The organism is Sphingobium psychrophilum, from assembly GCF_012927105.1.
Lineage (GTDB): Bacteria > Pseudomonadota > Alphaproteobacteria > Sphingomonadales > Sphingomonadaceae > Sphingobium > Sphingobium psychrophilum.
Genome location: NZ_JABBFV010000003.1, coordinates 56,762 through 168,832 on the forward strand (window position 1 = coordinate 56,762; position 112,071 = coordinate 168,832).

Consider the following 112,071-nt stretch of genomic DNA (forward strand, 5'->3'; position numbering starts at 1 on the left):
ACCCGCGCGCCGGGCGACCAGAAAATCGCCTTCACCGCCGGCAAAGGCCCGCTGGGCGCGCTCGGCCCAGGCAATTACACATTGATCGTAGAGGCCGCGCGCGAAGTGGGCGGGCGCGAAGTGCTGCGCCTCCCCTTCGCCTGGCCCCCAAAGCCCGGTGCCACCGTCAAGGTTCAGGGCAGCAGCGAATTGGGCGCGATCGCCCTCACCTTCGGCAAGTAACGGGGATTAAACCATGAAAAGCAAATTTCTGATCGCGGGCGCGCTTGCCGCCCTGATGTTCTCCGGCACGGCCCAGGCCCACCGCCAATGGATGCTACCCTCTTCCACCACCCTGTCGGGCACCGAAAGCTGGGTCACGGTCGACGCCGCCATTTCCAACGACGTCTTCTATTTCGAACATTTCCCGATGGCCACCGACAATATCGTCGTGACCGAACCGGACGGCGCTGTGGGCAAAATCGAGAATGCCGCCAAGGGGCGCTATCGCTCCACCTTCGACGTGCATCTGACCAAGCCCGGCACCTATCGCATCGCCAGCGTCTCGACCGGCGTGATGGGCAGCTACATGCTGAACGGCAAGCAGGAACGGCTGCCGCGCGGCACGACCAAGGATAAGCTGGCCAGCGTCATCCCCGCCGGCGCGACCGATGTGCAGACTGCCGAAGCCGCGAGCCGCAACGAGATTTTCGTCACGCTGGGCGCGCCGACCGCGAACCTCTTCAAACCCACCGGCAATGGCATTGAGCTTGTCCCTGTCACCCACCCCAACGATCTGGTGTCGGGCGAAGCGGCGACCTTCCAGTTCCTGCTCGACGGCAAGCCTGCCGCTGGCCTGAAAGTCACGGTCATCCCCGGCGGCATCCGTTACCGCGACGCGCTGGGCCAGATGGACCTTGTCGCCGACCAGGATGGCAAGGTCGCCATCACCTGGCCGCAGCCGGGCATGTATTGGCTGAACGCCAGCATCGGCGGCGGTCGTGAAGGCGGCCCCGGTGGTCCGGGCGGCGAAGGGGGCGCGGGTGGTCCCGGCGCACCGGGCGGTGCAGGTGCGCCGCCGCCGCCCCGTCCGCAGGCCGGCCCGCCGCAGCGCCGTGCCGCCTATATCACCACGCTGGAAGTGCTGGCCCCCTGAACCCGGCCCATCCCTACGGCATCCGAATCGCGATAGCGCCCGGCCTGTCGCCCGACCAATTTGTCGGGCGACAGCGCAGGGGCGCTATCGTCACTTATGGCGGCCCCACCATGGGGACCAGCTGGTCGGCGCAGATCGTCGATCCGCCCGCCCGCTGTGAAAGCGCCATCGAAGCGGTGCTGGCCCGCATCATCGACCAGATGAGCAATTGGGAAGCGGATTCCGCCATCAGCCGCTTCAACCGCGCCGCCGTGGGCGCATGGATGCCCCTGCCCGCCGACATGCTGACCGTGCTGCGCGCGGGACTGGACATAGCGCGACTTTCGGGCGGCGCTTTCGATCCCGCCATCGGCCAGCTGGTCGACCAATGGGGCTTCGGCCCTGGTCTTGGACCGGCCGCCGCGTCCGTTACCGCCCCCTGGACCCGCATAGAGGTCGAAGGGGATCGCGCGCGCCGACGCGCCGACGTAGCGCTCGATTTTTCCGGTATCGCCAAGGGGTTCGCCGTCGATGCCGCCGCCGCGCAACTGCGCGCCATGGGCGTCGCCAATTTCCTGATCGAAATCGGCGGAGAGCTGCGCGGCGAGGGCATCAAGCCCAACATCCAGCCCTGGTGGGTCGATGTCGAATCCCCGCCAGACCTCACCATTCCCACGCTCCGCATCGCGCTGTGCGGCTTGTCCGTCGCCACCTCCGGCGACTATCGCCGCTTCCGCATCGCAGATGGCGCGCGCCTGTCCCACAGCATCGACCCCGCGACCGGCGCGCCGATCGCCGCCGGCGTCGCGTCCGTCACCGTCCTGCACGACAGCGCCATGCTGGCCGACGCCTGGGCCACCGCGATCACCGTCCTGGGGCCGGACAAAGGCATGGCGCTGGCTACCCGCCACGATCTCGCCGCCCGCCTGGTACTGCGTATGGACGACGGCGCGCAGGAATATATGACCCCCGCGCTGGCAGCGATGCTGGAGTGATGCACAGTCCGGTAACCGAAAATGGTGAATTGCGATGGATTGCTGCCATTCTCCAATTTCTAGCGTCCGTTCGCCCTGAGCCTGTCGAAGGGCTTCTCTTCCTTAAAATGCGGGGATTTGAAGAAGGAACAGGGCTTCGACAGGCTCAGCCCGAACGGATGTTGGGGATCTGCAACCGGTCGTTGCCAAGCCATTCCCCCCCTTCCAATGTAGGATTTTCTCTGGTCTATCCTGATCGATGGAGTAGCACCGCCTTCCCCCACCACCCGCGCATCGCCAGTCGCCCGCGTGGCGCGTCCCTGCCGCGCAGGAGACGCATCGGCGTGACCCGAACGTGCCCCGGTTGTCGCGTCGGCGGTACGCAGCGATGGCGTCACAGGGGCTTGGGCAGTGCGATTGGCCGAAAAAGCCCGACAATGGTGTGAACTTCGGCGAGACACGATCAGGTGCCCCGCCCCTGCCCCACCCGTCAGGCGTCGGCCCAGCGCCGCAGCAAATTATGATAGACGCCGGTCAGGCGGATCACCTGCGCATTGTCGTGGCCCAGCGTTTGCGCAAGTTGCTGGATGCTGCTGTCCAGATCGAACAAGGTCTGGCGCGCGCCGTCGTCCCGCACCATCGACTGAATCCAGAAGAAACTCGCCACCCGCCGCCCGCGCGTCACCGGCTCGACCCGGTGCAGCGAGGAGGAGGGATAGAGCACCGCATGGCCGGCGGGCAGCTTGACCTGCTGCACCCCGAATTGCGTTTCGATCGTCAGCTCCCCGCCATCATAGGCGTCGGGGTCTTCCAAAAACACGGTGATCGACAGGTCGGACCGCACCCGGAATGTCGTACCCTTGCGGATGCGGATCGCATTGTCGACATGGGTGCCGAACGCCTGCCCCCCGGCATAGCTGTTGAACAGGGGCGGGAAGATGCGCTGCGGCAGCGCGGCGGCGATGAACAGCGGGTTCTGGCCAACGGCATCGAACACGATCTGCTGCGCCTCCTGCGCGGCGGCGCAATCTTCGGGCAATTGCAGGTTGTGCTTGGCCAGCGCGGACTGATGGCCGGACGTGATATTGCCATCCACCCAGTCGGCGGCGTCGATCACGCTACGAATGGCGGCGACGCCAGCCGCGTCGATCAAGTCGGGTATGGCGATCAGCATGAAAAAGTCCGTCCGTCAGGCGGCATCGGCGCGAAGGATGAACGGGATTTCCACCACGCCCCGCACCCGCACTGGCTGTCCGGCACGGATCGTCGGCTTCCAGCGCCAGCCCTTGACTGCATCCCTGGCAGCATTGTCGAGCCGGGCAAAGCCGCTGCTCTGGCTGACGGCGATGCTTTCCACGCCGCCGTCCACGGCCAGGGTGATCGCCAGCACCACCGTCCCCTGCTCGCGCTTGCGGCGGCTGTCGATCGGATAGCGGGGCGGCTTGCCCGCGACCATCTGGGTGCCCAGGTCGCCGCCCTGCACCATGCTGGGGGGCGCCGGGCTGGGCGGTGCCGGCGGCGCGGCGACCGATGGGCTTGGCCCCGGCGCGATGACGGTGACCGGCGCGGCCGCCTGCACGGGTTCGGGTGATGTCTGGATCTGCACCGGCGGCACTGGCGTCTGCACGACCGGCGGCGGCGCGACCACCTGCGGCGCGGAAGGCGGCGGCGGTGGGGTTTCCGCTGCGGGCGGCGGCGGCGGCGGCGACAGGTTCACCACCGTCAGCTTGGCCGCCTCCGTCCGCTGCACATGGTTGCGCACCTGGATCAGCGCGCCGATCAGCAACGCATGGACGACCAGAATGGCGACGATGGCCGGAATGTTCGGACGGGACCGGGCACCATAGCGTTCGGCGGACGACGCCACAAAGGAGGACGGAGACAAGGCAGCAACGGGCATGGGAGCAACGACCTGCTCCAACGCACCGTCATAATCCTCAATCGGCTGGCTTGCCGCCTGCAACATGCCAGTGCCTCCCTTTGCGTGAGCCTGTGTCGGTTCCGATAGCGCGAAGCCTAATGCGAATCAATTGCGATGTTTGCGGAGAGGCAAGGAACCGGATGCGGACAGGTGGCGAACCAAGGCGGTCCGGCCACATGTCGGGCCTGTGTCGCCCCCCGTCCCACCCCCGGTCACTGGGACCGGAGATGCTGGACCCATCAGATCTTGTAGTTCAGGCTCAGCACCCAGGACCGGCCTTCACCGGGATTGGCCCAGCCATTGTTGCGGATGCTGGTATAATATTTCTTGTTGGTGAAGTTCTGCACATTGAGCTGCGCGGTCAGACTTTCCGTGAAGGAATAGGACAGCATCGCCCGATGGATCAGATAGGAGTCGGACCGATAGGTCGGGGCGATCGCGGTGCTGCCCGCCACCAGCGGGGTCACCAGCGCCCGGTTGGTCAGCAGGAAGCTGCCCTGATAGGTCAGGCCGTAACCGACCTGCAAGCCGAAGGGCAGGGTGTAGGTAGTCCAGATGCTGCCCGAATGTTTGGGCGTATTGATCAATTCCTGCCCGGCCTGCGGGTCGAGGATGGCCGTATTATTGCCGCAGGCGTTGGTCGTCACGCCATTGACGGTGCGCGGGCCGGGGTTGGCGATACAGGCGTCGGAAACGCTCTGGATCACCTTGCTGTCCAGATAAGTGTAGTTGGCGAAGATCGACCAGGCGTCGGTGATGTTGCCGGTCGCGCCGAGCGTAAGGCCATCGACCCGGTTTTTGCCATCATTGACCGGCAGCGTGCCGATGAGCGGATCGTTGCTGGCGACGCGATAGTTGGTCCGCTCGTTGCGGAACAGCGCCGCGCTCAGTTGCAGCTTCGCGTCGAACAGGTCGATCTTGCCGCCAATTTCGTAATTGATCGCCTGCTCCGGCTTCGCTTCGCACGGATCGGTGCCGAAATTGGCTGCGGCCGCAAGGCCACAACCCGACCGGACGGTGGTCGCCGTCGGGTTCTTGCTGTTGCCATAGGCAAGGTACAGGCTGGCATTGGGCACCGGCTTGTAGACGAGGCCGATGCGGTAGGAGAAGAGATCGTCGATCGCGACCTGGTTTACGCCGGTCAGGTAACGGCTCGTCTGACCGGCCGGGATCGGCAGCGCGGACGGCGTGATCGTGTCGGAGCGGAACACCGCCTTGTTATGTTCGTACCGCACGCCGCCATTTAGTTCGAGTTGCTCGGCCAACTTGACCGCGGCAAAGGCATAGGCCGCGACATTGTTGAGCACGCTATCCTGATAGGCGGTCTGGGTCTGGTTGATCGGACCGGTATAGATGGCATTGGGGTTGGAGATGCTGATCGGGTCCAGCGTCGGGTTGGGCGTCGCGCCGCCCGCATTGCGCAACAGGTTGCCGCTGCTCAGCGTGTAATCCTCATGCAGCGCGGACGTGCCCAGAACCAGCGTATGGCCACCGGGGATGGAGAAGGTCAGGTCGAGCTGGTTATAGAGCGACTGGTTTTCCGAGAAGCGATAGGTGCCGCGCGGCCCACCTGGATAATAGGTGTTGGCCAACTGACCGGCCGCGCAGGCGACGCCCGTCTGCGTCGTGCCATCGGCCAGACAGTAGGTGCCGCCCTGCGGCGGGTTGACCACCAGATTCTGTTCGACCCGCTGCCAGCGGGCAAGGTCGCGGATGGTCAGCAGGTCGCTGAACTGATGTTCGAAGATCATCGTCGCCTGATCGACCGTCTGGTCCTGGCGATCGACATTCTTGTAACCATAATAGCCGCTATAGGGGACGCCGGGCAGCGGGCCGTCATAGACCGCGTTCTTATAATAGGGCACGCCGTAGAGGGGCGTATTCTCGTCTTCCTGATGCGAGAAGAGCAGCGTCATCGTGGTCGGGCCGTCGCCGCCGAACTTGACCGACGGCGCCACGCCCCAACGCTTATAATGGTCGACGTCGCGCGCCGGCACGTCATTTTCATGATACATGGCGTTGAGGCGCACGGCCACGAAATCCGACAGCTTGACGTTGCTGTCGATAGTCGCGCGATAATAATCGTCGGTGCCGATGCCCGCGGTCAACAGTGTCTCGTCATAGCCCTTGGGGCGCTTGGTCACCAAGTTGATGGTGCCGCCGATCGATCCCGATCCGCTGAATACGGAATTCGCGCCGTTAATGACCTCGATCTGCTCCAGGTTGAACGGGTCGGTGCGGCTATATTGGGCGCTGTCGCGCACGCCGTCGATGGTGATGTCGGTGTTCGCGCTCTGGCCACGCAGGTTGATGCTGTCGCCATAGCCGCCGCCGCCTTCGCCCGCGCCAAAGGTGATGCCCGGTACGGTCGCCAGCACGTCGCGCAAGGTCAACAGATTCTGTTTGGAAATGGTCTGGTTGCCGATCACCGTGATCGTCTGCGGCGTGTCGAGCAGGCGGCGGGTATATTTGGGCGATTCCGCCTTTTCCACTTTGATCGTCGATTCGTCGATTGCCGTATCGGTGACGGTCATGCCGCCCAGGCGCGGGCCGCGTTCAGCATCTTGCGCACCGGCGCCCGTTGCAAAAGCCATGGCACCGACGCAGCCCAGCGCCAGAAAGGATGGAATATTTCCAGACTTCGACATGTTCACAGATCCCCTTTTAGTCGTTGGGGCCTGCTATTGAGAGTCCTTCTCAGAGTCAACGCTATTGCGAATAATTCTTATCACTGTCGCAAGATTGCTCTGCGAACAGCCAGGACCGGATGGCGCTGGCCAGATTGGGCGGATGCGACACGGCCAATCGCGCCGCGTCGATGCGCGCGACCAGCGCGTTGATCGGAAGATTTTGCTGCAAGGCATGGGCACGCAAGGCGTCCCAAAAGATCGGTTCGAGGCTGATCGCCGTCTGATGGCCGGCAATGGTCACGCTCCGCTTGACCGGCGGAGCGAAGGGCGACCCTTCCGGCTTGTTCGAGCCATCGTCAGCGTCGCCCATCGTCATCAATACATGTGCTGGCCGCCGTTGATCGACAAGGTGCTGCCGGTTACGAAGCCGCCTTCCTCGCTACATAAGAAGGCGACGCCGCGCGCGATTTCACTGGCCTGGCCCAGGCGACCGACCGGAATCTTGGCAACGATCTTCTCCAGCACCGCGGCGGGGACCGCGGCGACCATGTCGGTGTCGATATAGCCCGGCGCGATCGCATTGACGGTAATGCCTGACTTTGCGCCTTCCTGCGCCAGCGCCTTGGTGAAACCATGGATGCCGGACTTGGCGGCGGCATAATTGACCTGACCATATTGCCCGGCCTGGCCATTGATCGAACCGATGTTGACGATCCGGCCCCAGCCGCGTTCCCGCATCCCGCCGAAGGTCGCCTTGGACATGTTGAAGCAACCGCCAAGGTTAATGCGCATCACCTCGTTCCAATCGTCGAAGCTCATCTTGGCGAGCACGCCGTCGCGGGTGATGCCGGCATTGTTGACGACGATGTCGATCGGACCCAGCGCCTGCGCCACCGCGGCGCAACCGTCGAGGCAAGCCTGGTGATCGCCGACGTCCCATTTGAAGGTCGCGATGCCGGTCTTGTCGGTAAAGGCCTTCGCCTTCTCCTCATTGCCACCATAGTTGGCGGCGACGGTATAGCCCATTTCCTGCAATGCCAGACTGATCGCCTCGCCTATGCCTCGCGTTCCGCCGGTCACGATCGCTACTCTCGACATATGCGTATCCTCTTCCTGCAACCGGGTCAGTTGATCCAACCCGAAAGTTCGCGGCTCACAAGCCTCTGGTACAGAGTGATAGCTTCCGTCGATGCGTTTAGACAGGGCAAAAGGGCAAATTTCTCGCCACCTTGGGCCAAAAAAACATCTTTCGCACGCAGGGCGATTTCCTCTAGGGTTTCAAGGCAATCCGCCGAGAATCCTGGCGTGACCACAGCAATATTGCGGACACCTTCCTTCACCAATTTGGCGAGCGTAGCCTCCGTTTCCGGTTCCAGCCATTTGGCGCGGCCGAACCGCGACTGGAAGCTCATATGGACCGGCAGCGGCGGGTTTTTCAGAGACAGGGCTTCGCGCAGCAGGCGGACGGTCTTGACCGACTGGCAATGATAGGGATCACCCAGATGCAGCGTGCGTTCGGGCATGCCGTGGAAGCTGGCGAGCAAGGCGTCCGGCACGAAATCGAGCGCGGCGACATGCCGGTCGATCGATGCCCTGAGCGCGGCGATATAGGCCGGATCGTCATGATAGGGCGGCAGGGTGCGGATGGCGGGTTGCCAGCGCATTGCGGCCAGCGCGGCGAAGGCGGCATCATTGGCGGTTGCGGTGGTGGCGGCGCTATATTGCGGATAGAGCGGCGCGAGCAGGATACGCTCGCAACCCCGCGCCTTCATCGCCGCCAGCTTTTCCGCAATGGAGGGATTGCCGTAGCGCATCGCCCATTCGACGACCACCCCTTCCCCCATCGCCTGTTGCAGGGCGTGAGCCGCAGCGCGGGTATGGACCGCGAGCGGCGACCCCTCCGCCGTCCATACCTGCTGATAGGCATGGGCGGATTTCTTCGGACGGGTGGTGAGGATCACCCCGCGCAGGATCGGCTGCCAGAGCAGTTGCGGGATTTCCACCACGCGCCGGTCAGACAGAAATTCCGCCAGATAGCGGCGCACCGATTTTGGATCGGGCGCGTCTGGCGTGCCGAGATTTATGAGGAGGACGCCCACTTTGGGCGTGGGGATGGCGGGATGATCGGCGGGCTTGTTCATGCGGCTCCCACTAGCGGCAGGCTGCGCATGCGCTGACCTGTCCATGTGTACAGGGCGTTGGCGATGGCGGGGGCGACGAGCGGGGCGGCCAGATCGCTGACGCCGGCGGGATTGGCGGTGCTGCGCATCAGTTCCACCGTTACCTCGCCAATGTCGGCGAGGCGCGGCAGGTTCATGCGACCAAGGATGGCGCGGGTGGGCAGGCCGCGTTCATAGGGGACGGATGCGCCCATGGCATAGGCCAGACCATAGACCAGCCCGCTTTCGATCTGCTGGCGCGCGATGTCGGGATTGACCTGATCGCCCGCATCGACCGCGGCGACGATGCGGCTGACGCTCAGCTTGTCGCCGTTCATCGCCGCCTCCACCATGATCGCGGCATAGGCACCGTCCATCATATGCGCGGATATCCCCTGCCCGCTGCCCGCTATGCCGCCCTGCCAGCCGCCCATCGACGCCGCGGTCGACAGGCAATGGGCCAGGCGCGGATTGCCACCGAGCATCTGGATGCGGAAGGACATGGCCTCAATCCCCGACAGATGCGCCAGTTCATCAACGAAGCTTTCGGTGAAGAACGCCCCATGCAGATGCGCATTGCCGCGCATGAAGCCGAGCGGCAGGCCCACATCGGTCGGGAAATGATCGACCGCCCAGTGGGGAATGGCATAGGGCGGCACCATGCCGGTGACGGCCAGCCGGGTCGCCTTGTCCGCCGCATCCGCCGCCGCGACGTGCGGCAATGCGCCGTCGGCGATCCGCGCCCATGTCTGCGTCAGTGCGCAGGGCGCGGCGACCTTCGCCAGCCATCCCTCGATCGCGCCGTTGCGGCCGAGCTTGGCTGCCATGCGGGCATGGGCCGGGGCGCTGGGTCGATCCTGCACCACATCCTCCAGCCGCGACCAGAGCAGTTGCACCGGCCGCCCCATGTCGCGCGCCAGCAGCGCCGCCTGCACGCCTGCGTCCCAGTCCATCGCCCGCCCGAACGACCCGCCGGCATGGAGCGGATAGAGGGTGATCGCCCGTTCCGGCAGGTCCAGCGCATCAGCGATCGCCGCGCGGGCCAGGCCCGGCGCCTGCGTCGCCATCCAGATTTCCGCGCCGGCATCGGTGACGCGGGCGGTGGCGCACATGGACTCTAACGCCAGATGCAACCCGGCATCGACCTGATATTCGCTGGCGAGGATGGTCGCCCCCTCGAACACCGGGCCAAGATCGCCCTGGGCGTAGAGGCGGCGGCCAGCCGAACCCGAAAATGCCTCCTCCAATGCGTCGTCTATGCCACCGCTGCTAACCGGCACGCCGCGCAGGGTGAAGACCGGATCGGCCAGGTCGAGCGCCTTGTTCGCGGCCCACCAGTTGCTGGCGACTGCGGCCACCCAGCGTTCCTGCCGCACAAGCTTGAGGAAGCCGATGACGCTGCCAGCGGCGCGTTCGTCCAGTCCGGCCAGCACGGCGTCGCCGATCGGCCCCTGCCGGATCGAGGCATAGACCATGTCGGGCAGGCGAATGTCGGCGGTGAAATTATGGCTGCCGTCGATCTTGGACGGCGTATCGAGGCGCGGCAGATCCTGCCCCGACAGGCGACCATCCTGTCCCTGGCGATAGGGCAGGATATCGGGCAGGTCGAACCGGGCGGCATCGGCGACCACATCGCCGATCTTCATACGGTGGGCACCACCATCGGAGATGATGCCTTCCTGAATGTCGCAGCTTTCCCAAGGGATGGCCCAGCGCGCCGCCGCCGCCTTGCACAGCAATATGCGGGCGGCCGCACCAGCGTCACGATAGGCGGCACGGAACATCGGGACGGACGTGCCGCCGCCGGTCAGCATCAGCGCGCCGCGCGTCGCATATTGGCCGATCGCCCAGTCGCCGGCATCGCCCAGCAATCGCGTCCAGTCGCTCGCCAGCCATTCGCGCGCCAGCAGCGTGTTGGCATAAAGCGGGCTGATTGGCGCACTCTGCACCGCGACGGTGCGCCAGTCCGCGCCCAGTTCGTCGGCCAATATCTGCGGCAAGACGGTGGTGACGCCCTGCCCCATTTCAGTCTGCGGCACGACGACGATGATCTGGCCGGATGCGTCGATCTTCAGGAAGGCGTTGACGATGGTTTCGCCGGGACCGGCATTGAGATTGGGCTGGTAGCTGCGCGGCCATACGCCCCAGGCGAGCAGCAGCCCCGCCGCTGCGCCGCCGCCGATCAGCAGCGTGCGGCGGTTGATGCCCTGATGTTTGCCGGATTGCTTCCGCGGGGTGCGCGCCATGCCTTGCCTGATAGAGGCCCAGGCCTGCCCTGCCTAGGGCTATTCGGATAGGATCGGCGGAACGCCTAGCCGCGGAATGTCGATCGCGGGACAACGGTCCATCACCACCCTCAACCCGACCGCTTCGGCGCGGGCGGCCGCCGCTTCGTTGACGACGCCCAGCTGCATCCATACCGCCTTGGCCCCGGCGGCGATAGCGTCGTCCACAGCCTCCCCCGCGGCTTCGCTGCGGCGGAAAATGTCCACCATGTCGATCGGCACGCCGATGTCGGACAATCGCCCCCAGACAAATTCGCCATGGACATGTTCGCCCGCAATCTGCGGATTGACCGGCAGGACGCGATAGCCATGGTTCTGGAGGAACTTCATGACGCCGTAGCTGGGGCGGTCCGGGCGATCGGAAATGCCGACCAGCGCGATCGTGCGGGTTTCGGACAGCAACGCGGCAATGTCCTGCGGGGCGGTAATCGGCATGGCGTATTTCCTTTGCGACCGAGATGGGAAGGACGCAGGCGAACGCAAGACGTTCCTTTCATCGCGCATTCGCTATAATCACAGGCCATGTTCGCCATCCGCTCCGACGACCTGACCGATGCGCAGACGCGCGCGCTGCTGGCGCTCCATCTGGCCGGGATGCAGGCTGACAGCCCACCCGACGCCGTGTTCGCGCTTGACCTGGCAGGCTTGCAAACCGCCGATATCAGCGTGTGGACTTTATGGGACGGCGCGGCCGTCGCCGGGGTCGGCGCGCTGCGGACGCTGTCGGCCGATCAGGGGGAGATCAAGTCGATGCGGACCCATCCCGACCATCTGCGCAAGGGCGTGGCCGGCGCGCTGCTGCGGCACATCGTCACGGTCGCGCGCGACCACGGCATGGCGCGGCTGAGCCTGGAAACCGGTTGCGGCGCCGCCTTCGAACCCGCGCTGGCGCTGTATCGCGCCTATGGCTTCATCGATGGCGACGCATTTGGCCATTATGAACCCAACGGTTTCAGCCAGTATTTGCATCTGATGCTGTAATCAGGCCGATGCCTTGAGCCAGTCCGCCACCTTCCGCGCAATAGCGTGGAAGGCGTCGGCATGGACGCCCTCGCCCGCCGCCGGAGGATCGCCCGCATCGGAGCGGCGGCGGATGTCGATCGCCAGCGGGATACGGCCAAGGAAAGGCATGGACAGGTCGCCCGCTTTGCTTTCCGCGCCGCCATGGCCGAAGGGATCGGACAGTTCGCCGCAATGGGGGCAGGCATAGCCGGCCATATTCTCGACCAGGCCGACCATCGGCACGCCGGCCTGATGGAACAGGCTGACCGCGCGGGTGGCGTCGATCAATGCCAGATCCTGCGGCGTAGACACGATCACCGCGCCGACGGGCTTATGTTTCTGCACCATGGTCAACTGAATGTCGCCGGTGCCAGGTGGCATGTCGACCACCAGCAATTCGGTGTCACCCCATTCTGCGTCGATCAGCTGCGTCAGTGCATTGCCGACCATCGGTCCGCGCCAGGCCAACGCCTTGCCCGGTTCCACCAGATGCGCCATCGACAGCATCGGGATGCCCAGCGTGCCAGTGACCGGGATCAGTTTCTTGTCGCGGGCCTGGGGCTTTTGATCCTCGCTCCCCATCAGCCGTGCCTGCGACGGACCGTAAATATCGGCGTCGACCAGCCCGACCTTCAGCCCCAGCCGGTGCAGCGCGACGGCGAGATTGGCCGAAAGGGTCGATTTGCCCACCCCGCCCTTGCCCGACGCAACGGCCAGGATGCGCAGCGGCGCTTTGGGGGGGAGTGTCGGGGCGGCCACAGCTTCTTCGGGCTTACGCTCCGCGGTCATGGCGATGCGGACGTCGGTGACGCCGGGCACGGTCAGCGCGCCTTCGCGGATGGCGGCGGCCAGCCCTTCGCGCCGGTCGGGGTCCAGTCCGCCGACGTCGAGGGCGATGGTCATCACCCCTTCCTTGAGCCGCGGCGCGCTGGCGCGGCCATCGGTAAGGGCGGTCAGACGGGCGGTGAAATCGGCAAGATCGGTCATGGCGATGCCCTGTAGGAAATAATCGAGGGCATTTGCACTGTTTTTCGGCGAAGAGCCTTCCTATAGAAGGTGGCATGAGAAGAATGTTCGGGTGGATGCCCGCGATCGCAGCGATGGTCCAAGGCCCCTGGGGCGGCAAGAATGACGGACCCGAAGGGGACGGACAGAAGGGTGGCGGCGACGGCGGCCCGCGCAACCCGTGGACTCAACCGGGCCGGCCGTCCGGCGGCCAAAAGGGGCCATCGGCCATCGAAGAGTTGCTGCGTCGCGGCCGCGAAAGCTTCGGCCAAGGCGGCGGCGGGAATGGCGGCGGCTTTGGCGGGCTTCCCCCGCGTGCATCGGGCAAGGCGCTCTGGCCGATCGCCATCGCCCTTGTGGTGATATTGTGGCTGGTCCTGACGAGTTTCCATCGCGTCGGCCCGCAGGAACGCGGCGTCGTCACCCTGCTCGGCAAATATAGCCGCACCCTGACGCCGGGCATCAGCCTGACCCTGCCGGCCCCGTTCGAGGCGGTGGCAACGGTCGATGTCGAGGAAATCCGTACCATCGATGTCGGCTCCGCCAGCGCGGAGAGCGAAAATCTGGTGCTGACCGGCGATCAGAATATCATCGACCTCGCTTATTCGGTGCGCTGGAACATCCGTAACCCGGAACTTTACCTGTTCCAGCTGTCGGACCCGGACGCCAGCGTGCGCGAAGTCGCCGAAAGCGCGATGCGCGCCGTGCTCGCCAGCGTCAGCCTGGACGATGCGCTGGGTGCAGGGCGCACCGCGATCGAACAACAGGTCGAATTGCGGATGCAGGAAATATTGGACGGCTATAAGTCGGGTATCCGTATCCAAGGCGTCGCGATCAAGCAGGCCGATCCGCCAACCGCCGTGAACGATGCGTTCAAGGCGGTATCCGCCGCGCAACAGACCGCGCAGACCTACTTGAACGAAGCGCGTGCCGCCGCCCAGCAGGTGACGGCCAAAGCGCAGGGCGAGGCTGCGGCCTTCGATAAGGTCTATGAACAATATAGACTGTCGCCCGACGTGACCCGCCGCCGCATGTATTATGAAACCATGGAGGGCGTGCTGTCGAACGTCGACAAGACCATCGTCGAGGGTAACAATGTGACGCCCTATCTGCCGCTGCCCGAAATCAAGCGGCGGGCGCAGCCCACCCCGGCACCTGATGCCGCCAGCACGGGAGGCCAGTGATGCCCGGCATATTGCGCCATCCCGTCGCCCTCGCACTGATCCTGCTCGCCCTGCTGATCATGATCGGTAGCACCGTGGCGATCGTGCCCGAAACCAAGCAAGGCGTGGTCGTCCGTTTCGGCGATCCAAAGGCGATCATCAACCGCTATCGACCCAACGAAACATTCGGCAACACCGGTGCCGGCATCATCTGGCGCTGGCCGTTCGTCGACCAGATCGTCTGGATCGACAAGCGCGTCCTGTCGGTCGAGATGGAGCGGCAACAGGTGCTGTCGACCGACCAGTTGCGGCTTCAGGTCGATGCCTTCGCCCGTTACCGCATTGTCGATCCGCTGCGCATGTATATCGCGGCGGGCAATGAAGAGCGCGTAGGCGAGGCGCTGCGCCCTATCTTGGGTTCCGCTCTGCGTAACGAACTGGGCAAGCGGCCATTCGCCGCGCTGCTCAGCCCCGAACGCGGCCAGGTGATGCAGAATATCGAGGCAGGCCTGGACCGGGTCGCGCGCCAATATGGTGCCGAGATCGTGGACGTGCGGATCAAGCGTGCCGACCTGCCCGACGGGACGCCGCTGGAAAGCGCTTTCACCCGGATGCGCACCGCGCGCGAACAGGAAGCGCTGACCATCCGCGCCCAGGGCGCGAAGCAAGCGCAGATCATCCGGGCCGAGGCCGACGCCAATGCCGCGCGCATCTATGCCGAAAGCTTCGGCAAAGACCCTTCCTTCTACGATTTCTATCGGGGGATGCAGAGCTATCGCTACACCTTCGCGCCCGATCGGCCGGGCCAGACCAATATCATCCTGTCGCCGGACAATGAATTCCTGCGGCAATTTCAGGGACGGCGTTAAACTTTCGTCATGATGTCCACGGGGATCATTACGGAACCAGCGTCATTCAATGAGGGTTAAGGCAAGGCGGAGCATCTGAGGGCTTCCTAAAAGTCCCGCCTTCCTTACCCCTGAAGCTTTGAAGAGGACCGTCACGAGTGCGTTACGCTTATGCCATCACCGGCGCCCTGCTGCTCGGCGGCACCGCCATCGCGGTCACGACCAGTTCCAATGTCGAGGCGCAGACCGCGCAGAATGAAGGCCTGACGGCAGCAGCCCCCGCGGGCGCGCCGGCCAGCCTCGCCGACATGGTCGAGAAGCTGCAACCCGCCGTCGTCAATATCTCCACCAAGCAGCGGGTGAAGGTGCAGAACCCGTTCGCCGGCACGCCTTTTGGCGAATTGTTTGGCCAGGGCCAGCAGGGCGGCGCGCAGCCGCAGACGCGCCAGGCCCAGTCGCTTGGATCGGGCTTCCTGATCTCCGCCGACGGCTATATCGTCACCAACAACCATGTGGTGTCGGCGGGCGCAGAGGGCGCGAGCGTCGATTCGATCACCGTTACGATGACCGACAAGCAGGAATTTCCCGCCAAGCTGATCGGCCGCGATGCCGCGACCGACCTGGCGGTGCTGAAGATCGAGTCGCCCAGGCCGCTGCCCTTCGTGAAGTTCGGCGACAGCACCAAGTCGCGCGTGGGCGACTGGGTCGTGGCGATCGGCAACCCCTTCGCCCTGTCGGGCACGGTGACGGCGGGCATCATCTCCGCCCTGCATCGCGGCACCGGCGGCAGCTATGACAAGTTCATCCAGACCGATGCGTCGATCAACCAGGGCAACTCCGGTGGCCCGATGTTCGACATGCGCGGCAATGTCATCGGCATCAACAGCCAGATCCTGTCGCCGTCGGGCGGCAATGTCGGCATCGGCTTCGCCATTCCATCCGAACAGGCGGCGCCGATCGTTGATACGCTGCGCAAGGGTCAGGCGATCAAGCGCGGCTATCTGGGCGTGCAGATCAGCCCGCTGGGTGAAGACCTGGCCGATTCGCTTGGCCTTGCCAAGAATCGCGGCGAGTTCGTCCAGGGTGTCGAGCCGGGCAAGGGCGCTGAAAAGGCCGGGATCAAGGCGGGCGACGTGATCGTCAGCGTTGCCGGCCAGGAAGTGACCGCGGATCAGAATCTGTCCTCGATAGTCGCCAATCAGGATATTGGCGCGCGCGTGCCGATCGTCCTGATCCGCAATGGCCAGCGTCAAACGGTCACCGCCATCGTCGGTGAGCGCCCGTCCGAAGACGAACTGAACAACTTCGCCCAGCCACAAGGCGACGAGGATTTCAGCCAGCAGGACCAGAATCCGGGTCAGGCGACGCAGCAGGCGCTGGGCATTTCGGCGATCCCGCTGACGCCCGGCATCATCCGCCAGTTGGGCATCGCCGCCGACACGAAGGGTGTGGTCATCACCGCTGTCGACGGATCGACCGATGCGGGCACCAAGGGCTTGCGTCGCGGCGACGTGATCATCAGCGCCAACAACCGACCGATCGCAAGCCAGGCGGAACTGGACGCGCAGGCGAAGGCCGTCGCAGCCCAGGGTCGCGCCGCCATCCTGTTGCAGGTGCTGCGTCGCGGCCAGCCCGCCATCTTCCTGCCGATCCGCCTGCGCGACAAGTAAGCGGCACTTGCCGATGGCGGCCGGCTCGTTAGAGTTGGGGTAGCCAATTCAAACCCGTTCGGGCCGGACCTGTCGACATCGTTCGACAGGTCCGGGGCGAGCGGGTTTTCTTTTTCGGGGATTTCAGATGAGCGACGGTATCTTCATCGGGCTTGGCGCACCGGACAAGGACGGGGGCGTTCCGCAGATGCTGAACCTGCGCCGCGCGAACCGCCATGGATTGATCGCAGGCGCCACCGGCACCGGCAAGACCGTCACCCTGCAAGGAATCGCCGAAAGCTTTTCCGCGCTCGGCGTGCCGGTGTTCATGGCCGATGTGAAGGGCGACCTGGCCGGCATTGCCATGGCCGGATCGCCCACCGCCAAAAATGCCGACAAGCTGGTGGCGCGCGCTGCCGAAGTGGGGATCGCCGATTACAGCTATGCCGACAATCCGGCGATCTTCTGGGATCTGTACGGGCAGCAGGGCCATCCGATCCGCACCACCGTCAGCGAAATGGGGCCGTTGCTGCTCGCGCGCCTGATGGGCCTCAACGAAACGCAGGAAGGCGTGCTGACCATCGCCTTCAAATATGCTGACGAGGAAGGACTGCTGCTGCTCGACCTGGGCGATTTGCAGGCGATGCTGGCCTATTGCGCGGAGAATGCCGACACGCTGTCGGCCCGCTACGGCAATGTCACCAAGGCCAGCGTCGGCGCGATCCAGCGGCAATTGCTGCAACTGGAATCCCAGGGCGGCGATCATTTCTTCGGCGAACCGGCGCTCGACATTCATGACATGTTGCAGGTGGACGAGAAGGGGCGCGGCTATGTCAACGTCCTCGCCGCTGACAAGCTCATGCAGAGCCCGAAACTCTACGCGACCTTCCTGCTATGGCTGCTATCCGAATTGTTCGAGACGCTCCCCGAAGTGGGCGACCCGGACAAACCGAAGCTGGTCTTCTTCTTCGACGAGGCGCATCTGCTGTTCGACGACGCGCCCAAGGCGCTGACCGACAAGATCGAACAGGTCGTGCGCCTGATCCGGTCCAAGGGCGTGGGCGTATATTTCGTCACGCAGAACCCGATCGACATTCCAGAGGATGTGGCCGGGCAACTGGGCAACCGGGTGCAACATGCGCTGCGCGCCTTCACCCCGCGCGACCAGCGGGCGATCAAGGCGGCGGCGGAAACATTCCGCATCAATCCCGATCTGGACGTCGAGACGGCGATCACGCAATTGAAGGTCGGTGAGGCTCTGGTGTCGTTGTTGCAGGAGGATGGGTCGCCCGGCATCGTGCAGCGCACGCTGATCGCCCCGCCGCGGTCGCGGCTGGGGCCGCTCGATGCGAAGGAGCGCGCGATCATCCAGTCGATCTCGCCCGTTGCAGGCAAATATGACGATGCGGTCGATCGGGAATCGGCCGAAGAGATATTGGCGGCGCGCGGACAGGCCGCCGCGGCGGCGGCGCAGGCGCAAAAGGCGCAGGCGGAAGCCGACAAGACCGCTGCCGCTCAGGCCAAGGTAGAGGCCAAGCAGCGCGAGGCGGAATTGAAGGAGCAGGCACGGCGCGCGACGGTGGAGGCGCGCGAAGCAGCCAAGCCCAGCGCCATCGACAAGGCGATCCAGTCGGCCACGCGGGCGGCGGGATCTTCGGTCGGGCGGCAGGTCGCCAACGAACTGGGCCGCGCCGTGTTCGGCGGATCGAGCCGCAAATCTTCTTCCGGCGGGATCGCCGGCAAGCTGGTCCGCGGCATATTGGGCAGCCTCTTCAAATAGGCTATGATGGCGCGCCGGCTGGGAGGCGGCGCGTCATGCAAAAGACAGCGAGTTGGACAATAGTAGCGCTTGTCGCGGCCAGTCCGCTCCACGCCCAGACGATCGATCCGCATCAGGTGATCGGCGCTGCGATCGCCAGCGACATCGCGCGCGATCGGCAGGCCGAACGCGACGCCCGGCGCGCGCCTTATGCCTCGCCCGGCTATGGCCCGATCGCATCGGCCGCCGCCGCGCGCGACGCATGCGCGGCCAAGGCGCTCTACCAGGCCGGTCCCGACGGCAAGCTGATCGGCCGCCCCCGCGCCAGCACCATGGCGACCGGGTGGGAGGTGGAGGGCGAGATCGGCTTTGCCGATGGCGGCACCGTGCCTTTCGTCTGTTCCGTGCGTAACGGATCGGTCAGCGGCGTGCTGTTGAAGCGCTGATCGGCCGTATGGGGCGGGCAGGATGGATCGCCGCCCTCCCCGCTCATAGGTCGTAAAGCAAATCTTGTTGCATGGTGGGTCGCGCGCCTGTTGCTTCGGCAACATAAGCGCCGCTAAAGCCGTCGCCATGACGGCTGCCCCCTCCCCCCGCCACCCCCTGCATTTCAGCAATTTCCGCGCCTATCTGGTGGGGCGGCTCTGTGCCGTGCTGGCGCAATATGGCATGATGATCATATTGGGGTGGCAAGCCTATAATATCGCGCGCGAGACGATGACGACGTCGGGGGCCGCAGCGCAACTGGGCCTGATCGGCCTGGCGCAATTCCTGCCGCTTTTCTTTCTGACTCCCGTCACTGGCTGGGTCGCGGACCATTATGACCGGCGGTGGATTTCTCGCATCACACTCGCGCTCTTGGCGATCGCGGCAGGATTGCTGGCCTTTGCGACCTATGAGGGCTGGGTCAGCCTGCCATTGATCCTGGGCATCGCCGTCATTGTCGGCACGGCGCGCGCCTTCAATGGTCCCGCTTATGGCGCGCTTGCTCCCAATCTGGTGCCGCCCGCCGTCCTGCCCAATGCCATCGCGATTTCCAGCGTCGTCTGGCAGGCCGGATCGATCGCCGGGCCGGCGCTGGGCGGCTATGCCTATGCAGCCACGCCATGGGGCGCCTATGCGCTGGCGTCGGCGCTGTTCGGGGTGGCGCTGGGCGCCATGATGCTGATCGGCCCCGTGCCGCAGCCGCCGCGCGACACCAGCCGCCATCCCATCCGCCAGATGATCGACGGCTTCGCCTATGTCCGGGGGAACCGACTGGTGCTCGCGACGATCACGCTGGACCTCTTCGCGGTGCTGCTGGCGGGCGCAACTGCGCTGCTGCCGGTCTATGCCCGCGACATATTGCATGTTGGGTCGGCGGGCCTGGGCCATCTGGCCGCTGCGCCGGGCATCGGTGCCGGGCTGACGGCGCTCTGGTTCTCCTTCCGCCCGATGAAGACCAATGTCGGGGTCAAGATGCTGGGATCGGTCATGCTGTTCGGCCTGGCCACCATCGCCTTCGGCTGCACCGCCTTCCTGCCGCGCAGCATCGCGATCGAGGTGGGCATCGCGGCGCTGGTCGTGCTGGGCAGCGCGGACATGGTGTCGGTGTTCGTGCGCCAGTCGCTGGTGCAGTTGCACACGCCCGATGCGATGCGCGGGCGCGTGTCCAGCCTGTCGCAACTCACCATTTCCGCCTCGAACGAACTGGGCGAGGCGGAATCCGGCTTTCTCGCCGCGCTGGTCGGCCCGGTCGCGGCGGTGATCGGCGGCGGCGTCGGTGCTATCCTCATCACCCTTTACTGGGCGCGACTCTTTCCCGAATTGCGCCTTGCACGAAGCTTCGATCCACCCGACATCGGGCGAGAAGAGAACAGCCAGGAGAAAAACCCATGAAAGCTGCCACGATTCTCGAAACCATCGGCAACACGCCCCATGTCCGCATCAACCGGCTGTTCGGAGATGCAGAAGTGTGGATCAAGTCTGAAAGGTCCAATCCGGGCGGGTCGATCAAGGATCGCATCGCGCTGGCGATGATCGAGGCGGCGGAGGCCAGCGGCGAATTGCAGCCGGGCGGCACGATCATCGAACCGACGTCGGGCAATACCGGCGTCGGCCTGGCCATGGTCGCGGCGGTGAAGGGCTACAAGCTGGTGCTGGTCATGCCTGAAAGCATGTCGATCGAGCGCCGCCGCCTGATGCTGGCCTATGGTGCCAGTTTCGACCTGACCCCGCGCGAAAAGGGTATGAAGGGCGCGATCGAACGCGCGCTGGAGTTGGTGTCGCAGACGCCGAACAGCTGGATGCCGCAGCAGTTCGAAAATCCCGCCAATATCGACGTGCATGTCCGCACGACCGCACAGGAAATCCTGGCCGATTTCGCCGATGCGCCGATCGACGCGCTGATTACCGGCGTGGGCACCGGCGGCCACATCACCGGCGTCGCCGAGGTGCTGAAAAAGGCGTGGCCCACGATCAAGATCTTTGCGGTAGAACCAACCCTGTCGCCGGTCATCAGTGGCGGCCAGCCCGGCCCGCACCCGATCCAGGGCATCGGCGCGGGCTTCATCCCGGCGAACCTGCACACCCAGTTGCTGGACGGCGTGATCCAGGTCGATCCTGCCGATGCCAAGGACTATGCCCGGCGCTCTGCGAGCGAGGAAGGGCTGCTGGTCGGTATCTCTTCAGGCGGCACGCTGGCGGCAATCGCTCAGAAGCTGAAGGAACTCCCCGCAGGCAGCCGGGTTCTGGGCTTCAACTATGACACCGGCGAACGCTATCTGTCGGTCCCCGATTTCCTGCCTGAATAAGGTGATAACGGCAGGCGCGGCATGACCGAATCATCTCCCTCGGCCCGGCCACATCCGTTGATGTGGCTGGTCTGGGCGCTTCTGTTCGCCGGCCTGCCCGCATTAGTCGCCACCTGGGACACGCGGGCGTCTTCGGAAGCGGGGGCGCGCCGCATGGCCGTGGTGGAAGCCGCACGGATGAGACGGCCCGCCACGCCCCCGCCGCCGGTCGAGCCGGTCCAAGTCTTCGCGCTGGAGCGGGATCAGGCGGTCGCGTTCAATGCGACCATCCCCTTTTCGCGCGATCCCAACCCGGCCGCCCGGCCTTTCCTCTTCGCCGGGTCCGAAACAGACCTCGCCCGCGCGACCGACTGCCTGGCGGCGGCCGAAATCTTCGAGGCGGGTGACGATGCCGTGGGCGAAGAGGCAGTGGCACAGGTGGTGCTGAACCGGGTGCGGCATCCTGCCTTCCCCAAGACGGTGTGCGGCGTAGTGTTCCAGGGGCAGGAACGGCGCACCGGATGCCAGTTCACCTTCAGTTGCGACGGCGCACTGGCCCGCACGCCCGGCGAAGCCGCTTGGGGCCGCGCGCGCGACATCGCCCGCGCCGCGCTGGCGGGCAAGGTCTACAAGCCGGTCGGCTACGCCACCCATTATCATACTGACTGGGTCGTGCCCTATTGGAGCAGCAGCCTGGACAAGATCGGGGCGGTCGGCACGCACCTGTTCTTCCGCTGGCGCGGCTGGTGGGGCACGCCGTCCGCCTTCCGCCGGACCATTGATACAGGAGAACCGCTGATCGGCCAGCTAGCGCGCCTGTCACCCGCGCATCAGGGCGGATCGGGCATGCTGTCGCTACTGCAACCGGTGATGACCGCCGAAGCCGCGGCTGCGTTGGCTGCGCGGCCCCAACAATCCATCGAAATGGGCATGCTAGGCAAGACGATCGCAGGCGTGCGCCTGATTTCCATCATCGGCGGCCAAAGTTTTCTGGTCGAATTGCCAAGGGGCAGCGCCGCCGACAGTTGGCCGGCGACGGCGCGGACCTTTTGCGCCGGGCGCGGCCAATGCCGCATCATGGGATGGGTGGCGGGCAGTGCGCCCAAGGAATTGCCGCTATCCCTGACCGATCTCACCACCATGCGTTTTTCCTACATCCACGATGCGGCGACAGGATTGCAACGCGCCCTGTGGAATTGCACCCAAACGCCCCGCGTCGCCAAGAGAGAATGTATGCGCCAGCGCGTGCCGACCTTGGCCATTCCCTCTCCCACCGATCCCGGGTTGAGCGGTGTGCGGCGTAAGGAGCGGTTTGAGACGGTGAAGATCGCGCCGCCTGCTGCGCCATTGAATGCAGCATCGGGCGCCACATCCAATGCGACTAGCGACGCGACGCCTTGAACACTGCCTTCACCCCTTCACAAATCGCCAGCGGGCGTCTATATGGCTGGCAATCCGGTCGTCCCCTGCGCTGTGCGTAAGGGGTTAGGCCGTCCCCCGGATCGCTCGGGGTCCAGCTTCGAATTGCGCGCGAAGCTGGCGGAATTGGGCGACTTCTGACGGGTCATCAGGTGCTGACAGTGCGGATCGGACAGTCCCGGCCCGCACTTTTTTGCGTGGAATGGCGGGTGCGAATCACCTTCTATTCCATCGCGCATGGACTGAGTTTTCGCTGGGATGCGGAAAAACGCGACGAATGAAGGCAAGGACAACGCATGGCGACCAAAGCTCTCCCCCCGATCAGCAACACCGGCGCGAAGAAGCGCATCAGGAAGGTGTTCGGCGACATCCACGAAGTGGTGCAAATGCCGAACCTGATCGAGGTCCAGCGGGAGAGCTATGAACAGTTCCTCCGTTCGAACCCCGCCATCGGCTATGTGTCGGGCCTGGAAAAGACGCTGCGCAGCGTTTTCCCGATCCGCGATTTCGCCGGCACCGCCGAAATGGACTTTGTCCATTATGAGCTGGAAGACCCGAAATATGACGTCGAGGAATGCCGTCAGCGCGGCATCACCTATGCGGCGCCGATGCGCGTTACCCTGCGCCTGATCGTGTTCGAAGTGGATCAGGACACCGAAACCCGTTCGGTTTTGGACATCAAGGAGCAGGACGTTTACATGGGCGACATGCCCCTGATGACGGGCAACGGCACCTTCATCGTCAACGGCACCGAGCGCGTCATCGTCAGCCAGATGCACCGTTCGCCGGGCGTTCTGTTCGACCATGACCGTGGCAAGACCCACTCGTCGGGCAAATATCTCTTCGCCGCGCGCGTCATCCCCTATCGCGGTTCGTGGCTCGATTTCGAATTCGACGCCAAGGACATCGTCAACGTCCGTATCGACCGCAAGCGCAAGCTGCCGGTCACCGCGCTGCTGTTCGCGCTGGGCCTGACGCCTGAAGATATCCTGGGCGAATTCTACAACAAGGTGACCTATGTTCGCGGTGAAGGCGGTTGGGTCATCCCCTATCTCGCCGAAGCCTGGCGCGGCCTGAAGCCCGCGTTCGACATCGTCGATGCCAAGACGGGCGAAGCCATCTTCCCCGCCGGCACCAAGATTTCGCCCCGCGCCGCCAATAAGGCGGAAAAGGACGGCCTGCAAACGCTGCTGATCCCGACCGAGGAAGTCTATGGGCGCTACAGCGCCTATGACCTCATCAACGAGAGCACCGGCGAAATCTACATCGAGGCTGGCGACGAAGTCAGCCCTGAGAATCTGGAAAAGCTGGACAAGGCGGGCATCGACCGTCTCGAACTGCTCGACATCGACCATGTTGGCACCGGCCCCTGGATTCGTAACACGCTCAAGGCCGACAAGGCCGAAGACCGCGACCAGGCCCTGTCCGACATTTATCGCGTCATGCGCCCCGGTGAACCGCCGACGAAGGAAACCGCCGAAGCCCTCTTCGCCGGCCTCTTCTTCGATCCCGAGCGCTATGACCTGTCGGCCGTTGGCCGCGTGAAGCTGAACATGCGCCTCGACCTGGACGCCGAAGACACGGTCACCACCCTGCGCGTCGAGGACATCCTTGCCGTCGTCAAGGAACTGGTGAACCTGAAGGACGGCAAGGGCGAAATCGACGATATCGACAACCTCGGTAACCGTCGCGTCCGTTCGGTCGGCGAATTGCTGGAAAACCAGTATCGCGTCGGGCTGCTGCGCATGGAACGCGCCGTCAAGGAGCGTATGTCGAGCGTCGATGTATCGACTGTGATGCCCAACGACCTGATCAACGCGAAGCCCGCCGTGGCGGCCGTGCGTGAATTCTTCGGCTCCAGCCAGCTGTCGCAGTTCATGGATCAGACCAACCCGCTGTCGGAGGTCACCCACAAGCGCCGCGTGTCGGCGCTTGGTCCGGGCGGTCTGACGCGCGAACGCGCAGGCTTCGAAGTCCGCGACGTTCACCCGACCCATTATGGCCGTATCTGCCCGATCGAAACGCCGGAAGGCCCGAACATCGGTCTGATCAACAGCCTCGCGACCTTCAGCCGCGTCAACAAATACGGCTTCATCGAAACGCCGTACCGTAAGGTCGTGGACAACAAGGTCACCGACGACGTCGTGTATCTGTCGGCGATGGAAGAGGCCAAGCACACGATCGCGCAGGCCAACGCCGAAGTGAATGCCGACGGCCATTTCGTCGAGGATCTGATCTCCAGCCGCGAAGCCGGCGAATTCCTGATGGCGCCGCGCGACCACATCACCCTGATGGACGTCAGCCCCAAGCAGCTGGTGTCGGTCGCCGCATCGCTCATTCCATTCCTAGAAAATGATGACGCCAACCGCGCCCTCATGGGATCGAACATGCAGCGCCAGGCGGTGCCTTTGGTTCAGGCCGAAGCGCCGTTCGTGGGCACCGGCATGGAAGGCACGGTCGCCCGTGACTCCGGCGCGGCCGTCGCATCCAAGCGGGCGGGTATCGTCGACCAGGTTGACGCGACCCGTATCGTCATCCGTGCGACCGGCGACATCGAAGCCGGTCAGTCGGGCGTCGACATCTACACGCTCCAGAAGTTCCAGCGATCGAACCAGGACACCTGCATCAACCAGCGTCCGCTGGTGCAGGTTGGCGACCTGATCGAAGCCGGCGACGTCATCGCCGATGGCCCGTCGACCGAGTTTGGCGAGTTGGCGCTGGGTCGGAACACGCTCGTCGCGTTCATGCCCTGGAATGGCTACAACTACGAAGACTCCATCCTGATCTCCGAGCGGATCGTGAAGGACGACGTTTTCACCTCGATTCATATCGAGGAGTTCGAGGTCATGGCCCGCGACACCAAGCTGGGGCCAGAGGACATCACCCGCGACATTCCCAATGTCGGTGAAGAAGCGCTGCGCAACCTCGACGAGGCGGGCATCGTTTACATCGGCGCGGAAGTGGAGCCGGGCGACATCCTGGTCGGCAAGATCACCCCCAAGGGTGAATCGCCGATGACCCCGGAAGAAAAGCTGCTCCGCGCGATCTTCGGTGAAAAGGCGTCTGACGTGCGCGACACGTCGCTGCGCCTGCCGCCGGGCGTTGCCGGGACTGTCGTTGAAGTGCGCGTGTTCAACCGCCACGGCATCGACAAGGACGAGCGCGCCATGGCGATCGAGCGGGAGGAAATCGACCGCCTCGCCAAGGATCGCGAGGACGAACGCGCCATCCTCAACCGGGCGACCTTCAACCGCCTGCACGAAATGCTGCTGACCCAGACCGCCTCTGCGGCTCCCAAGGGGGTCAAGAAGGGCGTCGTGATCGACGAAGCCCTGCTGGCCGAAGTCGAGCGTCACGAATGGTGGAAGTTCGCAGTCGAGGACGACAGCCGCCAGGCGCAGATCGAAGCGATCAAGGGCCAGTATGACGAAGCGGTGAAGTCGATCGTCGACAAGTTCGAGGATCGCGTCGACAAGCTGCAGCGCGGCGACGAGCTGCCGCCGGGCGTGCTCAAAATGGTCAAGGTGTTCGTGGCGGTGAAGCGCAAGCTGCAACCGGGCGACAAGATGGCCGGCCGTCACGGTAACAAGGGCGTCATTTCGCGCATCCTGCCCGTAGAGGACATGCCGTTTCTGGAAGACGGCACCCATGTCGACATCGTGCTGAACCCGCTGGGCGTGCCATCGCGCATGAACGTCGGTCAGATCTTCGAAACGCATCTGGGCTGGGCCGCCCGTGGCCTTGGCCAACAGCTCAAACATGCGCTGGAAGACTGGCGTGAGGCCAATCCGAACCCGTCGGCGGGCGACATGCCCGACGCGGTCAAGGAACGGCTGCTGACCTCCTATGGTCCGCGCTATGCCGAACAGATCGAGGCGCGCTCGCCAGAGCAGATCATCGATCTGGCCGAACATCTCCAGCGGGGCATCCCGATGGCGACGCCGGTGTTCGACGGTGCGCGTGAAGCGGACGTGTCGGCGATGCTGTCGCTGGCGGGGCTGGCTACATCGGGCCAGTCGGACCTGTATGACGGCCGCACCGGCGATCGGTTCGACCGCAAGGTGACCGTCGGCATCATCTACATGTTGAAGCTGCATCACTTGGTCGACGACAAGATCCATGCCCGTTCGATCGGCCCCTACAGCCTCGTCACGCAGCAGCCGCTGGGTGGTAAGGCGCAGTTCGGTGGTCAGCGCTTCGGTGAAATGGAGGTCTGGGCGCTCCAGGCCTATGGCGCGGCCTATACGTTGCAGGAAATGCTGACGGTGAAGTCGGACGACGTGGTCGGCCGCACCAAGGTCTATGAGGCGATCGTCAAGGGTGACGACACCTTCGAGGCCGGTATTCCCGAAAGCTTCAACGTGCTGGTCAAGGAAATGCGCTCGCTGGGCCTCAACGTCGAACTCGCGACGGCCGATCCGGTCGTTGACGAAGACGGCGTCGCGCTGGCGGCGGAATAAGGATGGGGGCGCAGCCTTTGGCAGCGCCCCTCCCCTGCTTCGCCCGGAGATTTACCCTCTAGAGGGACTAAAAATATGAATGAACTGACCAACTTCGCGAACCCGGTCGTCAAGGCCGAGACTTTCGATCAGATCCAGATCGGGCTTGCCTCGCCGGAGCGCATCCGGTCCTGGTCCTTCGGCGAGATCAAGAAGCCGGAAACCATCAATTATCGCACGTTCAAGCCCGAGCGTGACGGCCTGTTCTGCGCGCGCATCTTCGGTCCGATCAAGGATTACGAGTGCCTGTGCGGCAAGTATAAGCGCATGAAGTATAAGGGCATCGTCTGCGAAAAGTGCGGTGTCGAAGTTACCGTGAGCAAGGTGCGCCGTGAGCGCATGGGCCATATCGAACTGGCTGCCCCCGTCGCGCATATCTGGTTCCTGAAGTCGCTGCCCTCGCGCATCGGCCTGCTGCTCGACATGCAGCTCAAGCAGCTTGAGCGCGTGCTGTATTTCGAAAGCTATATCGTCATCGAGCCGGGCCTGACCTCGCTCGACAAATATCAGCTGCTAAACGAAGACGAACTGCTCGACGCGCAGGACCAGTATGGCGAAGACGCCTTCTCCGCCGGCATCGGCGCGGAAGCGGTCAAGCAGATGCTGATGGACCTCGACCTGGAAGGCGAAAAGCAGATCCTGCTGGACGAGCTGGCCGTCACCAAGTCGGAACTCAAGCCCAAGAAGATCATCAAGCGCCTGAAGGTCGTCGAATCCTTCCTGGAATCGGGCAATCGCCCCGAATGGATGATTCTGGACGTCGTCCCGGTCATCCCGCCGGAACTGCGCCCGCTGGTGCCGCTGGACGGCGGTCGTTTCGCGACGTCGGATCTGAACGACCTGTATCGCCGCGTCATCAACCGTAACAACCGGTTGAAGCGCCTGATGGAACTGCGCGCGCCGGACATCATCGTCCGCAACGAAAAGCGCATGTTGCAGGAAGCGGTCGACGCCCTGTTCGACAATGGCCGTCGCGGCCGTGTCATCACCGGCGCCAACAAGCGTCCGCTCAAGTCGCTGTCCGATATGCTCAAGGGCAAGCAGGGCCGCTTCCGCCAGAATCTTCTGGGCAAGCGCGTCGATTATTCGGGTCGTTCGGTCATCGTCACCGGTCCTGAGCTGAAGCTGCACCAGTGCGGCTTGCCCAAGAAGATGGCGCTCGAACTGTTCAAGCCGTTCATCTACGCCCGCCTGGACGCCAAGGGTCTGTCCATGACCCTGAAGCAGGCGAAGAAGTGGGTCGAGAAAGAGCGCAAGGAAGTCTGGGACATTCTGGACGAGGTGATCCGCGAGCATCCCGTGATGCTCAACCGCGCGCCCACGCTTCACCGTCTGGGCATCCAGGCGTTCGAACCCGTGCTGATCGAGGGCAAGGCGATCCAGCTTCACCCGCTGGTCTGCTCCGCCTTCAACGCCGACTTCGATGGCGATCAGATGGCCGTCCACGTTCCGCTGAGCCTGGAAGCCCAGTTGGAAGCGCGCGTGCTGATGATGTCGACCAACAACATCCTGTCGCCAGCGAACGGCAAGCCGATCATCGTGCCGTCGCAGGACATGGTGCTGGGCATCTATTATCTGTCGATGGAGCGCGAAGGCGAGCCGGGCGAAGGCATGCTGCTGTCCGACATGTCGGAAGTCCATCAGGCGCTGTTCGCCAAGGCGGTGACCCTGCACAGCAAGATCATCAGCCGCGTGCCGCAGACCGACGAGGCGGGCAACAGCTACCTCAAGCGGTATGAAACCACGCCGGGCCGCATGTTGCTGGGCGAATGCCTGCCGCAGAACCACAAGGTTCCATTCGACGTCGTCAACCGCCTGCTGACCAAGAAGGACGTCGGCGACGTGATCGACGAGGTCTATCGTCACACCGGCCAGAAGGACACGGTGCTGTTCGCCGACGCCATCATGGCGCTGGGCTTCAAGCATGCGTTCCAGGCGGGCATTTCGTTCGGCAAGGACGACATGGTCATTCCTGACTCGAAGGAAGGCACCGTCGCCGAAACCAAGGCGCTGGTGGCCGATTACGAGCAGCAATATCAGGACGGCCTGATCACCCAGCAGGAAAAGTACAACAAGGTGATCGACGCCTGGAGCCGTTGCGGCGACCAGGTGGCGAACGCCATGATGGACGAGATCAAGGCCCAGCCCAGGGATCCCGCAACCGGCCGCCTCGCGCAGATCAACTCGATCTACATGATGGCACATTCCGGTGCGCGTGGTTCGCAGGCACAGATGAAGCAGCTGGCCGGTATGCGCGGCCTGATGGCCAAGCCGTCGGGCGAGATCATCGAAACGCCGATCATCTCGAACTTCAAGGAAGGTCTGACCGTCCTTGAATATTTCAACTCCACCCACGGCGCGCGTAAGGGCCTGGCGGATACGGCGCTTAAGACGGCGAACTCGGGTTACCTGACCCGCCGTCTGGTCGACGTGTCGCAGGATTGCACCATCGTCGAGGAAGATTGCGGCACCGAAAAGGCGCTGGAGATGAAGGCGATCGTCCAGGGCGGTTCCGTCATCGCCTCGCTGGGCGAACGCATCCTGGGCCGCACCACCGCGCAGGACATTGTCGACAGCAAGGATGGCACCATCGTCATCCCCATCGGCACCCTGCTGGACGAACCGATGATCGCCCAGATCGAAGCGATCGGCACCCAGGCCGTGAAGATCCGCTCACCCCTGATCTGCGAAAGCAAGATGGGCGTATGCGGCAAATGCTACGGCCGTGACCTCGCCCGCGGTACGCCGGTGAATATCGGTGAAGCGGTTGGCGTCATCGCGGCGCAGTCCATCGGTGAACCGGGCACGCAGCTGACCATGCGTACCTTCCACATCGGCGGCGCGGCGAACTTCAACGAAACGTCGAACCTGGAATCGATGGCGGACGGCACGATCGAACTGCGTGACATGCCGACCATCACCGACAAGCTTGGCCGTCGCCTGTCGCTCGCCCGCAACGGCGAGATCGCGATCATCGACAGCGAAGGTCGCGAGCGCGAAACCCATCGCCTGCCTTATGGTGCCACCATCCTGTTTGCAGATGGCGACACCGTGAAGAAGGGCGAGCGTTTCGCCGAGTGGGATCCCTTCACCATGCCGGTGATCACGGAAAAGCCGGGTATCGTTAAGTATGTCGACCTGATCGACAGCAAGACGCTGACCGAACAGACCGACGAAGCCACCGGCATCGCACAGCGCGTCGTGACGGAACATCGTGGTGCCGCCCGCACCAAGGAAGACCTTCGCCCGCGCCTGACCCTGCTGGACGACCAGTCCGGCGAAGCCGCTCGCTACATGCTGGCGGTGGGGGCTACCCTGTCGGTCGATGATGGCGCCCAGGTGCAGGCCGGTGACGTGCTGGCGCGTGTCAGCCGTGAAGCGGCCAAGACCCGCGACATCACCGGTGGTCTGCCGCGCGTCGCCGAACTGTTCGAAGCCCGCAAGCCCAAGGACAATGCGATCATTGCCAAGGTGTCGGGCCGCGTCCAGTTCCTGAAGGATTATAAGGCGAAGCGTAAGATCGCCATCAATCCCGAAGATGGCGGCGAGCCGGTCGAATATCTGATCCCCAAGAGCAAGGTGATCGACGTTCAGGAAGGCGATTTCGTCAAGCGCGGCGACAACCTGATCGGTGGTTCGCCCGATCCGCACGACATTCTGGAAGTGCTGGGTATCGAGCCGCTGGCCGAATATCTGGTCGCCGAAATCCAGGAAGTCTATCGTCTGCAGGGCGTGAAGATCAACGACAAGCACATCGAAACGATCGTTCGCCAGATGCTGCAAAAGGTCGAGATCATCGAGTCCGGCGACACCACCTTGTTGGTGGGCGAGCAGATCGACCGCGAGGAAATGGACGAGATCAACGCCAAGCTCCAGCCGGGCTTCGCGTTCGCCGCTGGCAAGCCGGTGCTGCTCGGCATCACCAAGGCGTCGCTGCAAACCCGCAGCTTCATCTCGGCGGCGTCCTTCCAGGAAACCACCCGCGTCCTCACGGAAGCGGCGGTCCAGGGCAAGAAGGACACGCTGGTCGGCCTGAAGGAAAATGTCATCGTCGGCCGCCTGATCCCCGCGGGCACCGGTGCGGGCATGAACCGCCTGCGCGTTGCCGCCTCCTCGCGCGATGCGGCGATGCGGGCCGCGCTGCGGGCCTCCAGCCAGGTCGACCTGATCGCGCCCAAGTCGGCTGCCGCCGAACGTGCGGCCGAACTGGCGCAGGGTCCGGAAGCGGCGATCGGCAATGATCCGTTGGCCGCTGTCGAAGGCGAAACCCACGGCACCGATGCGGACGCGGGCGATTACCTGCTGAAGAGCGACGGCGAATAAGCCCTTTGAAAGCATGGGAGCCGCTTCCTATATGGATGGTGGCTCCCATGCCCTTCGCTCCCGCAAGGGAGAGAAGCTTATGCCCGCCGGATGCATCATGCGCCCGGCGGGCTTTCTTTTTGCGGGCAAAAGTAGGTCAGACCGGGTTTTTAACAGTCGGTCCGGTCTTCTGAATTTTCTCTTGACCGGGACAAAAACCGCGCCTATCTGCGGCCTCCCAAGCGCGGTGCGCTAAGGATTGATGCCCGATCCTCTAATGGTAAGAGAGCGGACTCTGACTCCGTCAATCAAGGTTCGAGTCCTTGTCGGGCATCCAAATATACCCACCTAAATAGCTGATCTGCCATCCGCTTGAAAATCCGGCCTCATGCCGTGGGCTTTGCTGGCGGCGGGGTCGCAGACCGTTAGGCGCGGCACATTCTTACGACAACGCCGATATCAAACCAGCGTGCGCGCCACCGCTTCGGCGACCTTGATGCCGTCGATCGCGGCGGACAGGATGCCGCCGGCATAGCCTGCACCCTCGCCTGCCGGGTATAGGCCCACAACATTGAGGCTCTGAAAATCCTTGCCGCGGGTGATGCGGATGGGGGAAGAGGTTCGCGTCTCCACGCCCGTCATTACCGCGTCGGGATGGTCATAATGCGCGATCTGCCGGCCGAAGGCGGGCAGCGCTTCGTGGAAAGCCTCAATCACATAGTCGGGCAGGCAGCGCGCCAGGTCGGTGGGGGTCACGCCCGGCTTGTAGGAGGGCACGACATCGCCCAACTGGGTCGAGGGGCGGCGGGCGAGGAAGTCGCCGACCGTCTGGCCGGGCGCCCAGTAGGAGGAGCCGCCCGCGACATAGGCCATCGATTCCCAATGGCGTTGCAGGTCGATCCCGGCCAGCGGCCCGTCAGGATAGTCGCGCGCTGGATCGATGCCGACGACCAGGCCGGAATTGGCGTTGAATTCTGCGCGGCTATATTGGCTCATGCCGTTGGTGACGACCCGCCCTTCTTCCGAGGTGGCCGCGACGACCCGGCCGCCCGGACACATGCAGAAGCTGTAGACGGTGCGGCCATTGGCGCAGTGATGGGCCAGGCTGTAGGAGGCTGCGCCCAGATCCGGATGACCGGCGCATGGGCCGTAGCGGGCGCGATCGACCCAGCTTTGCGGATGTTCGATCCGCACCCCGATGGAAAAGGGCTTGGGTTCGATATGGACGCCCCGGCCGTGGAGCATATCGAATGTCGGCCGGGCGCTGTGGCCGACGGCCAGCACGACATGGTCGGTGTCGATCACGCTGCCGTCGTGGAGGACGACGCCGCGCAGCCGCTGTTCCCCCTCGGCCGTGCGCTCCAGCACCAGATCATCGACGCGGTGCTGCCAGCGATATTCGCCGCCCAGCGCCTCGATCTGGCGGCGCATCGCTTCGACCATGGTGACGAGGCGGAAGGTGCCGATATGGGGATGCGCTTCCCACAATATGTCATCGGGCGCGCCGGCGGCGACGAACTCTTCCAGCACCTTGCGGCCCAGGAAGCGCGGGTCTTTGACGCGGCAATAGAGCTTGCCATCGGAGAAGGTGCCCGCGCCGCCCTCGCCGAACTGGACGTTGCTGTCGGGGTTCAATTCGGCGCGGCGCCACAGGCCCCAGGTGTCCTTGGTCCGTTCGCGCACCACCTTGCCGCGATCGAGGATGATCGGGCGGAAACCCATCTGCGCCAGGATCAGCCCTGCGAACAGGCCACATGGTCCCGCGCCGATGACGACCGGGCGCTTGCCCTGCCAACCGCCCGGCGCATGGGTGACGAATTTGTAGCTGGTGTCCGGGGTCGGGCGGACGTCATGATCGTTGGCGAAGCGCGCCAGCACGCCAGCTTCGTCCGCGACATCGATGTCGAGCGTATAGACCAGCAGGATCGCGCTGCGGCGGCGGGCGTCGTTGCCGCGCCGCACCAGGCTGTGGCCGCGCAATTCATGCGGCTCCAGCCCCAGGCGGTCGCAGATGGCGGCGGGCATCGCCTCGGCCGGATGGTCGAGGGGCAGTTTCAGGCCGGACAGGCGGATCATGGGATCGCCCATAGTGCGTCGGGACCGGAAATGAAATGGCGGTCACGCCCTTCGCATCCGCCAGGCCAGTCCTTCCCCCGCCAGAGCGGCCAGCATCGAAAGGCCGGTGAGCGGGAAGAGGATGCCAAGCCCCAGCATCAACGCGGCGACCATGCGCCGGGCGGCGGGTGTGGACGGCGGCGGCGGGTGCAGCCGGCCATGCTTGCGCCGCTTCCACCACAGGATCGGTGCGGTGACGCACAGCGCCAGCAGGCAGAGGCAGCCCGCCAGCATCAGCAGCCGGTTGACCTCCCCATATTGCTGGCCCTGATGGGTGGCGATGCCCCATTCGACCGCCTTTGCGCCCGGACCGAACATGCGCCAGTCGATATCCTGCACCACCGCGCCGCTGGCCGCGTCGATGGTGAGGGCGCGGGCGTCGTCGGCGCGCTGGACCAGGGTCGCGACCAGATAGGGCGCGCCGGGGGTGGCGGGCAGGATGATCTGATAGCCATGGCGCAGGCCGCGCGCCGCGGCGATCCGGGCGACCGTATCGACACCGATGTCGCCCGGCGCGCCCGCCGCGCCGCCGCCTTCGCGCAGGGTCCAGGGGAGCGCATCCCTGGCCGGGGCGGCCCAGGGGATGACCGCCATTTTCGGCCGTCCCCAATCGTTCGCGGCGACGACCGCGCGCAATCCCCCGCCCCAGACATCGGTCCAAGGCATACCGGTCACCGCCAGGAACAGGATCACACCCGCCGACAGGAAGCCCAGCGTGCCATGCAGGTCGCGCCAGAACAGCCGACCCCCTGCTTGACCCCGGATCGCCAGGGCGGGCTGGCCGCGCCGGGGCCAGCGCAGATAGAGGCCGGTGACGCACAGGATGATCGCCCAGCCCGCCACGACCTCCACCAGCCGGTTGCCGATCGAGCCGGTCAGCGCCAGGCTGTGCAGATCCTTGATCGTCTTCATAATGCCACCATTATGGATGACGCCGCGGACGCGACCGTCAAATGCGTCAACGAGTTGGACAGTAGTAGCGCCATTTTTGGCTCTGGTCGTCACCCGCCAGCTTTCCGTCCGCGCGGCCGGGATCAGGAGTTGGGTGACGGGATCGCCCGAATATCGTTGCGATATCGTAATTATCTGTGATGGCGGCAAGGGCTGCGCATCGGGCGGCGCAGCAATCCGCACCGGATAGAGCAAAGCCTCCACCTCCGGCTTGTAGAGATAGAGCGCGCCCGTCACCGCCATAAGCGCCAATATGGGCAGGACGATCAGCCCGGCATAGAAATGCCAGCGCCACATCGCCCGGTAGAAAGCTCGGTCTTCCATCGTCCGCCTCCCGTCAGAAACGCGCGCGGACGCCGGCATAGAATGCACGGCGTTCGATAGGATAGAAGGCGACGCTGCCTTCGTCGGCAGCGGTCACGGCATTGTCCGGCGTGTAGCGGACGAGCGCGCTGATATCGCCGATCGCACGCTTCCCGGTGAGGTTGCGGGCGTCGAGGAACAGGGTGACGCCGTCGCGCAACTTCGCCTGCGCGTTCAGGTTCAGCATCGCATAGCGGCCCACCCGCTTCGTGTTGGCATAATCGACCCAGGCGCCCTGCGGCAGCCACTCGACGGCGGGCGACAGGCTGAGGCGATCCGTGCCCAGCCGGAGTTCCGCGCGGTAAAAGTGGCGCGGGATCACCGGCAAGCGATTGTCCCCGAACTGGATGTCGTCGCGGAAACGGAAGTCGCTATATTGATAGACCTGCCGCAGCGTCGCCCAAGGCGTCAGGGTCAGATCGAGGCCAGCCTCCAGCCCCTGATGTCGGGTGCGATCGGCATTGAAGGTAGCGGCGGGAATGGTGCCGGCGACGACGCTATATTGCAGCATCTCGCCCCGTATGTCAGCGCGATAGAGGCTGATGTCCCAACCGACGATGCCCATCCGGCCGCGGGTGCCGACTTCGGCCGTCCACGCCTTTTGCAGGCCGACCGGGGTGAAGCCGGGAAGCCCGCCAGTCGGCGTCTGGCTGAGTTCGCTAAAGCCGGGCATTTCGACGGACCGGCTGTAATTGGCATAGACCTGGACCGCCTCCAACGGTTGGTAGAGCAGGCCGATCTTGGGCGCGAAAGCGTCGAAATCGGCGTCGCCGCTGCGGGCGGTGACGAAACGATTGGCGATGGAGCGCTCGCCGTGGCTGTAGAGGCCGCCGGCGATCAGCCAGAGATGGGCGACCGGCGCGATCCGCGCTTCGCCATAGCTGTTGATCGTCTGTGCCTTTTGCCGGACATTGGCGGTGATCGCCCCGCTGCGCCCGCCGATGTTGACGAATTGGCGCGCCTGCACTTCGCCGAATCGGGCCTGACTGCCCAGCGTCAGTTCGACCGGCACCCCGCCCAGATCGCCCGCAAGATCGAGGCTGGCGAAGACGCCGCGATCCTCCGACTTCTGGTCGATCACCTGGAAGATCGGGTGGAAAAGCTGCTTGGCGTTGTAGAACAGACCGAAGGCCAGGCTGCCCTGCCCCAGATCGATGGTGGTGCGATTCTGGAGCCGGAATGAATCGATGTCGCGCGCCTGATCGCCAACGACATTGCCCTTGCGCGGGTTATTCAGCACATCCTTTTCGCTGAGCGCACCGGCCAGTTTCTGACGGAGCGTCTGGCCGCTGGCGTAGAAGCGGGTTTCGATACGGTCGCTGAGTTTGAGGCCGACATTGCCGTTGAAACGCAGCGCCTTGCGCGCGCCATGGACGCGGTCGCTGTCGGATAGATCGGCGGTGATCGCAGCATAGGCGTCGCCATGATCGTCGGCATAGCCATAGGCGATCTTGCCGCGCAGCGTGTCGAAGCTGCCGCCATCGATGCGCAGTTCCGCGCCCGGCGCGCTGCGGCCGGTCGGCGTCACGGCATTGATCGCGCCGCCCAGCGTCGATCCGCCATAACGCAGCGCATTGCCGCCACGATAGACCTCGATATGCTGGAAGACCTGCGGGTCCAGTTCCTGAAAATCGCCATTATCGTCGGCCAGGTTGATCGGAATGCCATCCTGCAAGAGGGTCAGTCCGCGCATGTGGAAGCCGCGCGAAAGCCCCGATCCGCGAATCGATATCCGCACCTCCTGCCCGAAGCGCGGCTGCGTGTAGACGCCGGGCGAGAAGGCGAGCGCATCGCGTAGCGAGACGGCAAGTTTGTTTTCAAACGCATCCGCCGCGACGACATCGACGCCGCCGGGGGTCTGCTGGACGCGGGCGGCGGCGGCTTCGATGACAGGACTCGCGGTGACGATGATGGCGCTCTGCTCGGCCTCCTCGGCGAAGGCGGGAACGGCGGACAAGGCGAGGATGAGCGCGCACAGCGGCAGGCTGCGCGTGGCGTGGGTGTGACGCATGGAACGACTTTCTGAAAATAGGGATTCGTGATCGGCGCGCGCGGGGCAGCGGCGATCAGGTCATGCGCGCTCCGTGTTCCCGCGACGGCGGGAACCCAGTTCGGACGGGAGGACTAGGCTCCCGCCTACGCAGGAACACGTCGTCTTGACCGGAAAGCGCATTGGAAATCAGAAAGTCGTGGGCGGCCCAGATGATGGCGGCGGCGGCGCGGCGAGGCGGGCGATGACGCCCGTCTTGAGCGCGAAGGCGATCGGGCCGAAGGCAATCTGCCAGGCCGGGAGCAACAGGTCGGCGACGATGAGTGGCGGCACGACCGGCTGGACCGAGGCCGCGAAGGGGCAATGTTGCTGGCCGGTCATGCCATCGTCGGGCTGGCCGTGCTTGCCCGGTGCTTCCCCGCGCGGGACCACGACATTGACCGCGCCCTGCCCGGTGCAGAGCGTGACGATGACGCCCCTTTCCGTGCGCACCGGCATGAAGCCGGTCGGGGCCAGCAGTTGGATGGCGAGGACGAGCAAAGCGAGTGCGGTCAACAGCCCACGCGCCCTCTCCGATTGTCTGATCGCCCCCATCATCGCGCTTCCCTAGCGGCGACGGGGCGTTCTGTCATCCGGTCAAAAGGTCCAACCTGTCCCTTCACTCACCTTGACGTAAACGTAAAGCTTGATTACATCCTGTCTCATGAACACGCGCAGCAGCATCGCCGGCATCGAACTGCCCGACCATAGCGAACGGCAGAGCTACAGCATCACCGACCTGTCCGAAGAGTTTGGTGTGACCGCGCGCGCGCTGCGCTTTTATGAGGATGAAGGGCTGATCTCACCGGAACGGCACGGCCTGGCCCGTATCTATTCGCGGCGCGACCGCGCCCGGCTCGCCTGGATTTTGCGCGGCAAGCGCGTGGGTTTCAGCCTGACCGAAATTCGCGAGATGATCGACCTTTACGACGCCGACGAGGAGCACGAGGCCCAGCGCCGCGTCACCGTGGACAAGTGCAAGGCGCGAATCGACCTCTTGACCCGGCAGAAAGAGGATATCGACGCCGCCATCGCCGAACTGGACGCTTTCGTCGCAGCCATCGAACAGCGCTAATTCCCTACCCTACCCATAAAAATATCGCAGGAGAAGATCATGCCCAGCTATGCCGCCCCCGTTCGCGACACCCGTTTCGTGCTGGACCATGTGGTCGGGCTGGACCGTTACGCCAACCTGCCCGGCTTTGAAAACGCCACCCCCGACCTGGTCGAGGCGATCCTGACCGAAGGCGGCAAGATGGCGGCCGAGGTGCTGTTCCCGCTGAACGCGGTCGGCGACAAGGAAGGCTGCACCCGGCACCCCGACGGCAGCGTGACGACGCCGACCGGCTTCAAGGCAGCGTTCGACCAGTTCGTCGCGGGCGGTTGGACCACCATCCACGGCCCGGCGGAATTTGGCGGCCAGGGCCTGCCCAGCGTGTTGGCGACGGCGGTCGATGAATATGTGCTGTCGGCCAACCAGGCGTTTGAAATGTATCATGGCCTGACCGCCGGCGCGGTCGCTGCGCTGATCGCCAAGGGCAGCGCCGAATTGCAGCAGCGCTACATTCCCAAGATGGTGTCGGGCGAATGGACCGGCACGATGAACCTGACCGAACCGCATTGCGGCACGGACCTGGGCCTGATCAAGAGCAAGGCGGTGCCTCAGGCCGACGGCAGCTATAGCATCACCGGCACCAAGATATTCATTTCGGCGGGCGAGCATGACCTGTCGGAGAATATCATCCATCTGGTGCTGGCCAAGACGCCCGACGCGCCCGAAGGCAGCAAGGGCATTTCGCTGTTCGTCGTGCCCAAGTTCTTCGTCGGCGACGACGGGTCGGTGGGTGACCGTAACGCCGTGTCCTGCGGATCGATCGAACATAAGATGGGCATTCACGGCAACGCCACCTGCGTCATGAATTATGACGGCGCGACCGGCTGGATCGTGGGCGAGGAGAATAAGGGCCTGGCTGCGATGTTCATCATGATGAACGCGGCGCGGCTGGGCGTTGGCCTTCAGGGGCTGGGCCAGGCGGAAATCGCGTTCCAGAATGCCGTTCATTATGCCCGCGACCGCCGCCAGGGTCGCGCGCTGACCGGGCCGAAGGAGCCGCAGGAAAAGGCCGACACGCTGTTCGTCCATCCCGATGTGCGCCGGATGCTGATGGAGGCCAAGGCGATCACCGAAGGGCTGCGCGCCTTCATCCTGTGGGGCGCGTTGCAGGTGGACCTGTCGCATCATGCCGCCACCGAAGAAGAACGCCAGAGTGCCGACGACCTCATCAGCCTGCTGACCCCGGTCATCAAGGGATACGGCACTGACAAGGGCTTCGACGTCGCGGTCGCCTGCCAGCAAGTGTTCGGCGGTCATGGCTATATCTGGGAAAATGGCGTGGAGCAGTATGTCCGCGACGCCCGCATCGCCCAGATTTACGAAGGCACTAATGGCGTGCAGGCGATGGATCTTGTCGGTCGCAAGCTGCCGATGAACGGCGGGCGGGCGCTCCAGGCCTTCCTGAAGATCGTGGCGGACGAGGTGGCCGACGCCAAGGGGCATGAGAAGCTGAGCGGCTTTGCCGAGGCGCTGGAAAAGGCGAGCGCGCAGTTGGGCGCGGCGACCATGTGGCTGATGCAGAACGCGATGAAGAACCCCGACCATGCCGGGGCCGGCGCGCATCACTATATGCACATCATGGGGATCGTTGCGACCGGCCTGATGTGGCTGCGCATGAGCAAGGCGGCGGTGACGCTGCTGGAAGCGGGCGAAGGGGACGCGAAGTATCTGGAAGCCAAGCTGGTGACGGCGCGCTTCTACGCGGAACGGATTATGCCCGATGCAGGGTCGCTGCGTCGCAAGATCGAGGGCGGGGCCGACGCGCTGATGGCGCTGGACCCGGACATGTTCCTGGCCGCCTGACCCGGCGACCCGCGTCAGCGCAAGGAAGGGCGGCCCATCGGTCGCCCTTCCTTGCGTCAGGCCGCGAGCGGCAGCTGTTCTTCGACCGGGGTCGGCGTCACATCGTCCGCGACCGGCACCTGCGCCTTGGCAAGACCGGCCATATAGCGTTCGGCGGTGACGACGTCACGGCGATAGGCGAAATAGAGCGACAGCAGGGAAAACATCGTAAAGCCTCGATTGATGGATTTTGCTGCGTTGCAGCATCGAGCTTCATTTGGGCGTCCGCGCGCGCGTTCGCAAATGCAATGCGGGTCAGGGCGATTGCAGTTAGCGTAATTCGGCGTAGCGGGTTGATCTGGTAGCTATCAAAGGTGGACGCTCACCAGATAGGTTGCATGACCGGCAAGCGGCTACCCCACTCCGTCACCCCAGCGAAGGCTGGGGTCTCATGCGACGATGCGATGCGGTTGAGTAAGTGCAAAGCCCAACCGCCGCGCACCCCCTCGCGAGACCCCAGCCTTTGCTGGGGTGACGGGGTTTTTTACGTCGTATTTTGCGTGAATTTTCGCCAAAAGCGGAATGGCAGCTAACCGCCCATCCCCCCTTCCCATGCAACAACGCTCCCCTAGCCATCGCCCCCCACCCTCGTTAGCATACGCCCATGCCAACCCCCGACATCGCCGCGCCTCCAGCGCCCTCATCCGCCCGAACCCTCGGCCTGGCCGCCTGCATCGCGCTGGTCATGGGCAATATGATCGGGTCGGGCGTGTTCCTGCTGCCCGCCGCGCTCGCGCCGTTCGGCTGGGATGCGGTGGCGGGCTGGGTGTTCACCATCGCCGGGTCGCTGGTGCTGGCTTTCGTCATCGCCCGGCTGACCGTAGCCCTGCCTGACGCCAGCGCGTCGCAGATGATCGCGCGCGCCTATGGGCCGCTGGCCGGGTTCGCGATCGGCTGGATCTACTGGCTGTCGATCATCATCACCAACGTCACCATCGCGGTGGCGGCGACCGCGAACCTGAGCAGCGTGCTGCCCGCGCTCGCCGCTCCGGGGGCGGGTGCGCTCTGCTCGATCGGCTTTCTCTGGGCGATGACCGGCGTCAACCTGATCGGCGCACGGGCGGCTGGGATGACGCAGATCGCCACCACCTGCATCAAGCTGATCCCGATTGCCGTGGTCCTGGTGCTGCTGGTGCTGATCCTGGGCAGCGGCGAGGCGCAGGTTGCGCCCTTCCCCGCGCAGGGCCTGACCGGGGCGGGCATCACCGCATCGGCCGCGCTGACACTGTGGGCGCTTCTGGGCTTCGAATCCGCCAGCGTCGCCGCCGACAAGGTGCGCGACCCCGCCCGCACCATCCCACGCGCAACCTTGATCGGCACGGCGGCGACGGGTCTGATCTATCTGCTGGTCTGTTCAGGGATAGCGCTGACCCTGCCCGCGGCGGAAACCCAGACCGGGTCGCCATTCGCCGCGTTCGTCAGCCATTATTGGTCGCCGGGTCCGGCCCGCTATATCGCCATTTTCGTGGTGGTGAGCTGCCTGGGTGCGCTCAACGGCTGGACATTGTTGCAGGGCGAAGTGCCCTTGGCGATGGCGCGCGCGGGCGAATTGCCGCGCTGGCTGGCGGCGACCAACGCGAAGGGGACGCCGGTGCGCGGGTTGATCCTGTCGACCCTGCTGGCCAGCCTGCTGCTGGTCGCCAATAGTTTGCAGGGGCTAGTGGCGCTGTTCACGGCGATGGCGCTGCTGGCGACATCGGCGACCTTGTGGCTCTATGTCGGGTGCGCACTGGCCAGCTTGCGGTTCCGGCTGGTGGTGCCGGCGGCGGTCATCGGGCTGGGTTATGCGCTCTGGACGCTGTGGGGCGCGGGGCTGGTGGCCAGCGGGTCGAGCATCCTGCTGATGGCGGCGGGATTGCCCTTCTACTGGAGGGCGCGGCGCGGGCGGGCTTAAGCACCAATCAGCTGAATATCTGCGCTCTCAACAAAAATGCCGTCATTCCCGCGTAGGCGGGAATCCATCTCCAGCGCTATCCGCAGAGGTGACGTTGGGAGATGGATTCCAGCCTTCGCTGGTAGGACGGATAATGGGAATCCAGGCGGCACTTAATCCGCCCACAAATCCTTGAGCTTGGAAAAGAAGCCGCTGACTTGCGGGCATTCTTCGCCGGTTTCCGTTTCGCGGAAAGCTTCGAGCAGTTCTTTCTGCTTGGCGGTCAGGCGGGTCGGGGTTTCGACGTCGATCTGGACGACCAGGTCGCCATGGCCGCGACCGTTGAGGACCGGCATACCGCCGCCACGCTGGCGGATCTGCTTGCCCGACTGGATGCCAACCGGGATCTTGATTTCATGCCGGTTGCCGTCGAGGCCCGGCACCTCGATCGATCCGCCCAGCGCCGCCGTGGTAAAGCTGACCGGATAGCGGCAGAACAGGGTCGTGCCGTCGCGTTCGAACAGGCTGTGCCGTTTCACATGCAGGAAGATGTAGAGGTCGCCCGCCGGTGCGCCGCGCGCGCCCGCCTCGCCCTCCCCCGACAGGCGGATGCGGGTGCCTTCGTCGACGCCGGCCGGAATGTTGACCGACAGGCTCTTGGGCTTGTCCACCCGGCCTTCGCCGCGGCAGGACCGGCAGGGGCTTTCGATCACCTGCCCTGCGCCATGGCAGGATGGGCAGGTGCGTTCGACCACGAAGAAGCCCTGCTGCGCACGGACCTGGCCATGCCCTTTACAGGTGGCGCAGGTCTTGACCCCGGTGCCCGGCTGCGCACCCGATCCTTCGCAGCTGTCGCAGGCCGTGGACACCTCTATCTCGATCTGCGTCTTCTTGCCATGATAGGCTTCGTCGAGCGTGATCTCCATGTCGTAGCGCAGGTCCGCGCCGCGACGATTGGCCTGACGCCCGCCGCCCTGCCCGCCAAAGCCGGACTGGCCGAAGATCGTTTCGAAAATATCGCCCAGGTCCGAAAAGCCGCCCGCGCCGCCACCATGAAAACCGCCGCCACTGCCGCCCTGCTGTTGCTGGGTATAGGCCGCGTGGCCGAACCGGTCATAGGCCGCGCGTTTCTGCGGGTCTTTCAGGCATTCATAGGCCGCCGATACGGCCTTGAACTTGGCTTCGCTGTCGGTGCATCCCCCGGTTTTGTCCGGGTGATATTTCATCGCCATTTTGCGATAGCCGCTTTTGATCGCAGCGCCATCGGCCGTGCGCTCGATTTCGAGCAGCTCGTAATAATCAACTTCGGTCGTCATAGAGGCCCCCGCCCGCTTCGCCCGTCACCCCGGTTGGTACCGGCATGACGGGCGATGGGCATAGATTATGCCTTGTTGTTTTCGTCGACTTCCGAGAATTCGGCGTCAACGACATCATCGTCAGCCTTGGGCGCGTCCGCACCCGGAGCGGCGGCCGAAGCCTGCTCCTTCTCGTAGATCGCCTGGCCGAGCTTCATCGCCACGGTCGCGAGTTCCTGCGCCTTGGCCTTCATCGCTTCGGGCTCGCCGCCCTCTATCGCCGTCTTGGTCTCGGCGATCGCGGTTTCGATCTCGCCCTTCAGGCCGACGTCGACCTTGTCGCCATGTTCGGCCAGTTGCGCTTCGGTCGTGTGGACCAGGCTTTCGGCATTATTCTTGGCTTCGGCCGCCTCGCGACGCTTCTTGTCGTCCTCGGCAAAGCGTTCGGCATCCTTGACCATCTGGTCGATGTCGGAGTCGCTGAGGCCGCCCGACGCCTGGATGCGGATCTGCTGTTCCTTGCCGGTGCCCTTGTCCTTGGCGCTGACATTCACAAGCCCGTTGGCATCGATGTCGAACGTGACTTCGATCTGCGGCACGCCGCGCGGGGCCGGCGGGATGCCGAGCAGGTCGAACTGGCCAAGGATCTTGTTGTCCGCTGCCATTTCACGCTCGCCCTGGAACACGCGGATCGTCACCGCCTGCTGATTGTCGTCGGCGGTCGAATAGACCTGCGACTTTTTCGCAGGGATCGTCGTGTTGCGATCGATCATGCGGGTGAACACCCCACCCAGCGTCTCGATGCCCAGCGACAGCGGCGTCACGTCGAGCAGCAGCACGTCCTTGACGTCGCCCTGCAACACACCTGCCTGAATCGCCGCGCCCATGGCGACGACTTCGTCCGGGTTGACGCCGGTATGCGGTTCCTTGCCGAAGAATTCCTTCACGGCTTCGCGCACCTTGGGCATGCGGGTCATGCCGCCGACCAGGACGACTTCGCTGATCTCGCTCGCCGAAACGCCCGCGTCGGCCATCGCCTTCTTGCACGGTTCCATCGTGCGCTTGATCAGGTCCGCGACCAGACGCTCCAGATCGGCGCGGGTGATCGTCTTCACCAGATGCTTGGGACCGTTCTGGTCGGCGGTGATGAAGGGCAAGTTGACTTCGGTCGACTGGGCCGAGGACAGCTCGATCTTCGCCTTCTCAGCGGCTTCCTTCAGACGCTGGAGCGCCAGCTTGTCCTTGGTGAGGTCAATGCTCTCGGTCTTCTTGAAATCGTCGGCCAGAAACTGCACGACCTTGGCGTCGAAATCTTCGCCGCCCAGGAAAGTGTCGCCATTGGTCGATTTCACCTCGAACACGCCATCGCCGATTTCGAGGATCGAGATGTCGAACGTGCCGCCGCCAAGGTCATAGACCGCGATCGTCTTGCCGTCCTGCTTGTCGAGGCCGTATGCGAGCGCGGCCGCGGTCGGCTCGTTGATGATGCGCAGCACTTCCAGGCCCGCAATCTGGCCGGCATCCTTGGTCGCCTGACGCTGGGCGTCGTTGAAGTATGCGGGCACGGTGATGACCGCCTGCGTAACCGTTTCGCCCAGATAGGACTCGGCGGTTTCCTTCATCTTTTGCAGAATGAAGGCGCTGATCTGCGACGGGCTGTAATCTTCGCCACCGGCCTTGACCCAGGCGTCGCCATTGGGACCCTTGGCGATGTCATAGGGGACGAGTTCCATGTCCTTCTTGGTCATGGGATCGTCGAAGCGGCGGCCGATCAGGCGCTTCACCGCGAAAATCGTGTTGTCACCATTGGTGACAGCCTGGCGCTTGGCCGGCTGACCGATGAGGCGCTCGCCATCCTTGGCGAAGGCGACGATCGACGGCGTGGTGCGCGCACCTTCCGCATTTTCGATGACCTTGGGCTTGCCGCCGTCCATGACGGCGATGCAGCTGTTGGTGGTGCCCAGATCGATACCGATAACTTTTGCCATTGTGTCCTCTTTGAACCCCAAATTCTATTCAGCGGTTGACGGCCCATTACCTCACATAAGCGCCAAGGCAAGGCCGGTTTGCAGGTGGGATATAGGCGCGCTTTCGCTTGGCACAAGAAGTTGTGGCGATTACCTATGCCACCGACCGGAAACGAGACAGTCATGGAGCATCCAATGCGCGCGCCCCTCATCCTCTTCGCCCTTGCCGCACCGATGCTGCTCAGCGCCTGCGGCGATCCAGCCCCCAGCTATATCGACCAGGCCTGGGTGCGGCTGTCGCCCAATAAAGAAACGCCGTCGGCCGGCTATTTCGTCATCCACGGCGGCGACGCTGGTACGCAATTGCGCGGCGTGCTGACCGACTATGCGCTCAAGGTCGAAATGCATGAAAGCATCGACAAGGACGGCATGATGACGATGCAGGCGGTCGACCGGGTCGACGTGCCGCCCAAGGGTACGGTCGCCTTCATGCCAGGCGGCAAACATCTGATGCTGTGGGGCGTCAACGATACGGCGATCAGCCGGGGCAAGATGCAGCTCACTTTCCTGATGGGCAATGGCGACCGGCTGCTGGTCGACGCGGTGATCCGCAAGCCCGAAGCAGCCGGCGCGGCCGCCGCCGCCAAGCCCAAAGGGCATGAGGGCCATTGAGCAGCCGCGCGCTGACGGAGCAGGAGATCGCCCTTGCGCGAGGAGTGTTCGGGCGGGTGATCGACTATGGCCGGGTGCGGGTGCATGAGCGCAAATGGTGGCCGCTCCAGCCTAGGGGCGTGACGATGGCACCCGACGGCGATCTGTGGTTTCACCCTGACGGCGGGCTGTTCTGCGCCGATTTTTGCGAGGGGCCGCTGCATTTGCAGGGGCATTTCATCCATGAGATGACCCATGTGTGGCAGGCGCAGCGGTCGGGAAGGTGGTGGCTGCCGCTGATGCGACATCCCTTCTGCCGCTATGGCTATGACGTCGTGCCGGGGCGGCCGTTCGCGCGCTACGGCATCGAGCAACAGGCGGAGATTGTGCGCCATGCGTTTTTGCTGCGGCGGGGCGTCCCGGTGGTCGGGAAGCCGGGACTGGATGTGTATGAGGCGTTGCTACCCTTTGGTTGAAGCCGCTACCAATATTTGGTAATATCGCGTCATGAGCAGCAAGACCACCTCCATCGCACTAGGCGATCACTTCCGCGAATTTGCCGAGCGCAAGGTCAGTGAGGGCCGTTACGGATCGACCAGCGAAGTGATTCGGGCAGGCCTACGCCTGCTGGAATCGGAAGAACAGAAGCTTGAGGCGTTACGGGCGGCTTTGATAGAGGGCGAGCGAAGCGGTCCGGCGGAGCGGTTTGATTTCGACGCGTTTCTTGCGGAGATGCACGACAAGCGCCGTAAATCTGCATGACGTCAGTCTATTTTGCGCCAACGGCCCGTCATGACTTGGCCGAGATATGGTCATATACCGCAGATCGCTGGAGCATAGAGCAGGCCGATGCCTATGTTGGTGCGATACATGCCAGCTTATATGCTGCGGCAACGGATTCGCCGTCAGCTTACGCGATTGGCGATGTCCGATCAGGCTATTGGCGTACAAAGTCCGGGCACCACATTTGCTTTTTCAAAAGGCGATCGCAGGGCGGTATAGACGTCGTGCGTATCCTGCATGAGCGTATGGACGCGGGTAGCCACCTTTAGGTGCGAAAAAGGCGGACTTTTCAGCCCGCCTTTCCCATTTTTCCAACCTCGATCGCGGCGTTAGTAAACGCGCGCCTTGGGCTTCACATATTCCGCTTCGTCGGTCATCGTATAGTCGTGGACCGGCCGGTAATCGAGCGTCACCTTGCCGCCAGAACCGCCCCAGCCTTCGAACCAGCTGATCGTGTGCTTCATCCAGTTTTCGTCGTCGCGGTTCGGGAAATCCTCATGCGCGTGAGCACCGCGCGATTCCTTGCGCGCTTCGGCACCTTCCATCGTGCAGATCGCCTGGCACATCAGATTGTCGAGTTCCAGCGTCTCAATGAGGTCGGTGTTCCAGATCAGCGAGCGATCGGTGACCTTGACGTCCTGCAACCGCTTGTTGACCGCCTGCATCTGCGTGACGCCTTCGGACAAGAGCGCGCTGTCGCGGAACACGGCGGCGTGCTTCTGCATGGTGCGTTGCATGTCCAGGCGGATGTCCGCGGTAGGCGTGCTGCCCGTAGCGTTGCGGTAGTGGTCGAGGCGCGCAAGCGCCAGATCGGCCGAATCGGCGGGCAGCGGCTTGTGCGGCGCGTTGGGCTTGAGATTGTCCTTGAGGAACAGACCCGTCGCCCGACCGAACACGACAAGGTCGATCAGCGAGTTGGAGCCAAGGCGATTGGCGCCATGGACCGACACGCAGGCCGCTTCGCCGACCGAAAACAGGCCGGGCACGATCACTTCGGGATCGTCGCCCTTCTTGGTCACGACCTGGCCATGATAATTGCACGGGATGCCGCCCATATTATAATGGACGGTCGGCGTCACCGGCAGCGGCTGGCGGGTGAGGTCCACGCCCGCAAAAATCTTGCCGCTTTCGGTGATGCCGGGCAGCCGTTCGGCCAGCACCTTGGGATCGATATGGTCGAGGTGCAGGAAGATATGATCCTTATGCTCGCCAACGCCGCGCCCTTCGCGCATTTCCATCGCCATCGAGCGGGACACGACGTCGCGCGACGCCAGATCCTTGGCCGAGGGGGCATAGCGTTCCATGAAACGCTCGCCTTCGGAGTTGGTGAGGTAGCCGCCCTCGCCACGCGCGCCTTCGGTGATGAGCACGCCCGCGCCGTAGATGCCGGTCGGGTGGAACTGAACGAACTCCAGATCCTGCAACGGCAGGCCCGCGCGCAACACCATGCCGCCGCCGTCGCCGGTGCAGCTATGCGCCGAGGTGGCGGAGAAATAGGCGCGGCCATAGCCGCCCGTCGCCAGCACGACCGCATGTGCCTTGAAGCGATGGATCGAGCCGTCTTCCATGCAGATGGCGATGACGCCGCGGCATTCGCCATTTTCCATGATCAGGTCGATGGCGAAATATTCGATGTAGAAATCCGCGTCATATTTCAGCGACTGCTGATAGAGCGCGTGCAGCATGGCGTGGCCGGTACGGTCGGCCGCGGCGCAGGTGCGCTGCACTGGCGGGCCAGCGCCCATATTCTGCATATGACCGCCAAAGGGCCGCTGGTAGATCGTGCCATCCGCGTTGCGGCTGAACGGCACGCCGGCATGTTCGAGTTCGATCACGGCGGCGGGCGCTTCGCGCACCATATATTCGATCGCGTCCTGGTCGCCCAGCCAGTCAGACCCCTTGACGGTGTCGTACATGTGCCAGGTCCAGTGGTCGGGGCTGTTGTTGCCCAGCGACGCGGCGATGCCGCCCTGCGCCGCGACGGTATGGCTGCGGGTCGGGAACAGCTTGGTGATGCAGGCAGTCTTCAGGCCCGCTTCGGCGCTGCCCATGGTCGCGCGCAGGCCGGAGCCGCCCGCGCCCACGACGACCGTGTCGTAAGTGTGGTCGATAATCTTATAGGCTTCGGTCATGGCTTGACGACCCCAATGAAGGCGATCTTGGCGATCGCGAAGACGCCCGCGGCCGCGCCGCCAAAGGCATAGAAATTCAGTACGAGCATGGAGAAGAAGGCCAGGCCCTTGTCGTGAACATAATCCTCCAGCATCACCTGCATACCTAGGCGAAGGTGCATGAAGATGCTGACGACCATCAGCATCAGCGGCACCGCGACCACCGGGTTGGCGATCCAGCCGACGACGCTTTCATAATCCAGGCCAGGCAGGCTGAGCAGGCTGAACAGCAGCCACAGCGTCAGCAGCAGGTTGCCGACGGCGGTATAACGCTGCGCCAGCCAGTGATGCGCGCCGTGACGAGCGGAGCCGAGGCCGCGGACGCGACCGATACCAGTACCGTTGCCCATCAGAGCGCCTTTCCGAAGATGGTGAGCCAGACGAAGCCGGTCACGAGCAGCGATGCGACGAAGGTCGCGATCGACCACATCTTGTTGTTCCGCAATTCGTAACCCGCGCCCATGTCGAGCACGAAATGCCGCAGGCCCGAGAAGAGATGCTGGAAGAAGAACCAGCTAAGGCCGATCATCACCAGATAGCCGATCGGCGACGTCGCGCACTTTACGAAGGTCGCATAAGCCTCCGGCCCGGTCGCGGCGGCCATCAGCCACCAGATGAGGCCAAGCGCGCCGGCAGTGGCCAGGCCATTGCCGGTTACGCGGTGCATGATCGAGACGGCCATCGCCGGTCCCCATTTCCAGATCGTCAAATGCGGCGAGAGCGGCCGGCTGTTGGATCGCGCCATGTCTACCCTAGTCCCTGATACGTGTCGCTGAGTCCGCCCCCCTTAAGAGCGATACGCCAAGAGGGCAAGAAGCGGAGCGCGGGAGATTGCCGCTGCCCCTTTGGTCAGGTCGGCCAACCAGGCATATGGCCAGGCATAAGAAGTGATTAACCAACGCGCATTATAGACAGGAACACGCACCGATCACGTCATCAGCAGGGACCGTTCCTTCATGCCGTCCAATCTTCCTTCCGCCACCGCCACATCGGACTTTCTGGCGGAAGTCGATTCCACCGGCGACATCGCCCGCGCCGCCCGCGAGGTGGGCGAATTGATCGGCGACGATATAGCCAGCGTCGGCGCCGCCTTTTTCGCCAGCTATATGCGCGAAACCGGGCTTCAGGATCAGCTGGACAGCGCCGTCATCGCCCGTATCGAGCGAGAAGCAGACACTTATGTCCGCGAAAAGCTGCTGCATTTTGCAGAAGCGCGCTGGACGCGGTCGGCATCCGACTGCGTGCGCCACGCCCGCAAGCATGACGTGCCGGTGCGCGCGGTTCTGAACGCCGTCGCCGCGGCCAATGAGCGCGTCACCGACATCATTTGGGAACGCTGCCATGATGACGGGCCGCGTTGCCGCCGGCTGCTGCGCATCATGTTGCAGATCGCGATGATCGATTCGGGCTTCATGAGCAATGTGCTGGCCACCGACCAGGCCGACGCGCAGCGTGCCGAGCGCCAGCGTTACGGCACCTTGTTCGAACAGCGCATCGTGGGCGAGATCGACGGCGCGTCCAAACTGGGCGAATCGCTGCGCGAACAGGCCAAGGATGCGTCGGCCGCCACGCGGGGCATGTTGGGCAAGGCGTCCGAAGTCGCCGCCGCCGCCGAACAGTCCGCCCTCGCCATGCGCGAAGCCGCCCGCACCTCCGCCGGGTTGATTCGCGCGATCGAGGACGCCCGCACCGAAGTCGAAAGCGCGGCCGAGGTCGCCCAGCGCGCCTCCGCCCAGTCGAGCGATGCGGTGTCCATGTCCTCCACCCTGTCCGACCATGCCAAATCGATCGAATCGATCCTGGGCCTGATCCGCGACATTGCCGGGCAAACCAACCTGCTCGCGCTCAACGCCACGATCGAGGCCGCCCGCGCAGGCGATGCCGGGCGTGGCTTTGCCGTCGTCGCGCAGGAAGTGAAAAGCCTGGCCAACCAGACCGCTCGCGCCACCGACGAGATCGCCGGCAAGATCGCCGATATCCAGGCCTCCACTCGCCTGTCCGTCCAGACCAACGAACGCATCCGCGACACGGTGGGCGAAGTGAAGGCCAGCGCCGAACGCATCCGCCACGCCATGGATGCGCAGGCGCAGACGGTCACCATGATCACCGCCGCGGTCGATGAAACCGCGCTGGCCGCCGATTCGATGTCGACCACCATTTCAGCGATCCGCCAGGACACCGAAGTCGTGGCGTCGGAAATCGACCAGCTTGAACGCGGCTTCGTCAGCGTCGAGGGCAAGCTCGCCAGCCTGCGCCACGCCTCATCCGACTTTGGTCGGCAGGTCGCCTGAGCGGCGCGCTCAAGCAACCTTATCTCCGTTCGTTTCGAGCGAAGTCGAGAAACGCAAACTCGGCGCTACCGTTTCTTGGCCTTGGCCTGTCCTGAGCGCCTGCCTTAGCAGGCAGTCGAAGGGCTCGAAACGAACGGATGCTTGTGCAGGGCTGTTGCGATGCTTCCCCTCACCCCTCCGCTGGTCTAAAGGCGGCGGCATGAACGATGTCGCCAAGCCGGTCCAAAGCTGGAAAGTCACCCTGCCCTGCACCCGTGCCGAAGCGGAGGCGCTGGACGGGGACATCGCCGCCTTCACGATGATGGAGCAACCGCCGGTGCTGATGACCAGCGAGGCGACGCCGGATGACGAAGAGGCCTGGCAACTGGACGCCTATTTCGAGGGCAAGCCCAGTCCAGCCGCGATCAAACTGCTCAAGACGCTGGTGCCCAGCGCTGGCCGCGCCAAGCCAGTGGTCGAGGCGCTGCCCGACGAGGATTGGGTGACGCTGAGCCAGCAGGGGCTGGAGCCAGTGACCGCCGGCCGCTTCCATATCCGCAACATCGCCAGCGATCCCGAACTGCCCGGTCACGTCAATCTGCTGATCGAGGCGGGCCGCGCCTTTGGCACCGGGCAGCATGAAACGACCGCCGGTTGCCTTGCCATGCTCGACCGGATGCGCCGGGTGGGGATGCGTTTTGCCCATGTCGCCGATATCGGCACCGGCACCGGCCTGCTCGCCTTCGCCGCGCTCAACCTGTGGCCGCGCGCCCATGCGATTGCGTCCGACATCGACGCCGTGGCGGTGGAGATCAGCGCCGACAATGCCCGCGCCAATGGCGTAGCGCTCGGCTATGGCGCGGGCCGGCTGGCGCTGGTGACGGCAGCGGGCGGCAACCATCCTGCACTAATCGGCCGCGCGCCCTATGACCTGCTGATCGCCAACATCCTGGCCGGGCCGCTGATCGAACTGGCGCCGACGCTGTGCGCGCTGGTCGAGGATGGCGGCACCATCGTCCTGGCTGGCCTGCTCAACGAACAGGCGGACGCAGTGATCGCCGCCTATCGCGCGCAGGGGATGCGGCTTGCCGAACGCAGCGACCGGGGCGAATGGCCTACGTTGCGCCTTCGCAAGCGACCCAGCATCGGCTGGAAACGGCCACGCCGCATCAATCCCGCTGCCCGCGGCGAAGCCCCCGGCTTCGGTAGTATCTGACTGTATTTTAGAGGAGCCTGGTCATGGCCATCATCCGTCGCGTCACCCTGCATGATGGTCCAGATGGACCGTTCGAAAGCCTGGCCGTGGTCGATACCGCCGCCACCGGCTCGCTGCCGGGCGTACTGCTTTTCCCCAATGTGTTGGGCGCCAAGGAGGCCGACTTCGCCTATGCGGAGAAGGTCGCGGCGCTCGGCTATGCCGTGCTGGTCGCCGACATATATGGCCAGGGCAAGCGCACCACCCGCGCCGATCCCGATGCCGGGCGCTACATGGCGCAGCTCAACGCCGATCGCGCGTTGCTGCGCGACCGGGTGAACGGCGCGCATGATGTGCTCCAGGGGCTTGCGGAGGTCGATGCCAGCCGCACGGCGGCGATCGGCTTCTGCTTCGGCGGCAAATGCGTGCTCGACCTTGCCCGCTCCGGCGCGGACATTGCCGGCGGCGTCAGCTTCCACGGCATTTATGAAGCGCCGCCCTTCGCTAACGCGGCGATCACCGCGAAACTGCTGATCTGCCATGGCTGGGACGACCCGTTCGCACCGCCGGAGGCGACCGTCGGCCTGGCCCGCGAACTGACCGACGCCGGCTGCGACTGGCAAATCCACGCCTATGGCGGCACCGGCCATGCCTTCACCGACGAAGGCGTCAACATGCCTGAGAAGGGTCTGGCCTACAGCGCGGATGCCGACCGGCGCAGCTTCCGCGCGATGGCCGATTTCCTGGGCGAGTTATTTGGGTGACGCCATCCCATAGCCTATCTTAATCCCGTTCGGGCTCAGGGCGAACGGACGAAAAATGGCGCTATTCCCTATCGCGTCGGTATCCGCCGGGCGCTGGCGAGATGATGGGCGTGGGTGATCGCCACCGCCAGCGCGTCCGACGCATCCGGCCCCATGATCTTCGCGCCGGGCAGCAGGCGCGACACCATGGCGTGGACCTGGTCCTTCGACGCATTGCCCACGCCGACCACCGATTTCTTGACGAGGCGCGCGGCATATTCGCCCACCTCCATGCCCGATCGCGCGGCGTTGAGCAGGATCACACCCCGCGCCTGCCCCAGCTTCAGCGTCGATTGCGGGTTCACATTGACGAACACCTCCTCGACCGCCGCGCCATCGGGCCGATGTTCGAGGATGAGGTCGGTCAGCGCCAGGTCGAGCGCCAGCAGCCGCGTCGAGAGCGCCATGGCGCTGTCGGTCTTGATCTGGCCGTTGCCGATATGGGTCAGCCGATTACCGTCCGCGGCGATCAGGCCCCAGCCGGTGGTGCCAAGGCCGGGGTCGAGGCCAAGCAGGATCATGGCAATATCCTCGCCCCTTCAGGGGAGAGGATAGCAAGGCTTGTCGGCTTGCCGACTAGCCGCGCTTGGAGGGGGGAGCGAGACCTATAGGTGGCGCAATGCCCCCCCTCCCGACTTCGCCTAGGCGGCAAAGCCGCCAAGGCTGCGCAACCCTCTCCCCCAAGGGGAGAGGAATTGGCGATCAACCCAGCTTCTCCATCACGTCATCGGACACTTCATAATTGCCCCAGACGGTCTGGACGTCGTCGTCATCTTCCAGCGTATCGACCAGCTTCATCAGCGTGGCCGCATTGGCTTCATCCACATCGACGGTGATCTGCGGCTTCCAGGCAAGCTTGGCGCTGTCGGCCGCGCCCAGCTTGGCTTCCAGCGCCTTTGCGACCTCATGGAGCGCGTCCATCGCGGTCCAGATTTCATGCTCGTCCTCGTTGGACGACACATCCTCCGCGCCCGCTTCCAGCGCCGCTTCGAAGATCGCGTCGGCGTCCCCCGCGCTCGCCGGATAGGTGATCAGGCCGACCCGGTCGAAGCCGTGACTGACCGCGCCCGACGCGCCAAGATTGCCGCCATTCTTCGAGAAGGCCGTGCGGACATTGGTCGCGGTGCGATTGCGGTTGTCGGTCAGCGCCTCGACGATGATGGCGATACCGGCGGGGCCATAGCCCTCGTAACGCACTTCCTCGTAATTCTCGCCACCCGCCGCATTCGCCTTGTCGATCGCGCGCTGGATATTGTCCTTGGGCATGGACTGGGCCTTGGCGGCGTTGACCGCCAGGCGCAGACGCGGGTTCATGTCCGGGTCGGGCATGCCCATCTTGGCCGCGACGGTGATTTCGCGGCTGAGCTTGGAGAACATCGACGAGCGCTTCTTGTCCTGCGCGCCCTTGCGATGCATGATGTTCTTGAATTTGGAATGGCCGGCCACGGCCTTCTCCCCAATTGTTCTGTGAAACCGAAGGGCGCTCTCTAGCGATCAGCGCCCGTTCGCGCAACTCAGACGAGGATGGCCGTTCCTGACGCCGACACCATCAGCATAGACCCGTTGGAGCCGAGGACTTCATAATCCAGATCGACGCCGACCACGGCATTGGCGCCCAGCGTCGCGGCGCGCATCCGCATTTCGCCGATCGCCTGTTCGCGGGCGCGCTGGAGCACGTCCTCATAAGCGCCCGATCGCCCGCCCACGATGTCGCGGACGCTGGCGAACAGGTCGCGAAACAGGTTGGCGCCCACGATCACCTCGCCGGTGACGATGCCGAGATATTCCTTCGTCGGCCGCCCTTCCAGACGGCTGGTGGTGCTGACGATGATCTCGGACATGGGCGCTTCTCCTTGATTATAAAAAGGTTATTCCATACCCAGCGCGGACAGATAGGTCTGGAGGATGGCTTCCATCTCCTGCCGGTCATGCGGCTGCATCTTACGCAGACGGACGATCTGGCGCATGATCTTGGGGTCATAACCGGTCGCCTTGGCTTCCAGATAGACGTCCTTGATATCGTCGCCGATGCCCTTTTTCTCTTCTTCCAGGCGCTCGATACGCTCGATCAGCAGGCGGAGCTGGTCGGCGGCGACATTGGGTTCGGTCATGGGATCGTGTCTCCAACAAGGAATGTGAATCGGTTGGAGGGCGTCCTAGTGATTGTCGGCGTTCTTCGCCACACTCTCTTTCATTCGCGCCACCTGCTCCGGCGTCGCTTCGCCCTGATGCCGTTCTTTCCACTCGGCAAAGGGCATCCCATGGATGATTGCGCGCGCTTGGTCTCGCGTCAGATCGACGTCCGCCTCCGCGATCCAGTCGGCCAGGCAATTGCGGCAAAAGCCGGCCAGCCCCATCAGATCGATATTCTGGACATCGGTTCGGTGCTGCAAATGCGCCACCAGACGGCGGAAGGCGGTTGCGGCCACAGCATCTGTGACTATGGTGTCGGTCATCGGCGTGAGGAACCTTTCGCTGATCTACATCATCCTGTCGTGCAGCACGGATAACCCATAACGACGCACTGGCAAGGCCGACAAGGCAAAGCCGGGGACGATCATGACGGTCAGGAGAAACCATGACGAAGTTACCGCCCCGCTCCCGCAAGGTCCGCATCCTGGCGACCCTTGGCCCGGCGAGCGATACGCCCGAAATGATCAGGGCCTTGTTCATTGCCGGGGCCGACGCCTTCCGCATCAATATGAGCCATGGCGCGCATGAGGATCATGCCGCGCGCATCGCGATCATCCGCGATCTGGAAAAGGAATTTCACCGGCCCACGACGATATTGGGCGACCTGCAAGGCCCCAAATTGCGGGTCGGGACGTTCGAAAAGGGTCTGGCGATTCTGGAACGCGGCGCGCCTTTCATCCTCGACCGGGATGAAACGCCCGGCAACGCCCATCGCGTCAACCTGCCCCACCCTGAAATCTATGCCGCGCTGGTGCCCGAAACCCGGCTGCTGCTGGACGACGGCAAGATGGTGCTGCGGGTGAAGGGAATTGCCCACGACCGGATCGACACGATCGTCGAAGTCGGCGGCACCCTGTCCAATCGCAAGGGCGTGAATGTGCCTGACGTGGTGGTGCCGGTGCCGGCGCTGACCGACAAGGATCGCCGCGACCTGAGCTTCGCCATACAGCAGGGCTGCGACTGGATCGCTTTGAGCTTCGTGCAACGGCCAGAGGATCTGGCCGAGGCGCGCAAGCTGATGGGCGGCTATGGCGCGCTGATGGCGAAGATCGAGAAGCCTTCGGCCGTGCAACGGCTGGAGGAGATCATCGAAATGGCCGATGGCGTGATGGTGGCGCGCGGCGACCTGGGCGTCGAGCTTCCCCCGCAGGCCGTGCCGCCGCTGCAAAAGCAGATTGTCGCCACCGCACGGCGCATGGGGCGGCCGGTGGTGGTCGCGACCCAGATGCTCGAATCGATGATCAAGTCGCCCTCCCCCACCCGTGCCGAAGTGTCGGACGTGGCAACGGCGGTCTATGACGGGGCGGACGCGATCATGTTGTCGGCCGAAACGGCGGCGGGCGACTGGCCGGTAGAGGCGGTGACGATGATGGACAGCATCGCCCACAGCGTAGAGCGCGATCCGGGCTATTTCGGCCGGCTTCATTATACCGAGACGAAGCCGGACCCGACCACCGCCGACGCACTGGCCGAAGCGGCGGGGAACATCGTCGCGGTGGTGGGGGCCAGCACCATCACCTGTTTCACCCTTTCAGGCAGCACCGTGCGCCGCGTGGCGCGCGAACGGCCCAATGCGCCGATCCTGGCGCTGACGCCGCGCACCGATACAGCGCGCAAGCTGGGCCTGACCTGGGGTGTCCATGCCATTCGCACCAAGGATATCGGCACGTTCGAAGAAATGGTCGGCAAGGCGCGGCGCATGGCGCTGCGTCATGGCTTAGCCGACAAGGGCGGCAAGATCGTGGTGCTGGCCGGCGTCCCCTTCGGCACGCCGGGGTCGACCAACGTGCTCCATGTCGCGGCGATTCGCGGCGACGAGTTGAAGGGGCGCGACGAGGGCTGAATCACATCGTCATGGTGAGCGGAGCAGGCAGAAGGCCCGCGCCGCTCGCCATGACGAGAATTGCCGATTCGGCCCATCGCCCGCTACGCCAACGCGGAAAGGCGCCCGATCATCGACCAGGCGCCTGCCACATTGCATAAAGACCCGCCACCCCGGAGGGGCGACAAGCGCCTGCTTTTAGCCCTGGCGGGCCTTGAAGCGGCGGTTGGTCTTGTTGATGACATAGGTACGGCCGCGACGACGGATCACGCGGTTGTCCCGGTGGCGGCCCTTGAGCGACTTGAGCGAGTTGCGGATCTTCATGGCAGACGGCCCTTGATGAATCTGGTGTGGTCGAATTTCGAAGCGCAGCCCCTATGGGTCGGGCGGGCCAAAGTCAAGGGTGGCAGGCGCTCTTTTACCGCCGTTCATCCCCCGTGCAGCCAGGTCGTGGCTTCACGCGTTGGAGGGGATTATGCTCTCCGCGCCGTTACTACGGCATATGCCCGTTGGAGTTTACCCATGTCGAAGCGCCTGATTCTCGCCGCATGCCTTGCCCTGCCCCTTTCGGCCTGCGCGACCGCCGTACCGCCGGTGGAAGTGACTCGCTTCCATGTCAATGATCCCGCCCGCACCGGCACGGTCGCGGTAGAGGAAATGCCCGGCAACCCCGACATCAGCCTGGAATTTCGGACTTATGCCGCGGCGGTATCACAGGAATTGCAGCGTGTGGGATTCACCCCGGCGCAGGCCGGCGGCCCCAGCGACTATGTCGCATCGGTCAGCTTCCGCCGGTCCTTCCGCCCGTCCGGCGTTGATCGCAGCAGCGATAGGCCGGTCAGCGTCGAAATGGGCGGCGGCATCGGCAGCGGCGGCGGGCGTCGCGGCGGCACCTTTGGCGGCCTGGGCCTGGGTGTCGGCATCAACCTGTCGGGCAAGCCCAAGGATATCGTGACCACAGAACTGCATGTCCAGTTGCGGCGCCGGTCCGATTCGGCGGCAGTGTGGGAAGGCCGCGCATCGACGCAGGCGCGGCAGGGCACGCCCGCCGCGCAGCCGGGGATTGCCGCACAGAAACTCGCCGCCGCCCTTATCGGGGGCTATCCGGGTGAATCGGGGCGCACTATAAAGGTCAAATGACCATCAGCACTTCCAGCGGCTTCGACAGCGGCAATATTCGCGTCCTCTCCATCACCGACACCCCGGCCGGCGTCCGCGCCGATCTGGAGATCGTGACGGATCATCAGAGCGACTTTTACCAATGGTTCCATTTCCGGCTCGCCAATGCGGCGGGCCGCGCGGTGGAACTGCGAATCGTCAACGCAGGCAAGTCGGCCTATCCCGATGGCTGGGCGGGCTATAGCGCGCGGGTCAGCGAGGACCGCGAAACCTGGGTGCAGGCCGACACCAGCTATGCCGACGGCGTGCTGACGATCCGGCTGGAGCCGGATAGCAATGCGCTATGGATCGCCTATTTCGCGCCTTATTCTATGGAGCGGCATCATGACCTGATCGCCTGGGCCGCGACTCAGCCAGGTGTCGCGCATCGCGAATTGGGGCTGACGCTGGACGGCCAGCCGCTCGACATGCTGACGATCGGCGAGGGGCCAAAGCAGGTCTGGCTCTATGCGCGCCAGCATCCCGGCGAAACGATGGCGGAATGGTGGATGGAAGGCGCGCTGGAGCGGCTTTGCGACGAGGAGGATGCGGTCGCCCGCTTGCTGCGGCAAAAGGCGACGATCCACCTCATCCCCAACATGAACCCGGACGGCAGCCGCCGTGGCCACCTGCGCACCAATGCGGTCGGCGTGAACCTGAACCGCGAATGGCATGAGCCGACGGCGGAGCGCAGCCCCGAAGTACTACTGGCGCGCAATGCGATGGACGAAACCGGCGTCGATTTCGCGATGGACGTGCATGGCGACGAAGCGATTCCCGCGGTGTTCATTGCAGGGTTCGAGGGCATCCCGTCGATCACCGATCGGCAGGTCGCACTCTATCACCGCTATCGCGACACGCTGGCCGCCCGCACCCCCGATTTCCAGACGCGGCTGGGCTATCCGGTCGCGCGCGCGGGCAAGGCGAACCTGTCCATGTCCACCAACCAGTTGGCCGAACGCTTCGGCGCGGTGGCGATGACGCTGGAAATGCCGTTCAAGGATAATGACGACCTGCCGGACGCCGATTTCGGCTGGTCCCCGGCGCGCTCGATGCAACTCGCCAAGGATTGCCTGGCCGTGCTGGCGGAGATGATCGAGGATATGTGAGGGCGGTTACACGCCTACCTCCGTTCGGGCTGAGCTTGTCGAAGCCCTGCTCACTGACTTCAGACAAGAAGTAAGGCCCTTCGACGGGCTCAGGGCGAACGGAGGTGGGTTAACGCCGCTCACTGCCAATCGAACGGCAGCGGCGCTTCCTTGAAGGCAAAGCGGTCGAGATGGGCGGCGACCACCTGTTTGAACTTCTCGATATCGGCGTCTTCGTTCGGCTCCAGCGTCACCACCAGCGTATCGGGTTCCGCCGTCAAGCGGGCCGGCCCCATGGGCAGGACGATGACGCCCTGCTCCGCGTTGAAATCGGTTTCGAACTTGTGGCTCCAATGCTTGCACAATTGCTGGAGATAGCGGCTGGCATTGGGGGTGGGCACTCGGGCGGTCAGGATCATATCAGAGCCTTTCGATCTTGCTCGCGGCCTCGTCGATCAACGACGCGACATCGAACATGGTCTGGTTATCGGCGCCTTCCTTTTCAAGGCGGTGCTGGATGGCGATTCGCAGATTGTGCAGCGCCCGGCGCACCGGCGCGCCATCGACCCGCTCGGCATGTTGGGCGAGCGCGGCCAGCCGGGCCAGCGCCAGGTCCAGTGCCGCCTTGCGCTCCTCGATCTGGGCCTTGCCGGCATCGGTGATGGCGAAGCGCTTGCGGCTTCCCTCGCTCGGTTCCTCGACGATCAGGTCCATTTCCGCCAACATGGTCAGCGTAGGATAGACGACGCCTGGGCTGGGGGCATAGGCCTCCCCCGACAGCGCCTCGATCGCGCGGATCAGTTCATAGCCATGGCGCGGTTCGTCGGCGATCAGCTTCAGCAGGATCAGGCGCAGCGTTTCATTGTCGAACAGCCGCCGGCGACCGCCGCCACCGCCGCCTCGCCCACCCCGGCCGCCATGTCCGCCGCCGCGCAGGCCGTCCTCGCCAAAGGGATCGCCGCCAAATCCGCCGCCACGACCAAAGCCGTCAGGCGACCCGAATCGGCCAGCGCCAGGATGATGACCGCCATGGCGGCCGCGATGAGAATGGGGAAAATGCATCATTGAATCTTTCATATGTGTCATGATGTATTGCGATATATCTTAAAAACATTCGCCGTCAAGAGTTACGATACATCTTAAGTGTATCAACCTGTATCGCAGACTACCGCCAGATGTAGAGATAGGCGTGTTCCCGCGCAGGCGGGGACCCAGTTCAAACGGCGGGACTGAGTTCCCGCCTGCGCGGGAACACGGAACCTGACGACCTTTAGAGCGTCATAAAATCAATCGGCGCGTGCCGGTTCAACGTGTGGCTCTGGTCTTCAAGCGGATATTTCAATCCGCTGGCGCAGTTGAACAGCACGGCGCGATCGTCACGGCCGATCAGCCCCTCGTCCAGCGCCCGTTGATAGGCGGCCAGCGTCGCCCCGCCTTCCGGGCAGAGCAGCAGCCCGTCGTCGCGCGCCACATCGCGTACCGCCGCCATGATCGCAGCATCGGACACCGCCAGCGCCGCGCCGCCGCTTGCCCGCACCGCGCGCAGGATCAGGAAGTCGCCCACCGCACGCGGCACCCGGATGCCCATGGCGATGGTGTGAGCGTTCTCCCAGCGCTCGGCGAACTCGACACCCTGCTCGAACGCACGGACCATCGGCGCGCAGCCTTCGGCCTGCACCGCGAACATTTTGGGGCGTTTGGAGCCGATAAAGCCGATCTTCTCCAGTTCGTCGAACGCCTTCCACATGCCAATCAGGCCGGTGCCGCCGCCCGTGGGATAGAAGATCGCGTCGGGCAATTCCCAGCCCAGCTGCTCGGCCAGTTCCAGCCCCATCGTCTTCTTGCCCTCGATTCTGTAGGGCTCCTTGAGCGTCGAAAAGTCGAACCAGCCGCGCGCCTTCGCCCCCTGCCCCACGATCGCGCCGCAATCGTCGATCAGGCCGTTGACGCGATAGACCCGCGCCCCCTGCGCCGCGATTTCGCGCACATTGATCTCCGGCGTGTCGTCGGGGCAGAAGATGATCGCCTCCACCCCCGCGACGGCGGCATAGGCGGCCAGCGCCGCGCCGGCATTGCCGTTGGTCGGCATCGCCACCTGGGTCACGCCCAGTTCCTTAGCCATCGACACCGCCATGACCAGGCCACGCGCCTTGAAGGAGGCCGTCGGCAACCGCCCCTCATCCTTGGCCATCAGATGCGCCCCGCCCAGCCGCGCGGCGGTGCGCGGCAGCGGGATCAGCGGCGTCGCATTTTCGCCCAGGCTGACGATATTGGCGGTCTGCCGCACCGGCAACAATTCACGCCAGCGCCACAGGTCCATCGGCCGCTGGCTAAGCGCTTCTTTGGTCAGCGTCGCGCGCACCCCATCCAAATCATAGCGCACCAGCAACGGCTTGCCCGCCGCTGACAGCCCATGCAGCTCATCCGCCGCGTAACGCTCGCCGGTCAGTGAACATTCGAGGTGCGTGACGAAGGTCGGACGGTCGGTGGTGAGGTTTGCGTTATGCAGCATGAATAATCCCGTTCGCCCTGAGCCTGTCGAAGGGCGTCACTTCTCTAAAGAAAGAAATGGGCTTCGACAGGCTCAGCCCGAACGGGTGAAAGACTTTATTCCGGCGTCTTCGCCACGCTGACCATCGCGGGCCGCAACAGGCGGTCCTTGATCATGTAGCCGGCCTGCATCTCGATCAGGATCGTGCCCGGCGCGGCATCGGCCGACGGGACTTCCATCATCGCCTGATGCTTGTTGGGGTCAAGCGGCTGGCCGACCGATTCGATCTTGGTGATGCCGTTACGGCCGAATATGCTTTCCAGTTCACGGCCGGTGGCTTCCAGGCCCACGACCAGTCCCTTGAACTTCTCATCCTCGCGCAGGTCGGCGGGAATGGCGGCGAGCGCGCGGCTCAGATTGTCGGCCACCGACAACATGTCGCGGGCGAACGCGGTCGCGGCATAAGCGCGCGTGTCGGCCAGTTCCTTTTCCAGGCGACGGCGCACATTCTGCGTATCGGCATGGGCGTAGAGAATGTCCTGCTTGGCGGTGGCGAGTTCCGCCTCCAGCGCTGCGATCTTCTCGGCGGCGGCATCGCCCGCGGGCGCGGCGTCTTCCGGCAGCGCGTCCACGACTTCGGTGTCTTCGATATTCTGTTTGTCTTCGCTCATCTCATCAATCTCGATAGCGTCTGTGCTGTGAAATCCACCATGGGGATCACCCGCGCATAGTTCAAGCGCGTGGGGCCGATCACGCCGACCACCCCGACGACCCGGCCGTCCGCGCCACGGTAGGGCGCGGCTATGACCGAAGAACCCGACAGGGAAAAGAGCTTGTTTTCCGACCCGATGAAGATTTTGGTCGCGCTGCCCGCGAGCGCGCTTTCCAGCAGGCGGGAAATTTCCTGCTTGCCCTCCAGTTGCTCCAGCAATTGCCGCACCCGTTCCAGGTCGGCGGCGGTGCCGTCATCGATCAAATGCGCCTGCCCGCGCACGATTAGCACCGGCCGGTCGTCGGCATCGTGGGACCAGATGGCGATCCCGCGCTCCACCAGTTCGCGCGCCGCGCCATCCAGCAGGCCACGCTCCGTCTCCATCTCGCGGCTCAACTGGTCGCCCGCCTGGCGCAGCGTCATCCCGGCAAAGCGCGCCGACATGAAGTTCGCCGCCTCGTTCAGCATCGACGGGGTGACGCCGGGCGGCAGGTCCAGCACGCGGTTTTCGACCGATCCGTCCTGCCCCACCAGCACCGCCAGCGCCTGACGATCATTCAAAGGCACGAAACCAAATTGGCGCAGCACCGGCTCGCGCCGCGGCACCATGACGATGCCGGCGCAGGCCGATAGGCCGGAGAGCGCGGCGGTGGCGGCGGACAGCGCTTCCTCGATCGGACCGCTTTCGGCTAGACCCGCCTCGATCGCGCGCCGTTCTTCGGCCGATGGCGCGGCCGCCTGCATCATCCCGTCCACGAACAGGCGCAGCCCCGTTTCGGTCGGCATCCGCCCGGCCGACGTGTGCGGCGCGGCCAGCAGGCCCAATTCCTCCAGATCCTGCATCACGTTGCGAATCGACGCAGGCGACAGGCTGAGCGACGCGATCTTGCTGATGGTGCGCGATCCGACCGGCAGGCCAGTGCCCAGATAGCTTTCCACCACCACGCGAAAGACATCGCGCGCGCGGTCGTTAAGTTCGGAGATCGGCGTCGTCAGCGTCATGGCGATAATATAGGACGGGTTGCCGGCCGCCTCAACGTCTGCGCCGCGCCAGGAGGATCAGCGCGACGCCCACCGCAGCGAGCAACCCGCCACGCCACATCCATGGCCTTTGATCGAGCATGAAGCTGGATTGCGGCCAGTGGATAAGGCCCGCCCCCTGCCCGACCCATAGAAGCCCCATCAGCAGGAGGAGGACGCCCATAATCTGTAAAAGAACGCGCATCATGCACTCCTATCGGGCGGGCTTGGGTTTGATCATCGGTTCGATGTCCAGCATCTTGGGGATCGCCGCGATCGTGGTGCGCAATTTGCCATAGCGCGCATCCATGCAACCGGACTGGAACTCCAGCCGGGTCGACTTGCCGCCATTGCCGGTCCATTCGATCCCATAATTCGGCATGTCGGTGGCGAAGCGGGTGCAGTTTTCGCCATTGCCGATGCGCTTGGCCGTCCCGGTCGCCGGGCGATAGGGCGCAAGCGCGGCGCGCAGGCGGCGATATTGCACCATGCTCACGGCAAAGCGGGTCGGGCCGGGAACGGCGGTGAATTTCTCCGGCTCCAGCAGGCCCGATCCGTCCGGCGTCACACGCAGGCTATAGGAAGGACATGCGCCGAAACAGCGCCCGGCGGTAAAGCGGATCGTCTCACCGGGCGCCTTGGGCTTTTCCAGTTCGGTATCACCGCCACCCACGCAGCCCGCCAGCAGCGCCAACCCGGCCATCATTGCATATCTTGTCATTGTCTCTCTTTAACGCCTTATTTCTTTCGCGACACTGGCAAGTCGCGCCATCGGACGTTAAGCGCCGTCAACTGACCGTTTCGGAGTAAAGAATATGCGTCCTTCCGGCCGCGCGCCCGACCAGATGCGCGACATCACCATGGAGCCTGGCTTCACCATCCATGCCGAGGGCAGCTGCCTCATCAGCTTCGGCGATACCCGCGTGCTGTGCACCGCATCGGTGGAGGAAAAGGTGCCGCCCTTCCTGCGCGGCAAGGGGTCGGGCTGGGTCACGGCCGAATATGGCATGTTGCCCCGCGCCACCCATACCCGCGGATCGCGTGAAGCGGCCAAGGGGAAGCAATCGGGCCGTACCCAGGAAATCCAGCGCCTGATCGGCCGATCGCTGCGCACCGTTGTCGACATGAAGAAGCTGGGCGAGCGCCAGATCGTGATCGATTGCGACGTGATCCAGGCCGATGGCGGCACGCGGACGGCGGCCATTTCGGGCAGCTGGGTCGCGCTGCGGATCGCGGTGGACAAGCTGCTGGCGTCGGGCGCGCTCAAGGAAGACCCGATCATCCAGAAGGTCGCGGCGATCAGTTGCGGCATTTTCGAAGGCACGCCGGTCCTCGACCTCGACTATGCCGAGGACAGCAATGCCGAAACGGACGCCAACCTGATCCTGACCGGCGACGGCAAGTTCGCCGAAGTGCAGGCGACGGCCGAGGGCGCCGCCTATGACGAGGAAGAACTGCTCCGCCTGCTCCGCCTCGCCCGCATCGGCTGCGCGAAGATCTTCGCGGCGCAGGACGCGGCGACGGGACGGTAACAGCATCTAACGCCGTTCGTTTCGAGCGAAGTCGAGAAACGAAGCAAAGCCAAGTTTAGCGAAGCTAGACGCTATGGATGCTCTATCCGCTTCTCGACTAAGCTCGAAGCGAACGGAACGATTGGGAAATTTATGACCGACCAATTCGGACAGGAACAGGCGATCCGCAAGCTCGCGCCGGGCAAGCTGGTGATCGCCAGCCATAATCCCGGCAAGGTGCGCGAAATCGCCGCCTTGCTTGGCCGCTATGGGATCGAGCCGATTTCGGCCGCGAGCCTGGACCTGCCCGAACCGGAGGAAACCGGCACCACCTTCATCGCGAACGCCGAATTGAAGGCGATGCAGGCGGCCGACCTGTCCGGCCTGCCCGCGCTGGCCGATGATTCGGGCTTGTGCGTGGAGGCGCTGGGCGGCGATCCTGGGCTGTTTTCCGCGCGCTGGGCCGGGCCGACCAAGGATTTCGGGATGGCGATGCAGGCGGTGTGGGACGGGATCGAGGCCAAGGGGCCGGATGCCGGCCATGACGCCCATTTCGTCTGCGCCCTAGCCCTCGCCTGGCCCGACGGTCATGTCGAGGCATTCGAGGGCCGGATCGACGGCACGCTCGTCTGGCCGCCGCGCGGCGATCAGGGTTTCGGCTATGACGCGATGTTCGTGCCGCACGGCCATGACATCAGCTTCGGCGAGATGGACCCCGACGCCAAGCACGCCATGAGCCACCGCGCCAAGGCCTTCGAAAAGCTGGTGGCCGCGGTTTTCTGACCAACGGCGGCCGGCGTTTCAGCGCACCGGCACGGCCTTCAGCTTCGCCTGCCCGATATGCCAGCGCAACTGGGCGGGCGACGCGCCGTCCACATCATTGACCCGCCGCACGACATAGTCGCCGACGAACCGCTGGCGCGTCCCGTCCTGTAGCTGCGAATCGACCGTCACCGGCACGGTCTGGTAGATCGACCCCGCCCCAGCATCGCCCGGCTCCAGCGTGCCGATCGTCACCCGCGTCGATCGGGTGCCGGCGAACCCCGCCTGAAACTTGTCCAGCGTCTGGTTCGGCGGGCCATTTTCGCCCCATTGCGCCCAGGCGGTCCCATAGTCGCGGGCATTGAGCGCCGCATAATAACGCTGCACCACCGCGACGGCCGCCGCCATGCTCCTGGGCGCGGGATCGCATCCCGGCATCGGATCACCCTGCCCATCGAACAGCGCGCAGCTCCGCGCGATCTCATCCTCGATCATGGCGCAGCTATTGGCGGCATTGCAGGGCGGATGGGTGGCGGGCGACACGTTGCGGCAGATGGCGACGCGCCTGGCCGCCGCGGCCGATCCGATATCCGCCGCGCAGGATAGCGGCGCAGCGGCAGCTGCCGCGTTAGCGACCAATGCCGCATCGGGCATGGGCGTCTGCGCGCCATTCTCCGGCGCGATCACGGGAGCGGCGGGGGTGGAAGCCGCGGCGTTGTCGAACCCGCCCTCCGCCTTGGGCTGCGTCGGCGCGCCGCACCCGGCCAGCCCGATCAGCGTGCAGCCCGACAGGGTCCATGACAGCAGGGCGATGCGCATCCTCTTCTCCTTTTGGCGACTGGCCCTTGTCCAATGCGCGTCACCGGGAGAAATATCCATCGCGCCTATTGGGCGACGCTGGCGACCTGCGTTTCCGCCATCGGCGCCGCATCGTCCGCGTCCATCGGACCGCGACCAAAAGCGTTGCCGGCCGGAAAATAGCGGCACACCAGATAATCGGCATCGCCCCCTTCGCCCAGCGCGCAGCCGATCTTCCGCGTGCCACGCCAGATCATCTGGCTGTAATGGCCGACATCCTGCCAACGCCCGGTGCTGCTGAGGTCGGGCAGCTTGCCCGCGATTCGCGTGAAGCGCTTCTCGTCCAGAAACGATCCTACCATCGCCTGATAGCCATAGAGGCGACGCGGCCCCATCCACAGATTTTCGCCGCTGGGGATGGCCCGGCCGGCGCGCGACGAATGGCGAAACACGCCGCTGCGCGCCATCTCCCCGGCATAGCGCGCCGCATCGGCCGCCAGCGCATCGTCCCAGTCCAGCGGGGGCAGGCCCAGCGCCACCCGCTCGCCATTATGCGCGTCCATCATCACCGCGCGCAGCAGCCTGTCGCCCCGCGCAGCCTCCGCCATGCCATAATATGCGGCCGGCATCGCCGCGCTCGCGGCACCCGCCTTGGGCGCGCTTGCCCCGTCGCTATCGCTCGCCGCCTGCACGCCGGTCGGCGTCACCAACAGAACCGGCAACATCGCTGCCCATAGCGAAGCACGCAAAAACGCTTTAGGGCTGCCCCCAGCCATGTCGTCTCATTCCCCCCAAATCGCAACGGCCCCAGCCAATGTCCGTGCCGACGCCCAAGCCTTATATATCCATTGGCCCTTTTGCGTATCCAAATGTCCCTATTGCGATTTTAACAGTCATGTCCGCGACGGCGTGGACATCAATGCGTGGCGGGCTGCGCTGTTGGCCGACATGGCGTATGAGGCGGCGCTGACCGCGGGCCGCCCCCTCTCCTCCATCTTCTTCGGCGGCGGCACGCCTTCGCTGATGCCGCCCGCGCTGGTCGAAACGCTGATCGGCGCGGCGCAGGATCATTGGGGCTTCACCCCCGACATAGAGATCACGCTGGAGGCCAACCCAAATTCGGTCGAAGCGGCGCGCTTTGCCGATCTGGCCGCCGCCGGGGTCAACCGCACCTCGCTCGGCCTTCAGGCGCTAGACATTGACGCGCTGCATTTCCTGGGCCGCGCCCATGACGTTACGGAGGGCCTGGCCGCGCTCGACACCGCGCAGGCCGTGTTCGACCGGGTGAGCTTCGACATCATCTATGCCCGCCCCGGCCAGAGCGAGGCGGACTGGCAGGCCGAACTGGCCCGCGCCTTGTCCTTCGGCACCGGGCATCTCTCGCTCTATCAACTGACGATCGAACCGGGCACACGATTCGCCACATTGGTCGCGCAGGGCAAGCTGACGCCCGCCGACCCGGATCATGGCGCGACCCTGTATGAACTCACGCAAGCGATGACCGGCGCGGCCGGCATCCCCGCTTATGAGATCAGCAACCATGCCCGGCCAGGCCAGGAAAGCCGCCATAACCTGACCTATTGGCGCTATGGCGACTATGCCGGGATCGGGCCGGGCGCGCATGGCCGCCGCGGCGGCATGGCGACGATGCGTCACAAGAAGCCGGAAAACTGGATGGGCGCGGTCGACCGCAACGGCCATGGCGCGCAGAGCGAAGAGCCGCTGTCGGGCGAGGACCGGGCGCGCGAGGCGCTGCTGATGGGATTGCGGCTGGGCGAAGGCGTCGACCTCGCCCACATCGCCGCCGCGTCGGGGATCAAGGCCGACCGGCTGGTCGACGAACGGGCGATCGACCAACTCACCGGCCTCGGCCTCATCCACCTGACCGGCAGCCGGTTGCAGGTGGCCCCGGCCGGCATGTTGCTGCTCGACGCCATCCTGCCCGAAGTGGTCGCGGTTTAGGGCGTCAGGTCGCCCTTAATTCCATTCCGCGCGAATCTCGGCGATCGACTGATCGATCTCGCGCAGCGCTTCCGCCCGATCGTCGGCAGGCATGGAACGGTTGGCGGCGATCTGCGCCCGTGCCGCGCGCAGGCCATTGAGCGCGGCGACATCGGCGGAGCGCGCCGCCACGTCCGCACGCGCGGCCTCGACATCGGCCCGACGTGCTGCAAGGTCGGCCTGGGCTGCGGCCTGCCGTGTTGCGCGGTCCGCTATTGCTGCCGCCTGGCGCGCATTGCGATCCGCCTGGGCAGCGGCGTAACGCGCGGCCCGGTCGGCCTGCATCCCGGCCATGTCGGCGGAGCGCTGCGCCGTCCGCTCGATCCCGGCGCTACAGATGCGCACCCGGATATGGCGACGGCCATTGGCGTCCACGCGCTCGCGGCGGGTGGTGGCATCCTTGCCGCCGTCGCACCCTTCGCGCACATCGACCACCGGCACCATGCGGGCGATGTCCGCCTCGGTCGGGATACGGTGCGTTTCGACCCGACCGTCGGCATGGGTCACGGTTATCCGGCCCTTTTCATTGCGGACGACGGGTGGAGCGGGCGGCACGGGCGCCACCGGGGCGATCATGTCTGCGGCGGGGACTATCGGCGCGGTCGAAGCGACGGGCGCAGGCGACGGCCATGGATCGACAACCGCTTCGACGGCAGGCACCACAGGCATGTCGGCCACCTCCGGCACGCTCGCCACGGCGGGCTGCGACACCAAGTCAGACAGTTTGGCGAAGTCGGCGCTTTCCATCTTGTCGGTGATCGCCGCCATCTGCTGCGCGGCGCGGCTGCCCGATGCGGTGAGCGCGAGGCCCGTGGCGGTGACGACCGCGACGGCGGCCATGCCCCAGCTGATACGCTGGAGCGAAACATCATGGTTGGACAGCATTTTCAGCCTCCCTTTAAGCGTCGTGATACGGGTGAGATGGCAGGCTCCGGCGAACTGCCGACCGCCCGCCGCCTTCAATATGGCGCGGCCATAGGCATGGGCCTGGTCGCGGCCGTAGAGTGAAAGGACGCGCGCGTCGCACGCGGTTTCCTGATCGGCGCGATAGGCGCGATAGGCCGCCCAGGCGACCGGATTGCACCAATGGACCGCCAGCAGCAGCAGCGCGATCATGTTGGCGGTCAGGTCGCCGCGTTCATGATGGGCGCGCTCATGGGCGATCGCCATATCCTGTTCCTGCGCGTCATAGCGCAGGGCGAAATCGGCGGGCAGCACGATGTACGGGCGCAAAACCCCGAAGGCGAGCGGCCCGGACGCATGAGGGCTGGTGATCAGGCGGATGCGCCCCTCCTCCCCAATCGGCGTCGCGCCGTCCAGCATAAGACGGCGGAACCGCGCATAGCCCACGGCCTGCACGGCGAGGAAAGCGAGGAAGCCGATAAACCAGATGCCGATGCCGACCTCCAGCCAGGGGAAAGACGGCGTGGCCGTAGCGACCGATGCGGCGGGCACGACCGCCAACAGGTCCGGCAGGCCCGCCTGATCAACCGCGACATGCAGGGGCGAGGGATTAACGTCGCGCGGCAGCGTCGGCAGCAGCATCCGCGCCAGCGGCAGCACCCAGAGCAGATAGGCCGCTCCCGCCCCCAGCCAGCGCGCCACCGGCCGTCGCAGCGCCATGACCAGCGCCATCAGCAAAGTGGTGGCGATCAGCGTTTCGGCCAGCCAGACGCTCATGATTTCAACCCCTTCAGGATGGCCTCAAGCTCGGCGATATCGTCCGCCGTCAATTGATCCTGTTGCGCCAACTGGGCGACCAGCGGCGACACCCGCCCACCGAACAGCCGGTTCACCAGCCGCCCGGACTCGCCCGCGACATAATCGTCGCGCGCCACCATCGGGCGGTAGAGAAAGCGGCGACCATCCTGGTCGGCGGCGATGATATCCTTCGCCATCAGCCGCGACAGCAAGGTCTTGACGGTCTGGAGGCTCCAGCCGCGGTCGGCGGCGACCCGATCGGATACGTCATTGGCGGTCTGCGGCGCGGTTTCCCACAAAGCCTCCATCACCACCAGTTCCGCTTCGCTGATCTTTTCGGTCACTTCGCTTCACCCGACTCGCATATTTAACAACCACAGATGTAGTCGCATCGATTACGGATGTAGTCAATAGCCATTCGCAGTGGGCGAAACGTGGCCCTCCGCTTTGAAAAGAGCCGATATGTCGGAAATTTTGACAGAGCGGGTGAAGGCGGTTGAAGCGTTAACCTTTGGAACCCGCACTCTCCCGCAATCGCGTCATTTTGGCATGGCCTTTGCGACCTTAGTCGCGTTCCCACCGTTTACCTATCGGGGGATGCAGGCCGTATCCGCTAGCATCCCCCACCCGGTGGCGATTTGCCATTCATCCCCGCTATGATCGCGATACGACCAGGTGCGGCCAGTGTTGAGTGGCCGGTCTTTGGGACCGACAAGTGGCTTCACTACTGTCACCCCCGCGAAGGCTGGGGTCTCAGGCGACGGCGCACTACGCTCGAATAAGTGCTAAGTTCAACCGCTGCGTGCCCCAGCACGAGACCCTAGCCTTCGCTGGGGCTACGGGATTCGCCTTTAGCGTGTAACTTTGCGCAAAGCCGACGGTTTAGTCCCATCCAAACCAAACAAAAAAAGGCGGCCCGAACCCGAACCGCCCTTCTCAAACCCGCAAAACCGGACCCCGCTCAGCCCGCAGCGGCGGCGACGCCCTGGTCGGTCATCAGCTGCTCTAGCTCGCCCGCTTCATACATTTCCATCATGATGTCGCTGCCGCCGACGAATTCGCCCTTCACATAAAGCTGAGGGATGGTCGGCCAGTCCGAAAAGGCCTTGATGCCCTGGCGCACACCCTGGTCCTGCAACACGTCGACCGTGTCATAGGCGACGCCCAGATGCTCCAGAATCGCGATGGCGCGGCTGGAAAAGCCGCATTGCGGGAAAAGCGGCGTGCCCTTCATGAACAGCACCACGTCATGGGCGCCCACAAGTTCGGCAATCCGCTGATGCACGGCGTCGGTCATGTCTAAAGGTCCAGTCCTGTCTGGCGCTCCGCCTGCGGAGCGCAAATCTATCGAACGACTAATTGGGAACGGCGGTGGTCAGTTGCAAGGCGTGCAGCACGCCCCCCATACGTCCGCCCAGCGCAGCATAGACGGCGCGCTGCTGCGCGACCCGGCTCATGCCCCGGAAACTTTCCGCCACGACCTTCGCGGCATAATGATCGCCGTCTCCGGCCAGGTCGGTAATCTCGACCTGCGCATCGGGAATGGCGGAGCGGATCATGTCGGCAATATCGTCGGCGGCCATCGGCATGGTGCGCTGCCTTACTGCGCTTCGATGAACATGCGACGGGCGACCACCGCCTGCTCATCCAGCGCGGCGCGCACGCCAGGCTCGTCAATGTCGATTCCGGCCGACGTCATGTCGCCCACCAGCTTGCGGATGACGTCCTCGTCGCCCGCTTCCTCGAAATCGGCCTGCACCACCGCCTTGGCATAGGCGTCGGTTTCTTCGGGGGTCAGGCCCATCTTCACCGCCGCCCATTCGCCCAGCAGGCGGTTGCGGCGCGCCTGGATGCGGAACTGCAACTCCTGGTCGTTGGCGAACATATTTTCGAACGCCCGTTCGCGATCGTCAAAGGTGGTCATGCGTCAAAGCCCCGTTGAAATGCCGTCTGGTTACGAAAGATAGGCAGAAGCGCGTCGTTACGCAACGGCTGCGGGCACGATCCACGGGCGATCCTGCGCCTGCTTCGCCTCATAGCCACCTATCATATCCGACTGGTCCAGCGTCAGGCCGATCTCGTCCAGCCCGCCCAGCAGGCAATGTTTGCGGAACGGATCGATCTCGAACGTGAAGCGATCCTGAAACTGGGTGGTGACGGTCTGCGATTCCAGATCGATATGGATCGGATCGGGCGTCCCGTTCACGCCTTGGGCCACTTCCATCAAGCGATCCACCGCGTCCTGCGGCAGCACCACGGTCAATATCCCGTTCTTGAAGGCGTTGCCGGAGAAAATGTCGGAGAAGCTGGGTGCGATCACCACCTTGATGCCCATGTCGCCCAGCGCCCAGGCGGCATGTTCGCGGCTGGACCCGCAGCCGAAATTGTCACCCGCAATCAGGATCGGGCTGCCGGTATAAGCGGGATCGTCAAAGACGTTGCCCGGTTCCTTGCGCAACACCTCGAACGCGCCGCGCCCCAGCCCGTTGCGCGAAATCGTCTTGAGCCAATGCGCCGGGATGACGATGTCGGTGTCGACATTCTTCATCCCGAACGGATAGGCCCGGCCGTCGACAGTCGTCAGCTTGTCCATCAGTGAACTTTCTTCGCCTCAGCGGCCGATATGTCTTCGGCGCGGCCAAGGGTCGCGGCCATCGCCGCGCTGGCCAGCGCGCCCAACGTCAGCAGCCAGAAAATCTTCTTCACAGCATCACACCCTCTTTGTTATGCAGCAATTCGCGGACATCGGTCAGCCGACCGGTGATGGCCGCCGCCGCCGCCATGGCGGGCGACACCAGATGGGTGCGCGCGCCCGGTCCCTGACGGCCCATGAAATTGCGGTTGCTGGTCGATGCGCAGCGTTCCCCCGCGGGCACCTTGTCCGGGTTCATGCCCAGGCACGCCGAACAGCCCGGCTCGCGCCATTCGAACCCGGCGTCGAGGAAGACGCGATCCAGCCCTTCTTCCTCCGCCTGGCGCTTGACCAGGCCGGAACCGGGCACGACCATCGCATGCTTGATGCCCGGCGCGATATGGCGGCCTTTCAACAGCGCGGCGGCGGCGCGCAGATCCTCGATCCGGCTGTTGGTGCAACTGCCGATGAAGATATGTTCGATGGCGACGTCCGCCATTTTCTGCCCAGCCGTCAGCCCCATATAGTCGAGCGACTTCTGCGCCGCCGCCTGCTTGGACGGGTCAGCGAAGCTCAGCGGATCGGGCACCACGCCAGTCACGGCGACGACGTCCTCCGGGCTGGTGCCCCAGGTGACGTTGGGCACGATGTCCGCGGCGTCGATCACCACGGTCTTGTCGAAGACCGCACCCTCGTCCGTATGCAACGTTCGCCAATAAGCGACCGCCGCATCGAAATCCGCACCTTTGGGGGCCATCGGACGGCCCTCAATATAGGCGAAGGTCTTTTCATCCGGCGCGAACAGCCCCGACCGCGCGCCCGCTTCGATCGACATGTTGGCGACGGTCAGCCGCCCCTCGATCGACATATCGCGGAACACAGATCCGCAATATTCCATGACATAGCCGGTGCCGCCCGCCGTGCCGATCGTGCCGCAGATCGCCAGCGCGACATCCTTGGCCGTGACGCCGGGCGCCAGTGCGCCTTCGACCACGACGGCCATCGTCTTGGATTGCTTGAGCAGCAGCGTTTGGGTGGCCAGCACATGCTCGACTTCAGACGTACCGATACCAAAGGCCAGCGCGCCCAGCGCGCCATGCGAGGACGTATGACTGTCGCCGCAGACCAGCGTGGTGCCCGGCAGGGTGAAGCCCTGTTCCGGGCCGACGACATGGACGATGCCCTGTTCCACATCCGCGTCGCCGATCAGGCGCACGCCAAATTCCGGCGCATTGCGCTCCAGCGCTTCGAGCTGCTGCGCGCTTTCGGGATCGGCGATCGGGATGCGCTTGCCATCCGCGTCGCGGCGCGGCGTGGTGGGCAGATTATGGTCCGGCACCGCCAGCGTCAGATCGGGCCGGCGCACTTTGCGGCCGGCAAGGCGTAGCCCCTCGAACGCCTGCGGGCTCGTCACTTCATGGACGAGATGGCGGTCGATATAGATGAGGCAGGTGCCATCGGGACGCCGTTCGACAACGTGCGCGTCCCAGATCTTTTCGTAGAGGGTGCGTGGTTTAACCATAGTCCTCACCCCCTAGACCCGCAGGACCGATCGGGAAAGGGGGTGAGCGACCGAAATACCCTGTTTTGCCGCCAGGCGGGCAAGAATGTTACAGTGCGCGCCAAGTTACACCGCGCGATAGTCCGCGATGATCTTCCCCGCCGCGCCCATCTCCGCCTCATGGCTGTCCTCGCGCCATGTTTCCGCCAGCGCCGCTTCCTCCCACCGCAGCATGGCGGGATGGGCCAGCATATGATCGACCCAGGCCTGTGCGTGCGGGCCGACATCCAGCCCATAGGTGCGCACCCGGAACGCCACCGGCGCGTAGAAGGCGTCGATCGCGGTGAAGACGCTACCGGCCAGGAAAGGGCCGCCGAACCGGTCCAGCCCCTGCTCCCACAATTCGCGCAGGCGGGCGATATCCCGGCCCAGCGCGGGCGAATGGATATGCGGCTCGACGCGCACGCCGACATTCATGGTGCAGTCGTTGCGCAAGGTCGCAAAACCGCTGTGCATTTCCGCGGTCGCGCATTGGGCGAAGGCGCGCGCAGCCTCGTCCGCCGGCCAGACGCCGGGATGGCGATCGGCGAGATAGAGGATGATGCCGAGCGAATCCCAGACTGTGCGCTGTTCCCCATTGGTCCCATCGATCAGCGCGGGCACCTGCCCGGTCGGTGAAAAACTGCGGAAGGCGGCATAGTTGGTGGCGGATGCGAACGGTTCGACCCGGTCCTCGAACGCGATGCCCAGGGCCGTCATCAGCACCCAGGGGCGCAGCGACCAGCTGCTGTAATTGCGATTGGCGGTGATGAGCGTGTAGGCCATGCGGTTCCTCCCTGTGCAAGGTGCGCGCGCTTTAGCGTATCGGGTAGCGGCGAAACAGCCGCAACGATCTGGGCAGCTTACAAGCTGGGCTTATCGATCAGCCCCCCCTCACCCGTTCGCTTCGAGCGTAGTCGAGAAGCGTGTGGCACGGCATGTCCGCCCGATTTCCGAAAGCCCCGGCCCTCGCCGTTTCTCGACCACGCTCGAAACGAACGGATGTGGTTGGCCTAGCCAAGCCCTTCTCATCACGGCACAAGGCGTCATCGCGGGCGGTGCCCCCTTGCCGCCCCTCCCTGATCCATGGAGCCTTTTGTCGTGAACCGACGCCAATTTCTCGCCACCAGCGGCGCCACCGCCATTGCCTCCGCCACACCCAACGCCTTCGCACAGGTGGGCAGCGCCGACGCCCGTTTCCGCGCCATGCTGGACGATTTCTTCTACGGCCGCCTTGCCGAATCGCCTGAACAGGCGACGCGCCTAGGCCTCGATACCGGCGCGCGCGCGGCGTTGCGCGGCAAACTGTCCGACACCAGCGCCGCCGGAGCGGCCCGCGACCTCGCCCGCACCAAGGCGCAGGTCAAGCAACTGGCCAGCGTCGATCGCGCCAAGCTGAGCGCCCCCAGCCAGCTGGATTATGACGTCGTCGCCTATCAACTCGACCGCGCCGTAGGCGGCGAACGCTTCGGCTATGGCGAAACGGCGGGCCGCTATGCGCCCTATATCCTCAGCCAGCTGACCGGCAGCTATCGCGAAATCCCCGATTTCCTCGATTCGCAGCATCGGGTGAAGGACGCCGCGGACGCCGACGCCTATCTCGCCCGCCTCGAAGCCTTCCCGGCCGCGATGGACGGGGAACTGGACCGGCAAAAGGCGGACGCGGCCAAAGGCGTGTTCGCGCCCGACTATATTCTCGACACGACGATGAAGATGCAGGCCTCGCTGCGCGATCAGCCCGCAGCGCAGACGGTCTTGGTCGCCAGTTTTGTCAAGAAACTCGCCGCCGCCGGACTGCCGCCCGAACGCGCCGCCCAGGCGGAACAGATCGTCGCGGAGAAAATCTTCCCCGCCGTCGATCGCCAGCGCGCATTGGTGCAGCAGTTACGCGCCAAGGCCAGCCATGACGCGGGCTGCTGGCGCCTGCCCGACGGCGAGGCTTTCTACGCCGCCGCCGCGGAGGCCGCGACAACGACCAAACTGACCGGCGATGAAATCCACCAGCTGGGCCTGGACCAGGTGGCCGAAATCAGCGCGCGGATCGATATGATCCTGAAGGGTGAAGGGATGAGCCAGGGCAGCGTGGGCGATCGGCTGGTGGCGCTCAACCAGCGTCCCGACCAGCTTTTCCCCAACACCGATCCAGGCCGCGAGGCGCTGCTGGCGCAGCTCAACACCCAGATCAAGGCGATGCAGGCGCGGCTGGGCGAATCCTTCAACACCGTGCCCAAGGCGCCGGTAGAGGTGCGCCGCGTGCCGGTGACGATCCAGGCGGGCGCGCCGGGCGGCTATTATCAGAACGCCTCGCTCGACGGGTCGCGCCCGGCCATCTACTTCATCAACCTGCGCGATACATTCGACCGACCCAAATTCGGCCTGGCGACGCTCACCCATCATGAAGCGGTGCCGGGGCATCATTTGCAGGTCACGGTAGCGCTGGAATCCGACTCCATTCCGATGATCCGCCGCCGCGGCTTCTACAGCGGTTATTCGGAAGGCTGGGCGCTCTACTCCGAACAACTGGCCGACGAGATGGGCATGTATGAAGGCGATCCTCTGGGCCAGGTCGGCTATCTCCAATCGCTCCTGTTCCGCGCGACCCGTCTGGTGGTGGACAGCGGGATGCACGCCAAGCGGTGGAGCCGAGAAAGGGCGACCGATTACCTGATCGCCACCACCGGCATCGCGCGCGGCCGCAGCCAGGGCGAGATCGACCGCTACACCGTCTGGCCGGGCCAGGCGTGCAGCTACAAGATCGGCCATACCGTCTGGACGCAGTTGCGCGACGAGGTGAAGGCGAAGCAAGGAGCGCGGTTCGACCTCAAGGCCTTCCATGAGGTGCTGACCATGGGCGCGATGCCGCTCGACATATTGAAGCAGACGGTGCGGCAGCGGATGGGGGTCGCATAAAATACGCTGCGTGTTCCCGCCTGCGCAGAAACACGCATTCTAAAACACAAAAAACGACCCGGCGGTGCGCCGCCGGGTCGTCCAGTTTCTTCCACCCAAATCGCGGGCCGCTCTGCACGCGCCCGCGAACTGGCTCGTTAGCGGCCAGAGCCGCAAAGTTCGTCAGCTATCAAATTCCGTTCGCTCTGAGCCTGTCGAAGGGCCCGCCTGCCTTCGAAAACAAGAAAAGGGCTTCGACAGGCTCAGCCCGAACGGGTTGAGGGGAAGCGGCTCAGATTAGGCCGCGAATTGGTTCATCGTATTATGCGCGCCGCCGGCCTTCAACGCGGCTTCCCCGGCGAAATAATCCTTATGATCGTCGCCGATGTCGCTGCCGCTCATATTCTGATGCTTCACGCAGGCGATGCCCTGGCGGATTTCCTTGCGCTGGACGCCCTCGACATAACCCAGCATCCCGGCCGCGCCGAAATACTCCTTGGCGAGGTTATCGGTGCTGAGCGCCGCCGTATGATAGGTCGGCAGCGTGATGAGGTGGTGGAAAATCCCCGCCCGTGCCGCGGCATCGCGCTGGAAGGTGCGGATTTTTTCATCGGCTTCCTGGCCCAGGTCGGTCGCGTCATAATCGGCGCTCATCAAACGGGCGCGGTCGTAGGCCGACACATCCTTGCCCGCCTCGACCCAGGCATCGTAAACCTGCTGGCGGAAGTTGAGCGTCCAGTTGAAGCTGGGCGAGTTGTTGTAAACCAGCTTGGCGTTCGGAATGACCTCACGAATGCGGTCGACCATCGACGCGATCTGCTCGATATGCGGCTTTTCCGTCTCGATCCACAGCAGGTCCGCGCCATTCTGGAGCGAAGTGATGCAATCGAGGACGCAGCGGTCCGCGCCGGTGCCTTCGCGGAACTGGAACAGGTTGCTGGGCAGGCGCTTGGGGCGCAACAGCTTGCCGTCGCGGTTCAGGATGACGTCGCCATTCTTCGCCGTCACCGGGTCGATCTCCTCGCAATCGAGGAAGCTATTATACTGGTCGCCGATGTCGCCCGCTTCCTTGCTGACCGCGATCTGCTTGGTCAGGCCAGCGCCCAGCGAGTCGGTGCGCGTGACGATGATGCCATCATCGACGCCCAGTTCCAGAAAGGCGTAGCGGCAGGCGCGGACCTTTGCCAGGAAGTCCTCATGCGGCACCGTGACCTTGCCGTCCTGATGGCCGCACTGCTTTTCGTCGCTGACCTGGTTCTCGATCTGGAGCGCGCAAGCGCCCGCCTCGATCATCTTCTTGGCGAGCAGATAGGTCGCCTCGGCATTGCCGAAGCCCGCGTCGATGTCCGCGATGATCGGGACGACATGGGTTTCGAAATTATCGATGGCATGGGTCAGGCGCTGCGCCTCGACCTCATTGCCGGCCTCGCGCGCCTTGTCGAGATCGCGGAACAACATGCCCAGCTCACGGGCGTCGGCCTGCTTGAGGAAGGTATAGAGTTCCTCGATCAGCGCGGCGACGCTGGTCTTTTCATGCATCGACTGGTCAGGCAAAGGCCCGAAATCGCTGCGCAACGCGGCGACCATCCAGCCCGACAGATACAGATACTTCTGCTTGGTCGTGCCGAAATGCTTCTTGATCGCGATCAGCTTCTGCTGGCCGATGAACCCGTGCCAGCAGCCCAGCGACTGGGTGTAGTTGGCCGGGTCCAGATCATAGGCGGCCATGTCGCGGCGCATGACACCCGCAGTATATTTCGCAATGTCCAGGCCGGTGTTGAAGCGATTCTGCAACTTCATGCGCGCGACGGATTCGGCGTTGATGCCGTCCCAGGTGCCGGGGTGGCTGCCGATGAGGCTTTGCGCCTGCGCGATATTATCCTGGTAGGTCATGGCCGTTGTCCTTGCGTCCGGTGATCTGTTGCCCCCGCCCTATTCCCCCTTGTTGCGGTGCGGCAGTCCTGTTGAAGTTCAGTTGTCGATCTTTACAAAAATCTGCTGTAAAGTTGTAAAGCCTGCACAGGAGTTAGATTTCATGGCCAAGGATCGACCCGTCTATATGGGGCCGCGCTTGCGGCGGCTGCGGCGCGACCTCGGCCTGACGCAGGCGGACATGGCGGCAGACCTCGACATTTCCGCCTCCTATGTCGCGCTGCTGGAACGCAACCAGCGGCCGCTGACCGCCGATATGCTGCTTCGCCTGGCGCGCACCTACAAGCTGGACATGGCGGAGGTCGCGGGCGACGGCGGCGCGGAACAGACCGCGCGATTGCACGCGGTGCTGAAAGACCCGATGTTCGCGGACATCGACCTGCCGGGCTTGGCAACCGGCGACGTCGCGGTCAATTATCCCGGCATCACAGAAGCGCTGCTGCGCCTCTACACCAGCTATCGCGAGGAGCATCTCGCGCTGGCCGATCGCGGCGCGGGGTCCGAGCCACAAGAGGATGTCGCCGATCCCGTCGCCGAATCGCGCCGCTTCCTCGCCGCCCGCCGCAACAGCTTCCCCCTGCTGGACGACGCGGCGGAAAAGCTGGCGGCCGAGGCGGAGGCCGAAGGCGGTCTCACCGCCTGGCTGAAATCGCGCCACAATCTGCGCGTCCGCCGCCTGCCCTCCGACGTCATGGCCGGGTCGATGCGCCGGCTCGATCGCCATCGCGACGCGGTGCTGCTGGACGATACGCTCGACGGCGCAAGTTCCGCCTTCCAGCTGGCGCTCCAGATCGCCTATCTGGAAATGCGCAAACTCTTCGACACCATCCTGAAGGAAGGCCAGTTCGCCGGTACGAGCGGCCAGCGCCTCGCCCGCCGCGCGCTCGCCAGCTATGGCGCGGCCGCGATCCTGATGCCCTATAGCGCCTTTGCCAAGGCGGTGGAGGCGCGCCGCTATGATGTCGAAGCGCTTGCCCGCCAGTTCGGCGCCAGTTTCGAACAGACCGCCCATCGCCTCACCACCCTGCAAAAGCCGGGGCAGGAGCGCGTCCCCTTTTTCTTCCTGCGCGTCGATCCAGCCGGGAACGTCTCCAAGCGGCTGGATGGCGCAGGCTTCCCCTTCGCCCGCCATGGCGGCTCCTGCCCGCTCTGGTCGGTGCATCGCGTGTTCGAAACCCCGCGGGAGGTGGTGACGCAATGGCTGGAACTGCCCGACGGCCAGCGCTTCTTCTCGATCGCGCGCACGGTGACGGCGGGCGGTGGCGGCTGGGGTGCGCCCAGGGTGGAGCGCGCCATCGCGCTCTGCTGCGCGGCCGAGCACGCGCATCGCCTGATCTACACGCAGGACGCCCCGCCGCCGGAGCCGACCCCGATCGGCGTCACCTGCCGCCTGTGCCACCGCGCCCAGTGCATGGCCCGATCCGCTCCGCCGATCGGCCGCGACATGCTCCCCGACGATTATCGCCGCACCCGCGCACCCTTCGGTTTTGCGGATGGGTGAATCTCCGATTGATACCAATGCATATCGACGGGAACCTACCATCTGTTGTTCGCCGGCGAAGGCCGGGGTCCAGCCCAACACGTCGAACTGGACCCCGGCCTTCGCCGGGGAACGCTATGTTCGTTCCCGTGAGTCACGATTATGGCAGTCCCAGCGACCGTGGTTAACGGCTTTTTAGGTCGGCCAAGCGAAACAGAGCCATGACCGCCACCCCACCCCGGATCGTCGCGACGCTCATCATGCGCAACGAAGCGCGCTGCATCCGCCGCTGCCTCGACAGCGTGCGGCCTTATGTCGATGCCATAGTGGTGCTCGACACCGGATCGACCGACGACAGCGTCGCGATCGCGCAGGCGTGCGGCGCGCAGGTCCATCATCTCGACTGGCCCGACGATTTTGCCGCTGCGCGCAATCATGTGCTAGCGCTGGCGGACGCGGACTGGAATCTGGTGATCGACGCCGACGAATGGATCGCGTCCGGTGGCGAGGCGCTACGCAGCTGGTGCGACGGCCCGCCACGCCTGGGCGCGCTGTGCATCCGTAGCAGCTTCGACCTGCCCCAACCGTCCACCGCGCCCGCGCCTGCGACCCGCAGCTGGATCGCACGGCTGCTGCCGCGCGGCGTCCGCTACGCCGGGCGCATCCATGAACAGCCCCAATCGGACCTGCTAGTCGAGCGGATCGACCTGCTGATCGACCATGACGGCTATGAGGACGCGCAGGCGGCGGCCAAGCGCGATCGCAACACGCCCATGCTGCTGGCGGAACTAAGCAACGATCCCGAAAACCCCTATCTCCTCTACCAGCTGGGCAAGGAGGCGGAGTCCGCCAGAGACTATCCGCAAGCCGCGATTTGGTACGAACAAGCCGCCGCCCGCACGCCGAACGGCGCACCCTGGACCCACGCCCTGCTGATCCGCCGTCTCCATTGCCTCAGCCAATCAGGCGGGGCGGAAGAAGCCATGGTCATAGCGCAGGACGAGATCGCCATCTGGCCGGACTCGCCCGACTTCTTCTTCGTGCTGGGCAACCTCGCGATGGACCGGGCGCTGGCCGACCCGGCCCATGCCCTTACCGAATGGCTACCGCTGGCGGCGACCGCTTGGGAACGCTGCTTGGCAATCGGCGAACGGCCGGATCTCGAAGGATCGGTGGAAGGCCGCGGCAGTCATCTCGCCCGGCATAATCTGGATGTCCTGCGCCAACAGCTCGCGCTGCTGGGCGGCGGCTGATTATTCCTCGATCAGGTCCAGATAGGCGACCACATCATTGTCGGTCGCCAGATACAGCCCGTCCTGCACATCTTCCGGCTGCTGCTCGGCCACGCGCATCGCCTCGCTGAACGGTCCGTACATGATCGTCATGGCCGCGCCATCGTCGCCCAGATGATAGAGGCGCACGGTCGCGCTGTCATAGGTGGTTCGCATGACGCCATCCTACCACGCCACTACGGGCAAGTCAGCGCCGATCCTTGACCTTCATCGACGGCGCCAACTGGTTGGCACCAATCCGCACCGCATCATCGGTGAAATTGGCGACGAAGGTCGAATTGCGATCGACGCCCGGCACGAAGCCCGCCTTGTTCCCCTCGATCACCAGCCCGGCGCTGCTATGTTCGCGGCCTTCGGGCGCGACGGTGATGAAGGCGGACCAATTATCCTTGTCCTTGCCCTGCACCATTTCATTGCCGGTGATCGTGCCACTCGCGCCGTTGGACAGGTCGATCATATAATTGGTCAGCTTGCCCGCGCTGTCGTCGAAACTGTTGCCGCTGATGGTCACGCGGGCGGTGCGGGTTTTCAGATAATGGCCGCCATCGCCCTGATCGAACCGGCTGTTGGTGACGGTCAGGCTGGCGAGCCGCCCGATATAGATGCCATGGGCGCAATCCAGATCGCGGTCGCACCGGCCCAGATGGCGAAAGGTCGACTTGTCGATGACGACCTGACCCCCTTCATAGTCGCCGGTCAATATGCCTTCCTCGCTGTTGCGGAACAGGCTGTTGCGCACGGTCAGGCTGCCGCTTTCCAGCCGGATGCCCGCACCGTTGCCGTCAGGCACGCGCATATTCTGGAAGATGATGCCATCGACCGTGCTGGCCCGGCCCCGCAGGACGAACCCACCCTTGCCCTCGCATACCACGCCGTCGAAAATCGCCGTGCCCGGCGTCGCCGCGCGGATGGTGACGTCGCCGCCCTGCTGCACCGCGCATTGCCGATAGGTGCCAGGCGCGACCACGACCGTTCCGCGCCCGTCGCCGATCGCGCCCAGCGCATCGCCCAGTCGGGCATAGGCGCGGCCGGTTTCCGCCACGGTGAAGGGCGCGCCGCCCCCCTGGGCAAAGGCGGTGGCGGTGATGGCTGCGGACAGCAGCAGAGTCGTGGACAATATGCGCATGGCGGCAGCCCTACAGCGCCTACCCCCATGCGCCAACGCACGGACATGGTTAACGAAAAACCGCCCCATCGCGGGACGGAAGCAGCCCCCCGCGTTAACGCCGCATCATTCCCATTTGGCGGTCGCCTTCTGCGTCTTCTGGTTCCAGAAAATCTGGATCTTGCTGATCGTGCAGAGGTCGAAATTGGTCCAATAGGCTTCGTCGCCGTCGGTGAAGATGACCTTCAGGTCGTAATTGCAGATAGCGTTCTTCGCCTTGAAGGTGATCGGAACCGAGTGCGCGTCCTCCAGCACCTCATCCTCCATCACATCCTCGCCCCAGTTTTTCGACTTGGCGGGCGAGACATAAACTTCGGCGATATCATAGCCGGTCTTGTTGAACAGCGTGAAGTCCTGGTCGCCAGCGACAGCAGGCGCGGCAAGCATCAGGGCGCAAGCGCCCAAGGCAATAGACATGATCTTCATAGGAATCCCCCCCGATGTCGACCGGAAGAATCGACATCGGACGGCATAATTTATTCTGGATAATGCAACAAGCGGTTGTTTTCCTTACCTTAATCCAGATTGGGACGCAGATAGCGCTCCGCCGTTTCAAGGTCGATGCCGCGCCGCTGGGCATAATCTTCCAACTGGTCGCGGCCCACGCGGGCGACGCCGAAATATTCGGCCTGGGCGTGGCCGAAGTAAAAACCGCTAACCGCCGCGGTCGGCAGCATCGCGAAACTCTCCGTCAGCGTCGCGCCGGTCGCATGATGGGCGTCCAGCATGTCGAACAGGATCGGCTTCAAACTATGTTCCGGGCAGGCGGGATAGCCGGGCGCGGGGCGGATGCCGCGATATTGCTCTTTAATCAGCGCTTCGTTGGTCAGTTGCTCGCCCTCGGCATAGCCCCACAAAGCGGTGCGGACATAATGGTGGAGGCGTTCGGCAAAGGCTTCGGCGAAACGGTCGGCCAGCGCCTTGAGCAAAATGTCCGAATAATCGTCGATCGCATTCTTGAAGCGCGCCAGATGCGGCTCGATACCGTGGATCGACACCGCAAAGCCGCCGATCCAGTCGCCATCATGGCTGATGAAGTCGGCCAGGCACATGTTCGCGCGCCCTTCCCGCTTCTGGATCTGCTGGCGCAGCATCGGCAGCGTATAGTGTTTTTCGTCCTCGACATGGACGATGATGTCGTCGCCCTCGCGGCGGCAGGGCCACAGGCCAGCGACGCCGCGCGCGGTCAGCCATTTGTCCTTGACGATCTTGTCCAGCATCGCCTGCGCATCCGCAAACAGGCTGGACGCGCTTTCACCCACCACCGGATCGGTCAGGATCGCGGGATAATTGCCCGCCAGTTCCCACGCGCGGAAGAAGGGCGTCCAGTCGATATAGGGGACCAGATCCGCCAGGTCCCAGTTGGGGAAGCGATGGACGCCGGGCAGGCGCGGACGCGGCGCCTTCAGGCTCTCGTCCATCTCGAAGCCGTTGGCGCGTGCATCCTCGATGCTCACCAGCGCGCTTTGCCCCTTGTTGGCGCGGGCGACGCGGACATGCTCATAATCATCCTTCGTCTTCTGCACGAAGGCATCCTTTTGCGTTTCGGACACGAGCGCGGTCGCCACGCCCACCGCGCGGCTGGCGTCCAGCACATGCACCACCGGGCCGGTGAAGGCCGGGTCGATGCGCAGCGCGGTGTGGACGCGCGATGTCGTCGCCCCGCCGATCAGCAGCGGCATGGTCATGTTCGCGCGCTGCATTTCCTGCGCCACCGTCACCATCTCGTCCAGCGAGGGGGTGATGAGGCCCGACAGGCCGATCATGTCGGCGTCATGGTCGTTCGCGGCCTTAAGGATATCCTGCCACGGCACCATCACGCCCATGTCCACCACGTCGAACCCGTTGCATTGCAAGACGACGCCGACGATATTCTTGCCGATGTCATGGACGTCGCCCTTGACCGTCGCCATGATGATCTTGCCCTTGCCCTTGGCGCCCGGCTCCTTGGCCGCCTCGATATAGGGCAGAAGATGGGCGACCGCCTTCTTCATGACGCGGGCGGATTTCACCACTTGGGGCAGGAACATCTTGCCCGCGCCGAACAGGTCGCCGACCACGTTCATGCCGTCCATCAACGGCCCCTCGATCACATGGATCGGCTTTTCGGCGGCCAGGCGGGCTTCCTCGGTATCGTCGACCACATACATGTCGATGCCCTTGACCAGCGCATGTTCCAGCCGCTTGGCGACCGGCCAGCCGCGCCATTCCTGCGCCGCCTTTTCGACCGCCGCATCCTTGCCGCGATAGCTTTCGGCCAGCGTGACGAGGCGATCGCCCGCTTCGGGATCGCTGTTCAGCAGCACGTCTTCGCACGCCTGGCGCAGCGCCGGGTCGATCGTGTCATAGACGTCGAGCTGGCCCGCATTGACGATCGCCATGTCCAGCCCAGCCGGAATGGCGTGGTAGAGGAACACCGAATGCATCGCCCGGCGCACTGGCTCGTTGCCGCGGAACGAGAAGGAGAAGTTGGACAGCCCGCCCGAAATATGGACATGCGGGCAGCGCTTCTTGATCTCGCGGCACGCCTCGATGAAGTCCACGCCGTAATTATTATGCTCCTCGATCCCCGTCGCCACCGCGAAGATATTGGGATCGAAAATGATGTCTTCGGGCGGGAAGCCGATGGTCATGAGCAGCTTGTAGGCGCGCTCGCAAATCTCGACTTTTCTGGCCTGCGTGTCCGCCTGCCCCGTCTCGTCGAACGCCATGATGACCGCGGCCGCGCCATAGGCCATGCATTTGCGGGCATGGAACAGAAAGGCTTCCTCGCCCTCCTTCATGCTGATCGAATTGACGATCGGCTTGCCGCTGACACATTTCAGACCCGCCTCGATCACTTCCCACTTCGAAGAGTCGATCATCACCGGAACCCGGCTGATGTCCGGCTCCGACGTCATGAGCTTGAGGAACGTCGTCATCGCCTCGACCGCGTCGAGCAGCCCTTCGTCCATGTTCACGTCGACGATCTGCGCGCCATTCTCCACCTGCTCGCGCGCGATGTCGATGGCTGCGGCATAATCGCCCGCCATGATCAGCTTCTTGAACTTGGCCGATCCGGTGACGTTGGTGCGTTCGCCGATATTGACGAAGGTGGCGGTCGATTTGGTGGTCATTTTTTAAGATCCGTTCGCTTCGAGCGAAGTCGAGAAGCATTCGCGCCCGTGTCTCGACTACGCTCGACACGAACGGCGGTTGGGTTCAGGCCGCGATATGCATCGGTTCGAGGCCCGCGAGCCGCGTCACCACCGGCAATTCCGGCACGACGCGTGGGCGATGCCCGTCCAGCGCCTTGGCCACCGCACCGATATGCGCCGGCGTCGTGCCGCAGCAACCGCCGACCATATTGACCAGCCCTTCGTCCACCCAGTCGCGGATCAGCCGCGCGGTCGTCTCCGGCAGTTCGTCATATTGCCCCAGTTCGTTGGGCAGGCCGGCATTGGGATAGGCCAGGATCAGCGTGTCGGCATTTTTCGACAATTCGCTGAGATACGGCCGCAGCAGGTCCGCGCCGAACGCGCAATTCACGCCGATGGTCAGCGGCTTCAAATGGCGCAGCGAATACCAGAAGGCGTTGATCGTATGGCCCGACAGGTTGCGCCCCGACATGTCGGTGATGGTGAAGCTCAGCATCAGCGGCACGGACCGGCCGGATGCTTCCTCCGCCTCGCGCGCGGCCATGCCCGCCGCCTTGGCGTTCAGCGTATCGAAACAGGTTTCGACCAGCAGGAAATCCACCCCGCCCGCGATCAGCGCATCGCACTGCTCGCGATAATCGGCCTTCAGCGTATCATAGTCGACCTCGCGATAGGCCGGATCGTTGACGTCGGGCGAAATCGACAGCGTCTTGTTGGTCGGGCCGATCGATCCGCACACGAAGCGCGGCTTGCCATCCTTCGCCGTCGCCTTCTCGCACGCCGATCGCGCCAACTTGGCCGCCGCAATGTTGATGTCCCACACCAGATGTTCGCAGCCATAATCAGCCATCGCGATCTTGGTGGAACTAAATGTGTTCGTCTCGATCATGTCCGCGCCGGCGGCCAGATAGGCGGCGTGGATGCCTTCCACGATGTCCGGCCGTGTCAGGCACAGCAGATCGTTATTGCCCTTCTGATCCTTGGCCAGATCGAGCGCCCCGCGATAATCCGCTTCGGTCAGCCCATGTTTCTGGATGGAAGTGCCATAGCCGCCGTCGAAGATCAGGATCTTGTCCGCCGCCAGGGCGCGCAATTGTGCTTCAGCGTTCATTGTATTCTTCCCGCCACTAAAATCCGTTCGTGCTGAGTAGAGGCTGAGCTTGTCGAAGCCTCGTATCGAAGCATCCTTCGATACGCCATTTCGACTTCGCTCAATGGCTACTCAGGACGAACGGGGAAATTATCACAGAGTTACGTCCGCCGCCGCCTTGGCGCGAAGCCCAAGCAAATGACAGATCGCAAAGCTGAGTTCCGCCCGGTTGAGCGTATAGAAATGAAAATCGCGCACGCCGCCTGTATAAAGGCTGCGGCACAGTTCCGCCGCGATCGTCGCCGATACCAGCTGGCGCGAGCCGGGATGATCGTCCAGCCCCTCAAACAACCGCGCCATCCAGCTGGGCAGCTGGGTATTGCACATGGCGGCCATACGCTGGGTCGCGGCGAAATTGCTGACCGGCATGATGCCCGGCACGATGTCCGCCGTGATGCCTGCCGCCGCCGTCTTGTCGAGGAAGCGGAAATAGGCTTCGGGCGAAAAGAAGAATTGGGTGATCGCGCGGGTCGCCCCGGCGTCCAGCTTACGCTTCAGATTATCAAGATCGCTCTGCGCGCTCGCCGCCTCCGGATGGACTTCGGGATAGGCGGACACCGAAATCTCGAACGGGTGCCGCTTCATCAGCCCATCGACCAGGTCGGCCGCGCCGCTATAGCCCTGCGGGTGCGGCTCGAACGTGCCGCCCACTTCCGGCGGATCGCCGCGCAGCGCGACGATATGCCGCACGCCCGCCTCCCAATAGGCATCGGCAATCTCGCCGATTTCTTGCCTGCTCGCCCCCACGCAGGTCAGGTGCGCCGCCGCCGCCAGCGGGGTTTCCTGCGCGATGCGGGCCACCGTATTATGCGTCCGCTCGCGCGTGGAGCCGCCCGCGCCATAGGTGACGGACACGAATTTAGGGGCCAACGGCGCCAATGTCTCGATCGCCGACCACAGCTGCGCTTCCATCTTCTCCGTCTTGGGCGGGAAGAATTCGAAACTCACTTGGGCGTCGCCGGCCAGATCCGCATAAAGCGGTGCCGCGGGATCATTCAGGGTCATGAGGAAATCCGTTCGTCTTGTTGCCGGATGTGCGCGTTCCCGCGCCGTCCCAGCCACAGTTGCACCGTCAATTCCTGGCCGGGCAATGTCTCCACCCGCTCCAGCGCCAGGCCCGCCTGCGCGAACCAGCTTTCAATTTGCTCGTCGGAAAAGCCCAGCCGCGCATGTTGGTCGCGCAGCCGCAGCTCTTCCCGTTCATGCGCCGCGAAATCGGCGATCAGCACACGGCCGTTCGCCGCCGTCACGCGCGCGGCCTCCGCAATGACCAATTCGGGCGCCTGCGCATAATGCAGCACCTGATGCAGCACCACCGTATCGGCGCTGCCCGGCTCCAGCGGCAAGGCGGAAAAATCGCCCAGCAACAGCGCATATTTGTCGCCCGCATCCTGCGGCAGCTTGGCGCGGGCCAGCCGCAACATGTCGGGGCTGCGGTCGAGCGCCGTCACCTCATCCGCGGCGTCGCCCAGCAATTCGATCATCCGGCCGGTGCCGGTGCCGATGTCGAGCAGATGGCCGATCGGCTCGCGCCCCAGCAGCGCGGTCATCGCCGCCTCCACTTCGGCTTCGGCGACATGGAGCGAGCGGATCGCGTCCCATTCCTCGGCATGTTCGGCGAAATAGCTTTCGGCCGCGCGGGCGCGATCGGCGCGCACCGCGGCCAGCCGCGCCAGGTCGGCCGCCTGCCACAAAGCCTCGCTGTCGGACGGCTCCAGCCGATCGAACAGGGCCAGGAAGGGCGCGACGACCCGCGCCTTGCCCAGGCGCAGGAACACCCAATTGCCTTCCTTGCGCCGCTCCACAAGTCCCGCTTCCGCCAGGATGCGGACATGGCGGGACACGCGCGGCTGGCTTTGTCCAACGACCTGCGCAATCTCCCCCACCGCCAGCTCCATCGCCCGCAACAAATGGATGATGCGCAAGCGCGTCGGGTCGCCAAGTGCCCGGAAAATATCAAGTGCCGACTGCATGTGCGCATCATATAAAGAAATCTTTATATACGTCAATGCGATCGTTTGATTGGGCATTTTTCCGGGTATTTTTCGACCGCACTGCAACAAAATGGGGAACGGGCGACCTTTCCCGCGCATGAATGGGATTGCCTTGCCCCGCTCAAAGCATTACGAATCGGCGCGCAGGCGCAATGGGGGGTGAGCTTTTCTCCGAGAGTGGTCTGCAATTTGTTTTTCTCAGAGAGGGGTTTCTGCCCATGACCAAGTCTATCGCTCTTTCGCTCGTTCTCGCGGCTTCGCTCGGCCTGGCCGCTTGCTCGGGCGGCACCGAAAACGCCGCCAACAACGCCGCCAACTCGGCCGAGAATGCGTCGAACGCTGCCGACAACGCCATGAACGCTGCGCTGAACGCTGCTGACAACGCCGCGAACGCTGCGTCGAACGCGACCAACAACGTCGCCAACGCGATGTAATCAGGTCCCGTTCGGGTCTTGAAGTTATGAAGGGGGTCGCACCGGCAACGGCGCGGCCCTTTTCTTTGGAGTGCCGCCTATGATCCGCATCTTCCTATCGATGGCCGCCGCATGCGCGCTGGCGGCTTGCGGTTCCGGGTCGCAGGACGGCGTCGGCGGCGTCAGCGCCGGTGAAGCCAAGGCGCTCAATGAAGCCGCCGCCCAACTGGACGCGCGTACCGGTGCCGCCCAGAGCGCCGATCCCGGCCTCAATCCCGCCGCCGTCGAGGCCGCGCGCGCCGACCGGAACCGCCCACCGCCGCCGCCACAGCCCGCCCCCTGACATAGGAAAAAGGCCGCCCCTTGCAGGACGGCCCTTCCCGATCGTCAATGCGTCGGCATCTTAACAGTTGCGGTCGATCGCCCGGCCGGCCAGCGCACCCACGCCCGCGCCGATGATGGCGCCCGCGGTGCCATCGCCACGACGGCCATAGCGGCCCGAACCCCGGCCGACTTCATTGCCCAGCAGGCCACCGGCGATCGCGCCGATGATGGTGCCGCCGGTGCCATTGTCCCGACAGCGATAGCCGCCACGGTATCCGCCGCGATAGCTATTGCGATAATAGCCGTCGCCGCGATAACCGCGATTATTGCCGCGGTAGCGATCGCCACGGTCATAGCCGCGATAGCCCCGGTCATAACCACCACGGTCATAACCACCACGATAATAATCGCCGCGATCATAGCCGCGCGAATAATGATCGCGCGCCATCGCCGGGGTGGCGGTCATGGCCGTCAGGGATGCAGCGCCCAATGCCAGAGCGGCTCCCATCTTCATCAGAAATTGCATCTTCATGGCGTTGCTCCTCAATTACCATCCTCTTGGGCGGTCGCATGAAAAAACACGGGATTGCCCTTCGATTGACGTCCTTATGACTGAGTCGGGTTGAGCCGAGCCTGAATAAGGGTGACAGCCGCCGTTCAGATGGAAACGACCCGTCACAGCCCTGCTGCGTCCTGCCGGATTATGCCCTATGGCAGGCGCGATGCAGCGAATCCTGATCGTCCTTGCCCTAGCCCTGCTGCTGCTGCCGGCCCCGCATATGAGCAAGCCTGAAACGGTCACGGCCGGGGCGCTGCTGGTCACGGCGCGCGCGCTGCCGCTCAGCAGCATCGATCCTGCGCTGGATCATGTCGGCTCGCTCGCCTATCTGGGTGGCTGGGAGTTGAAGAGCGCCAATCCCGGCTTTGGCGGCCTGTCGGCGCTGCTGGTGTCACCTGCGGGCGACCTGCTGGGCCTCAGCGATTCCGGCATCTTGATGGGCTTCCACGTCGGCCCCGGCGATGGCGAAGGCCATCCCTTCATCGCCCCCCTGCCTGTCCGCGCGCAGGATCGCCATCGTCCCTGGTGGGCCTGGGATTCGGAATCGATGACCCGCGATCCGGCGACCGGTCGCTATTGGGTGGGCTTCGAACTGCAACAGGCGATCTGCCGCTACGCGCCCGGCTTTGCGCGGGTGGAGGCGTGCCGGACCTGGCCCGAAATCCTCGCCTGGCCCAAGACCGGATCGATCGAATCGCTCGCCCGCCTGCCCGACGGCCGTTTCCTGGCAATCGGTGAAATGGGGATGACGCCCGACGGACGGCACGACACCTTGTTGTTCGCGGGCGACCCGGCGGAAAAGGACACGCCCGCCCCCGTCCACCTGCGCTACACGCCGCCGCGCGGCTATCGCCCGACCGATGCGGTCGCGCTGGACGCCCGCCACCTGCTGGTGCTCAACCGCCGCCTGACGGTAGAGCAACTGTTCACCGCCACCATCGCGATCGTGGACCTGCCCGAAAAGCTGGAGTCGGGCACGGCGTTGAAAGCACGCACCCTCGCCCGACTGGCGCCGCCGCTGCTGGCCGACAATTTCGAAGGGATAGCGGTCAGCCACGAACACGGCCGGCCGATCATCTGGATCGTGTCGGACGACAATCACGAATTTTTCCAGCGCACGCTGCTGCTGAAGTTAGGGATGCTGAAATTCGGGATGGATTGAACGGCAGAACGATCTCGAAGCGTGGATGGCGTCTACTTAGCCCTCTCCCGTCTTCACGGGAGAGGGTTGGGTGAGGGTCTTTTAGACTTCGCCCCGGCAGGCCCGCAGACAGAAAAAAGACCCTCACCGACATCGACTAGGCAGCAAGCTGCCAAGTCTCCCTAGCCTCTCCCGTGAGAACGGGAGAGGGCAAAGAGAGGGCGTCACCCGACGCAAAAAGCGGCCTGTCGCCAGGCCGCTCTTATGCCGAAACGAATCGGAAGAAATCAGGCTGCGACGGCAGCCTTCTTCTTGACGATGTCGCGCTTCAGGCGACGGGCCTTCAGCGACAGCTTGTCGTCGCTGGTCTTGACCAGCCAGTTGTCCAGGCCGCCATTATGTTCGACCGAACGCAGACCATGGGTCGACACGCGCAGCTTGACGCTGGTTTCCAGGGATTCGGAGATCAGCGACACGTTCTGCAGGTTCGGCAGGAACACGCGCTTGGTCTTGTTATTGGCGTGGGAAACATTGTGACCCACCTGGCGACCCTTGCCGGTCAGCTCGCAAATGCGCGACATAGTCATTCAACCTTTGAATTCGGGTTCGTTCGGAAAGCCGCGCCGATAAACAGATTCGCGGCCAGCGTCAACCACGCGCGTAAATTTGCCCTGCCGGTCTTAGCTGTCGATCGTGGCGCTTGCGCAACCATTTCGCCTGCCCCGGCGTTCTTTCCTCCAATTGGATACAGGAGGAATTTATGCGTTTCATTGGCGGACTGTTGCTGATCGCGCTTATCGTGGTCGGCGTCGGGATAGCAACCGGATTCATCGATCTCCAGAAAACCGCCGAGGGTCGCCTGCCCGAAATCGCGGTCAAGGAAGGCGCGCTCCCTAAATATGAAGCGAACGTCGCCAAGGTGGAAGTCGGCACCCGCAACGAAACGGTCGAAGTGCCCACCGTCGCGGTCAGGAAGCCCTAAGCCACCTCTGGCGCGCCTTTCGCGATCCGTGCCAATCCTGTAACGGCGGGGCTTATGGCCCCGCCCTTCCCGCTCCCCGTCCCCATGCGCCGCGCGCTTGACCTCGCCCTACTGGCGCAGGCGGCGGGCGAAGTGCCGATCGGTGCGGTGGTGACGAAGGATGGCGCGATCATCGGCGAGGGCCAGAATCGCAATCGCCGCGACCATGATCCGACCGCCCATGCCGAAATCGTCGCCATGCGCGCGGCGGCCATCCATCTGAACGACTATCGCCTGACGGGCTGCGACCTGTGGGTCACGCTGGAGCCGTGCCCCATGTGCGCGGGCGCCATATCCCACGCCCGCATCGCGCGGCTCTATTATGCCGTCGGCGATCCCAAGGGTGGCGCGATCGAACAGGGGCCGCGCCTCTTCGCCCAGCCGCAATGCCTGCACCGGCCGGACGTCTATGGCGGCCTGGCAGAGGCCGAAGCCTCAGCGCTGCTGCGCGCCTTTTTCGCCGCCCGGCGCTGAATAGTCGATTCTGTAAAGCTGATAGGGCAGCGTCATGCCGGTCTTGAGCGCGACCGGCACCAGCCAAGCCGGTATCGTGCCCCTCATCAGTCCGGCATAGAAGCCACGCGGGCTGCGCGATTGATAGATCGTGCCTTCGGGGAAATTGGGACACACCAGCAGATAGGTCGCATGATGCTTCGCCGCGATCGGACGGAAGGCGTCGGCCGGCCCGTCATAGGCATGATGGATATCGAGGATCGTCGCCCCGTTGCGATGATAGGGACCGGCCAGCGCGCTATGATGGGTCGTGGCGATCAGCCGCGGCCCCAGATCGACCATGGTGAAGATCGTCGCGGGCGGCAACTGGTCCAGCACCTCCAGCGCGGGCAGGGTGCGACACCGCCCGTTTGCCTTCTTGATCGCATCGGTGCGGGCGATCGCCGACGGCCGCCACGGCTTGGGCTTCGTGCCCGTAGCTTCCTGATACAGCTTCACCACCTGCGGATAAAGCGGATAGGCGCAGGCGATCGCCGCCAGCAACGCCACCCCTGCCCCCGCCCCTATCCGCACCCGGCGAGATCCCGTCAGGATCATCGCGATCAGCCGGTGCGCGGCCCAGGCGGCAGGCGGGATCGCCAGCAATTGCGCCGCGGGGCCAGCGCGCAGCTGCCAGAAGAGCAAGGCCGTCGCAAAGACCATCATCAGCCCGACCGTCGCCCAAGCCCAGAGCCGCTCGCCGTCGCGCCGCGCATCCCACAAGGCCCAGACCAGCCCGATCAATCCCGCCAGCGGGATCGCCAGCAACGGCACGACCATGCTCTGCGCCTGCGCCGTGATCGGCTTGGCCTCGCGGATATTGGCCAGCCACAGCCGTTCCAGCTCCGGCGAAATCTGATAGGGGGACAGGCATTGCGGCCAGTTCAGATAGAAGAAGACGGCAACCGCCCCGCCCACAACCGCGCCCGCCGCCAGCCGCGCCGCCCAACCACGGAGCGGCGCCAGCGACAACAGCACCATGCCTGCCGACGCCGCGCCGAACACCGCGACCCAGATCGGCGACAGCGCATCGCACACCATTTCGCGATTGGCATAGCTGGCGAACAGCAGATAACAGAGCGACATCGCGCCCCCCAAGCTCAGCGCATAGGGCAGCATCCGCCGCTCCGCCCCCGGCCGGAATACCCATCGCAGCGCGATCAACCCGCCGCCCGCCGCCAGATAGACGATCATCTCCATCCCGATCGCGATCGACAGCGCGCTGCTGACCCCCGCCATCACCCCGCCGCGCAGCCGGTTGGTGTCGATCACACCTGCCAGCATCGTCACCGCCAGCGCCAGTTGCCACCCATGATGGTCGATCCGCATCGGCGCATACATGCCCAGCCCCATCTGTGCGGCGAGCGGTGCCAGCACCGCCAGCAGCCAGCCGTTCGGCCCGGCCAGCCGCCGCCCGATAAAGCCCAGGCTCAGCATCAACAGCAATAACGGCAGCAGCGGCGCGATGCCGCAAGCCAGACGATCGGCCAGCCCCTGATCGACGAACGCCCGGAAAAACAGGATGAGGCCCGCAATCGGCAAATCGACCAGCCGCGACCAGTGGATATTGGCCCCGCCCGGCGGATCGAGCCGATATTGGCGCAGATCATACCAGCCCTGTCCCGCCAGCCAGTCCTTCACCTGCACATAGCGGATATTGTCGTCGGTATCGCTCAGCACCAGCCAGTGGATGGCGGGCCAGCGGGTCGCGACCATGGTGACCGCGATCACGATCCAGATCAGCAGGGTAAGCCATTTCCAGTGCCGCTGCGCGTAAGCGGTCAGGATCGCCATCCAATGAAGGGCGCTGGCGCGCAGGGTATCGCGACTATGCAAGGTCATGGCTGTGGATTAGAGGCTGCGAACCAAAGCGCAACGGGGTGCCCATGAAAATCCTGTCACGATATTATGCAGAGCATGGCGTGCTGTTCTGGCAGATCGTCCGCTATGGCGTGACCGGCCTGTTCGTCACCGCCTGCCAGGCGGCGATCTACTGGACCCTCGCGGCGCTGGCCGGCTTCCATCCGCAGGCCGCCAACCTGATCGGTTATCTCGCGGCGGTCGCCATCGGCTATGTCAGCCACAGCCTCTTCACCTTCCGCGGCCATGGCGGCGACGCGAGCCATGCGACGCGCGGGGCGAAATTCGTGGCGGTATCGCTCATCAGCTATGCGCTCAACGCCCTCTGGGTCTATCTGTGCGTCACCCATATGCGCTGGCCCGAATGGTCACCCATCCCGGCCATGGTTTTCGTCACGCCGGCGGTGATGTTCGGATTGAACCGGCAATGGGTGTTTCGCTGAGCTAACGAAGCGGTGGCCAAAGGCGCATGGCGTGGACCAGCGTCAATATCCAAACCGTGTCGCTATCCACTTCATAAACCAGACGGTAACTGGGGTGCGGCGCGAGTTCCCGCGTGCCCGGCACCGCGCCGTCATGACCAAGCATCGGAAAATCCGCCAGCCTCGACACAGCGACACTGAACATTGCGTCCATACGCATGGCCGCACCCGGATCGCGCTCAACTAGATAGTCCCAGATGTCCGATCTGTCTTGCCGCGCCTCCGGCGTCCAACGGACGATCACCCCTGATCGGCAACCCGCGCGCGGCGCGCTGCAAATTCCGCCTCGACTGCATCATGGGACAACCCCTGCCCCGCTAAAACGGAACGCCGCGCAGCCGCAACCTTTTGTGCCAGAAAGTCTGCATGGTCGCGCGCCTGACGCTGCCGATCGACAAAGTCCCGCATCAGTTCACGCACAAGCTGCGATGCCGGGCGATGCAAGGCATCGGCTTCCGCCATGAACTCGTCGCGGAGGTCCGATTCCAATTTCATCGTAAAGACTGCGGCTTTGACCATGTCACTCCTGAGGATAGTGACGACGTATATACGTTGACACTATCCCCGGATCAATGCGTCAATGCACGAACCGCGCCACCACATCGCGATAGGACCGGCTGACCTTCACCTGCGCGCCGCTTTCCAGCACCAGGAAACATTCGCCATTGGTGTGCGGCTTGACCTGTCGCACCTGCGACAAATTCACGATGGTCGATCGATGCACGCGCTGGAAATTGCGCGGGTCGAGCCGCTTTTCGAGATCCTTCATCGTCTCGCGCAGGATCAGCGAATTGTCGGCGGTGTAGATGCACATATAGTCGCCCGCCGCGTCGATCCGCTCGATCGAATCGACATCCACGCGGAAAATCTGGCCGCGATCCTTGATATTGATCAGCTTTTCGAAGCGGTTGGACGCGGGTGCATCATCATCGGCGGCGAAATCGGTCATCGCCTGGGGCGCGACCTCGGCCAGCACTTCGCGCAGCTTCTCGATCTCCTGCACCTGCCGCTTTTCGGTGAGCCGCTGGCGTACCCGGTCCAGCGCATCGGCCAAGCGGCCTTCGTCCACCGGCTTCAGCAGATAGTCGACCGCCTGCGCCTCGAACGCGCGGATCGCATGGTCGCTATAGGCGGTGCAGAAAATGACCAGCGGCGGCTCCACCTCCATCAGTCCCTGGACGACGGAAAAGCCATCGAAACCGGGCATCTGGATATCAAGGAACACAAGATCGGGTTTATGCGTTTTGATCGCGCGGATCGCTTCACGGCCGTTGTTGCAGGTTTCGATAATGTCGACATCCTCATGCGCTTGCAGACGCAGCGCCAGCCCTTGAATGGCCAGGCTTTCGTCATCGACGAGGATTGTTCTGATGGTCATGCGGCCACTTTCGATGTTTCATCCATGTTCAGCGGAATCTCGATGATAACCGAAAATCCACCCGGCGTGGAACGCGTTTCGAAGCTCTGTCGTTCCCCGAAGGCCTGAATTAACCGGTCCCGAATGTTCGGCAGGCCGATCCCGGTCCCCTCGCTCATCGGGATGTGCGGCCTCATTCCGCTTTCGTTCAATCCCGGTCCGCTGTCCGATACGACGATCCGGACATTATCCCCGGCAGGCTGCGCGCTGACGGCGATTTCGGCCCCCTCCTCCTTGGGCGTGACCGCATATTTGATCGCATTTTCGACCAGCGGTTGCAGCAGCAGGGATGGCAACCGCGCATGCGCCACCGCCGGATCGATGGTGAAGGACGGGCGCAACCGCTCCTCGAACCGCATCTTCTCTATCTCCAGATAGAGTTTCAGCGTCTCGATCTCCTGCTCGATCGTCACCTGCGCCGTCGGCTCGTTGATCAGCGTATAGCGCAGGAACGATGACAGCCGCGACAGCATCGCATTGGCCCGGTCGGTCTGCTTGAGCAGCACCAGCGTCGATATGCTATTGAGCGTATTGAACAGGAAATGAGGGTTAAGCTGATACCGCAGCATCGCCAGCTGCGCATTGGCCGCCTGGTTCTCCAGCAGCAGCAGTTGGTCCGCCTGCTCCTCGACCGTCAGATAGAAATTGATCGCATAATAAAGCGACGACCAGGCGCCCAGCAGCGTCATTGACAGATAGAAAGCACCCAGGAACAGTTGCAACCCCGCCGTCTCGCTCCCCCGGTTCTGCGTCGAAAAGACCCAGGCGTCGATGAACGCGACCAGCCCCGCGGCCGCGACCACGGTGATGATCGACACGCCCCAGGTCACGATCGGGCGTTTCTTGACCAGAAAACGAAACATCACCGCGATCAGCAGCGTGACCGAATAGCCGGTGACGGTCGAAATCAGCACCGGCACCAGGCTGGAGAGCGGCTGGCCATTGGCGATGGTGGAGGAGCCGCGCAGCAGGAAAGCGCCAGCCCATCCGACCGACTGCAAATTCCAGAAGGCGCGGTTCTTGTCAGCGAAAAAGGGCTGAGGCTTGATGCGGGGCACGGTGACGGACATTGCGTGCAGGCTTAGGCGATTTGGGCCTCTGGTCAAAGCCGGTTTCAGGCCGCGACAGCCGGCTCTTCGCCCATCGGCGTCACTTCGTCGGTGCACAGCCAGACCAAGTCGGACAGGTCAAGCGTGCGGCCGTCATGCGACACTATGCCGATCGGGCGGATCGGCTGGCCATCGCGCTTGTCCGCCAGCACCTGGCAGGCGGGAGTGCCGCAGCCCCACCGTTCGCCCCACTGGCGCAGCGCGATCATGGCGGGGGCCAGCCCCTGCCCCTTCTCGGTCAGCCGATATTCGACCTTGCGCCGGTCGCACTGCATCGGTTCGCGCACCAATATGCCGTTTTCGACCAGCCGGGCGAGCCGGTTGGCCAATATGTTGCGCGCGATCCCCAGGGTCGATTGAAACTCCTCGAAATGGCGGATGCCCGACAATGCGCCGCGCAGGATGAGAAACGACCAGCGTTCGCCCATCATTTCCAGCGCGCTCGGCAGCGCACATTGTTCCAGATCCTGGGCCAGATTATGTTTCATATGTCGCCCCGCATAGCGCAAAGCTGTTGGCGTTGCAAAATCGCCGCCTAATTCATGCAAGATGGGATTTTTTTGTTGCACGACAAGGGTCTTCCAACACAATCGGGAAACGATGTTACGCCAGTATGAACTTGTCGAACGGGTAAAGCGCTACGATCCGGATGCGGACGAAGCGATGATCAACCGCGCCTATGTCTTTTCTGTCCAGAAACATGGGAGCCAGAAACGCGCCAGCGGCGATCCCTATTTCAGCCACCCGATCGAGGTGGCCGGCATCCTCACCGACTTCAACCTGGACGACCAGACGATCGTGACCGCGCTGCTGCACGACACGATCGAGGATACGCTGGTCACCTATGAGGAGATAGAGGCCGCGTTCGGCAAGGATGTCGCCCGCATGGTCGACGGCGTCACCAAGCTCAGCAAGATCGAGGCGATGAGCGAGAACGAGCGGGCTGCGGAAAATCTCCGCAAATTCCTGCTCGCCATGTCGGACGATATCCGGGTGCTGCTGGTGAAGCTCGCCGACCGTCTGCACAATATGCGCACGCTGCATTTCATCAAGAACCCCGACAAGCGCCGCCGCATCGCGCGCGAAACGATGGATATCTACGCGCCGCTCGCCGAACGCATCGGCATGTACGACTTCATGCGCGAAATGCAGCTGCTCGCCTTCCGTGAGATCGAGCCGGAAGCCTATGCCAGCATCACCAAGCGGCTGGAACAGCTCAAGGAAGGCGGCCATGACAAGGTCGACCGGATCGGCGCCGAACTGCAACTGCTGCTCGCGGGCAAGGGCATGTCGGTCAGCGTCTCTGGCCGCGAAAAACATCCCTTCTCCATCTGGAAGAAGATGCAGGAACGCCATATCAGCTTCGAACAGCTGACCGACGTCATGGCCTTCCGCGTCATCACCGACAGCCATGAGGCCTGCTACCGCGCGCTCGGCATCATCCACCAGACCTTCAAGATGGTCCCTGGCCGGTTCAAGGATTATATCTCCACGCCCAAGCGTAACGGCTATCAGTCGCTGCACACCACCGTCATCCACCAGGACAATGCCCGGATCGAGGTGCAGATTCGCAGCCGCGACATGCATAATGACGCCGAACTCGGCCTCGCCGCGCATTGGGCGTACAAGCAGAAGGGCGACGCCACCGATCACCACGCCGCCTGGCTGCGCGACCTCGTTGAAATTCTGGAACAGAGCCAGGACGCCGACGAGCTGCTCGAACATACCCGCATGGCCATGTATCAGGACCGCATCTTCGCCTTCTCGCCCAAGGGGGAGCTGCACCAGATGCCCAAGGGATCGACCACCGTCGATTTCGCCTATGCCGTCCATACCTCGCTCGGCAACCAGACCGTCGGAGCCAAGGTCAATGGCCGCGTGGTGCCGCTGCGCACCTCCCTCGAAAATGGCGACCAGGTCGAAATTCTGAAATCGGAGGGGCAGGAGCCACAGCCCGGCTGGCTGAGCTTCGCCATCACCGGCAAGGCCCGCGCCGCCATCCGCCGCTATATCCGCCAGAAGCAGCGCGGCGAGGAAATCGCGCTGGGCGAGAAACTCTATGCCGAAATCGTCGGCCGCTTCTCCCCCGACCTCGCCAAGGAACTGGGCGACAAGGCGCTGACCGCCGCGATCAAGCGGCTCAAGCTGGACGACCGCGCATCCCTGATGGTCGCCATCGCCACGCACCGCCTGCTAGACCGCGAAGTCATGGAGGCGCTGATGCCCGGCTCCACCAGCGCGCAGGGCATGGAGGAGGCGCATCCCCGCCAGCATGAACCCGTCTCGATCCGCGGCCTGACGCCCGGCATCGCCTATCATCTGGGCGATTGCTGCCACCCCGTCCCCGGCGACCGCATCGTCGGCGTGCGCCGCACCGGCGAACCGATCGAGGTCCACACCATCGACTGCCGGTCGCTGGAGGTGGAGCAGGACGACGACTGGATCGACCTCGCCTGGGACGGCAAGTCGAAAGGCGGCACCGCCCGCCTCTCCGTCATCGTCAAGAACCAGCCCGGCGCGCTGGCCGCCGTCGCCAACCTCTTCGGCGCGACCAAGGCGAACATCCTCAACCTGCAACTGGTCAACCGCGAAGGGCCGTTCCACACCGACGTCATCGACCTGGAAGTCGCCGACGCGCAGCATTTGAATAGGATTTTGTCGGCGTTGCGCGCGATCGACGTGGTTGTGCAGGCGGATCGGGTTTAGGGGCGAGGGCGGCTTTGCGCCATTCTCTGTCGTTGGACGGAGAAGGCGAGTTTCCCAGAAGCAGACGACTCACCGTTCTAGAGAAGCTTGCTTTATTACGAACCCGTCACCATTTTGTGCGTGAAGAGGGGGGCGTTATGGATGTCAGTTTGCGTGAACTGCATGGTAATTGGGACAGGGGTTTTGCTCTTCACAAGCACGTTTTGAATAGCGTTGCGATTGGTAATAACCAATTTGGGCATATGCAGTTCGATACCACCCGTTCAGAGCCAGGCGAGGCCCTGTACCAGCTCAAATATAAGGGCGAATTCAACCACGTCGAGCCGCTCGCGCTGGCGATACGGGATCACATCGTACCATTGCTGGGCAAATTCGCGATGGTCATTCCTATGCCAGCGACAAAGCAACGAACTCGTCAGCCGGTCCACGAAGTCACCAAAAAACTGAGTGAACTGACGGGCACTTTTTACGCAGGCGGATTGCTGCTCAAAAATCCGCCGGAACCCGGCGCACCGGAAATCAAGAATTTGGGGACGAAAGAGGAGAAAGTGGCGGCGCTTGCAGAGCGTTTCTACCTGAACGAAGCCTCCATCACCAATAACGGGAATTGGGGTGCGCTGCTAGTCGATGACAAATATGACACAGGGGCATCCTTGGAAGCGGCTTGCTCGACCCTGCGCACATATGCGAAGATCGGGCAGATTTTGGTGGCTACTTGCACATGGTGATAGAGATGGAAACAGTCTTCATTTCAGGCTCGATCGCGATCAGTCGGCTCGATCAACGCGTGAAAGATCGAATTTCGAAAGCGGTTGAAGCAGGCCTAAGCGTGGCTGTCGGTGATGCCGACGGCGCGGACACGTCAATTCAACAGCACCTAGACAGCATCAACGCGGAGCATGTGACGGTCTATTGCAGTGGTGATCGGCCGCGCAACAATGTCGGTGATTGGACTGTTGAGCATGTTTATCCAGACGCCGAGCCGGGAACACGAGCCTATTTTACGGCCAAAGACGTCAAGATGGCGGAGGGGGCAGATTACGGCCTGATGATTTGGGACACCAAAAGCACGGGCACATTGAGCAACGTGATTGAGTTGCTGAAGGCTAAGAAAACATCGGTGGTGTTCGTGAATAAGGCCAAGACGTTTATGAAAGTCAAGGATGATCAGACGCTCGAATTACTGCTGGAAAATATGTCGGATATCGCGAAAGCGAAGGCCGAAAAGAAGATAGGGTTGGCTTCGAAGATCGCCGCTCTCAAACAGCCGCAGTTTTCGCTTTAGGTCCGATAGCGTGCCAATATCCCTCAATCAGCCAAATCCAGCATAAATGCACAAGCCGACAATCAGATGTTTCACGACACCTGATTAATGGCGGCTATCCTATTCCATGCTTGCCAAGCGGACAGACGGCAACCGGCCATTGTGCGACAATAAAATGTTGCCGTCATTCGGCATCGGCCAACACACACTCAACTTAATTGCAAAGCAGCGTCGTGATCCTGTCCTGGCCCGATGATTCGGTGGACGAAGATGCGGTCCGGCTCGACGGAATAGAGGATTCCATATCCTTTGTAAGACCGGCGCCTGATCCCATGCTGTTCGTAGCGCGGCACCAGCGGGAAGGCGCGCGGCATATCGCCTATATGTTTCGCGGTTTCGCGCAGTTGGCCGACGAACGAGATCGCGCGCGCGGGATTGTCTTTCTCGATATAGTTGCGAATGCCTTCGATATCGCGCCTGGCCTGTGAGGACAGCGTGACCTTCATCGACGCGATGCACCGCTCGCGCTTTTCTGGATGTCGGCAATGATCGTGTCGCACACGTCGTCAAGATCATGACCCCCACCGGCCTTCATCTCCTGAAGGCTTTCGTCAATCGACGCATCAAGTTCCTTCAGCCAGCGTTCCTCATCCACGATCGCGCTTTGATCGCGGCGGATCAGGTCGCGCACATAGTCGCTGACGCTGGCATATTGGCCGCTGTCGATGCGGTTCTGCACATAATCCCGCATAGGATCGGGCAGAGAAACATTCATGGTAGCCATCGGCAGATACCTCCAACTAATTTGATATGGCAAAAATTGCCATGGGCTTCAATCCCCCCTCTGCTCGGTTCGATGATAGCCATGGGCGCGCCGTAATGATTGCATCACGACGCAATTCGCCGGGATGGGGGTATGCATCATCGCCATAGTTTCAATGATGATCCTCATAATCGACAAGCGCGAACCGGAGGCTGATTGACCCTTCCAAAGTAGGATTTTCTCTGGTTTATCCTTGTCGATGAACCACCCCGCCGCCTTCCGCCGCTCCCCGCCCGGCCCGCCGCGCCGTCCGCACCAAGGCGCGTCGGTGGCGCGTCAAAGTGACCCAATCATGACCCAACAGGCGCGCGTCCGTGACCTCGGCGTTACCCACTTGTGGCCCAACAGCGCCTTTCCCGTTACCCCACCACCCTATTTTCCCACATTTTGCGTCGTCCCACCCCGACGACACTGTATACTTCGCCACCAACGCCGCTCTGCGACCCGCAACCCGCGACCCGCACCCCCGCCCCGCGCCAGTTTCCGCGTGACATCGCCGCCCCGACTCTGTATGGGCGGCCGCAGCGAACCCTTCGGGGTTCACCGTCCGAGACAGTTGGTGAGGGGAATATGCCCCTCTTAATCTCCAGCCGAGACGGGGAAAAGTTCTTTGCCGAACGGGTCCTATGGCCCGATTCGGGTCTGCCTGTTCCTTGATGGATGCGGGCCAGTCGATCTCTCCCCTCGGACTTAGTACCCCATGCCTTCGGCGTGGGTTTAGTCGTTCGCCCGCGCAAGCGGCGCGGACATGAAGTGGAGTAATGGCATGGATCGTAATCAGAAAGCTGAGGTCGTTTCCGCGCTCAACGCAGAGCTGGCAGAAGTTGGCGTGGTCGTCGTGACCCGCAACCTCGGCATGACCGTCGCACAGTCGACTGTCCTGCGCCAGAAGATGCGCGACGCGGGAGCCACCTACAAGGTTACGAAGAACCGCCTCGCCCGTATCGCCCTTGATGGCACGGCCTATGGCCCGCTCAGCGACCTGCTGACCGGTCCCGTTGGCCTCGCCACCTCGGCCGACCCGGTCGCAGCCGCCAAGGTTGCGGTCGAATTCGCGAAGACCAACGACAAGCTTGAGATCGTTGGCGGCGCGATGGGGCAAATGCTGCTCGATGCGGAGGGCGTCAAGTCCCTGGCATCGATGCCGTCTCTGGATGAACTGCGTGCAAAGCTGATCGGCCTTATCGTCGCCCCGGCTACCAAGCTCGCAACCGTCACCCAGGCACCGGCAGCGCAGCTGGCGCGCGTCTTCAACGCCTATGCGGAGAAGGAAGCGGCGTAAGCCGTCCTTCACCCGGATCAACTTTGACCCTCATCTGACGGGGCGCATCGCCCCAATCAAGGAACTAGAAAAATGGCAGACATCACCGCTCTGGTCGAACAGCTTTCGGCCCTCACCGTTCTCGAAGCTTCCGAGCTGTCGAAGGCTCTGGAAGAAAAGTGGGGCGTTAGCGCCGCTGCCGCCGTCGCCGTTGCCGGCCCGGCCGCTGCCGCTGCCCCCGCTGCCGAAGAGCAGACCGAATTTGACGTGATCCTGACCGGCGACGGTGGCAAGAAGATCAACGTCATCAAGGAAGTCCGCGCCATCACCGGCCTGGGTCTGACCGAAGCCAAGTCGCTGGTCGAATCCGCGCCGAAGGCCGTCAAGGAAGGCGTGAACAAGGAAGAAGCCGAGAAGGTCAAGAAGCAGCTTGAAGAAGCTGGCGCGACCGTCGAGCTGAAGTAATCGGAGCGCCCCGCGGTTCTATGCCGCGGGGCAACCGATCCGGCTCCGGCCGGACGAAAAAGGGCGGCGCCTCACGGCGCCGCCCTTTTCATGTGGATGTGGCTTCCCCCGATCAGTAATTCCACTGCACCTGGGTACGGATCAGGTCGCCTTCGGCCCGGCCGGTGCGCCGTTCGTCGGCTTCGGCCCGCTTCATCCGGGCATAGGCGATAGTGACTTCCAGCGCCTTCCACGGCTGCCATTCCACGCCCAGTTCGAACTCGTCGGTTTCCAGCCGCGGCGCATTGGTGCTGGCCTTCCACCCGCCGCGATAATGTTGCCAACGGCCATAGGGCATCAACGCACCGACCGACTCCGTGGGCAGCCGATACATCATCTGGACATAGCCGCCGCGCAGCTTCTTCGTCTCAATGGACAGGCTGTCGCGGTCATATTCCGGTCCCTTGCCCCAATTCCATTCGGCCTGGATACCAAAAGGCTGCGGATAGAGCATGGCGTGGAGGCCGACACGATTATCGTCATAGGCGATCCCACTGACCGCCCCGCTGCGCAATTCAGGCTGCACCTTGTTCAGCATCGCCGATCCGCCGATTTCGACCACCTGCCCTTCGAACGCATCGCCCAGCCCGTCCAGCGCGAATGGCCATGTCGCAAAGGCGACTTTCATCAGCCCGCGATTCTGCTCGGTTCGGTTGGTGCCCTGCCCGTTGAACACGCCGACGCCAAAGGCGCCATAATTGCCGAACAGCTTCTGCCCGTCATGCCCCAACCGGTCCCAGATCTTCTGCACCGACGGCGGCGTGTAATAGCCCACCACGCCCAGATCGCGCTCGCTGGGCGCCGCGCTGTTGATCGCGTCGCTGCGGTCCAGCGTCAGCCGGTTGGACGATGACTGCATATTCTCCCAGCCAAAGGGCACTTTGGACTGGCCAAAGCGCAGGCGCAGGCTCTTCTCTTTGTCGAGGAAGACGTCGGCATAGGCATCGCGCAACTGGGCAAAACCCTCACGCCGCTCCGTGCCCGCCTGATTGTTGACGGCGGTCGCGAAGTCGGACTGGAGATAGAGCGAGACGCGATCGGAGACATCGCCTTGGAGCACCAGCCGCGCCCGGCGCAGCGAAAAGCCGCCGCGTTCCGAAATCGAACTGTCGTGGACCGAACGCAGGCGCGACACGCCCGCCGCTGCCGTATCGTCACCGGACAGGAAGCCGTTATAGCGCATCTGGGTATAGCCGCGCAGCGACAGCTTCTCATACCAGGCCTTGGCCTTTGGCGCGGCGGCCGATGCCGGGATGGCCGACGGCGACGCGCTCGACGCGGCGAGCGCGACCGGCGCGGAAGCCGATACCGGGGCGGACGCCGGCGCAACGGCGACCGGCTGCGCCCCTTGGCCCGCGGCCAGCGCCGCGGTCAGCGCCTCCACCTGTGCCTTGAGCGCATCGATCTGCCGCTGCAAATCGGCGCTGCTCTGCGCCTGCGCGCCCTCCGGCACCGATGTCATCAGCAGCGCCAGCGCGGTGCCGCAAGCCAGTCGCAGTCGGAGCGTCATACCTATACCTTCCCTGTTCCGCGACGCCCGTATGAAACTTCGGTTACATCTTGGCGTCTATTGCATGTCGTTTTTGTGACAATCGCTTTTGACCCGATCCCCGGTTGGCGGCACGGGCTGGCCGGGCTAAGCCTTTGCGCACCATGTTCGCTGTCCCCCCCTTCCCCCGCGTCTATCGCTACGCTGCCCTGATCGCGGCGGCCGGACTGGCGCTGCTTGCGGGCGGCTGTTCCGACGAAGGCCGCGACCCCGTCGTCGTCAGCGTAATGGGTGATCGCGACGATTTTGCGAAACCGCTCGCCCACCTGCCCGATCCTGGCGCAAAGCTCATTCTGGAGGCCACCGCGCAAGGGTTGGTCGCCTTCGATGCGGGCGGCGAGATATTGCCGGCGCTGGCCCAGCGCTGGATCGTCGAGGATGGCGGACGCAGCTATATTTTTCGCCTGCGTCGCGCCTTTTGGGCCAACGGAACGCGGGTCACCGCGCCCGATGTCGCCAGGATGCTGATGGCGCGGATCGAATCGCTGCGACGGCTCGATCCCGACGGCCCGCTGGACGCGGTGCAGGCGGTGGTGCCCATGACGGGCGAGGTGATCGAAATTCGCATGGCCGCGCCACGCCCCTATGTGCTGCAAATGCTGGCGCAGCCGCAAATGGCGGTGCTGTCGCGCGATGGCGGCACCGGCCCTTACCGCCGCCGAACGCAGGGCAATGCCCAGTTCCTGACCCCGATCGACCGCACCAGCGGCGACGACGTGGCGGTGGACGAGCCGGTTCCGCCTTGGCAGACGCGCGTCCTGCGCGCCGAACGGGCGGCGCTGGCGATCATCCGGTTTCGCGAAGGCGATGCCGCGCTGGTGCTGGGCGGCCGCTTCACCGATCTGCCGCTGCTGGTGCCGGCGGGCATCGACCGCGACAATGTGCGGGTCGATCCGGTGCGCGGCCTGCACGGCCTCGCCGTCACCGGCCGGGGCAAGCTGCTGGATGATCCGGCGATCCGCGCGGCGATCAACATGACGATCGACCGCAGCCAGTTGCCAGCGCTGTTCCCGCTGGGCGGCTGGGCGACCAGCGAGCGCATCCTCCCCGACGCGATGGATCTGGGTCGCCGCCCCACCGATCCGTCTTGGTCGGCCCTGTCACTGGCACAACGCCGCGCGCAGGGCGCGACGAATGTCTCCATCTGGCGCGCCGCCAATGGCGCACCCTCGCCGCTGCGGATTGCCCTGCCCACCGGTCCGGGCGCCACGCTGCTGTTCGGGCTGCTGCGGCGCGACCTGGCCGCGATCGGCCTGTCTGCGCAGCGTGTGACGATCAATGCGGACGCGGACTTGCGCCTGATCGACGAAGTCGCCGCCTATGACAGCGCTCTCTGGTATCTCGGCCGCATCGGCTGCGCCCGCAAAATCCATTGCAGCGACGTGGCAGACGCCCAGCTTCAGGCCGCCAGCCTTGCCAGTTCGCCCGAAGAGCGCACCGCCCGCATTGCCGAAGCCGAAGCCCAGATGGTCGCGCATGACGGCTATATCGCGCTTGGTGCGCCTGTGCGCTGGTCGCTCGTGGCCAAGCGGCTGACCGGGTTCCAGCCCTCCGCCCGCGCGCGTCACCCATTGAACCATCTCTTCCGCACCACCAATTAAGAGTTTGATCGTGCGCGCAATGAACCCCTGAACGTCAGGCGCGTATGTGCATCAGGCGCCCGTCCAATATCGGGCAAGGAGACAGGCAGATGGCGATTTCGCAGAACCAGTTCGACCGCATCGCGCGGGAATTGCCGGGCTTCGGCCGCGACCCTGCCTCCATCCGCCGCCGGATCGAAGCGATGGAGGCGATGCTGGAGGGGCTGTTCGTCATTCCCGGCACCAATCGCCGCGTCGGCCTGGATAGCCTGGTCGGGCTGATCCCAGTTGTCGGCGACTTGGCTACCGCCGCCATGGGGGCCTGGATCGTGTGGGAAGCCCGGAACCTTGGCATGTCGAAATGGCAGATCACCCGCATGGCCGCCAATGTCGGGGTGGATACGCTGGTGGGTGCCATTCCCTTCGCTGGCGACGTCTTCGATTTTCTCTACAAGTCGAACACGAAGAATCTGCGGATCATCCGCAAGCATCTCGACCGCCATCATCCCTCGACGGTGACGATCGACGGCTAGAGTGATTTCTAATCGCGTAAAAACAATAATCTGGAGCGGTTGATCCAATGCGATCGGATCGCAAACCGCTCTAGTCAACGCGCCGGTTCGATCCGCAGTTGCGCCCGGTCCCTGACGCCGCCCTGCTGCGGCGGGCAACTGATATAGCGATATTTGCGGTCCATGCAGATCCACACTTCGCTCAGGGCGCCGTCGCGGGTGACATTCAGGCGAATGCCGTCGGCGACCATGCCCTTGTTCCGTGCCGCAAAGGCTTCTGCGAACGCCCGCGCCGATAGGCTGGGCCGCTGCGCCAGTTCCGCCATGTCGGGATAGCGCAGCGCATGATACAGCTTGCGCGACAAGGCGAAGAAGGCGGTCGGGTTGGTCGGCATACAGGTGCCATGCTTGACCCATTCATGCTGGATCAACTGGACCGACGGCGTCGCGCAGAGATGATCGCGGATCACCTTGCGCGGCAGAATGCCGGCGGCCTTGCAATATTGCGGCCATTGCTCGCCATAGCCGTCAGGCCACAGCCCATGCAGGGTGAAGGCGAAACTGTTGTTCGACTGGCATTGAAACGCATCGCGCGCGCCCCCGCGCGATGTATTGCAATATTGCGGGGTCCAACTGACCGCGAGCGTGTAATAGCCGATCGGCAGCACGCGCTTGGGCTCGTCGGCGGTCGGCCCTTCGATGCGCGGCCGGGCGATGACGTCCGGCAAGCGGCACTGATTGGCCTGCGCCTCGGCGATGCCGGGCGTCGCCAGCGCGATCAACGGCAGTAGCATCTTAAGCATAAGCGAAGTCCAGCCCGATGTCGGCGGCGGGGGCCGACTGGGTCAGTCGCCCGACGCTGATATAGGTGACGCCGGTCTGCGCCTTGGCCCGGATCGTTTCCAGCGTCACGCCGCCCGACGCCTCGGTCGGCACACGTCCGTCCACTAAAGCCACCGCCCCGCGCAGCGTCGCTACGTCCATATTGTCCAGCAGCAAATGAGTAGCGCCTGCGCTTAACGCGGGTTCGATCTGGTCCACGCGATCAACTTCGACAATGATGCTGGCGACCCCAGCCGCCACCGCACGGCGCACCGCCTCCTCGACCGACCCGGCGACCGCGACATGATTGTCCTTGATCATCGCCGCATCCCACAGCCCCATGCGATGATTGGTGGCCCCGCCCATGCGCGTGGCATATTTCTCCAAACGGCGCAGCCCCGGTATCGTCTTGCGCGTGTCGAGCAGGGTTGCGCCCGTCCCGTCGATCGCATCGACATAGGCGCGGGTCATGGTCGCGATGCCAGTCAGATGCTGCACCGTATTGAGCGCCGACCGCTCCGCCGTTAGCATCGCTCGTGCCCGCCCGCGGATACGCAGGATGTCGGTCCCGGCCGCCACCCGGTCGCCATCCTGATGCAGCAATTCGATCGCCACATCGGGATCGAGCGCCCGAAAGAAAGCAACCGCAATCGGTAACCCGGCCAGCGTCACATCATCCCGGCTGTCCATCACCCCGTCAAAGATCGCATCGGCCGGGATTACCGCCTCGCTCGTGACGTCGCGACCGTCAGGGCCAAAGTCTTCGGCCAGGGTGGACGCGACGAAGGCGGTCAGGTCGAAACCTGATAGCGAGAAGGTCATGGCCGCGCGCCCACATCCCCTTGCCCCACCGTCCCGCTGGCCATCTCCAGCATCCGGTCCAGGCTCTTCTTCGCCTGCAATCGCAGCGTCTCGTCCATCTCGATGCGCGGCTGCAAATCGCGCAGGGACAGGTACAGCTTCTCCATCGTGTTGAGCGCCATATAGGGGCAGATGTTGCAGTTGCAGTTGCCGTCCGCGCCCGGCGCGCCGATGAAATTCTTGTGCGGCACCGCCTTTTCCATCTGGTGGATGATGTGCGGTTCGGTCGCCACGATCAGCGTGTCGCCCGGCATCGTCTTGGCGAAATCCAATATGCCGCTGGTCGATCCGACATAGTCGGCATGGTCGACGATATAGGGCGGACATTCGGGGTGCGCGGCAACCGGGGCGCCGGGGTGCTGGACCTTGAGCTTCAACAACTCTGTTTCGCTGAACGCCTCATGCACGATGCACACGCCCGGCCACAACAGCATGTCGCGGCCCAGCTTGCGCTTGAGGTAGCCGCCCAGATGCTTGTCGGGGCCGAAGATGATCTTCTGCTCCTTGGGTATCTGCGCCAGGATCTTTTCGGCCGACGACGACGTCACGATGATGTCGGAGAGCGCCTTCACCTCGGCCGAACAGTTGATGTAGCTCAAAGCAATATGATCGGGATGCGCCTCGCGGAATGCCTTGAACTGGGCGGGCGGGCAGCTGTCCTCCAGGCTGCAACCGGCGTCCATGTCCGGCAGCACGACGATCTTCTGCGGCGACAATATCTTGGCCGTCTCCGCCATGAAGCGCACGCCGCAGAAAGCGATCACGTCCGCGTCCGTCTCCGCCGCCTTGCGCGACAATTCCAGCGAATCGCCCACGAAGTCCGACAAATCCTGAATTTCGGGCGACTGATAATAATGGCCGAGGATGACGGCGTTGCGCTCCTTGCGCAGCCGGTCGATTTCGGCGCGCAGGTCGGTGCCCTGCGGGATTCCCGTGATCGCGTTCATACCCTGATACTCCTCGGTCCCATGGCTGGCCCTTTGCCCGCGCCCTAGCGCTGTGGCGGCTTGTTGGCCAGTACCTCATTGATCGGCGTGGTGACGTCCCACTGGTCCTTGCTGCGCCGTTCGGACGGGAAGGTCACGATCACCCGCGCATCGCTAAAGCCCATCGCGGCCAGCGGCGCGCCCATGACCTTGCCCACCGCCGCGCGTCCATATTCGCGCGCCTGCGCCATGCGTTCGGGCGACCGGGCCGACGCCGCAGCGCGGGCCTGCGCATGGGCGGATATCTTCCGGCTAAGCTCCTCGCCCGCCGCCCGCGTCACGAACAGGCCACTCGTCCTCACCAGCGTCCGGCGCGCCTCATCGACATTGGGCCTGTCCGGCGTCACATCGGGCGCATTGACGATCAGCGTGCGGCGCGTCTCGTCCCACTCCAGATCGCGCGCGCTCAGCCCCGACAGATTGATGAAATAATCCACCGAATAGGGCATCTTGACCACCTGGTCGGACTTGAGCCAGCCAAAGCCACGCACATCCTGCGCCGTGCTCTGGATCGTGCCGTTCAGCCGCGACACGCGCAAATCGCTGGCCCCTGCAATCTTCTCCGCGATGATCTTCGTCACCGCCGACCCGTCATCCTCGACCGCGACCACATAGTCACGATTATAGCGCTGCCAGCCGACCAGCATTGCCGCGCCCACGAACAGGATCAGCAACGCGGCGGCAATCGGCCCGGCATAGCGAGACAATGGGCGCTTCAGCGCATCTGCCATCGCCCATCCTCCAGCGGCGCGGCCAGCCCCCGCCCGTTCAGATCGATCAGATGCGCCAGCACCGATCGCCCCGCCGCGCCATAAAGGCGCGGATCGACGCCCTTGTACATTTCCGCCACCATGTCGGGGATGGCGCTCTCGCCATTGCGCTCCATAAAGCGCAATATCTGCCCCTCGCGCTGCTTGCGATGGCCCATCATGCCCCGCACCAGTCGCTGCGGCGTCTCGATCGGTTCGCCATGCGCCGGATAATAGACGATATCG

The 112,071-nt window shown here is 64.1% G+C and carries 112 protein-coding genes and 1 tRNA gene (2 of these 113 only partly in view); 47 read left to right on the plus strand and 66 right to left on the minus strand.

The genetic code is table 11. The annotated features are described in order from the left end of the window. From HHL08_RS05290 to HHL08_RS05300, 3 genes are all read left to right on the plus strand, one after another. Positions 1 to 222, plus strand: the end of a protein-coding gene (locus tag HHL08_RS05290; RefSeq protein ID WP_169571446.1) for a DUF2271 domain-containing protein. 312 nt of this gene lie to the left of the window's left edge; only the last 222 of its 534 coding nucleotides appear in the window; the start codon falls outside the window, past its left edge; the stop codon is at positions 220 to 222. A gap of 13 nt (positions 223 to 235) precedes the next feature. After that, positions 236 to 1,135 carry a DUF4198 domain-containing protein gene (locus HHL08_RS05295; RefSeq protein ID WP_169571447.1) on the plus strand — a complete coding sequence of 300 codons (900 nt, stop codon included), beginning with the start codon at positions 236 to 238 and terminating at the stop codon, positions 1,133 to 1,135. 110 nt (positions 1,136 to 1,245) lie between these two features. Further along, positions 1,246 to 2,109, plus strand: a complete 864-nt coding sequence (locus HHL08_RS05300) for an FAD:protein FMN transferase (RefSeq protein ID WP_169571448.1) — start codon at positions 1,246 to 1,248, stop codon at positions 2,107 to 2,109. A gap of 469 nt (positions 2,110 to 2,578) precedes the next feature. Here the strand turns inward: HHL08_RS05300 and HHL08_RS05305 are convergent, their stop codons facing one another. The 8 genes from HHL08_RS05305 to HHL08_RS05340 form a co-directional block, all read right to left on the minus strand. Continuing rightward, positions 2,579 to 3,262, minus strand: a complete 684-nt coding sequence (locus tag HHL08_RS05305) for a Fe2+-dependent dioxygenase (RefSeq protein WP_169571449.1) — start codon at positions 3,260 to 3,262, stop codon at positions 2,579 to 2,581. 15 nt (positions 3,263 to 3,277) lie between these two features. Then, positions 3,278 to 4,054 carry an energy transducer TonB gene (locus HHL08_RS05310; protein ID WP_169571450.1) on the minus strand — a complete coding sequence of 259 codons (777 nt, stop codon included), beginning with the start codon at positions 4,052 to 4,054 and terminating at the stop codon, positions 3,278 to 3,280. 194 nt (positions 4,055 to 4,248) lie between these two features. Beyond that, entirely contained in the window at positions 4,249 to 6,657 is a 2,409-nt protein-coding gene (locus tag HHL08_RS05315; protein WP_169571451.1) for a TonB-dependent receptor, read from the minus strand. A 61-nt stretch (positions 6,658 to 6,718) separates the two neighbouring features. Next, positions 6,719 to 7,015 carry a ribbon-helix-helix domain-containing protein gene (locus HHL08_RS05320; protein ID WP_169571452.1) on the minus strand — a complete coding sequence of 99 codons (297 nt, stop codon included), beginning with the start codon at positions 7,013 to 7,015 and terminating at the stop codon, positions 6,719 to 6,721. Then, complete coding sequence (gene phbB / locus HHL08_RS05325) at positions 7,015 to 7,737, minus strand: acetoacetyl-CoA reductase (RefSeq protein ID WP_169571453.1); 723 nt, start codon at positions 7,735 to 7,737, stop codon at positions 7,015 to 7,017. Before phbB ends, HHL08_RS05320 begins: the two co-directional genes overlap by 1 nt. A 26-nt stretch (positions 7,738 to 7,763) precedes the next feature. Next, positions 7,764 to 8,780: a ferrochelatase gene (gene hemH / locus HHL08_RS05330; protein WP_169571454.1), complete on the minus strand. Its 1,017-nt coding sequence runs from the start codon at positions 8,778 to 8,780 to the stop codon at positions 7,764 to 7,766. Further along, entirely contained in the window at positions 8,777 to 11,044 is a 2,268-nt protein-coding gene (locus HHL08_RS05335; RefSeq protein WP_169571455.1) for a xanthine dehydrogenase family protein molybdopterin-binding subunit, read from the minus strand. The genes hemH and HHL08_RS05335 overlap by 4 nt, the downstream gene beginning before the upstream one ends. Before the next feature lie 39 nt (positions 11,045 to 11,083). Then, on the minus strand, positions 11,084 to 11,518 hold the full coding sequence (locus tag HHL08_RS05340; RefSeq protein ID WP_169571456.1) for a CoA-binding protein: 435 nt from the start codon (positions 11,516 to 11,518) through the stop codon (positions 11,084 to 11,086). 87 nt (positions 11,519 to 11,605) lie between these two features. Between HHL08_RS05340 and HHL08_RS05345 the strand changes: the two genes are divergently transcribed. Continuing rightward, on the plus strand, positions 11,606 to 12,064 hold the full coding sequence (locus HHL08_RS05345) for a GNAT family N-acetyltransferase (protein ID WP_169571457.1): 459 nt from the start codon (positions 11,606 to 11,608) through the stop codon (positions 12,062 to 12,064). On the opposite strand, the gene HHL08_RS05350 is transcribed toward HHL08_RS05345, so the two are convergent. Beyond that, positions 12,065 to 13,072 (minus strand): Mrp/NBP35 family ATP-binding protein, encoded by a 1,008-nt coding sequence (locus HHL08_RS05350; protein ID WP_169571458.1) that lies wholly within the window; start codon positions 13,070 to 13,072, stop codon positions 12,065 to 12,067. It lies immediately after the preceding gene. 95 nt (positions 13,073 to 13,167) lie between these two features. Between HHL08_RS05350 and hflK the strand changes: the two genes are divergently transcribed. From hflK to HHL08_RS05405, 11 genes are all read left to right on the plus strand, one after another. Beyond that, the gene (hflK, locus tag HHL08_RS05355; RefSeq protein ID WP_169571459.1) at positions 13,168 to 14,274 is read left to right on the plus strand and encodes an FtsH protease activity modulator HflK; all 1,107 of its coding nucleotides are present in this window, start codon (positions 13,168 to 13,170) and stop codon (positions 14,272 to 14,274) included. Further along, positions 14,274 to 15,122, plus strand: coding sequence for a protease modulator HflC (gene hflC, locus HHL08_RS05360; protein ID WP_169571460.1), 849 nt, complete (start codon positions 14,274 to 14,276; stop codon positions 15,120 to 15,122). Before hflK ends, hflC begins: the two co-directional genes overlap by 1 nt. A 137-nt stretch (positions 15,123 to 15,259) precedes the next feature. Further along, positions 15,260 to 16,771, plus strand: coding sequence for a Do family serine endopeptidase (locus HHL08_RS05365; protein ID WP_169571461.1), 1,512 nt, complete (start codon positions 15,260 to 15,262; stop codon positions 16,769 to 16,771). 127 nt (positions 16,772 to 16,898) lie between these two features. Continuing rightward, positions 16,899 to 18,530, plus strand: coding sequence for a helicase HerA-like domain-containing protein (locus HHL08_RS05370; protein ID WP_169571462.1), 1,632 nt, complete (start codon positions 16,899 to 16,901; stop codon positions 18,528 to 18,530). A 35-nt stretch (positions 18,531 to 18,565) separates the two neighbouring features. After that, the gene (locus HHL08_RS05375; RefSeq protein ID WP_169571463.1) at positions 18,566 to 18,955 is read left to right on the plus strand and encodes a hypothetical protein; all 390 of its coding nucleotides are present in this window, start codon (positions 18,566 to 18,568) and stop codon (positions 18,953 to 18,955) included. Between the two features lie 127 nt (positions 18,956 to 19,082). Next, entirely contained in the window at positions 19,083 to 20,387 is a 1,305-nt protein-coding gene (locus HHL08_RS05380; RefSeq protein WP_169571464.1) for an MFS transporter, read from the plus strand. Further along, positions 20,384 to 21,301, plus strand: coding sequence for a cysteine synthase A (cysK, locus tag HHL08_RS05385; RefSeq protein WP_169571465.1), 918 nt, complete (start codon positions 20,384 to 20,386; stop codon positions 21,299 to 21,301). Before HHL08_RS05380 ends, cysK begins: the two co-directional genes overlap by 4 nt. 21 nt (positions 21,302 to 21,322) lie before the next feature. After that, complete coding sequence (locus HHL08_RS05390) at positions 21,323 to 22,681, plus strand: cell wall hydrolase (RefSeq protein ID WP_169571466.1); 1,359 nt, start codon at positions 21,323 to 21,325, stop codon at positions 22,679 to 22,681. A 314-nt stretch (positions 22,682 to 22,995) separates the two neighbouring features. After that, positions 22,996 to 27,159, plus strand: a complete 4,164-nt coding sequence (gene rpoB, locus HHL08_RS05395) for a DNA-directed RNA polymerase subunit beta (protein WP_169571467.1) — start codon at positions 22,996 to 22,998, stop codon at positions 27,157 to 27,159. Between the two features lie 75 nt (positions 27,160 to 27,234). Next, on the plus strand, positions 27,235 to 31,521 hold the full coding sequence (gene rpoC, locus HHL08_RS05400; RefSeq protein ID WP_169571468.1) for a DNA-directed RNA polymerase subunit beta': 4,287 nt from the start codon (positions 27,235 to 27,237) through the stop codon (positions 31,519 to 31,521). Positions 31,522 to 31,763: 242 nt separating this feature from the next. Further along, positions 31,764 to 31,837 (plus strand) — tRNA-Gln (locus tag HHL08_RS05405). Positions 31,838 to 31,959: 122 nt separating this feature from the next. Here HHL08_RS05405 and HHL08_RS05410 read toward each other — a convergent pair. From HHL08_RS05410 to HHL08_RS05425, 4 genes are all read right to left on the minus strand, one after another. Next, the gene (locus HHL08_RS05410; protein WP_169571469.1) at positions 31,960 to 33,576 is read right to left on the minus strand and encodes an NAD(P)/FAD-dependent oxidoreductase; all 1,617 of its coding nucleotides are present in this window, start codon (positions 33,574 to 33,576) and stop codon (positions 31,960 to 31,962) included. 42 nt (positions 33,577 to 33,618) lie between these two features. Then, positions 33,619 to 34,890 (minus strand): PepSY-associated TM helix domain-containing protein, encoded by a 1,272-nt coding sequence (locus tag HHL08_RS05415; protein ID WP_235954946.1) that lies wholly within the window; start codon positions 34,888 to 34,890, stop codon positions 33,619 to 33,621. A gap of 13 nt (positions 34,891 to 34,903) precedes the next feature. Beyond that, positions 34,904 to 36,940, minus strand: coding sequence for a TonB-dependent receptor family protein (locus HHL08_RS05420; RefSeq protein WP_169571470.1), 2,037 nt, complete (start codon positions 36,938 to 36,940; stop codon positions 34,904 to 34,906). 168 nt (positions 36,941 to 37,108) lie between these two features. Beyond that, on the minus strand, positions 37,109 to 37,516 hold the full coding sequence (locus HHL08_RS05425) for a DUF2946 family protein (RefSeq protein ID WP_169571471.1): 408 nt from the start codon (positions 37,514 to 37,516) through the stop codon (positions 37,109 to 37,111). Between the two features lie 106 nt (positions 37,517 to 37,622). On the opposite strand from HHL08_RS05425, the gene HHL08_RS05430 reads away from it, so the two are divergent. Continuing rightward, positions 37,623 to 38,033 (plus strand): MerR family transcriptional regulator, encoded by a 411-nt coding sequence (locus tag HHL08_RS05430; RefSeq protein WP_169571472.1) that lies wholly within the window; start codon positions 37,623 to 37,625, stop codon positions 38,031 to 38,033. Positions 38,034 to 38,072: 39 nt separating this feature from the next. Next, on the plus strand, positions 38,073 to 39,875 hold the full coding sequence (locus HHL08_RS05435; protein WP_169571473.1) for an acyl-CoA dehydrogenase C-terminal domain-containing protein: 1,803 nt from the start codon (positions 38,073 to 38,075) through the stop codon (positions 39,873 to 39,875). A 56-nt stretch (positions 39,876 to 39,931) separates the two neighbouring features. Here HHL08_RS05435 and HHL08_RS05440 read toward each other — a convergent pair whose 3' ends face one another. Then, the gene (locus HHL08_RS05440; RefSeq protein ID WP_169571474.1) at positions 39,932 to 40,081 is read right to left on the minus strand and encodes a hypothetical protein; all 150 of its coding nucleotides are present in this window, start codon (positions 40,079 to 40,081) and stop codon (positions 39,932 to 39,934) included. Between the two features lie 437 nt (positions 40,082 to 40,518). On the opposite strand from HHL08_RS05440, the gene HHL08_RS05445 reads away from it, so the two are divergent. Next, complete coding sequence (locus tag HHL08_RS05445) at positions 40,519 to 41,808, plus strand: amino acid permease (protein ID WP_169571475.1); 1,290 nt, start codon at positions 40,519 to 40,521, stop codon at positions 41,806 to 41,808. Positions 41,809 to 41,960: 152 nt separating this feature from the next. Here HHL08_RS05445 and dnaJ read toward each other — a convergent pair whose 3' ends face one another. Both dnaJ and dnaK read right to left on the minus strand, forming a co-directional pair. Continuing rightward, the gene (gene dnaJ, locus HHL08_RS05450) at positions 41,961 to 43,103 is read right to left on the minus strand and encodes a molecular chaperone DnaJ (protein WP_169571476.1); all 1,143 of its coding nucleotides are present in this window, start codon (positions 43,101 to 43,103) and stop codon (positions 41,961 to 41,963) included. 65 nt (positions 43,104 to 43,168) lie between these two features. Further along, positions 43,169 to 45,070 (minus strand): molecular chaperone DnaK, encoded by a 1,902-nt coding sequence (dnaK, locus tag HHL08_RS05455; RefSeq protein ID WP_169571477.1) that lies wholly within the window; start codon positions 45,068 to 45,070, stop codon positions 43,169 to 43,171. 174 nt (positions 45,071 to 45,244) lie between these two features. Between dnaK and HHL08_RS05460 the strand changes: the two genes are divergently transcribed. Genes HHL08_RS05460 through HHL08_RS26260 form a run of 4 tightly spaced genes read left to right on the plus strand, consistent with a single transcriptional unit; the run spans position 45,245 to position 46,752 of the window. Then, positions 45,245 to 45,721 (plus strand): copper chaperone PCu(A)C, encoded by a 477-nt coding sequence (locus HHL08_RS05460; protein ID WP_169571478.1) that lies wholly within the window; start codon positions 45,245 to 45,247, stop codon positions 45,719 to 45,721. Further along, positions 45,718 to 46,176 (plus strand): vgr related protein, encoded by a 459-nt coding sequence (locus tag HHL08_RS05465; RefSeq protein WP_169571479.1) that lies wholly within the window; start codon positions 45,718 to 45,720, stop codon positions 46,174 to 46,176. Before HHL08_RS05460 ends, HHL08_RS05465 begins: the two co-directional genes overlap by 4 nt. Positions 46,177 to 46,207: 31 nt before the next feature. Beyond that, the gene (locus HHL08_RS05470) at positions 46,208 to 46,462 is read left to right on the plus strand and encodes a type II toxin-antitoxin system ParD family antitoxin (protein WP_169571480.1); all 255 of its coding nucleotides are present in this window, start codon (positions 46,208 to 46,210) and stop codon (positions 46,460 to 46,462) included. Continuing rightward, complete coding sequence (locus HHL08_RS26260; RefSeq protein WP_169571481.1) at positions 46,459 to 46,752, plus strand: type II toxin-antitoxin system RelE/ParE family toxin; 294 nt, start codon at positions 46,459 to 46,461, stop codon at positions 46,750 to 46,752. Before HHL08_RS05470 ends, HHL08_RS26260 begins: the two co-directional genes overlap by 4 nt. 60 nt (positions 46,753 to 46,812) lie before the next feature. Here HHL08_RS26260 and sdhA read toward each other — a convergent pair whose 3' ends face one another. From sdhA to sdhC, 3 genes are read right to left on the minus strand one after another with little or no spacing between them, the layout of a single operon-like run. Further along, entirely contained in the window at positions 46,813 to 48,615 is a 1,803-nt protein-coding gene (gene sdhA, locus HHL08_RS05480; RefSeq protein ID WP_169571482.1) for a succinate dehydrogenase flavoprotein subunit, read from the minus strand. Further along, on the minus strand, positions 48,612 to 49,004 hold the full coding sequence (sdhD, locus tag HHL08_RS05485) for a succinate dehydrogenase, hydrophobic membrane anchor protein (protein WP_066604441.1): 393 nt from the start codon (positions 49,002 to 49,004) through the stop codon (positions 48,612 to 48,614). Before sdhD ends, sdhA begins: the two co-directional genes overlap by 4 nt. Beyond that, positions 49,004 to 49,399 carry a succinate dehydrogenase, cytochrome b556 subunit gene (gene sdhC, locus HHL08_RS05490; protein WP_169571483.1) on the minus strand — a complete coding sequence of 132 codons (396 nt, stop codon included), beginning with the start codon at positions 49,397 to 49,399 and terminating at the stop codon, positions 49,004 to 49,006. The genes sdhD and sdhC overlap by 1 nt, the downstream gene beginning before the upstream one ends. Before the next feature lie 211 nt (positions 49,400 to 49,610). Between sdhC and HHL08_RS05495 the strand changes: the two genes are divergently transcribed. The 3 genes from HHL08_RS05495 (at position 49,611) to HHL08_RS05505 (ending at position 52,883) form a co-directional block, all read left to right on the plus strand. Next, positions 49,611 to 50,945, plus strand: coding sequence for a methyl-accepting chemotaxis protein (locus HHL08_RS05495; protein WP_169571484.1), 1,335 nt, complete (start codon positions 49,611 to 49,613; stop codon positions 50,943 to 50,945). A 199-nt stretch (positions 50,946 to 51,144) separates the two neighbouring features. Then, on the plus strand, positions 51,145 to 52,140 hold the full coding sequence (locus HHL08_RS05500) for a 50S ribosomal protein L11 methyltransferase (protein WP_169571485.1): 996 nt from the start codon (positions 51,145 to 51,147) through the stop codon (positions 52,138 to 52,140). Between the two features lie 23 nt (positions 52,141 to 52,163). After that, positions 52,164 to 52,883: a dienelactone hydrolase family protein gene (locus tag HHL08_RS05505; protein ID WP_169571486.1), complete on the plus strand. Its 720-nt coding sequence runs from the start codon at positions 52,164 to 52,166 to the stop codon at positions 52,881 to 52,883. A 68-nt stretch (positions 52,884 to 52,951) separates the two neighbouring features. Here the strand turns inward: HHL08_RS05505 and ruvC are convergent, their stop codons facing one another. The 5 genes from ruvC to HHL08_RS05530 form a co-directional block, all read right to left on the minus strand. Continuing rightward, a complete protein-coding gene (gene ruvC / locus HHL08_RS05510) occupies positions 52,952 to 53,443 on the minus strand; it encodes a crossover junction endodeoxyribonuclease RuvC (protein WP_169571487.1) in 492 nt (163 codons plus the stop codon). A gap of 181 nt (positions 53,444 to 53,624) precedes the next feature. Continuing rightward, a complete protein-coding gene (locus HHL08_RS05515; RefSeq protein WP_169571488.1) occupies positions 53,625 to 54,368 on the minus strand; it encodes a YebC/PmpR family DNA-binding transcriptional regulator in 744 nt (247 codons plus the stop codon). Positions 54,369 to 54,436: 68 nt separating this feature from the next. Then, on the minus strand, positions 54,437 to 54,763 hold the full coding sequence (locus tag HHL08_RS05520; protein WP_206377734.1) for a heavy metal-binding domain-containing protein: 327 nt from the start codon (positions 54,761 to 54,763) through the stop codon (positions 54,437 to 54,439). A 27-nt stretch (positions 54,764 to 54,790) separates the two neighbouring features. Next, positions 54,791 to 55,033, minus strand: coding sequence for a DUF2312 domain-containing protein (locus tag HHL08_RS05525; RefSeq protein WP_006956223.1), 243 nt, complete (start codon positions 55,031 to 55,033; stop codon positions 54,791 to 54,793). A gap of 45 nt (positions 55,034 to 55,078) precedes the next feature. Then, positions 55,079 to 55,378, minus strand: a complete 300-nt coding sequence (locus HHL08_RS05530; RefSeq protein ID WP_169571489.1) for a DUF1244 domain-containing protein — start codon at positions 55,376 to 55,378, stop codon at positions 55,079 to 55,081. Positions 55,379 to 55,500: 122 nt separating this feature from the next. On the opposite strand from HHL08_RS05530, the gene pyk reads away from it, so the two are divergent. Beyond that, positions 55,501 to 56,958: a pyruvate kinase gene (pyk, locus tag HHL08_RS05535; protein ID WP_169571490.1), complete on the plus strand. Its 1,458-nt coding sequence runs from the start codon at positions 55,501 to 55,503 to the stop codon at positions 56,956 to 56,958. Positions 56,959 to 57,135: 177 nt separating this feature from the next. Here pyk and ykgO read toward each other — a convergent pair whose 3' ends face one another. Next, entirely contained in the window at positions 57,136 to 57,261 is a 126-nt protein-coding gene (ykgO, locus tag HHL08_RS05540) for a type B 50S ribosomal protein L36 (protein WP_004210176.1), read from the minus strand. A gap of 198 nt (positions 57,262 to 57,459) precedes the next feature. Here ykgO and HHL08_RS05545 point away from each other — a divergent pair, with 198 nt between their 5' ends. Further along, the gene (locus tag HHL08_RS05545) at positions 57,460 to 58,077 is read left to right on the plus strand and encodes a DUF4136 domain-containing protein (RefSeq protein ID WP_169571491.1); all 618 of its coding nucleotides are present in this window, start codon (positions 57,460 to 57,462) and stop codon (positions 58,075 to 58,077) included. Further along, a complete protein-coding gene (locus HHL08_RS05550) occupies positions 58,074 to 59,204 on the plus strand; it encodes a M14 family metallopeptidase (RefSeq protein WP_169571492.1) in 1,131 nt (376 codons plus the stop codon). Before HHL08_RS05545 ends, HHL08_RS05550 begins: the two co-directional genes overlap by 4 nt. 119 nt (positions 59,205 to 59,323) lie before the next feature. Here HHL08_RS05550 and HHL08_RS05555 read toward each other — a convergent pair whose 3' ends face one another. The 7 genes from HHL08_RS05555 to HHL08_RS05585 all read right to left on the minus strand — a co-directional run bounded on the left by HHL08_RS05555 (position 59,324) and on the right by HHL08_RS05585 (position 64,127). Beyond that, entirely contained in the window at positions 59,324 to 59,602 is a 279-nt protein-coding gene (locus HHL08_RS05555; protein ID WP_169571493.1) for a DUF2218 domain-containing protein, read from the minus strand. A gap of 1 nt (position 59,603) precedes the next feature. Continuing rightward, positions 59,604 to 60,248 carry a PadR family transcriptional regulator gene (locus HHL08_RS05560; RefSeq protein ID WP_169571494.1) on the minus strand — a complete coding sequence of 215 codons (645 nt, stop codon included), beginning with the start codon at positions 60,246 to 60,248 and terminating at the stop codon, positions 59,604 to 59,606. A 205-nt stretch (positions 60,249 to 60,453) separates the two neighbouring features. Then, on the minus strand, positions 60,454 to 61,695 hold the full coding sequence (locus tag HHL08_RS05565) for a threonine synthase (RefSeq protein ID WP_169571495.1): 1,242 nt from the start codon (positions 61,693 to 61,695) through the stop codon (positions 60,454 to 60,456). A gap of 95 nt (positions 61,696 to 61,790) precedes the next feature. Next, complete coding sequence (gene grpE / locus HHL08_RS05570; protein ID WP_169571496.1) at positions 61,791 to 62,345, minus strand: nucleotide exchange factor GrpE; 555 nt, start codon at positions 62,343 to 62,345, stop codon at positions 61,791 to 61,793. After that, complete coding sequence (gene hrcA, locus HHL08_RS05575; RefSeq protein WP_169571497.1) at positions 62,342 to 63,388, minus strand: heat-inducible transcriptional repressor HrcA; 1,047 nt, start codon at positions 63,386 to 63,388, stop codon at positions 62,342 to 62,344. Before hrcA ends, grpE begins: the two co-directional genes overlap by 4 nt. Before the next feature lie 31 nt (positions 63,389 to 63,419). Beyond that, positions 63,420 to 63,614 carry a hypothetical protein gene (locus tag HHL08_RS05580; RefSeq protein ID WP_169571498.1) on the minus strand — a complete coding sequence of 65 codons (195 nt, stop codon included), beginning with the start codon at positions 63,612 to 63,614 and terminating at the stop codon, positions 63,420 to 63,422. Positions 63,615 to 63,620: 6 nt separating this feature from the next. Beyond that, the gene (locus HHL08_RS05585) at positions 63,621 to 64,127 is read right to left on the minus strand and encodes a DUF6438 domain-containing protein (RefSeq protein WP_169571499.1); all 507 of its coding nucleotides are present in this window, start codon (positions 64,125 to 64,127) and stop codon (positions 63,621 to 63,623) included. A 94-nt stretch (positions 64,128 to 64,221) separates the two neighbouring features. Here HHL08_RS05585 and rph point away from each other — a divergent pair, with 94 nt between their 5' ends. Further along, a complete protein-coding gene (gene rph / locus HHL08_RS05590; protein ID WP_169571500.1) occupies positions 64,222 to 64,938 on the plus strand; it encodes a ribonuclease PH in 717 nt (238 codons plus the stop codon). Between the two features lie 132 nt (positions 64,939 to 65,070). Beyond that, positions 65,071 to 65,700 (plus strand): RdgB/HAM1 family non-canonical purine NTP pyrophosphatase, encoded by a 630-nt coding sequence (gene rdgB / locus HHL08_RS05595; protein ID WP_169571501.1) that lies wholly within the window; start codon positions 65,071 to 65,073, stop codon positions 65,698 to 65,700. Between the two features lie 18 nt (positions 65,701 to 65,718). Here rdgB and HHL08_RS05600 read toward each other — a convergent pair whose 3' ends face one another. After that, complete coding sequence (locus tag HHL08_RS05600; protein WP_169571502.1) at positions 65,719 to 66,498, minus strand: hypothetical protein; 780 nt, start codon at positions 66,496 to 66,498, stop codon at positions 65,719 to 65,721. A 65-nt stretch (positions 66,499 to 66,563) separates the two neighbouring features. Continuing rightward, positions 66,564 to 67,202, minus strand: a complete 639-nt coding sequence (locus HHL08_RS05605; protein WP_235954952.1) for a CAP domain-containing protein — start codon at positions 67,200 to 67,202, stop codon at positions 66,564 to 66,566. A gap of 49 nt (positions 67,203 to 67,251) precedes the next feature. Here HHL08_RS05605 and hemW point away from each other — a divergent pair, with 49 nt between their 5' ends. Continuing rightward, on the plus strand, positions 67,252 to 68,439 hold the full coding sequence (hemW, locus tag HHL08_RS05610) for a radical SAM family heme chaperone HemW (protein WP_169571504.1): 1,188 nt from the start codon (positions 67,252 to 67,254) through the stop codon (positions 68,437 to 68,439). Positions 68,440 to 68,454: 15 nt separating this feature from the next. Here the strand turns inward: hemW and HHL08_RS05615 are convergent, their stop codons facing one another. From HHL08_RS05615 to HHL08_RS05650, 8 genes are all read right to left on the minus strand, one after another. Beyond that, positions 68,455 to 70,158: a M56 family metallopeptidase gene (locus HHL08_RS05615; protein ID WP_169571505.1), complete on the minus strand. Its 1,704-nt coding sequence runs from the start codon at positions 70,156 to 70,158 to the stop codon at positions 68,455 to 68,457. Then, positions 70,155 to 70,523 carry a BlaI/MecI/CopY family transcriptional regulator gene (locus HHL08_RS05620; RefSeq protein ID WP_169571506.1) on the minus strand — a complete coding sequence of 123 codons (369 nt, stop codon included), beginning with the start codon at positions 70,521 to 70,523 and terminating at the stop codon, positions 70,155 to 70,157. Before HHL08_RS05620 ends, HHL08_RS05615 begins: the two co-directional genes overlap by 4 nt. A 617-nt stretch (positions 70,524 to 71,140) precedes the next feature. Next, positions 71,141 to 71,476: a Grx4 family monothiol glutaredoxin gene (gene grxD / locus HHL08_RS05625; RefSeq protein ID WP_169571507.1), complete on the minus strand. Its 336-nt coding sequence runs from the start codon at positions 71,474 to 71,476 to the stop codon at positions 71,141 to 71,143. 58 nt (positions 71,477 to 71,534) lie between these two features. Further along, positions 71,535 to 71,768 (minus strand): BolA/IbaG family iron-sulfur metabolism protein, encoded by a 234-nt coding sequence (locus HHL08_RS05630; protein ID WP_169571508.1) that lies wholly within the window; start codon positions 71,766 to 71,768, stop codon positions 71,535 to 71,537. Between the two features lie 11 nt (positions 71,769 to 71,779). Then, the gene (locus HHL08_RS05635) at positions 71,780 to 72,103 is read right to left on the minus strand and encodes a DUF1476 domain-containing protein (protein WP_169571509.1); all 324 of its coding nucleotides are present in this window, start codon (positions 72,101 to 72,103) and stop codon (positions 71,780 to 71,782) included. A gap of 57 nt (positions 72,104 to 72,160) precedes the next feature. After that, entirely contained in the window at positions 72,161 to 72,772 is a 612-nt protein-coding gene (leuD, locus tag HHL08_RS05640) for a 3-isopropylmalate dehydratase small subunit (protein ID WP_169571510.1), read from the minus strand. A gap of 109 nt (positions 72,773 to 72,881) precedes the next feature. Beyond that, a complete protein-coding gene (gene leuC, locus HHL08_RS05645) occupies positions 72,882 to 74,333 on the minus strand; it encodes a 3-isopropylmalate dehydratase large subunit (RefSeq protein ID WP_169571511.1) in 1,452 nt (483 codons plus the stop codon). 105 nt (positions 74,334 to 74,438) lie between these two features. Continuing rightward, positions 74,439 to 75,137 carry a glutathione S-transferase family protein gene (locus HHL08_RS05650; RefSeq protein WP_169571512.1) on the minus strand — a complete coding sequence of 233 codons (699 nt, stop codon included), beginning with the start codon at positions 75,135 to 75,137 and terminating at the stop codon, positions 74,439 to 74,441. A 315-nt stretch (positions 75,138 to 75,452) separates the two neighbouring features. Here HHL08_RS05650 and HHL08_RS05655 point away from each other — a divergent pair, with 315 nt between their 5' ends. Continuing rightward, positions 75,453 to 77,261 carry a DUF885 domain-containing protein gene (locus tag HHL08_RS05655; RefSeq protein WP_169571513.1) on the plus strand — a complete coding sequence of 603 codons (1,809 nt, stop codon included), beginning with the start codon at positions 75,453 to 75,455 and terminating at the stop codon, positions 77,259 to 77,261. Positions 77,262 to 77,537: 276 nt separating this feature from the next. On the opposite strand, the gene HHL08_RS05660 is transcribed toward HHL08_RS05655, so the two are convergent. Further along, positions 77,538 to 79,133 (minus strand): isocitrate lyase, encoded by a 1,596-nt coding sequence (locus HHL08_RS05660; protein ID WP_169571514.1) that lies wholly within the window; start codon positions 79,131 to 79,133, stop codon positions 77,538 to 77,540. Positions 79,134 to 79,275: 142 nt separating this feature from the next. On the opposite strand from HHL08_RS05660, the gene HHL08_RS05665 reads away from it, so the two are divergent. Beyond that, complete coding sequence (locus HHL08_RS05665) at positions 79,276 to 80,673, plus strand: helix-turn-helix domain-containing protein (RefSeq protein ID WP_169571515.1); 1,398 nt, start codon at positions 79,276 to 79,278, stop codon at positions 80,671 to 80,673. A 200-nt stretch (positions 80,674 to 80,873) separates the two neighbouring features. After that, complete coding sequence (locus HHL08_RS05670; RefSeq protein ID WP_169571516.1) at positions 80,874 to 81,905, plus strand: glycosyltransferase family 2 protein; 1,032 nt, start codon at positions 80,874 to 80,876, stop codon at positions 81,903 to 81,905. Here the strand turns inward: HHL08_RS05670 and HHL08_RS05675 are convergent, their stop codons facing one another. From HHL08_RS05675 to HHL08_RS05705, 7 genes are all read right to left on the minus strand, one after another. After that, on the minus strand, positions 81,906 to 82,100 hold the full coding sequence (locus HHL08_RS05675) for a hypothetical protein (RefSeq protein ID WP_169571517.1): 195 nt from the start codon (positions 82,098 to 82,100) through the stop codon (positions 81,906 to 81,908). It abuts the gene before it with no gap. A gap of 31 nt (positions 82,101 to 82,131) precedes the next feature. Then, on the minus strand, positions 82,132 to 83,070 hold the full coding sequence (locus tag HHL08_RS05680) for a right-handed parallel beta-helix repeat-containing protein (protein WP_169571518.1): 939 nt from the start codon (positions 83,068 to 83,070) through the stop codon (positions 82,132 to 82,134). Between the two features lie 105 nt (positions 83,071 to 83,175). Next, positions 83,176 to 83,535 carry an argininosuccinate lyase gene (locus HHL08_RS05685; RefSeq protein WP_169571519.1) on the minus strand — a complete coding sequence of 120 codons (360 nt, stop codon included), beginning with the start codon at positions 83,533 to 83,535 and terminating at the stop codon, positions 83,176 to 83,178. Positions 83,536 to 83,624: 89 nt separating this feature from the next. After that, complete coding sequence (metH, locus tag HHL08_RS05690; RefSeq protein WP_169571520.1) at positions 83,625 to 86,225, minus strand: methionine synthase; 2,601 nt, start codon at positions 86,223 to 86,225, stop codon at positions 83,625 to 83,627. Between the two features lie 85 nt (positions 86,226 to 86,310). Then, on the minus strand, positions 86,311 to 87,357 hold the full coding sequence (locus HHL08_RS05695) for a homocysteine S-methyltransferase family protein (RefSeq protein ID WP_169571521.1): 1,047 nt from the start codon (positions 87,355 to 87,357) through the stop codon (positions 86,311 to 86,313). Positions 87,358 to 87,489: 132 nt separating this feature from the next. Continuing rightward, on the minus strand, positions 87,490 to 88,401 hold the full coding sequence (metF, locus tag HHL08_RS05700; protein WP_169571522.1) for a methylenetetrahydrofolate reductase: 912 nt from the start codon (positions 88,399 to 88,401) through the stop codon (positions 87,490 to 87,492). Continuing rightward, positions 88,398 to 89,369, minus strand: coding sequence for an ArsR/SmtB family transcription factor (locus tag HHL08_RS05705; protein WP_169571523.1), 972 nt, complete (start codon positions 89,367 to 89,369; stop codon positions 88,398 to 88,400). Before HHL08_RS05705 ends, metF begins: the two co-directional genes overlap by 4 nt. 239 nt (positions 89,370 to 89,608) lie before the next feature. On the opposite strand from HHL08_RS05705, the gene HHL08_RS05710 reads away from it, so the two are divergent. Both HHL08_RS05710 and HHL08_RS05715 read left to right on the plus strand, forming a co-directional pair. Continuing rightward, positions 89,609 to 89,824: a hypothetical protein gene (locus tag HHL08_RS05710; protein WP_037491279.1), complete on the plus strand. Its 216-nt coding sequence runs from the start codon at positions 89,609 to 89,611 to the stop codon at positions 89,822 to 89,824. A gap of 79 nt (positions 89,825 to 89,903) precedes the next feature. Beyond that, positions 89,904 to 90,146 carry a hypothetical protein gene (locus tag HHL08_RS05715; RefSeq protein ID WP_206377736.1) on the plus strand — a complete coding sequence of 81 codons (243 nt, stop codon included), beginning with the start codon at positions 89,904 to 89,906 and terminating at the stop codon, positions 90,144 to 90,146. Positions 90,147 to 90,206: 60 nt separating this feature from the next. Here HHL08_RS05715 and HHL08_RS05720 read toward each other — a convergent pair whose 3' ends face one another. Further along, on the minus strand, positions 90,207 to 90,659 hold the full coding sequence (locus HHL08_RS05720; RefSeq protein ID WP_169571524.1) for a glycine zipper 2TM domain-containing protein: 453 nt from the start codon (positions 90,657 to 90,659) through the stop codon (positions 90,207 to 90,209). Between the two features lie 190 nt (positions 90,660 to 90,849). Between HHL08_RS05720 and HHL08_RS05725 the strand changes: the two genes are divergently transcribed. After that, positions 90,850 to 91,848 (plus strand): esterase-like activity of phytase family protein, encoded by a 999-nt coding sequence (locus HHL08_RS05725; RefSeq protein WP_169571690.1) that lies wholly within the window; start codon positions 90,850 to 90,852, stop codon positions 91,846 to 91,848. Positions 91,849 to 92,114: 266 nt separating this feature from the next. Here the strand turns inward: HHL08_RS05725 and rpmB are convergent, their stop codons facing one another. Beyond that, a complete protein-coding gene (rpmB, locus tag HHL08_RS05730) occupies positions 92,115 to 92,408 on the minus strand; it encodes a 50S ribosomal protein L28 (RefSeq protein WP_169571525.1) in 294 nt (97 codons plus the stop codon). Between the two features lie 179 nt (positions 92,409 to 92,587). On the opposite strand from rpmB, the gene HHL08_RS05735 reads away from it, so the two are divergent. Both HHL08_RS05735 and HHL08_RS05740 read left to right on the plus strand, forming a co-directional pair. Then, positions 92,588 to 92,809 carry a hypothetical protein gene (locus HHL08_RS05735; RefSeq protein WP_169571526.1) on the plus strand — a complete coding sequence of 74 codons (222 nt, stop codon included), beginning with the start codon at positions 92,588 to 92,590 and terminating at the stop codon, positions 92,807 to 92,809. Positions 92,810 to 92,863: 54 nt separating this feature from the next. Then, positions 92,864 to 93,322, plus strand: coding sequence for a nucleoside deaminase (locus tag HHL08_RS05740; RefSeq protein ID WP_169571527.1), 459 nt, complete (start codon positions 92,864 to 92,866; stop codon positions 93,320 to 93,322). On the opposite strand, the gene HHL08_RS05745 is transcribed toward HHL08_RS05740, so the two are convergent. Next, positions 93,284 to 95,182 (minus strand): hypothetical protein, encoded by a 1,899-nt coding sequence (locus HHL08_RS05745; protein WP_169571528.1) that lies wholly within the window; start codon positions 95,180 to 95,182, stop codon positions 93,284 to 93,286. The two genes, HHL08_RS05740 and HHL08_RS05745, sit on opposite strands and share 39 nt — an antisense overlap. A 44-nt stretch (positions 95,183 to 95,226) precedes the next feature. Here HHL08_RS05745 and HHL08_RS05750 point away from each other — a divergent pair, with 44 nt between their 5' ends. Further along, entirely contained in the window at positions 95,227 to 95,643 is a 417-nt protein-coding gene (locus HHL08_RS05750) for a GtrA family protein (RefSeq protein WP_169571529.1), read from the plus strand. Between the two features lies 1 nt (position 95,644). Here the strand turns inward: HHL08_RS05750 and HHL08_RS05755 are convergent, their stop codons facing one another. The 5 genes from HHL08_RS05755 to HHL08_RS05775 form a co-directional block, all read right to left on the minus strand. Further along, positions 95,645 to 95,926 (minus strand): type II toxin-antitoxin system RelE/ParE family toxin, encoded by a 282-nt coding sequence (locus tag HHL08_RS05755; RefSeq protein WP_169571530.1) that lies wholly within the window; start codon positions 95,924 to 95,926, stop codon positions 95,645 to 95,647. Further along, complete coding sequence (locus tag HHL08_RS05760; RefSeq protein ID WP_235954953.1) at positions 95,923 to 96,177, minus strand: antitoxin of toxin-antitoxin stability system; 255 nt, start codon at positions 96,175 to 96,177, stop codon at positions 95,923 to 95,925. Before HHL08_RS05760 ends, HHL08_RS05755 begins: the two co-directional genes overlap by 4 nt. Before the next feature lie 82 nt (positions 96,178 to 96,259). Next, positions 96,260 to 97,060, minus strand: a complete 801-nt coding sequence (locus tag HHL08_RS05765; protein ID WP_169571532.1) for a LytR/AlgR family response regulator transcription factor — start codon at positions 97,058 to 97,060, stop codon at positions 96,260 to 96,262. After that, positions 97,057 to 98,169, minus strand: a complete 1,113-nt coding sequence (locus tag HHL08_RS05770) for a sensor histidine kinase (RefSeq protein ID WP_169571533.1) — start codon at positions 98,167 to 98,169, stop codon at positions 97,057 to 97,059. The genes HHL08_RS05765 and HHL08_RS05770 overlap by 4 nt, the downstream gene beginning before the upstream one ends. A gap of 44 nt (positions 98,170 to 98,213) precedes the next feature. Beyond that, the gene (locus tag HHL08_RS05775) at positions 98,214 to 98,696 is read right to left on the minus strand and encodes a winged helix-turn-helix transcriptional regulator (RefSeq protein WP_169571534.1); all 483 of its coding nucleotides are present in this window, start codon (positions 98,694 to 98,696) and stop codon (positions 98,214 to 98,216) included. A 112-nt stretch (positions 98,697 to 98,808) separates the two neighbouring features. Here HHL08_RS05775 and HHL08_RS05780 point away from each other — a divergent pair, with 112 nt between their 5' ends. The 3 genes from HHL08_RS05780 (at position 98,809) to HHL08_RS05790 (ending at position 102,199) form a co-directional block, all read left to right on the plus strand. Then, a complete protein-coding gene (locus HHL08_RS05780) occupies positions 98,809 to 100,914 on the plus strand; it encodes a RelA/SpoT family protein (protein WP_169571535.1) in 2,106 nt (701 codons plus the stop codon). A gap of 137 nt (positions 100,915 to 101,051) precedes the next feature. Further along, the gene (locus HHL08_RS05785; RefSeq protein WP_169571536.1) at positions 101,052 to 101,642 is read left to right on the plus strand and encodes a ComF family protein; all 591 of its coding nucleotides are present in this window, start codon (positions 101,052 to 101,054) and stop codon (positions 101,640 to 101,642) included. Positions 101,643 to 101,647: 5 nt separating this feature from the next. Further along, a complete protein-coding gene (locus HHL08_RS05790) occupies positions 101,648 to 102,199 on the plus strand; it encodes a hypothetical protein (protein ID WP_169571537.1) in 552 nt (183 codons plus the stop codon). A 188-nt stretch (positions 102,200 to 102,387) separates the two neighbouring features. Here the strand turns inward: HHL08_RS05790 and HHL08_RS05795 are convergent, their stop codons facing one another. After that, a complete protein-coding gene (locus tag HHL08_RS05795) occupies positions 102,388 to 102,684 on the minus strand; it encodes a type II toxin-antitoxin system RelE/ParE family toxin (RefSeq protein WP_169571538.1) in 297 nt (98 codons plus the stop codon). After that, positions 102,681 to 102,953: a type II toxin-antitoxin system ParD family antitoxin gene (locus tag HHL08_RS05800; RefSeq protein WP_408021757.1), complete on the minus strand. Its 273-nt coding sequence runs from the start codon at positions 102,951 to 102,953 to the stop codon at positions 102,681 to 102,683. The genes HHL08_RS05795 and HHL08_RS05800 overlap by 4 nt, the downstream gene beginning before the upstream one ends. Before the next feature lie 814 nt (positions 102,954 to 103,767). Here HHL08_RS05800 and rplJ point away from each other — a divergent pair. After that, positions 103,768 to 104,283 carry a 50S ribosomal protein L10 gene (gene rplJ / locus HHL08_RS05805; protein WP_169571540.1) on the plus strand — a complete coding sequence of 172 codons (516 nt, stop codon included), beginning with the start codon at positions 103,768 to 103,770 and terminating at the stop codon, positions 104,281 to 104,283. A 72-nt stretch (positions 104,284 to 104,355) separates the two neighbouring features. After that, positions 104,356 to 104,727 (plus strand): 50S ribosomal protein L7/L12, encoded by a 372-nt coding sequence (rplL, locus tag HHL08_RS05810; RefSeq protein WP_169571541.1) that lies wholly within the window; start codon positions 104,356 to 104,358, stop codon positions 104,725 to 104,727. 112 nt (positions 104,728 to 104,839) lie between these two features. On the opposite strand, the gene HHL08_RS05815 is transcribed toward rplL, so the two are convergent. Further along, positions 104,840 to 106,276, minus strand: coding sequence for a porin (locus tag HHL08_RS05815; RefSeq protein ID WP_169571542.1), 1,437 nt, complete (start codon positions 106,274 to 106,276; stop codon positions 104,840 to 104,842). Positions 106,277 to 106,419: 143 nt separating this feature from the next. On the opposite strand from HHL08_RS05815, the gene HHL08_RS05820 reads away from it, so the two are divergent. Next, the gene (locus HHL08_RS05820; protein ID WP_169571543.1) at positions 106,420 to 107,916 is read left to right on the plus strand and encodes an ABC transporter substrate-binding protein; all 1,497 of its coding nucleotides are present in this window, start codon (positions 106,420 to 106,422) and stop codon (positions 107,914 to 107,916) included. An 89-nt stretch (positions 107,917 to 108,005) separates the two neighbouring features. Next, entirely contained in the window at positions 108,006 to 108,428 is a 423-nt protein-coding gene (locus tag HHL08_RS05825; protein WP_169571544.1) for a DUF4112 domain-containing protein, read from the plus strand. Positions 108,429 to 108,502: 74 nt separating this feature from the next. On the opposite strand, the gene HHL08_RS05830 is transcribed toward HHL08_RS05825, so the two are convergent. The 5 genes in view from HHL08_RS05830 to HHL08_RS05850 are tightly spaced (at most 44 nt apart) and all read right to left on the minus strand, a layout consistent with a single transcriptional unit that may run on beyond the window. Beyond that, positions 108,503 to 109,210 carry a ribonuclease T2 family protein gene (locus HHL08_RS05830; protein ID WP_169571545.1) on the minus strand — a complete coding sequence of 236 codons (708 nt, stop codon included), beginning with the start codon at positions 109,208 to 109,210 and terminating at the stop codon, positions 108,503 to 108,505. After that, the gene (nadC, locus tag HHL08_RS05835; protein ID WP_169571546.1) at positions 109,203 to 110,051 is read right to left on the minus strand and encodes a carboxylating nicotinate-nucleotide diphosphorylase; all 849 of its coding nucleotides are present in this window, start codon (positions 110,049 to 110,051) and stop codon (positions 109,203 to 109,205) included. The genes HHL08_RS05830 and nadC overlap by 8 nt, the downstream gene beginning before the upstream one ends. After that, positions 110,048 to 111,037 (minus strand): quinolinate synthase NadA, encoded by a 990-nt coding sequence (nadA, locus tag HHL08_RS05840; protein WP_169571547.1) that lies wholly within the window; start codon positions 111,035 to 111,037, stop codon positions 110,048 to 110,050. Before nadA ends, nadC begins: the two co-directional genes overlap by 4 nt. Positions 111,038 to 111,081: 44 nt before the next feature. Next, the gene (locus tag HHL08_RS05845) at positions 111,082 to 111,807 is read right to left on the minus strand and encodes a DUF4230 domain-containing protein (protein WP_169571548.1); all 726 of its coding nucleotides are present in this window, start codon (positions 111,805 to 111,807) and stop codon (positions 111,082 to 111,084) included. Further along, a protein-coding gene (locus HHL08_RS05850) for an MBL fold metallo-hydrolase (protein ID WP_169571549.1) crosses the window boundary here: on the minus strand, positions 111,792 to 112,071 show its 3' end. Its footprint extends 599 nt past the window's final position; only the last 280 of its 879 coding nucleotides appear in the window; its start codon lies off the right edge, out of view; the stop codon is at positions 111,792 to 111,794. Before HHL08_RS05850 ends, HHL08_RS05845 begins: the two co-directional genes overlap by 16 nt.

Coding starts and splice junctions, on each gene's coding strand:
- HHL08_RS05295 (WP_169571447.1), top strand. CDS start 236: ATGAAAAGCAAATTTCTGATCGCGGGCGCGCTTGCCGCCCTGATGTTC.
- HHL08_RS05300 (WP_169571448.1), top strand. CDS start 1,246: ATGGGGACCAGCTGGTCGGCGCAGATCGTCGATCCGCCCGCCCGCTGT.
- HHL08_RS05305 (WP_169571449.1), bottom strand. CDS start 3,262: ATGCTGATCGCCATACCCGACTTGATCGACGCGGCTGGCGTCGCCGCC.
- HHL08_RS05310 (WP_169571450.1), bottom strand. CDS start 4,054: ATGTTGCAGGCGGCAAGCCAGCCGATTGAGGATTATGACGGTGCGTTG.
- HHL08_RS05315 (WP_169571451.1), bottom strand. CDS start 6,657: ATGTCGAAGTCTGGAAATATTCCATCCTTTCTGGCGCTGGGCTGCGTC.
- HHL08_RS05320 (WP_169571452.1), bottom strand. CDS start 7,015: ATGACGATGGGCGACGCTGACGATGGCTCGAACAAGCCGGAAGGGTCG.
- phbB (WP_169571453.1), bottom strand. CDS start 7,737: ATGTCGAGAGTAGCGATCGTGACCGGCGGAACGCGAGGCATAGGCGAG.
- hemH (WP_169571454.1), bottom strand. CDS start 8,780: ATGAACAAGCCCGCCGATCATCCCGCCATCCCCACGCCCAAAGTGGGC.
- HHL08_RS05335 (WP_169571455.1), bottom strand. CDS start 11,044: ATGGCGCGCACCCCGCGGAAGCAATCCGGCAAACATCAGGGCATCAAC.
- HHL08_RS05340 (WP_169571456.1), bottom strand. CDS start 11,518: ATGCCGATTACCGCCCCGCAGGACATTGCCGCGTTGCTGTCCGAAACC.
- HHL08_RS05345 (WP_169571457.1), top strand. CDS start 11,606: ATGTTCGCCATCCGCTCCGACGACCTGACCGATGCGCAGACGCGCGCG.
- HHL08_RS05350 (WP_169571458.1), bottom strand. CDS start 13,072: ATGACCGATCTTGCCGATTTCACCGCCCGTCTGACCGCCCTTACCGAT.
- hflK (WP_169571459.1), top strand. CDS start 13,168: ATGCCCGCGATCGCAGCGATGGTCCAAGGCCCCTGGGGCGGCAAGAAT.
- hflC (WP_169571460.1), top strand. CDS start 14,274: ATGCCCGGCATATTGCGCCATCCCGTCGCCCTCGCACTGATCCTGCTC.
- HHL08_RS05370 (WP_169571462.1), top strand. CDS start 16,899: ATGAGCGACGGTATCTTCATCGGGCTTGGCGCACCGGACAAGGACGGG.
- HHL08_RS05375 (WP_169571463.1), top strand. CDS start 18,566: ATGCAAAAGACAGCGAGTTGGACAATAGTAGCGCTTGTCGCGGCCAGT.
- HHL08_RS05380 (WP_169571464.1), top strand. CDS start 19,083: ATGACGGCTGCCCCCTCCCCCCGCCACCCCCTGCATTTCAGCAATTTC.
- cysK (WP_169571465.1), top strand. CDS start 20,384: ATGAAAGCTGCCACGATTCTCGAAACCATCGGCAACACGCCCCATGTC.
- HHL08_RS05390 (WP_169571466.1), top strand. CDS start 21,323: ATGACCGAATCATCTCCCTCGGCCCGGCCACATCCGTTGATGTGGCTG.
- rpoB (WP_169571467.1), top strand. CDS start 22,996: ATGGCGACCAAAGCTCTCCCCCCGATCAGCAACACCGGCGCGAAGAAG.
- rpoC (WP_169571468.1), top strand. CDS start 27,235: ATGAATGAACTGACCAACTTCGCGAACCCGGTCGTCAAGGCCGAGACT.
- HHL08_RS05410 (WP_169571469.1), bottom strand. CDS start 33,576: ATGATCCGCCTGTCCGGCCTGAAACTGCCCCTCGACCATCCGGCCGAG.
- HHL08_RS05415 (WP_235954946.1), bottom strand. CDS start 34,890: ATGGAAGACCGAGCTTTCTACCGGGCGATGTGGCGCTGGCATTTCTAT.
- HHL08_RS05420 (WP_169571470.1), bottom strand. CDS start 36,940: ATGCGTCACACCCACGCCACGCGCAGCCTGCCGCTGTGCGCGCTCATC.
- HHL08_RS05425 (WP_169571471.1), bottom strand. CDS start 37,516: ATGATGGGGGCGATCAGACAATCGGAGAGGGCGCGTGGGCTGTTGACC.
- HHL08_RS05430 (WP_169571472.1), top strand. CDS start 37,623: ATGAACACGCGCAGCAGCATCGCCGGCATCGAACTGCCCGACCATAGC.
- HHL08_RS05435 (WP_169571473.1), top strand. CDS start 38,073: ATGCCCAGCTATGCCGCCCCCGTTCGCGACACCCGTTTCGTGCTGGAC.
- HHL08_RS05440 (WP_169571474.1), bottom strand. CDS start 40,081: ATGTTTTCCCTGCTGTCGCTCTATTTCGCCTATCGCCGTGACGTCGTC.
- HHL08_RS05445 (WP_169571475.1), top strand. CDS start 40,519: ATGCCAACCCCCGACATCGCCGCGCCTCCAGCGCCCTCATCCGCCCGA.
- dnaJ (WP_169571476.1), bottom strand. CDS start 43,103: ATGACGACCGAAGTTGATTATTACGAGCTGCTCGAAATCGAGCGCACG.
- dnaK (WP_169571477.1), bottom strand. CDS start 45,070: ATGGCAAAAGTTATCGGTATCGATCTGGGCACCACCAACAGCTGCATC.
- HHL08_RS05460 (WP_169571478.1), top strand. CDS start 45,245: ATGCGCGCGCCCCTCATCCTCTTCGCCCTTGCCGCACCGATGCTGCTC.
- HHL08_RS05470 (WP_169571480.1), top strand. CDS start 46,208: ATGAGCAGCAAGACCACCTCCATCGCACTAGGCGATCACTTCCGCGAA.
- HHL08_RS26260 (WP_169571481.1), top strand. CDS start 46,459: ATGACGTCAGTCTATTTTGCGCCAACGGCCCGTCATGACTTGGCCGAG.
- sdhA (WP_169571482.1), bottom strand. CDS start 48,615: ATGACCGAAGCCTATAAGATTATCGACCACACTTACGACACGGTCGTC.
- sdhD (WP_066604441.1), bottom strand. CDS start 49,004: ATGGGCAACGGTACTGGTATCGGTCGCGTCCGCGGCCTCGGCTCCGCT.
- sdhC (WP_169571483.1), bottom strand. CDS start 49,399: ATGGCGCGATCCAACAGCCGGCCGCTCTCGCCGCATTTGACGATCTGG.
- HHL08_RS05495 (WP_169571484.1), top strand. CDS start 49,611: ATGCCGTCCAATCTTCCTTCCGCCACCGCCACATCGGACTTTCTGGCG.
- HHL08_RS05500 (WP_169571485.1), top strand. CDS start 51,145: ATGAACGATGTCGCCAAGCCGGTCCAAAGCTGGAAAGTCACCCTGCCC.
- HHL08_RS05505 (WP_169571486.1), top strand. CDS start 52,164: ATGGCCATCATCCGTCGCGTCACCCTGCATGATGGTCCAGATGGACCG.
- ruvC (WP_169571487.1), bottom strand. CDS start 53,443: ATGATCCTGCTTGGCCTCGACCCCGGCCTTGGCACCACCGGCTGGGGC.
- HHL08_RS05520 (WP_206377734.1), bottom strand. CDS start 54,763: ATGTCCGAGATCATCGTCAGCACCACCAGCCGTCTGGAAGGGCGGCCG.
- HHL08_RS05525 (WP_006956223.1), bottom strand. CDS start 55,033: ATGACCGAACCCAATGTCGCCGCCGACCAGCTCCGCCTGCTGATCGAG.
- HHL08_RS05530 (WP_169571489.1), bottom strand. CDS start 55,378: ATGACCGACACCATAGTCACAGATGCTGTGGCCGCAACCGCCTTCCGC.
- pyk (WP_169571490.1), top strand. CDS start 55,501: ATGACGAAGTTACCGCCCCGCTCCCGCAAGGTCCGCATCCTGGCGACC.
- ykgO (WP_004210176.1), bottom strand. CDS start 57,261: ATGAAGATCCGCAACTCGCTCAAGTCGCTCAAGGGCCGCCACCGGGAC.
- HHL08_RS05545 (WP_169571491.1), top strand. CDS start 57,460: ATGTCGAAGCGCCTGATTCTCGCCGCATGCCTTGCCCTGCCCCTTTCG.
- HHL08_RS05550 (WP_169571492.1), top strand. CDS start 58,074: ATGACCATCAGCACTTCCAGCGGCTTCGACAGCGGCAATATTCGCGTC.
- HHL08_RS05555 (WP_169571493.1), bottom strand. CDS start 59,602: ATGATCCTGACCGCCCGAGTGCCCACCCCCAATGCCAGCCGCTATCTC.
- HHL08_RS05560 (WP_169571494.1), bottom strand. CDS start 60,248: ATGATGCATTTTCCCCATTCTCATCGCGGCCGCCATGGCGGTCATCAT.
- HHL08_RS05565 (WP_169571495.1), bottom strand. CDS start 61,695: ATGCTGCATAACGCAAACCTCACCACCGACCGTCCGACCTTCGTCACG.
- grpE (WP_169571496.1), bottom strand. CDS start 62,345: ATGAGCGAAGACAAACAGAATATCGAAGACACCGAAGTCGTGGACGCG.
- hrcA (WP_169571497.1), bottom strand. CDS start 63,388: ATGACGCTGACGACGCCGATCTCCGAACTTAACGACCGCGCGCGCGAT.
- HHL08_RS05580 (WP_169571498.1), bottom strand. CDS start 63,614: ATGATGCGCGTTCTTTTACAGATTATGGGCGTCCTCCTCCTGCTGATG.
- HHL08_RS05585 (WP_169571499.1), bottom strand. CDS start 64,127: ATGACAAGATATGCAATGATGGCCGGGTTGGCGCTGCTGGCGGGCTGC.
- rph (WP_169571500.1), top strand. CDS start 64,222: ATGCGTCCTTCCGGCCGCGCGCCCGACCAGATGCGCGACATCACCATG.
- rdgB (WP_169571501.1), top strand. CDS start 65,071: ATGACCGACCAATTCGGACAGGAACAGGCGATCCGCAAGCTCGCGCCG.
- HHL08_RS05600 (WP_169571502.1), bottom strand. CDS start 66,498: ATGCGCATCGCCCTGCTGTCATGGACCCTGTCGGGCTGCACGCTGATC.
- HHL08_RS05605 (WP_235954952.1), bottom strand. CDS start 67,202: ATGTTGCCGGTTCTGTTGGTGACGCCGACCGGCGTGCAGGCGGCGAGC.
- hemW (WP_169571504.1), top strand. CDS start 67,252: ATGTCGTCTCATTCCCCCCAAATCGCAACGGCCCCAGCCAATGTCCGT.
- HHL08_RS05615 (WP_169571505.1), bottom strand. CDS start 70,158: ATGAGCGTCTGGCTGGCCGAAACGCTGATCGCCACCACTTTGCTGATG.
- grxD (WP_169571507.1), bottom strand. CDS start 71,476: ATGACCGACGCCGTGCATCAGCGGATTGCCGAACTTGTGGGCGCCCAT.
- HHL08_RS05630 (WP_169571508.1), bottom strand. CDS start 71,768: ATGCCGATGGCCGCCGACGATATTGCCGACATGATCCGCTCCGCCATT.
- HHL08_RS05635 (WP_169571509.1), bottom strand. CDS start 72,103: ATGACCACCTTTGACGATCGCGAACGGGCGTTCGAAAATATGTTCGCC.
- leuD (WP_169571510.1), bottom strand. CDS start 72,772: ATGGACAAGCTGACGACTGTCGACGGCCGGGCCTATCCGTTCGGGATG.
- leuC (WP_169571511.1), bottom strand. CDS start 74,333: ATGGTTAAACCACGCACCCTCTACGAAAAGATCTGGGACGCGCACGTT.
- HHL08_RS05650 (WP_169571512.1), bottom strand. CDS start 75,137: ATGGCCTACACGCTCATCACCGCCAATCGCAATTACAGCAGCTGGTCG.
- HHL08_RS05660 (WP_169571514.1), bottom strand. CDS start 79,133: ATGACCTACCAGGATAATATCGCGCAGGCGCAAAGCCTCATCGGCAGC.
- HHL08_RS05665 (WP_169571515.1), top strand. CDS start 79,276: ATGGCCAAGGATCGACCCGTCTATATGGGGCCGCGCTTGCGGCGGCTG.
- HHL08_RS05670 (WP_169571516.1), top strand. CDS start 80,874: ATGACCGCCACCCCACCCCGGATCGTCGCGACGCTCATCATGCGCAAC.
- HHL08_RS05675 (WP_169571517.1), bottom strand. CDS start 82,100: ATGCGAACCACCTATGACAGCGCGACCGTGCGCCTCTATCATCTGGGC.
- HHL08_RS05680 (WP_169571518.1), bottom strand. CDS start 83,070: ATGCGCATATTGTCCACGACTCTGCTGCTGTCCGCAGCCATCACCGCC.
- HHL08_RS05685 (WP_169571519.1), bottom strand. CDS start 83,535: ATGAAGATCATGTCTATTGCCTTGGGCGCTTGCGCCCTGATGCTTGCC.
- metH (WP_169571520.1), bottom strand. CDS start 86,225: ATGACCACCAAATCGACCGCCACCTTCGTCAATATCGGCGAACGCACC.
- HHL08_RS05695 (WP_169571521.1), bottom strand. CDS start 87,357: ATGAACGCTGAAGCACAATTGCGCGCCCTGGCGGCGGACAAGATCCTG.
- metF (WP_169571522.1), bottom strand. CDS start 88,401: ATGACCCTGAATGATCCCGCGGCACCGCTTTATGCGGATCTGGCCGGC.
- HHL08_RS05705 (WP_169571523.1), bottom strand. CDS start 89,369: ATGCAGTCGGCACTTGATATTTTCCGGGCACTTGGCGACCCGACGCGC.
- HHL08_RS05710 (WP_037491279.1), top strand. CDS start 89,609: ATGACCAAGTCTATCGCTCTTTCGCTCGTTCTCGCGGCTTCGCTCGGC.
- HHL08_RS05715 (WP_206377736.1), top strand. CDS start 89,904: ATGATCCGCATCTTCCTATCGATGGCCGCCGCATGCGCGCTGGCGGCT.
- HHL08_RS05720 (WP_169571524.1), bottom strand. CDS start 90,659: ATGAAGATGCAATTTCTGATGAAGATGGGAGCCGCTCTGGCATTGGGC.
- HHL08_RS05725 (WP_169571690.1), top strand. CDS start 90,850: ATGCAGCGAATCCTGATCGTCCTTGCCCTAGCCCTGCTGCTGCTGCCG.
- rpmB (WP_169571525.1), bottom strand. CDS start 92,408: ATGTCGCGCATTTGCGAGCTGACCGGCAAGGGTCGCCAGGTGGGTCAC.
- HHL08_RS05735 (WP_169571526.1), top strand. CDS start 92,588: ATGCGTTTCATTGGCGGACTGTTGCTGATCGCGCTTATCGTGGTCGGC.
- HHL08_RS05740 (WP_169571527.1), top strand. CDS start 92,864: ATGGCCCCGCCCTTCCCGCTCCCCGTCCCCATGCGCCGCGCGCTTGAC.
- HHL08_RS05745 (WP_169571528.1), bottom strand. CDS start 95,182: ATGACCTTGCATAGTCGCGATACCCTGCGCGCCAGCGCCCTTCATTGG.
- HHL08_RS05750 (WP_169571529.1), top strand. CDS start 95,227: ATGAAAATCCTGTCACGATATTATGCAGAGCATGGCGTGCTGTTCTGG.
- HHL08_RS05760 (WP_235954953.1), bottom strand. CDS start 96,177: ATGAAATTGGAATCGGACCTCCGCGACGAGTTCATGGCGGAAGCCGAT.
- HHL08_RS05765 (WP_169571532.1), bottom strand. CDS start 97,060: ATGACCATCAGAACAATCCTCGTCGATGACGAAAGCCTGGCCATTCAA.
- HHL08_RS05770 (WP_169571533.1), bottom strand. CDS start 98,169: ATGTCCGTCACCGTGCCCCGCATCAAGCCTCAGCCCTTTTTCGCTGAC.
- HHL08_RS05775 (WP_169571534.1), bottom strand. CDS start 98,696: ATGAAACATAATCTGGCCCAGGATCTGGAACAATGTGCGCTGCCGAGC.
- HHL08_RS05780 (WP_169571535.1), top strand. CDS start 98,809: ATGTTACGCCAGTATGAACTTGTCGAACGGGTAAAGCGCTACGATCCG.
- HHL08_RS05785 (WP_169571536.1), top strand. CDS start 101,052: ATGGATGTCAGTTTGCGTGAACTGCATGGTAATTGGGACAGGGGTTTT.
- HHL08_RS05790 (WP_169571537.1), top strand. CDS start 101,648: ATGGAAACAGTCTTCATTTCAGGCTCGATCGCGATCAGTCGGCTCGAT.
- HHL08_RS05795 (WP_169571538.1), bottom strand. CDS start 102,684: ATGAAGGTCACGCTGTCCTCACAGGCCAGGCGCGATATCGAAGGCATT.
- HHL08_RS05800 (WP_408021757.1), bottom strand. CDS start 102,953: ATGAATGTTTCTCTGCCCGATCCTATGCGGGATTATGTGCAGAACCGC.
- rplJ (WP_169571540.1), top strand. CDS start 103,768: ATGGATCGTAATCAGAAAGCTGAGGTCGTTTCCGCGCTCAACGCAGAG.
- rplL (WP_169571541.1), top strand. CDS start 104,356: ATGGCAGACATCACCGCTCTGGTCGAACAGCTTTCGGCCCTCACCGTT.
- HHL08_RS05815 (WP_169571542.1), bottom strand. CDS start 106,276: ATGACGCTCCGACTGCGACTGGCTTGCGGCACCGCGCTGGCGCTGCTG.
- HHL08_RS05820 (WP_169571543.1), top strand. CDS start 106,420: ATGTTCGCTGTCCCCCCCTTCCCCCGCGTCTATCGCTACGCTGCCCTG.
- HHL08_RS05825 (WP_169571544.1), top strand. CDS start 108,006: ATGGCGATTTCGCAGAACCAGTTCGACCGCATCGCGCGGGAATTGCCG.
- HHL08_RS05830 (WP_169571545.1), bottom strand. CDS start 109,210: ATGCTTAAGATGCTACTGCCGTTGATCGCGCTGGCGACGCCCGGCATC.
- nadC (WP_169571546.1), bottom strand. CDS start 110,051: ATGACCTTCTCGCTATCAGGTTTCGACCTGACCGCCTTCGTCGCGTCC.
- nadA (WP_169571547.1), bottom strand. CDS start 111,037: ATGAACGCGATCACGGGAATCCCGCAGGGCACCGACCTGCGCGCCGAA.
- HHL08_RS05845 (WP_169571548.1), bottom strand. CDS start 111,807: ATGGCAGATGCGCTGAAGCGCCCATTGTCTCGCTATGCCGGGCCGATT.